Genomic DNA, 114566 nt, shown 5'->3' with positions numbered 1-114566 from the left:
TCGCCCCGCTCCCCGACGGCCTCCACGACGAGACGCTCCGGCCGACGGCCGCGGACCTCGGCCTGGACCCCGACGTGTTCTCTGGCATCGAGGTGGACGTCCACCTCGACGTCGCTGAGCGCCGCGTGCTCGTGGCGTACACGGCGCGGGCGACGGCCCGCCTCGAGTGCGACCGGACGCTCGCGATGTACGACGAGCCCGTCGAGGCCGCGCACGCTGTCCTGTTCACGGCCGACGCTCCCGACGACGAGGACGACGACGTTCAGCCCCTGACCGACGACGCCGTCGAGGTGGACGTGGCCGACCCCGTCCGCGACACGCTCCTGCTGGCCCTCCCGCTCCGCCGCGTGTGCCCCGAGGCCCGCGACGCCGAGATCCCGACGGCGTTCGGCGGACCGGCCGAGGGCGAGCCGGCCGACGACCGCTGGGCGGCCCTCGAAGCGCTCCGCGCCGACGACGCCGACACCGACTAGACCACCGCCCCGCCCGGGGCTCTCCAGACCCCCCGCCCCATGGCCAACCCCAAACGCCGGCACTCCAAGGCCCGCACCGCCAAGCGCCGTTCCCAGTACAAGGTCAAAAACGTGCCGACCCCGCACGAGTGCCCCAACTGCGGCAACGCGAAGCTCATGCACCGCGCCTGCCCCACGTGCGGCCACTACCGCGGCCGGGCCGTCGTCGAGCGCCCGGACTACGTTTAGCGCCGGCGCCCCGAGCCGCCGCCCCGCCCCGCGCCCGCGCGGCCCCTGGTAGGGGCGCTGCGCGGGCGCCCCGCGTTCGGGCCGGGGTATCTTATCGGTCCCCTCTCCCGCCCCGCCCCGTCTGCCCATGCCCGTACGAGTCGCCGTCGACGCCATGGGCGGGGACCACGCGCCGGGCGTCGTCGTTGAGGGCGCGCTCGAGGCCGTCGCCGAGGCCGGCGACCGCCTGGCCGTCCTGCTCGTGGGCCGCGAGGCCGAGATCCGCGCCGAGGTCGAGAACCGGGGCGGGGCGGAGGACGACCGGCTCCGCGTCGTCGACGCGCCCGAGGTCATCGGGATGGGCGAGGCCGCGACCGAGGCCCTCAAGCGGAAGCCGGACTCGTCGATCCACCGCGGGATCGGGGCCGTCAAGGCCGGCCGCGCCGACGCCTTCGCGTCGGCCGGCAACACGGGCGCCGTCATGGCGGCGGCTCTCTTCGGGCTCGGCCGGCTGCCGGGCGTGCTCCGCCCCGCCCTCCCGGGCTACCTCCCCACGCCGACCGGGACGTGCGTGCTCCTCGACGTCGGCGCCAACGTCGAGGTCCGCCCCGAGCACCTGGTCCAGTTTGCGCGCATGGGCGCCGTGTTCGGCGAGTTCTTCCTCGACCGCGAGGACCCGACCGTCGGGCTCGTGAACGTGGGCGAGGAGCCGGGCAAGGGGACCGACACCGTAAAGGAGGTCTACGAGGCGCTCCGCGCGCTCGGCGACCGCGGCGCCATCCACTTCGTGGGCAACGTCGAGGGCCGCGACATCCTGCGCCACGGGGCCGACGTCTGCGTCTGCGACGGGTTCGTGGGCAACGTGGTCCTCAAGCTGGCCGAGTCCGTCTCGACGATCCTCCCCGACCTCGTCCGCGCCGAGATCGGGCGCCAGGGGCTCGGCGCCGACCACGCCCGGACCGTGGGCGGGGTGCTCCGTGGCATGCTGGCCCCGTTCGACTACCAGGCCCACGGGGGTGTCCCCATGCTGGGCATCGACGGGACGGTCGTCATCGGCCACGGCGGCTCGACGGCCCGGGCCATCCGCCAGATGGTGCTCTCCGCCGCCCGGCTCGTCGAGCAGAACCTGACGTCGCGGATCGCCCGCGCCCTCGCCGACGACGACGCCCCGCCCCACCCGTAATCCCACCCCGGGCGGGGCGGCACGCGGGGCGGGGTGGCCCGCCCCGCCCGCCCCGCCCCTCGCCCCCCAACCCCATGGCCGAGACGCCCCGCCGGACCGCCGCCATCACGTCGGTCGGTCACTACCTCCCGCCGGACCGGCTCACGAACGCCGACCTCGAGAAGATCGTCGACACCAGCGACGAGTGGATCCGAACGCGGACCGGAGTCCGCGAGCGGCGCATCCTGCGCGACGAGACCAAGGCCACGTCGTTCATGGCGACGGAGGCGGCCCGCGAGTGCCTCGCCAAGGCCGGCGTCGACGCCGAGGACATCGGCTGCATCCTCGTCGCCACGGTCTCGCCCGACATGGTCTTCCCGGCCACGGCCTGCCTCGTCCAGAACCAGCTGGGGGCGACGAACGCGTGGGGCTACGACATCTCGGCGGCGTGCTCGGGGTTCCTGTTCGCGCTCACGACCGGGGCCAAGCTCGTCGAGTCGGGGATGCACGACCGCGTGCTCGTCATCGGCGCCGACACCATGAGCCGGATCATCGACTACACCGACCGGACGACGTGCGTCATCTTCGGCGACGGCGCCGGCGCCGTGCTCCTCGAACCCGCGACCGACGAGACGGGCCTGCTCGACAGCGTCCAGCACGTCGACGGCTCGAACGCCGAGGCGCTCAACATGCCCGCCGGCGGGTCGCGCCACCCCGCCACGCACGAGACGGTCGACGCCCGGATGCATTTTCTGAAGCAGGACGGGCGGACCGTCTTTAAGCGGGCCGTCGTGGGCATGGCCGAGGCGGCGGCCGAGATCATGGACCGCAACGACCTGGCCGCCGAGGACATCCGCTACCTCGTGCCGCACCAGGCCAACCTCCGCATCATCGAGGCGACGGCCAAGCGGATGGGGATCGGGTCGGACCAGGTGATGGTCAACATCCAGCGGTACGGGAACACGACGGCCGCCACGATCCCGCTCTGCCTCTCTGACTGGGAGCCCCAGCTCCGGCGCGGCGACAACCTCGTCCTCGCCGCCTTCGGCGGCGGCTTCTCCTGGGGCGCGACGTGGATCAAGTGGGCCTACGATGGGGCAAAGGGTGAGGGGTGACGAGTGAGGAGCACGCCGCTCGTCTCGACCACCCCGCCCGCATTTCGCCCTTTGCTCGTCACTCTTTACTCGTAACCCGCTGTGACCGCTTTCCTCTTCCCCGGCCAGGGCGCCCAGGCGCCCGGGATGGGCGCCGATCTGTACGAGGCGCACCCCGAGGCCCGCGCCCTGTTCGACGAGGCCGACGCCGTGCTGGGCTTCGCCCTCACCGACGTCATGTTCGGCGACGACGCCGAGGCGCTCGTGCCAACCGAGGTCACGCAGCCGGCGCTCTACGCGCACAGCCTGGCGGCGAACGCCGTGCTCGCGGCGCGCGGCCTCCGCCCCGCCCTCGCTGCCGGCCACAGCCTGGGCGAGTGGAGCGCGCTCGCCGCCGTCGGCGCGCTCTCGTTCGCCGACGGGCTCCGGGCCGTCCGCCGCCGCGGCGAGCTGATGGCGCAGGCTGGCGACGTGCGCCCCGGCGCCATGTCGGCCGTCCTCGGGCTGGACGACGACGCGCTCGAAGCCGCGTGCCGTGAGGCGAGCGGGGGCGGGGCGGGCGAGGTGGTCCCGGCCAACTACAACAGCCCAGGCCAGATCGTGATCTCGGGCGACGAGGCCGCCGTCGAGCGGGCGGGGCGGCTGGCCGAGGAGGCCGGCGCGCGCCGCGTGGTGCCGCTCACGGTCTCGGGCGCGTTCCACAGCCCGCTCATGGCGTTCGCCCGCGACGGCCTGGCCGAGACGCTGGAGGCGCTGGAGATCTCGGAGCCGTCGTGCCCCGTCGTCCTCAACGTGACGGCCGAGCCCACGACCGATCCCGACGAGATCCGCCGGCGCCTGCTGGAGCAGCTCACGTCGCCGGTCCGCTGGGCGCAGTCGGTCCAGCGGATGGCGGACGAGGGCGCGACGCGGTTCGTGGAGGTCGGCACGGGCCGCGTGCTCTCGGGGCTGGTCAAGAAGACGCTCGGGCGGGGCGCCGAGACGGTCCAGGTCGGGACGGCGGCGGACCTGGAGAGTCTGGCCTGACCACCCCGGGCGGGGCGGGGCCGAGCCGTCGCCCTGGGCGGCCTCGCCCCGAAGCGCCACACCGCGGCGCCTCCGCGACCGACGTGCGCCCGACGTGGGCGGGGCGGTCCAGCGCGCCGCCCCGCCCGCGCGATCTTCCGCCTTCCTCGTTTCGCCTCCCGCCCTCGCAAATGACCCTCGACCTCACCGACAAGAACGTCCTCGTCACCGGCGGCACGCGCGGCATCGGCCGCGCCGTCGTCGAGGCCGCGGCCGGCGCCGGCGCGCGCGTCGCGTTCACCTACCGCTCGTCCTCGGACACGGCCGACCAGCTCGTCCAGGACCTGGGCGGGGCGGACCGCGCGCTCGCCTTCCAGGCCGACGCTGCGAGCGCCGAGGACGCCCAGGCCGCCGTCGCCGCCGTTACGGACGCGTGGGGCACGATCGACGGGCTCGTCGTCAACGCCGGCATCACGCGCGACGGGCTCATGATCCGCATGGACGAGCGCGCGTGGCAGGACGTGATCGACACGAACCTGACCGGCGCGTTCCACGTCTGCAAGGCGGCCTACCGGCCGATGATGAAGCAGCGCGGCGGCTCGATCGTCGCCGTCTCGTCGGTCGTCGGCGTGACGGGGAACGCGGGGCAGGCGAACTACGCGGCCTCGAAGGCCGGGCTCATCGGGTTCACCAAGAGCCTGGCCCGCGAGCTGGGCGGGCGGGGCGTCCGCGCCAACGTCGTCGCGCCGGGCTACGTGGACACCGACATGACGGCGGACCTGGGCGGGGCGGCGATGGAGGCCATGCAGGGCCAGATCCCGCTCGGTCGGACGGGCCGGCCCGAGGAGATCGCCTCGGCCATCCTGTTCCTCCTTTCGGACGCCGCCTCCTACGTGACCGGCCACGTCCTCCACGTCGACGGCGGGATGGCGATGTAGTCCGCCTGCACGAGGGCGGGCGGAGCACGAGGGCGGGGCGGGGCGGAAGTTGCGGCCACCCCGCCCGCTCCTCAGTCCTGCGGGCGGGGCGGGGCGAGACGGCTGTGGACGGCCTTGACCGTCACCGCCCCCTCGCCCACGGCCCCGGCCACGCGCTTCGTCGACCCCGCGCGGACGTCGCCGACAGCGAACACGCCGGGCAGGCTGGTCTCGAACGTCGTCGGCCGCTGGCCGTCGGGCCAGACCGCGGCGTCGAGGTCGGCCACGTCGGACCCGGTGCGGATGAACCCGTGGTCGTCGAGCGTGAGCCCGAGCGCGCCGTTGTCCTGGCCGGGGCGGAGTCAGTCGGTGCACGGCTCGACGCCGATAAACACGAACAGGCCCGGCGTCTCGACGTGCTCCCGCGTGCCGGCCTCGGTGTCCTCCAGGTCGACGCCGCCCAGCGCCTCGCGGCCGTTGGAGGCGCCGTCGCCGCAGAGCCCCACCACCTCGGTGTGGAGGCGGACCTCGATGCGGTCGGAGGCCTCGACGCGGTCGGCGAGGTACTGGCTCATGCTCGCACTCAGGTCGCCGCCGCGCACGGCGAGGAGTACGCGCTCGGTCCGCTCGGACAGGAACATAGCCGCCTGCCCCGCCGAGTTGCCGCCGCCCACGACCACGGCCGTCCGGTCGCGGCAGCTCGGGGCCTCCAGCTCCGTCGCCGCGTAGTACACGCCGGCCCCCTCGAACTGGCGGAGGTTCGGGATCGGCAGCCGCCGGTAGTTGGCGCCCGTCGCCAGCACGACGACGCGGGCGCGGACCGCCCCGCCCTCGGCGAACGACACGGCGTAGCCGTCGCCGTCGCGGCGGAGCGCGTCGGCCCGGTGCGGCGTGACGAACCGGGCGCCGAACTTGTGGGCCTGGAGCGTCGCCCGCGTGGCCAGCTCCGTCCCCGTGATGCCGGACGGGAACCCGAGGTAGTTCTCGATCCGCGACGACCACGACGCCTGCCCGCCCGCCCCGATCTCGTCCATGAGGACCGTCGAGAGCCCCTCGGACGCGCCGTAGACGGCCGCCGCCAAGCCGGCCGGCCCCGCCCCCACGATCACGAGGTCGGAGACGCTGTCCGGGGGCGGCTCGCGGCCGATCCCGACCGCGTCGGCCAGTTCGAGGAGCGTGGGGTTGTCGAGCGTGGTCTCGGACCCCCAGAAGACTAGCGGGCCGCCCTCGTCCAAATCCTCGACCGACCGCCCGTGCTCGGCCAGGACCTCGGCGGCCTCGTCGGGCGCGTCCTCGGGGTCGAGCCAGCGGTACGGGAGGTAGTTCCGCCGCGCGAACTCGGCCAGGCGAACCGCATCAGGGTTCGTCTGCGACCCGACGATCTGGAGTCCCGACCCGCTCGCGGAGACGATCCCGCGCCGAGCTGTGAACGCGTCGAGTACGGTCTCCGCGAGGTCCGTGTCTGACCCGACGAGCTCGCGGAACCGCTCGGCCGGCACCTCGAGCACCACCCCGCCCTCGTCTACGCGGGCCGTCGCGTAGACGGCCTCGCCCAAGAGCAGGCCGATCTCGCCCAGGAAGTGCCCCGGCCCAAGCGGCTCCGGCGACAGCGGTCGCTCGCACGCGGGGTCCTCGAACACCTCGACCGCCCCGCTCAGGACGACGAAAAAGTCGTAGGCGTCGTCGCCCTCGCGGAACAGGAGGTCGCCGGGCTCGACGGCCCGCTCGTGGCCGACGGCGCGCAGCCGGTCGAGCTGGGCGTCGGTGAGCGTGGGGAAGGGGGCAGCGTCCACAGAGGGCGGGGCGGGGTGGAGCCGCCGTACCCCGCGCCCGCGCGACGGGGTCCCCGCCCCGCCCGCGGCGCGCGGGAAATGGGCGGGGCGGCCGAGCCGCGGGCGGGGCGGCTACACGCTCGGCACGTCGCCCTGCGCGGACTCGTCGCGGAACCGGACCGGCGTGCCGTCCGAGACCCGGCCGGCGAGGTGGCTCGCGTCCCAGTTCGTGAGGCGGACGCACCCGGCCGACGAGGCGTACCCGATCGTCTCCGGCGCCTTTGTGCCGTGGATGCCGTAGTGCTCCTTCGAGAGCGCCATCCACACCACGCCGACCGCGTTGTTCGGGCCGGGCGGCAGGCGCGCGTCGGGGAGGTCGTCGGGGACGCCGGCGAGGATCGACGGCTGGTAGTGCCACCACGGGTCGCGCGTGACGCTCGTCACCGTGAACTCGCCCTCGGGCGACGGGTCGTAGCTCGACCCGACCACGACGGGCGCGTGGAACAGGACGTTGCCGTCGGCATCGAGGGCGTGGATGTAGCCGGACTCGCCGAAGATCTCCAGGCTCGCCACGTCGCCGCTGGAGCGGGGCTCGTCCAGGACGTTCGGGACGAGGAGCTCGTCGCCAGCCGACAGCCCGTCGAGGTCGGCGCCGTCGTTGAGCCGCGCGAGGAGCTCGGGCGCGACGTGGAACTCCTCGCCCAGCTTCTCACCCAGCGACTCGTACCCCAGCCTGTCCATCTCGGCCCGCTCGTAGACGTCGCTGGGGATCGTCTTGAACGGCCCCTCCACGTCGTCGGCCGTCAGCTGCCGGGTCGTGGCGAGCTCGGACGGCGAGCCGGCGCGGCGCGCGAGCGCCTCGACCGTAGCCGCGTCGACAATGCCTGTCGTCTTGAGGCCTTCGACCTTCTGGAGCCACGCGACGGCGAGCTCGGTGTTGTCGCCCCAGCGGCCGTCGATCTGGCCCGGCGAGAACCCGGCGCGGTCGAGGAGCACCTGGAGCTTGACCACGCTCGGCCCCTCGACGTCGCCGCCCAGCGGGAGGTAGAGCGGGCCGGACCAGTCGGCCGAGGCCACGTCGTCCAGCGTTTCGGGGTTCGACCGCGCGGCGTCCGCCTGCCCCGTCGTGTCGACGCCGGCCTGCGCACGGCCCCGCCCGACGTACCGCGACGTTTCGAGGTCCGTCGGCACGGTGTCGTCGCCGGTCGTCGTGACGGCGGCGTCCGCCCCGCCCCGCTCGTCGGTCGTGGGCGGGGCGGCCGGGTCGACGTCGGCGCCTCCCGACTGGCAGCCGGCGACGGTCAGGGCGAGCAGGAGGGCGAGGGCGGGGAGGCGCTTCGCGGTCCGGGCGGACGGCGAGGCTAGCAGGGTCTGCGGCATGGGGCGGGGGGAGGTGAGCGGCCGTTGGACGCCCCACCGGCTCCACCGTTCGCCGCCCCGCCCGGAGCCGCGCGTGAGGGGCGGCCCTACGTCAGCGGGCGGGGCGGGGGATCGGCAGAGCAGGCGGCGCCACCCCGCCCTCAGCGGGCGGTGCGGGATCACTTCGCGCGGCGAGGAGGACGGTAAAACCGTCGTGTGGTGGTCCTGTGGAAATACCGCGGCTCCACCGTTAGACCGGCTCTGACAGTTTGCTACGCATCGGTCTCGCGCCGCCCCGCCCTACGAGGTCCCCTCTCCCAGCGGGAGAGGGACACCGCGCAGCGTCGGCGCAGCCAGGGTGAGGGGTCTCGGGCCGGGCGGGGTGGCGAGCGCCTCACCAACTCAGCGATCCCGTATTAGAGGACGGATCGCACCGCCGACTCGAACCGCTTTAGAACGCCCGGTGCGGCGGCGGCTCCAGGCGCGAACCGGGTCCAGTCCAACTGGAAACCGTAGGACGTTCGGAACACGTGGCGGAACTGGCGGAAGGGCTCCAGGTCCGCAAAGAGGTCGTGGTCCAAGACCTGGGGCAACGAGGGAGGGTGATCTGGGCCGAAGAGACTGACGAGGTCTGCGTGGTACCGCTCGCCCTCGGGCAGAGGAACACCGTGGTACTGACAGAGCCGCTTCAGCACGCTCTCGATTCCGTTGTAGAACTGCTGCATGAAGGCTCCGACGACCGTGCTCATGCGGACGCCCGGATCCTCTGACTGCGCCTCGTCCAGCAGGTCCTAGATCTCGCGCACGACGCCGTGCAGGGCGTCGAACTCAAACTCGACCTGTTCGATGAGGCGGTCCCGGTTCACCCGATATGCCCGTCGTATAGGACCCGCCCCGCCCCCTCGATACGACGCGAGAAGGGCGTGGGGGGGTCCAGGGCAACGAGGTCGACGGGAACACCAAGGGTCCGGTCGAGGCGGGCACCGAGTTTGTAGAACGCCCAGCCATGCACGCCCGCAACGGCCAAGTCGAGGTCGCGCGCGTGGGCGGGGTGGTCCACAGCGCTCCCGAACAGGACCACGCGTGTGGCCCCAAAGTCCCGCGCGATGCGGGCGGCGGTGTCGATGTGGTCAGCGGTCACGCTCACCTCATGAGAATACACCTGCGGCGCCACCCCGCCCTCCGCGGGCGGGGCGGGGCGGCTTAGCGGTCCTCCGCCTGCCGCGCGTAGGCGTCCAGGAAGCGCACCGACGCCTCGATCCCCTGGTGGAAGCGGTCGAGCCCGAACCGCTCGTTCGGGCTGTGGATCGCGTCCGAGTCCAGGCCGAACCCCATGAGGACCGTGTCCAGCCCGAGCAGCCGCTTAAAGTCGGCGACGACGGGGATCGACCCGCCCTCGCGCGTAAAGTGCGGCCGCTGCCCGAACACGCCTTCGAGTGCCTCGGCCGCCGCCTGCATCGCCGGCGCCGACGTGTCGACGATCGCGCCGTGGCCGCCGTGGAGGTTGCGGAACGTGAGCCGCATCGTCTCCGGCGCGTGCGTCTCGAAATGGCGCCGCAGCTTCTCCGTGATGTCGTCCGGCGTCTGGTCCGGGACGAGGCGGCACGAGATCTTGGCCGTCGCCTTGGACGGGAGCACGGTCTTGGCGCCCTTGCCCGTGTAGCCGCCCCAGATGCCGTTGACGTCGAGCGTCGGCCGGGCCGTCGTGCCCTCCAAGACGCTGTAGCCGGCCTCCGTCTTCGTCGCCTCGACGCCGGCCTCCTCCTGCCACCGGGCCTCGTCGAACGGGAGCTCGCGGAAGCCGGCCCGCTCCTCGTCCGTCAGCTCGCGGACGTCGTCGTAGAAGCCCTCGACCGTGACGCGGTGGTCGTCGTCGTGGAGGTCGGCGATCATCCGGGCGAGCGCGTTGATCGGGTTTTCCACCCCGCCCCCGTAGACGCCCGAGTGGAGGTCGCGCGCCGGTCCCTCGAGCTCGACCTCGACGTAGGCCAGCCCGCGCAGCCCGTAGGCGATCGACGGGACGCCCGGCGCGAAGAGGGCCGTGTCGCTGACCAGGACCACGTCGGCCGCGAGACGGTCGCGGTTGGCCTCGATAAACGGCGCCAGGTGGACCGACCCGTTTTCCTCCTCGCCCTCGACCATCATCTTGAGGTTGACCGGCAGGCCGTCGCCGGACTGGAGGTACGCCTCGACCGCCTTCACGTGCATGAACGCCTGGCCCTTGTCGTCGGCCGCGCCGCGCGCGACGAGGTCGCCGTCGACCTCGACGGGCTCGAACGGGTCCTGGTCCCACAGCTCGAGCGGGTCCGGCGGCTGGACGTCGTAGTGGCCGTAGACGAGGACGGTCGGCGCGTCGTCGGAGACGTGGTGCTCGGCGTAGACGACGGGGTGGCCCGGGCTCTCGGCCGACCCGGTCTCCAGGACGTCCACGGTCTTGAGCCCGGCGTCGCGGAGCCTCTGGGCGAGCCAGTCGGCGGCCCGCCGCGTCTGGGCGTCGTGCTCGGGGTCGGTCGAGATGGAGGGGATGCGGAGCCAGGCCTTGAGCTCCTCGACAAAGCGGTCGGCGTGGTCGCGGGCGTACTGAAGGGCGGAGTCCATCGGGGGCGGGGTGGGGGAGAGGTCCGTCCCGTACGCCCCGCCCGCGCTGCGGTGCCGCCCCGCCCCGCCCGCGCGGCCTGCGCCGAGGGGCGGGCGGGGCGGTCTGGACGGGCGCCGCCCCGCCTGTGGCCGCCCCGCTCGTCGCCACGGCGTTGCATGCAACGCCGCTACAGGATCTTGCCGCCCGCCGTGGGGCGGGGTGGGCATCTGCCGCTCGCCGCTCGCTACGCGTCGGGGTCCTGGGCGATCTCGATCGTCGCCCGCGTGCCGCGGCCGGGCACCGACTCCAGGTCGAGCCGGCCGCCCAGCAGCTCGAGCCGCCCGCGCACGCTGTAGAGCCCGAACCCGGCCCCATCAAGGAGCGCGGGGTCGAACCCGGCGCCGCCGTCCTCGACCGAGACCGCGATCGTCCCATCGCGGCCGTCGAGCCGGACCCGCGCGCGGTCCGTCCCGGCGTGCTTGACGACGTTGAACAAGAGCTCGCGCACGAGCTCGGTGAGCAGCACGCGGACCTCTCGGCGCCGGACGACGGCCGAGCCCTCGGCGACCACGTCGACGGCCAGCCCGTGCTGGCGCTCGACGTGGTCGCCCAGCCACCGCAGGGCCACGCTGTAGTCCTCGTCGTCGAGGACCGGGGGCGTGAGGTCGAGCGTGAGCGTGCGCGTGGCCTCGATGGACTGCGCGAGCGCGTCGTGCGCCCGGTCGAGGTCGGCCTCGGCCCGGTCGTCCGTCGCCAGGCGCCGGAGGGCCTGGACCGAGAACTGGGCGCCGAACAGGAGCTGCTGGACGTGGTCGTGGAGCAGCGACGAGATCCGCCGGCGCTCGGCCTGCTCGGCCAGCGTGAGCGCGGCGGCCAGCTCGCGGGCCTCGCGGTTGGCCACCTCGAGCGCCGCCGCCTGCTCGGCCAGACGCGCCTGCTGCGCCGCCACCTCGCGCCGGAGCGCGGCCGTCTCGACGGCGGCCCGGGTCGCCTTCCCCAGCGTGCCCGCGTCCATCCGCCCCTTGACGAGGTAGTCGGCCGCCCCGCCCTGCATGGCCTCCACGACAACCTCGGCGTCCTCGACGCCGGTCAGCATCACGACCGGGAGCCCGCGCTCGACGAACCACGGGAGCAGCGTCGGGCCGTCGGCGTCGGGGAGCCGGACATCGAGGAGCACGAGGTCGGGCGGGGTGGCCTCGGCGAGCGCCCGCCCCTCGGCCGCCGTCGACGCCTCGCGCACGGCGTAGGCGCCGTCGAGGAGCCGCCGCACGTGTGCCCGGTCGACCTCGTCGTCGTCGATGAGCAGGACGTCCACCGGGTCCGTCATGGCACGGCCGGGGCGGCGCCGACGTCGGGCGGGAACTCGATGAGCCGCCAGTACACCTTGAGCAGCTTGACGACCTCGAGGAAGTCCGCGCCGGCCCGGCTCTTCAGGATGTACCCGGCTACGTGGTGGTCGTAGGCCGCCACCTTGTCCTCCTCGCGGTCGCTCGTCGTCAGCACGAACACGACCGTCCGCGAGAGCCCAGGATCGGCCCGCAGGGCCTCCAGGAACTCGATCCCGTTCATCCGCGGCATGTTGATGTCGAGGAGCACCACGTGCGGGTGCGGGACCTCGGGCGCGCCGGGATCGCCGCGGAGCGCGGCCAGGGCCTCGACCCCGTCGCGGACGACGACGAACGGGTTGGCGATCCGGTGCTGCCGGAACGCGCGCTGGATGGCCTCGGCGTCGACGTGGTCGTCTTCGACGAGGAGGAGGGTGACGCCGCTGACTTCCACGGTCTAGGGGGCGGGGTGGGGGATGGCCGTGAGCGGCCACGTGAACCGGAACCTAGCACCGCCGCCGTCCGCCGCCTCGACGACGATCCGGCCGCCCCGGCTCTCGACCGTTTTCTTAACGATCGCCAGCCCCATCCCGCTCCCCTCGACCTCGTCGCGCGGGCGGAGCGTCTGGAACAAGCCAAACACGCGGTCCCGGTACTCCGGCGCGATGCCCGGCCCGTCGTCCTCGACCGTGAACTCGGCCCACCCCGCCCCGCCCCCGCCGAGCGTGCGGGCCGAGACCGTGACCCGGCCGTCGGGCCGGTCGTGGTGCTTGATCGCGTTGCCGACGAGGTTGCGGAGCACGAGCGCGAGCGGGGCGCGGGCGGTCCAGACGACGGGGAAGGCGCCTTCGAGACGGACATCGAAGCCCCCGGGCGGGGCCACCAGTTCGACCACGTCGCGCGTGAGCGCGGCCGTGTCGACGGACTCGGGGGCCGCCTCCGACCGCCCCGCCCGGGAGTACCCGAGGAGGCTGTCGAGCAGCCGCTCCATCCGCCCCGCCCGGGCCTGGAGCAGCGCGAGGTGCCGGGCCGACCCCTCCGGGAGCACGTCGCCGGCGTCTTCGGCGATCCACGTCGCCAGGCTGTCGATGGCGCGGATCGGGGCCTTGAGGTCGTGCGAAGCCACGTAGGCAAACTGGTCGAGCTCGGCGTTCGAGCGCGCGAGCTCGGCCGTCCGCTCCTCGACCCGGTCCTCGAGCTCGTCGGCGAGCGCGCGGAGCGCGTCCTCGGCCGCCCGCTTGGCCGTCACGTCCTCGACCACCGAGATCACGTAGTCGATCGCGCCGTCGGGCGCGTAGCTCGGCGCGACGGTCAGGTTGATCCACACCGTGTGGCCGTCGCGGTGGACGTACCGCTTCTCGGTCTGGTAGTGGTCGAGCTCGCCGCGGAGGAGGGCCTCGAACTGCTCCACGTCGGCGCCCAGGTCGTCGGGGTGCGTGATGTCCTGGAACGTGCGGCCGAGGAGCTCCTCCGAGTCGTACCCGACGATCTCCGAGAGCCGGTCGTTGGCCCGGAGCCACGTCCCGTCGAGCCCGACGTGGGCGATCCCGACCGCCGCGTTCTCGAACGTCCCCCGGAACCGGGCCTCGCTCGCGGCCAGCGCCTCGGTCGCCCGGCGGAGCGGGGTGATGTCGGTCGAGATCCCGCCGACCGCGCGGACCGCCCCGCCCGCGTCGCGGAGCGGGAACTTGACCGAGAGGTACGTCCAGGTCTCGCCGTCGACCTCGGTCGCCTCCTCGAACTGGAGCGGCCGGCCGGTCTCGATCACGCGGCGGTCGTTGGCCGCGAACGCCTCGGCGTCGCCGGCCGGCAGCAGGTCCCGGTCCGTCCGCCCGACGACGTCCTCGGACGGGATGCCGAACAGGTCCGACCACGCCTGGTTGACGAGCGTGTACCGGCCCTCCATGTCCTTCATGAAGACGACCGCGTTGGTCGCGTCGAGGAGCGCGCGGAACCGGGCCTCGCTCTCGCGGAGCGCCCGCTGGTCGGCCAGCCGCGCGGTCACGTCGAGCTGGGCCACGGCGCCCCCGACGATGCGGCCGGCCCCGTCGCGGACCGGGGCCGCGCTGTTGAGGACCTGGCGGCGCGGCCCGCCCCCGAACGGGGCGATCTCGACGAGCTCGCCGCGGACCGTCTCGCCGCCGATGAGCGCCCGGGCCATGGCCCACTCGTCGGGGGTGAGGCGGCGGCCGGAGTCGGGCCAGTACCCGACCCACTCGTCGTACGCCTCCCACGTCGGCGTCTCGGGCGGGGCGCCCCAGATCTCGCGGTTGGCGGCGTTGTCGCGGACGATCTGCCCGTCGGCGTCGGCGATGATGACGCCGACGGGGAGCGCGTCGAGGACCGCGCTCAGCTGGGCCTCGCTCGCGCGGAGCGCCCGCTGCGCGCGGGCGCGCTCGACGACGTCCCACGTCTGGTCGGCCACCTCACGGACGAGGGCCACCTCGTCGTCGGTCCACGCCCGCGGCTCGGCGTGGCTCGCGTAGAGCCCGGCCACCCACCGCCCCGCCCGGAGGACGGGCGCCCCGATCCCCGACCGCACGCCGTCCTCCAGGAACACGGAGTCCGCCGTGAGCGGGTCGGCCTCCACGTCGGCGACGCCCAGCGCCTCGCCTTCGCGGACGCGGGCGAGGTAGCCCGCGCCCAGCCCGGCGGCCGGGTACGAGCCGGCGAGGGGCGCGAGCGTCCCGTCGCTCCACGCCGCGCCGGCGACGAGGTCGATCGTGTCGTCGTCGGACACGGCGAAGAACCCGGCGCGGTGGGCGCCGAGGTGCCGGCCGACGGCCTCGGCCGCCGCGGCCAGGATGGCCTCGGGGTCGCCCACGCCGCGCTGCCGCTGGAGGAGGTCGAGGAGCAGCGCCTTCCGCTCCTCGCCCTGCCGGCGTGCGCGGGCCGCCTCGCGCTCCGCCGTCGCGTCCCACGCCACGCCCACGAGCCGCCCCGCCCCGCCCTCGCCGGCCACCTCGCCGACCACGCGGACCCACCGCACGCCGTCGGGGCGCCGCACGCGGTACTCCTCGTCCAGGCGGCCGCCGCTCTCGGCCACGGCCCGGTACGCCGCCCGCATCCGGGCCAGATCATCGGGGGGAACGATCTCCTCCAACTCATCCACGGTCGTCAGGGCGGGGCGGGGCGGGAGCCCGTGCGTCGCGCGGACCTGGGCGTCCTGGCGGACCGGGCCGCCGTCGAGGTCGCGCTCCCACCGGCTCATGTGCGCCGCGTCGAGGGCGATCTGGAGCTCGGCCGCCGTCCGCGCCGCCTCCGCCGCCTCGCGCCGCTGGTCGGTCACGTCGACGACGGCCCCCACGATCCGCCCCGCCCGACCGTCGGCGCCGGCCACGGCGGCCCCTCGGGAGTGGAGGTGCCGGACGTCGCCGTCGGCGTGGACGACGCGGAACTCGGCCTCGTACCCGCCGCCGGACGCGGCGGCCGCCTCGATCGCGCTGCGGACGGTGGCCGCGTCGTCGGGCTGGACGCGGTCGAGGTAGGCGGCCAGCGGGTGCGGCCCCCGCGCCGGGTCGAGCCCGAACAGCAGGTCGGTCCCCCCGTTCGCGCGGACCGTCCGCGCCTGGGTGTCGAGGTCCCACGTCCCCGCCAGCCCGGCCATCATGGCGATCTGGAGCCGCCGGACGAGGGCCGTCTCGGTCACGTCGCGGCCTTCGAGCAGGAGGAGCCCGGCCTCTCCGAGCGCCGGCTTGAGCGTCACGTCGAGCACGCGCTCGCGGCCCTCGGCGTCCCACGCCGTCTCCTCGTAGCGGACCGTCTCGCCGGCGGCCGCTCGGGCGACGGCGTCGCGGTGGCGCCGCTCCGTCCCGGCGGGGAGCGAGAGCACGTCCCACAGCGGCCGGCCGACGACGCTCTGGCGCCGAACTCCGGCAAAGCGGAGGGCCGTCTTGTTCGCCTCGACGACGGTGCCGTCGACGGCGAGCAGCCCGGTCAGCTGCGAGACGCCGTCGAACAGGGACCGGAACAGGACCTCGCTATGGCGCTGCGCCTCCTGGTGGCGCTCCCCACGCTCCTGCACGGTGGCCCGCGCGGCGATCACGTCCGCGGCGGCGCCGGCGAGGTCCTCGACCAAGCCCACGTCGGCAGCCGTCCACGCCCGGGGCTCGGCGCTGTAGACGGCGAGCACCCCCACGACCGCCCCGCCCGCGTCCCGGATCGGAGCGCCGAGGTAGGCGCGGACGCCGCCGTCGCGGACCGGAGGGAGGTCGCGGCAGGCGGGGTCCGTCGTCGTGTCGGAGACGGCGAGGGGCGTCCCCCGTGCGACCGTCTGCTGGCAGATCGTGTCGACGACCGCCTCCACGTCGATGTCCGCCCCGTCGTGGCCCTTGACGATCAGGCGCTGGGCGCCGAGCAGCGAGGCCATCGCGGACGCGCCGCCGAGGGCACCCCGCGCCACGCGCGCGAGCCGGTCGAGGGCGGGGTCGGTCTCCGGCTCGAACAGGCCCGTCGCGGCGAGCGCCGCGAGCCGGTCGGCGTCGGCGAGCGGGTCGGCGGCGACCGGGGCCGCGTAGGGGGCGGGCGGGGCGGGGGGGGACGGCCGGTCGGTCGGCATGGCGAGGGCTCCAGGCGGTCAGGAAGCTAGCGGCCGCCCCGCCCAAGAACGGCGGGCGGGGAGGTGCCCTACGCGGCCTCGACCGCGAACGGGGCTACGGCCTCCTCGGCGGGGCGGGCGTCGGGGAACCACCCGAGCAGCCGGCGGACCACGTCGTCGAGGAGGGCGTCGGGGCACGAGGCGCCGGCGGTCAGGAGCACGTCGAGCGGGCGCCCACCGCCCCGCCCCGCCCCGCCCTCGGCGGCGAGCGGGAGCCAGTCGCGCGTCTCCCGGGTCTGCTTGGTGCGCCAGTCGAAGTGGCGGATAAGCCGCGGGCTCACCAACTCGTCGGCGTCGCGGACGAAGAACGTCGGCAGGCCGGCGTCCTCGCACAGCTCGACGAGGTGCGACGTGTTCGACGAGTTGTACCCACCGACGACGATCGCGAGGTCGGCGCCGTCGGCGATAAGGGCCGTCGTGGCGTCCTGGTTCTCCTTGGTCGCGTAGCACAGCGTGTCCGACGTGTCGGCGAACGCGTCGTCGCTGCCGTCGCGGGCGACGATGGCCTGCCGCAGGCGCTCGGCGATCGCGGCCGTCTCGGTCGCCAGCATCGTCGTCTGGTTGACGACGCCGAGGCGGGCGAGGTCGCGGGCGGGGTTGAACCCGTCCGAGGTCCGCCCGGCAAAGCGCTCGGCGAAAAAGGCCGCGTCGCGGCGGCCCTCGACGACGGCGGCCAGGTCCTCGGCCTCGGCCTCGTCGCGGACGACGACGACCGGGGCCTGGGCGGCGGCGCGGCTGAACGTGGCCTGCGTCTCCTCGTGGTTCCGCTTGCCGTGGACCACGACCGTGTAGTCGCGCTCGCCGATGTGCGCGCTCTTTTTCCACACGCGGACGACGAACGGGCACGTCGTGTCGTAGGCGAGCGGGTCCACGCCCTGCACCGCGAGCGCGTCCATGACGTCGGTCGGGGCGCCGAAGGCCGGGATGATGACGAGGTCGTCCGGCCCGAGCTCGTCGAACGGGATAAGCTGCTCGCCGGTCGTCGTCCGCAGGAACCGGACGCCCCGGGCCTGCAGGTCCTCGTTGACGTGGGGGTTGTGGATCATCTCGGACAGCAGGAACACGCGCCCGGCTGCGGCCTTCTCGGGATGCTCGTCGAGCGCCCGGTACGCGATCTCAATCGCGTTCTCGACCCCGAAGCAGAACCCGAAGTGCCGGGCCAGCTTGACGCGGAGCGGCCCGAAGTCGAGCACGCTGGGTGAGAGGTCGCGCTTGCGCGGGTCGGCCGCCCGCCGCGCCGCCTTCACGCGGCTGACGACGGGGCTGCGGTAAAAGTCGGGGACGTCGAACTGGCGGGCCATCCGGTAGCGGGCGGGGTCGGCAAAGTACCCGGCCCAACGGCCCCACCCCGCCCGAGGGTCTGCGCGCGGGCGGGGCGGGGCGGGCTCCGCAGAGAATTGGCGGCGCGGGCGGGCGTGCAGAACGCGCCACCCCGCCCCTACGCGGTGCGGGCGGGGCGGTCTCGGCGTGTCCCACCCCGCCCGCGCCCAGGGCGGGGCGGGGCGGTCTCAACACGCCCAGCCCGTGCCGTGGGCGGGGTGGGTGCCGCCCTGCCCGGACGCTGCGGCCCGACGGCGTTGCATACAACGCCGCTACGGCGACCGCCCCGCCCGTGGCGTGGGCGGGGCGGTGACCTCCGCTGCCCTACGCCTTCTCCGCCAGCCGCCCCGCCCACTCGCGGCGCCACGCGGGGAACCGGCCCTCCAGGATCGCCGCGCGCATCTCGCGCATGGTCCAGAGGTAGAGCCCGACGTTCTGGGCGCTCGCGATCTCCATGAACAGGGGCTCCTTGGCCAGCGTGAGGTGGCGGAGGTACGCCTTCGAGAACGTCCGGCTGTGGTAGCCGTCGAGGCCGGCGTCGACGGCCTCCGCCGACTCGGCCCACCGGGCGTTCTTGATGTTGACGAGCCCGGCCGTCGTGAAGAGCGAGCCCGTCCGCGCGTTTCGCGTCGGCATCACGCAGTCGAAGAGGTCGACGCCGCGGGCCACGTTCTCGATCAGGTTCTGGGGCGTCCCGACGCCCATGAGGTAGCGCGGGCGGCTCTGGGGGAGCACCTCGTTGGTCACCTCGACCATGTCGTACATGACCGGCGCGGCCTCGCCCACCGAGAGCCCGCCGATGGCGTAGCCCTCGGCGTCGAGGTCGAGCAGCGCCTCGGCGCTCTCGCGGCGGACGTCGGCGTAGACGGCGCCCTGGACGATGGGGAAAAGCGCCTGGTGGTGCCCGTAGTGCGGGGCGGTCGCCCGGGCGTGCGCGAACGCCCGCCCCGCCCAGCGGACCGTCCGGGCGTTCGCGCGCCGGGCCTCGGCGCGGTCGACGGTCGCCGGCGTGAGCTCGTCGAGCACCATCATCACGTCGGACCCGATGTCGCGCTGCGCGTCGACGACGGTCTCGGGCGAGAAGAACAGCTTGTCGCCGGTGAGGTGGCTGCGGAACGTGACGCCGTCCTCGCTCACGTCGCGGCGGCCGGCGAGCGAGAACACCTGGAAGCCGCCCGAGTCGGTCAGGATCGGCCCGTCCCACGCCATAAAGCGGTGGAGCCCGCCGAGGGCGCGGAGCGTCTCGCGGCCGGGCCGCAGCGCGAGGTGGTACGTGTTGCCGAGCAGGATCTGCGTGCCCAGCTCGCGGAGCGTCCGCGGGGCGAGCGCCTTCACGCTGCCCACGGTCCCGACCGGCATGAACCGGGGCGTCTCGACCGTCCCGTGGTCGGTGTGGAGGAGGCCGGCGCGGGCGCCGGTGTCGGGGCACGTGGCCTGGAGCTCGAACGTGAGGGGCACGGAAGCAGGCCCCAAGGCGGGGCGGGGTGGACGCCGAGGGTACGGCCCCGACAGCCCCGCCCCCGGCAAGGCCGCGCGAAACACGCCGCCCCGCCCGCGCACGGCGGGGCGTCTGGGCGGGGCGGTCGTCTGCGTGACCCGCATTCAAACCGGGCGGGGCGGGGTGGGAGGAGTCCCCCTCCTGGTCAGGAGGGGACAGGGGTGGTGGACGGGCAGGCACGGCGCTCCGACGGCCTAACACGGGTTCGTCTGGCATTCGCCGTCCGCCCCGCCCGAACGCCCCTCACCCTGTCCCTCTCCCACGGGGAGAGGGAACCCCAAAGGGCGGGGCGGTGCACGGCGAGTCGCCCGAGCCCGGGCGCCCCAGAGCCGACACCGCCCCCACCCCGCCCCAAGCGGGCGGGGCGGCCTACTCCGAGCGGAGCACGGCCAGCGGCGGCTGCCGCAGCGCCCCCCGGCTGCCCAAGAGCCCGACCGCGACCGTCAGGAGCGGGACCACGACGAGCGCCCACCCGAGCCACGTGAGGTCCGGCCGGAACGGGATCTCGAACACGAACGCGGCCAGCCCCCACGCCCCAGCGAGCGCCAGGACGCCGCCCGTGAGCGCGGCGAGCACGCCAAGCAGCGCGTACTCGGCGACCAGGATGCGGCGGACCTGCGCGCGGCTGGCCCCCAGCGTCCGCAGCATGACCACCTCGCGCGTCCGCTGCCCGAGCGCCACGCGGACGGCGCCGGCGAGGACCACGAGCCCGGTCGCGACCGCGAACAGCGCCATGAACCGGAGCACGAACGCCACGCGCGCGAGGACCCGGTCGATCAGCGACAGCACCAGCTGCACGTCGACGGCCGACACGTTCGGGAACGCCTCGACGGCCGCCGACTGGACGCGCGCGCTCCGCTCCGGTGAGCCCGCCCGCGTGAGCACGATCGCCGTCTGCGGCGCCGCGTCGAGCGGGCCGGCGGCGAAGACGGCGAAAAAGTTGGGCTGTACCTGCGCCCAGTCTACGTCGCGCAGGCTCGTCACCACGCTCTCGACGTCCGCCCCGCCCACGCTCCACGTGATCCGGCTGCCCACGCCGACGTCTAGGTCGGCGGCCAGCTCGGCCTCGATCGAGACCGGGACGACGTCGGCGTCCTCGGGCGCCGTGCCCTCGAAGGCGCCGGCGACGACGGTCTCGGTCGGGACCGTGTGCGTCCGGTACGTCGAGCGGTACTCGCGCGTGAGCGTCCACCGCTCCGGCCCGCCCTCGGTCCCCGCGAACGAGTCGTCGGCCGTCTCCAGGAGCGTGTCGACGGGGACCCCGTCGACCGCCGCGATCCGCATCTGGACGAGCGGGACCTCCTGGATCACCGGGAGCCCCTGCGACTCGACGAGCGCGCGGAGGCTGTCGCGCTGCGACGGCTGCACGTCGAACAGGATGACGTCGGGGCTCCGGTCGTCGCCGGTCGGGACCGCCACCTGCTCCAGGATCGACCGCTGCACGAGCGCCAGCGCGAGCACCAGGAACACGCCCAGCCCCATCGTGAGCAGCAGCACGAGCGTCTGGTTGCCCGGCGTGTACAGGTTCGCGAGCCCCTGGCGCCACGCGTACGGGAGCCCCGGGCGGACGACGCGGCGGAGCACGCCGCGGACGGCCACGGCCGCGAGTGCGAGGAGCGCGAACACGGCGGCCGTCCCGCCCACGAACGCCGCCGCCCCGCCCCATGACTGCGTCTGGAGGTAGGCGAACCCGCCCACGGCCGCCACAAGCAGCGCCACGAGCAGCCACCGGAGCGGGTCTACGCCGCCCGCGCGGGCGTCGGCGCGGAGCGCCCGCAGCGGCGGCACGCGGCGGACCCCGACGAGCGGGAGGAGCGCGAACAGGAGCGCCGTCACGAGCCCCACGCCCAGCCCCTCGACGAGCGCCCGCGGCACGACGTCGTTCTGCACGTCGACGGGCAAGAACCCCTGGAGCACGAGCGGGAGCAGCCGCTGCACGCCGACGCCCAGCGTCGCCCCGAGCACGGCCCCGACCGCACCCAGCGCGAGCGCCTGGAGCGCGTACACGGCGAGCACGCGGCCCGACGACACGCCGAGGCACCGGAGCGTGGCGACGGTCTCGGCCTTTTCGCCCACGTACACGCTCACCGACGACGCCACGCCGATCCCGCCGAGCAGGAGCGCCACGAACCCGACGAGCGACAGGAACCGCGTGAGGTACCCCGACGCCTCGGTGATCTCCTGCTGCTCCTCGCCCGCCGTCTCGTAGCGGACCTCGTAGTCGTCCAGCCGCGAGGCGACGCCCGGCGTGGCCGCCTCGGCGTCGGGGAACCGGAACCCGACCGCGTAGCGCGCGCGGCTCCCGAACCCGAGCAGCGTCGAGTCGACCTCGGCGAGCGGGAGGTACACGCGTGGGCCGACGAGGCTCGCGATCTCAGCCTGCCCCGGCACGCCGTCCACGCGCCCGACGATGGGGTAGGCCCGCCCGCCGACCTGGACCGAGTCGCCGACGGCGGCGTCCATCTGGAGCAGGAGCGTGGCGTCGACGAGCGCGCCACCGCCCCGCCCGATCCGCTCGGCCGCCGCCGCGGGCGTCGTCTGGACCTCGCCGTAGAGCGGGTACGGCCCGTCGAGCGCGCGGACCTGCGCCAGCCGCGCGCGGCCCTCCCCGCCCGCCGACGCCGGGAACCGGGCCATCGACGGGAACGACACCTCACGGACGACGGTGGCGCCGGTCTCGGCTTCGAGCGAGTCGAGCAGCGCTGCCGTCGAGTCCGGGAACGCCGCGCTCCGCCGGACCTCCAGATCGGACCCGAACACCTCCTTTGACTGCTCGGCCACGGCCCGTTCTAGGTTGATCCCGAACGAGCGGATGGCCACGAGCGCCGCCACGCCGAGCGCCATCGCGGAGACGTAGAGCACGAGCCGGCGCCGCATCCCGCGGCTGTCCTGCCAGGCGAATCGGAACGGGGAGAGGGCCACGCAGTCGGTGTGTCAGTGGGTCAGGACGATCGGTCGGTCAGTGCGTGCCCCGCCCCGCCCTCGCAGCTGGGCGGAGCGAGGAGGGGCAGGGCGGGACCACCCCGCCCGACGGGTTCCCCCCCGCCTCACGCGACGCGGGCGGGGCGAACCTCGGGGGCGGGGCGGGCCGTGTCTTCGACGACGTGGCCGCCCCGGAGGCTCACGGTCCGCTCGCAGCGCGCGGCCAGTTCGGGGTCGTGGGTGACGACGACGAGGGCGGTTCCGGCCTCGCGGTTGAGGTCGAACAGGAGGGCCTCGACGCGGGCGCCCGTCTCGGCGTCGAGGTTGCCGGTCGGCTCGTCGGCGAAGAGGAGGGCGGGGCGGCCGGCGAAGGCGCGCGCGAGCGCCACGCGCTGCTGCTCGCCGCCCGACAGCTGCGACGGGTAGTGGCCGGCCCGGTTGGCCAGGCCCACGCGGTCGAGGAGGTCGCGGGCCGTCGCCGCCGCCCCGCCCTCGCCGCGGAGCTCGAGCGGGACGGCCACGTTCTCGGCCGCGGTCAGCGTGGGGAGCAGGCGGAAGCCCTGGAACACGAACCCGACCGACCGCGAGCGGAGCGCGGCGCGGGCGTCCTCGTCGAGCGGCCCGAGGTCGGTGCCCACGAGCCGGACGGTCCCGCGCGTGGGCCGGTCGAGCCCGGCGGCCAGCCCGAGCAGCGTCGTCTTCCCGCTCCCCGACGGCCCGACGATGGCGCACGTGGCGCCGGCGGCCACGTCGAACGAGACGCCGTCGAGGACCGTCAACGGACGGCCGCCGCTCGTGAACGTCTTGGTAAGGTCGCGGACGGAGAGGACGGGGCCTTCCACGGCAAGAGAGGGCGGGGTGGGGGGAGCGCCGGGCGGGGCGGCGAGGAGCCGACGCAACGCGCGCGGCCCGTCCGTACGGTGCCCTGCGCGCCGAGTTCACCGCCCCGCCCGTGGAGAACGGAGGAGAAGAGGTCGGGGAGGAGAAGAAGGGCAGAGCGTTTCCCGGCCGCCCCACCCGGGTCGGGTCCCGCCCCGCCCGGACTCCGCCTCTCCTCCTCTCTTCTTCCTCTCGTCCCCTCCTCTTCTCCTCCCGCCCCGCCCGCCCGCCGCGCACGGCGGAACCGGCCCGGCCCGTTCGGGTGGACTCCGAAACTCCCTCCGCATGGTCCTCCGCCCCGCCCTCGCCGCCCTCGTCGTCCTGGCCGCCGCCGGTTGCCAGGACGACGCGCCTACGCGCGCCATCGACGCGCCCGCCCCGCCCGGCGCGACCGCGACGCCGCCCTCGCGGACCACGCCCGACGTCCCCCTCGCCGGCGTCCGTGCCGACTCCGACACCGTGACCGTCCTGTTCTACGGCGACAGCCTGACCGCCGGCTACGGGCTCGCGCGCCCCGACGAGGACGCCTATCCGGCCCTCGTGGGCGCCCAACTCGCCGAGGCCGGCGTGCCCGTCCGCGTCGTCAACGCGGGCAACAGCGGGGAGACCTCGGCCGGCGGGCTCGGCCGCATCGAGTGGACGCTCCGCCAGACGACGCCGGACGTGTTCGTGCTCGCGCTCGGGGCCAACGACGGGCTCCGCGGGATCGACCCGGAGGCCATGCGCGACAACCTCGAAGGCATCCTCGACCACGTCCGCGAGGCGGCTCCGGGCGCCCGCGTCGTGGTCGCCGGCATGGAGGCGCTCCCGAACATGGGCGCCGACTACGCCGACCGCTTCCGGGCCGTCTTCCCCGACGTCGCCGAGCAGTACGACGCCGCGTTCGTCCCCTTCCTCCTCGACGGCGTGGCCGGCGTCCCGCGCCTCAACCAGGCCGACGGCGTCCACCCGACGCCCGAGGGCCAGCGGATCATCGCGCGGACGGTCGGCGAGACGGTCGTCCCGCTCGCGCAGGCCGAGTACGACGAGGCAGGCTAGCGCCCCTGGCCTCTCCTGCTCCAGAAGAGGGGCGTCTCGGCCGACGACAGCGTCCGCCCCGCCCGGCAGGAGCCGCATGGCAGAGCCGTAGGGGCGGGGTGGCCGCCACGCCGCGGGAAATCGCCCCGCCCTTGACTCGGAGGCGGGGCGGCCGATACCGGGCCTCCACCGCCCCGCCCCGCCCGTGACCACCAGGTTCTTCGTCGTCGACGACGACCGGCACTACGCCCGCCTCCTCTCGTACCGGATCGACAAGGCCAAGGACCACGAGGTCCACGTGTTCCACTCGGGCGAGGACGCGCTCGACGCGCTCGACCGGGTCCGCCCGGACCTCGTGCTCCTCGACATCATGATGCCCGGGCTGGGCGGCATGGAGACGCTCCGCCGGCTCCAGCTGTTCGAGCCCGACCTGCCCGTCGTCATGATCTCGGCGCAGGGGACGGCCGACGTGGCCGTCGAGGCCATGAAGGGCGGGGCGACGGACTACATCACGAAGGGCCAGGACGACCTCGTCAAGCTCGACACAGTCGTCAAGCGGCTGAAGGACCGCGTGCGGCTGGCCCGCGAGGTCGAGCAGCTGCGCGCCGAGGTCGCCAAAAAGTATGGGATGGAGGAGATCGTCGGCGACAGCCCAGCGATGGAGCGCGTCTACCAGCTCGTGCAGAAGACGCTCCGCGGCAACCTGACGGTCGCCGTTCAGGGCGAGTCGGGGACCGGCAAGGAACTCGTCGCCCGGGCCATCCACTTTAACGCCGACCCGCTCCCGGGCAAGCCCGAGCGCGGCCCGTTCGTCGTCGTGAACTCGGCGGCGATCCCGGCCGAGCTCATGGAGAGCGAGTTTTTCGGCCACGAAAAAGGCTCGTTCACGGGCGCCCATGCCCGCCACATCGGCAAGTTCGAGCAGGCCGACGGCGGGACGCTCTTTCTCGACGAGGTGGGCGAGCTCGACCTCGGGCTCCAGGCCAAGCTGCTCCGCGCGCTCCAGAACCGCGAGATCACGCGCGTGGGCGGGGCGGGCACCATCACGTTCGAGTGCCGCGTGATCTCGGCGACCAACAAGGACGTGCTCGAGATGGTCCGCAAGGGGACGTTCCGGGAGGACCTCTACTACCGGCTCTTCCAGTTCCCGATCGCCCTCCCGCCGCTCCGCGCGCGCGGCAACGACGTGCTGCTCCTGGCCCAGGGCTTCCTCGAGGACTACGTCGAGGCGTACCCGCGGTTTAAGGGGAAGCGGCTGAGCGGGGCGGCCGTCCGCGCGATCCTGGACTACGGGTGGCCGGGCAACGTGCGCGAGCTGAAGTCGACCGTCGAGCGGGCCGTGCTCATCGCTGACGGCGACGAGATCGAGGAGGAAGACCTGCTCATCAACGGTCCCAACGCGATCCGCCCGTGGGCCGAGCGCGCCGGGGCCGCGCCGGTCGCCGCCCCGCCCGCGGTTCCGTCTCCCGCCCCGGCGCCCGCCGAGCCTGCGCCGGCCGAGCCCGCCGCCCCGCCCGCGCCGTCCGGCGACGGCCAGGGCGGGCCGGGCGACTTCCCCCCGCTCGCCGGGTTCGCCACCCCGCCCCCGGCCGAGGTGTACGGGCGGGGCGGGGCGGAACGGGGCGCGCCGCAGGCGCACCCGCAGGACGCGGCCCTGCCGCACCCGCAGGACGCGCCGCAGGCGCAACCCGGGGGCGGGGTGGACGGTATAGCGGCCCTGGCGCCGGACGACCTCATCGTCCCGCTCGACGACCTCAAGCGCCAGGCGGTCGAGCGGGCCTTCGCGATCTGCGAGGGGAACGTCGAGCGGGCGGCCGGCGAGCTCGGCATCGGCCGGGCGACGCTCTACCGGCTCCTCAAGAAGTACGACATTTCGACCGAATAGTGCGTGTTGCGCGTCTCGTGCTGCGTAGCGCACCTCGACCCTACGCAACACGAAACAGCACCCATGCGCCTGACCGACTACGACCGCACCGTCCTCCGCGAGATCGACCGCTGGGAGCGGGGCGAGACGTTCCTCCAGCAGGCGCTCGGGTTCGCCATGCGGCCGGTCGACTGGGCGTTCGACCAGTTCGTGCCGGAGGCCGTGGTCGACGCGCTCACGGACGCGCTGACAAAGGCGCTCGCGGCCCTCAACGACGCCAGCGCCTGGACCTACGACGAGGCCGAGGTTCTGGAGAAGGCGCGCGCGGTCGGGATCGAAGCCGAGTCCGTCGAGGACTTGCGCGACGAGCCGCTCGACCGGCTCGACGCGCTGGCCAAATCGTTCACGTCGCAGAACGCGGTCCTCGCCGCGCTCTCCGGGGGCGGGGCGGGCCTGGGCGGCGGCCTGCTGCTGGCGGCCGACGTGCCGGTCCTGTTCACGGTCAACTTCCGCCTGATCCAGCAGGTCGCGGCGGCTTATGGGTTCCCGCTGAAGGGACCGGGCTACCTGCCGCTCGTCGTCGGCATCTTCAACGTGGCGGCGTCCGGGAGCCGCGAGGCGAAGTCCGACGTGCGCCGCGAGCTGGCCGTGGCCGCGGCGTCGGTCGACGGCGGCGGCTACCGCGGGCGCCGCGCCGACGGGACACTCCGCGAGCAGCTCGGGCACGTCCCCCGCGAGATCGCCAAGAACCTGGGCGCGCAGAAGCTGGCGCAGACGATCCCGATCGCGGGCGCGGCGGTCGGGGCGGGCGTGAACTACTGGTTCACCGACCAGACGGCGCAGGCGGCGGCCATGCTCAGCCGGGCGCTGTACCTGGAGCGGAAGGAGCGGCTGTAGACCGGGGGCAGGACCGCCGCCCCGCCCCCGTCGATCCCAACATCGAACGCACCGCTGGTGCCACGGGCGAACCGCGCCCAGACCGCCGCCCCGCCCGTACGGGCGACCGCCGGTCGCCCCTACGACGGCCACCCCGCCCACGCGTCACGGCTCGGCTAGTGTGCCCGATGGCGTTGCATGCAACGCCGCTACGACGGCTGCCCCGGCGTGGGCGGGGTGGTGCATCTTCTGCCCACTATGTTCGGCCACGTTCCCGGCGTCTCCATCGGTGCCCTGTTCCCCGATCGCGTCGCGCTCGCCGTCGCCGGCGTCCACCGCCCGCGGCGGGCCGGCATCTGTGGCCGGGCGAGGGAGGGCGCCGAGTCCGTCATCCTCAACTGCGCGTTCGTCGACGACGAGGACCGCGGCGACATCGTCCTCTACACCGGCTCTGGCGCGCGCCACCCGAGGACCGGCCGCCAGATCGGCGACCAGACGCTGACGCGCTCGAACCTCGCCCTCGCCCAGAGCGCCCGCCGCGGCCTCCCCGTGCGCGTGAGCCGCGGGGCGGGGCGGCGCGGCTGGGACCCGCCCGCCGAGGGCTACCGCTACGACGGCCTCTACCGCGTGGCCGACTACCACCCCGCCACGGGCGAGGACGGCTACCGGATCTGGCGCTTCCGCCTGGAGGCGGTCGCCGGCGAGAGCCGGGCGGCGCCCTGACCGCCCCGCCCACGCACGCAGCACGGCCACCCCGCCCGCGCCGCGCCTGCCGACGGGGCGGGGTGGAGCCGCCCCGCCCAGGGCGACCGGCGGTCGCCCTTACCGATAGCGCGCGAGGGCCGCGGCCTCGTCGGCGGGCGGGGCGGGGTGGAACGCCTCGCGCGCCGCCTGCTCGACCAGCCACGCCGGCACGCCGTCGCGCTTGCGGAGGGCGCGGTCGGACTTGGAGGCGACGTGGCCGTAGACGGGCCGCTCCGACGACCACAGCTTGGCGTCGCCGAAGCCCCAGCGGATGCCGCCGTAGGTCGAGGCGTCGCGGCCGTCGAGGCTGAAGCGGTCGTTGAGCCAGCACGCCGTGGCGAAGGTGTCCTGCGGCGTCTCGCGCCATTTCAGGATCTGCTTGACCCAGTACATCCTGAGGTTGTTGTTCATCCAGCCGTCCAGCAAAAACTGCTTCTGGGCCGCGTTCCACGTTTCGTCGTCCGTCTCGCCGCGCGCGAGCTCGTCGAGCGAGTAGAGGGCGGGGCGGGGGTCCGAGGCGTGGGCCTCCAGCGTCTCGCGGGCGTCGGCGGGCAGGCCGGACCACCCCGCCCAGTCGGGCTCCCAGCGGCAGCGGTGGTGATAGACTTCGCGCCACGTCAGCGTCTCGTCCAAGAACTTCCACCGGGCGGCGGGGTGGACGTCGCCGGCGGCCTCGGCGTCGAGCACGGCGCGGGCCACCTCGCGCGGCGAGAGCACGCCAAAGTGCATCCAGGGCGAGATCGCCGCCGTCGCGTCGTCCAGCGCCGGGTTGTTGCGCGTCCACTTGTAGCGGGGGACCACGTGCTCGACAGCGTGGCGCAGCCGGTCGAGCGCGGCCGAGCGCCGCCCCGCCCAGCCCGGCGCCGGGGGCACGGTCATGTCGACGCCGCACGCGGCGATGATCGCGTCGAGATCGCTGTCCAGCGGCTCGTGCTCCACGTCGAGGTCGCCGTCGAAGGGCGGGGCGGCGGGCTCCTGGCGGAGGTCGGTGTCCAGGTGCTCGTCGCGGAGCGGGGTGTGCGCGGCGCGGAACGCCTTGGTCGTCGTGAGCGGCGCCTCGAACGCGTTCATGGGGACCGCGCAGCAGGCGTCGACGGCGAGGACAGCCCGGTCGAGCCGCTCGGCCAGACGGTCCGCGTACTCGCGTGTCACGAACGTGGGCACGTCGTCCACGACGACGGCCGCGGCCCGCTCGGCAAGGCGCGCGGCGACGTCCACCGACGCCGCCCCGGCGGTTTGCGCCCCGGCGGTTTGCGCCCCGGCGGTCTGCGCCCCGGCCGCGCGGCGGACGTAGCGGACGAACCGGAGCCCGCGCGCCTCCACCCCGCCCTCCAGCTCCTGGCTCGCCTCCAGGATGAATCGGTGGAGCCGGTGCGAGGCGTACGGGTAGGTGTTGTCGAGCGTGTGGAGCACGACGACCGGGAGCCCGCGGTCGTTGCCCAGCGCGACGGCCGCGTCGATCGCCGGGTTCTCGTCGGCGCGGAGCGCCTGCATAAGCCAGCACAGGACGTAGTCGCGTCCGCGCGAGATGATGTAGCGGTCGGTGAGTTTCCGCGTGCGGAGGTCGAGGGCAGACTGTGCGGTCACGGGCAGAGGGAGGTGGCCGCCCCGCCCTGACACTCGGCGGGGTCGGCGAGTGCCGCCGCGAGGGCGGGGGAGGCGCTCAACCGGACGTCGTTCTGGGTCCACCAGGGGGCGCGGCGCATGGGGGCGGGGCGGGTGCCCGGCGCGTACGCCGCCCCGCCCGAGGCAGGTTCGGGGCCGCCCCGCCCCAGGAGGCCCCTGACAACGACGAGCGCCGCCCCCGGTGGAGGGCGGCGCTCGGAGCGGCCGGGTAGGGTGGGGCGGGGCGGTTACTCCCCGAACGCCTCCGCGTACTCGCCGTAGCCCTCGGCGCGGAGCCGGCTCGCCAGGACGAACCTCAGGGCCGCCGAGTTCATGCAGTACCGCAAGCCGGTCGGCCGGGGGCCGTCGCGGAAGACGTGGCCCAGGTGCGAGTCGGCGCGGGCCGAGCGGACTTCGGTCCGCGTCATGCCCGCCGAGCGGTCCGCGACCTTCTTGACGGCGCCGTTCGTGATCGGGCGCACGAAGCTGGGCCAGCCGGTCCCGCTCTTGAACTTGTCCTGGGACGAGAACAGCGGCTCGCCCGAGACCACGTCGACGTAGATCCCCGGCCGCTCGTTGTCCCAGTAGGCGTTGCGGAAGGCGGGCTCCGTCCCGTCCTGCTGCGTCACGCGGTACTGCACGGGCGTCAGCCGCTCGCGGAGCTCGGCGTCGGACTGGGCGTGCGCGAGCGGGGCTGCGAGTGCGGCGAGGAGGAGGAGGGCGGGGAGGCGGGCCATCGAGTGACGGGCTATGGGTGACGAGTGACGAGCGGGGCCGGGCGGGGTGGCGAGTTCAGCACCCACACCTCGTCACCCGTCGCTCGCGAACAGGTCGGCGTACTCGCCGTAGCCCTCGGCGTCGAGCTGGTCGGCGGGGACGAAGCGGAGGGCGGCCGAGTTGAGGCAGTACCGGAGGCCAGTGGGCTCGGGGCCGTCGGTGAACACGTGGCCGAGGTGCGAGTCCGACGACGGCGAGCGGACCTCGGTCCGCGTCATGAGCAGCGAGTGGTCGGGCCGCGTCGTGACGGCGCCCTCGCTCAGCGGCTCCCAGAAGCTGGGCCAGCCGGTCCCGCTCTCGTACTTCGTCGTCGAGGCGAACAGCGGCGTCCCGTCGATGACGTCGACGTAGAGGCCGGGCGCCTTGTTGTCCCAGTAGGCGTTCGCGAACGGGGGCTCGGTGCCGTCCTGCTGCGTCACGTAGTACTGCATCCGCGTGAGCCGGTCCTGGAGCGCGGCGTCCTCGGAGCCGGCCGCGGCGGGGGCGGGGCGGAGCACGGCGAAGCCGACCGCGGCGAGGACGGCGAGCCCGGCGAGGGCGAGGAGGATCTTCTTCATGGGAGCAGTAGGCTGTCGAGGACGCGGGACCACCCCGCCCACAGCGGGGCGGGGCGGCGGGCTAGAGCGCGGGGCCGAGGCCGCCGGCGCTCTCGCCCCAGAGCTCGTCGAGGCGCGCGTCGCGGCGGCACCCGACGCGGTAGCTCTGGTAGCGGACCGGGTTCGTGCGGTAGAAGTCCTGGTGGTAGTCCTCGGCGGCGTAGAACGGGGCCGCGTCGAGGACCGGGACCTCGACCGTGCGGCCGAACCGCTCCTCCAGCGCCGCCTTCGTGGCCTCGGCCGCCTCGCGCTCGGCCGGCGTGCCCGCGAAGATGGCGGGGCGGTAGGGCGAGCCGCGGTCGCAGAACTGGCCGCCGCCGTCGAGCGGGTCCACGTTGTGCCAGTAGACCTGGAGGAGCGTGTCGTAGCTCACGACCGTCGGGTCGTAGATCACCTCGACCGACTCGTAGTGGCCGGTCGTCTTGGACGAGACCTCGTCGTAGGTCGGGTTGGGGACCGTCCCGCCCGCGAACCCAGAGATCACGCCGGCGACGCCGTCGAGCTCCTCGAACGGCTTCTCCATGCACCAGAAGCACCCGCCGGCAAAGACGGCCGTGTCGGCGACGGCCGGGTCGATGTCGAGCGCGACGGGCGGGGCGGCGGATTCAGACCCCGCGCACGCGGCACCGAGCGCGACGAGAGCCGCGAGGGGGAGGAACAGCGTGAGGAGCGGGCGGCGCACGGGCGGGGCGGGGTGGTTCACGTTCTAAGACGTGTAGAGGGCGCTCGTTCTTTCGCCGCCCGCCGCCCCGCCCGTGGTCTCACCGAGGATTCGTGGTGCTAAACGTGGTCCATACGAGGACCACGCCGCAGGCGGCTCCAGCGCGGCCAATGGTCTGGTACTGGATCGGGACCTGCGCGCCCCGGTACACCTCAATGGCTACGACGTCCTGAGCGGGAACGGTATCCAGATCTTCCGTGAGGGAGGGGGAGAAGAACCCGTCGAGGTAGACGCCCATCCGGCACCGCCCGCGCGTCGACACGACGCCCGTCCCAAAGGCGCCCGGCTGGACGAGGACGCCGGGCACGCTGCCGCGGAGCGCGTCGGAGAGGACGATGGGGTTCCGGCGCGCGAGGTCCTCGGCGTCGAGGACGGTCCCGAACCCAGATTGCTGCCGCCGGAAGAACCCGTCGCGCGCCATCCGCGAGCGCTCGAGCTGTTTGCCCTCGACCACGACGCCGCCGAGGAGGCCCGTCGCGTCCTCCAGGTTCACGGCGAGCGCCCACGGGCCGGGCGCCGTCAGCTCGATCTCCAGCTCGACCGGCAGGCTGCCCACGAACGACACGCGAACGGTGTGCTCGCCCGGAGCGACGTCCTCGAACGCGGTCAGCCCCTCGGCGTCGGTTGAGGCCCCGCGCTCGCCGAGCTGGACGGTGGCGCCCACGACCGGCTCGCCGTCCGGCCGCTGGACGCCGACGTAGAGCGTGTCCGCCTGGGCGAACGCCGCGAGCGGGGCGAGGAGCAGGAGGGCGAGGAGCGGGGCGGTGCGCATGGGTGGGCGGGGCGGGTCAGCTGTAGGACGGGCGGGGCGGCCCTCTTCGTCTCTGGTCGCCCCGCCCACACGTACGGTCCGCCCCGCCCCGCCCGCAGTGGACCCCCGGGCGGGGCGGGGCCGTTCGCCCGGTTCTGCCCACCCCGCCCCCGCCCTAGCTCTATGGCTCTCGTCGCGATCGTCGGCCGTCCCAACGTCGGCAAGTCCACGCTGTTCAACCGGCTCACCGAGGAGCGCCGGGCCATCGTCGACGACCAGCCCGGGGTCACGCGCGACCGGCTGTTCGGCGAGGTCGAGTGGACGGGGCGGACGTTCGACCTCGTCGACACGGGCGGGCTCGTGCCGCGCTCGGCCGAGCGGTTCGACGCGGCCATCCGCGAGCAGGTGGTCCTCACGCTCGGCGAGGCCGACGTCATCCTGTTCGTCGTCGACACGCTGACGGGGACGACGGAGCCGGACCAGGAGGTGGCCAAGATGCTCCGCCGCGCCGAGCAGCCCGTCATCGTCGTCGCCAACAAGGCCGACACCGAGGGGCGCAAGAACGACGCGGCCGAGTTCTGGGGCCTCGGGTTCGATCAGATGTTCCCGCTCAGCTCGGTCAACGGGACCGGCACGGGCGACTTCCTCGACGCCGTCGTCGCCGCGCTCCCCGACGAGCCGGAGCGGGACGAGAGCGACGACGCGCCCCGCATCGCCTTTATCGGCCGCCCCAACGTGGGCAAGTCGTCGCTGGCGAACCGGCTCCTGGGGCAGACGCGGTCCATCGTCACCGAGATCGCTGGGACCACGCGGGACTCGGTCGACGCCCGCGTCGCGTGGCCGTCCGGGGGCGAGGACGAGGAGCCGCGCGAGGTGGTCCTCGTCGACACGGCCGGGCTCCGCAAAAAGGCGAAGGTGAAGGAGAACGTCGAGTTCTACTCGACGCTCCGCACGCAGCGGGCGCTCCAGGCGTGCGACGTGGCCGTCCTGCTCGTCGACGCCGAGCAGGGCCTGGAAGGCCAGGACGCCCGCGTGCTCCGCGAGGCGGCGGCGCTCCGCAAGGGGCTCGTCATCGTCGTCAACAAGTGGGACCTGATCGAGGACAAGGAGACGAACACGGCCCGCGACATGGAGCGCGGGATCCGGGAAAAGATGGGGCTGCTCGACTACGTCCCGGTCGTGTTCGCGAGCGCCGAGACGGGCCAGCGGGCGGGGAGGGTGCTCGACATCGCGCTCCGCGTGTTCGACGAGCGCCGCAAGCGCGTGCCGACGGCGCGGCTCAACGAGGTGGTCGAGAAGGCGGTCCAGCGGCAGAGCCCGCCGAGCTACCGCAACAACTACGTCCGCATCAAATACGCGAGCCAGATCCGCACCGAGCCGCCGGTCTTCGCCTTTTTCGCCAACCACCCGCAGGGCGTCAAGGAGAGCTACCGGCGGTACCTCGAGAACCAGCTCCGCGCCGCGTTCGGCTTCGAGGGCGTCCCGCTGACGCTGAGCTTTAAGCAGAAGTGAGGGAAGTGGAAAGTGGAAAGTGGGAAGTGGGAAGTGGAAAGTGGAAAGTGGAAAGTGGAAAGTGGAAAGTGGAAAGTGGAAAGTGGAAAGTGGAAAGTGGCCGCTTGGCCTCGACGCACCGGATTTGTTCCACCCCGCCCACGGGAGGCGTCCGTAGGGACACGGCTTGCCGTGTCCGATCTGGGCGGGGCGGTCCTCGCCGCCGCCCCGCCCGGTGCGTTGCGGGCGGGGCGGTCGGATGCGCGGCCCCGGGCTGGTCCGTCTGCACCAGGGCGGGGCGGGGCGGACGGCCTAGCTTGGCGGCGCCACCCCGCCCCGCCCGTGGTCCGTCGCTGCGTCCTGCTCCTCGCCGTCCTCCCCGCGCTGGCCGCGGCGCAGGGCGGGGCGCTCCCGGGCGGGGCGGACGCCCGCGCGTCGGGCTTTGTCGAGGCCGGCGGACGGCTGACGTACTTCGAGGTCGTCCGCGACAGCGTGGTCGTGCTGGGCGAGGGCGCCGAGGGGCGGCCGCGCGTCGTGCTCCCGTACGCGGCGTTCGTCGAGGTGCTCGGGCGGTCGGCGCGGGCCGGGGCGCTCGCGCCCGACACGCTGCGCGGGCCGTCGTCGCTCCCATTCGCGCTCGCCGTCGACGACCGAGCCGTCGTGCGCCTCGCGACGGCCGTCCCGGTGGGGACGCTCGCGCTGGGCGTGCTCGGCTTCGGGCTCATCGCGCTCGTGGGCGGGGCGGTCGTGTGGGAGCGGCGCGCGCGGCGGGCGCGCCGGCTCCGGGCCGAGTTCCGGCGGCGGCTGGCGGCGGCCCGCGAGGCCGAGCGGGCGCACCTCGCCCGCGAGCTCCACGACGGGCCGGTCCAGGACCTGTGCGCCGTCCAGGTGGCGCTCGCGGCCGAGCCGGGCGGGGAGGGCGCGCGGCGGGCCGTGACGGCGGTCGTCGGCGAGATCCGGGCGCTGTGCGACGAGCTCCGCCCGCAGGCGCTCGACGCGTTCGGGCTGGCGGCCGCGCTCGCGGGCCTCGTAGATCGGGCGGCCGAGGGCGAAAACCGCGAGGGCGGGGCGGACCTCGACGTCCGCCTGCGCGTCGAGCCCGCGGCCGGGGCGGCGGCCGACGGGCCGGCCCTCAGCGACGAGCGCCGGCTGGCCCTCTACCGGATCGCCCAGGAGGCGCTGAACAACGCCGTCCAGCACGCGGCGGCCCGGCGCGTCGACGTGGCCCTCGCGCTCGACGGCGCGGCGCTCCGCCTGACGGTCGACGACGACGGCGTGGGGCCGCCCCAGGCCGACGCCCTCGACTACGCGGCCGACGGCCACTACGGCCTGCTCGGGATGCACGAGCGGGCGGTCCTGCTCCGCGCCGACCTCGCCGTCTCGCGCGGCCCGCTCGGCGGCACGCGCGTGGCCCTCGACGTCCCCCTCCCCGCCCACCGGCTCGCCGCGCCCCAGCCGGCCGCCCCGCCCCGCCCCGATGCCCACTGACGCTCCCCGCGACGGCTCCGCCGTCACCGTCGTGCTCGCCGACGACCACCCCGCCTTCCGCGCCGGCATCCGCGGGGCGCTCGAAAAGGGCGGGGCGGTCGAGGTCGTGGGCGAGGCCGCCGACGGCGACGAGGCCCTCAAGCTCGTCGGCCGCCTGCGGCCCGACGTCCTGCTCCTCGACATGAACATGCCGGCCGTGACGGGGCTGGACGTGGCCGAGGCGCTCCAGACCGACCCCGACGCGCCGCGCGTGCTCGCGCTCAGCGCGTACAACGACTCGGCCACGATCCACGGGCTCCTCGACGCCGGCGTGGCCGGCTACATCACGAAGGACCAGCACCCGGCGGCCGTGCGCGAGGCGGTCCTGGCCGTGCACCGCGGCGAGGGGCGCTGGTTCGTGCCCATCCCGAAGCGGCCCGAGACGCTCTCGCCGCTGACGGGCCGCGAGCACGAGGTGCTGGTAGCGATGGCGCGCGGGCTCGACAACGCCGAGATCGGGGACCGCCTGCGGATCGCCGAGAACACGGTCCGCAACCACCTCGCGGCCGTTTATTCGAAGCTGGGCGTGGGCTCGGCGCGCGAGGCCGTGGCGTGGGCGTGGGAGAACGGCCTGGTGCGGGCGTAGGGCGGGGCGGCCTCTGCCCGAGCGGGGCGGGCGAGGCCGAGGCTGGCCGCCCCGCTCGGTGACGCGGGGGCGGTCAGCGGGACCAATCGCCTGCCCGGGTGTCCGGCCGGCGGCGCCGCGGCCGGTCCCTCCCCGCCCAGGCACCGCGCGCGAGCGGGGCGGGGCGGTCCGTTGTGCGGAGAGCCCGCCACCCCGCCCTTTGGGTCCGCCCGCGCGCCGAACTCTGGGGCGGACCCAAGGGGCGGGGCGGGCGTAGCTTCCGGGTCCCCCGAACCGCCCCGCCCTGCGGGTCCGCCATGCCCGGAACGCCCGTCGTCAAGTCCACGCCCAACGAGCGGACGCTCACCTTCTGGGAAAACCTGTACCTCCCCGAGATCTTTAAGGGCCTGGGTTACTCGGCCTCTAAGATGTCGCTCGAGAGCTACGCCTTCGAGTACCCCGAGGAGCAGTGGTACCCGCCGGACTCGTACCGCGGCCGGCCGGTGCTGGTCGAGGAGCAGGGCCGCCCGCGGTGCGTCTCGTGCGGGCTCTGCGCCCGCTCGTGCCCGCCGCTCGCCATCTCGATGCAGGCCCACGAGGTCACCGACGACATCAAGGAGCGCGAGCCCGAGTGGTTCGAGATCAACATGCTCCGGTGCATCTACTGCGGGTTCTGTGAGGAGGTCTGCCCCGAGGAGGCCATCGTGATGTCGAAGGAGTACGACCTCACGTTCCAGCACCGCGACGAGGCCCACTTCGGGCTGGACAAGCTGCTCGTCCCCAAGGAGCGCCTGGTCGACCGCCTGGAGTTCCTGGAGCGCCGCCGGAACGGGCAGCCCGCCGGCGACTGGCAGCACAAGCCCGAGAACAACGTGCACACGCTCCGCAACCGGCTCGACTACCTCGCCCGGCTGGAGGACGCCGAGGCGACGGTCAACGCCATCGACCCGCAGGAGCCGCTCGCCGAAGACGTCGACGCGGTGTAGGGATGGAGGGACGGGGGATGGAGGGATGAGCAGAACCGACCGCTCCGCCTTTCCCTCCTCCTTTTCTCATCCCGCATCTCTCCGCATCTCTCCATGCCCGACCTGGACCGCTACGCCGCCCCGCCCCGCGACGCCGCCACGCTGGCTACGCGTCGCGAGGCGCTGCTCGACCAGCTCGGGTGGCTGGAGGACGAGGCCGCCGCGCTCGCCCCGCTCCTCGCCGACCTGCCCGCGTGGGCCGTCGACGAGGCCCCGCTCGAAACGGACCTCTCGGCCAAGGAAACGTTCGCCGCGCTCACGGCCCTCGACCGCGACGTCTACCCCGTGTGGCTCGCCCGGCTCCAGGACGAGGACGCCCCCGAGGTCGCGACGCCCGACCCGCTCCCGCGCGTCGAGGGCGCCAACGGCCGTGCGCTCGACGCCCTCCTCACCGACCTCCGCGCCGCCCGCGCCGACTTCCGCACGGCGCTCGCCGCCGTCCCGCCCGAGGCGTGGGGGCGGGGCGTGGTCGTGGACGGCACGGCGACCGACCTCTACGGGCTCGCCCTCTCGGTCGTCCAGCGCGACGCCGACCACCTGAAGGCGCTGGCCTACCGGCTCCACGAGGCCGACCTCCGCCCGCGCACGCCCTCGGACGACCTGCCGCGCCCGCCGTCGTCGTGAGGTCCGGGCGGGGCGGCCTGCTCGCGGTCCTGGCCGCCCTGCTCGGCGGCTGCGCCTACGTCGGCGACATCGCGACCGCCCCGCTCTCCGCCCGCGTCGGGCCGCCGCCGCCGGGCTTCGAGGCCGTCGTCGTGCCCATCCCCGTAGGCGGTCCGCTGGCCGCGTGGATCGCCGCCGCCCCGCCCGAGGCGCCGGCCGTGGTCCTCCTGCACGGGCTGGGCGACAACCGGGTGGACCTCCTGCCCCGCGCGCGCCTGCTCGCGGACGCGGGCTACGCCGTGCTCCTGGTCGACCTCCCCGCCCACGGCGAGAGCCCGGGCGAGCGCATCGGCTACGGGTGGCCGGAGCGTCACGCGGCGGCGGCGGCCGTGGGCTTCCTCCGGCGGAGCCGGCCGCACGGGCGCGTCGGCGTCGTGGCGATCTCGCTGGGCGGGGCGGCGGCGGCGCTCGCCGGGCCGGCCCTGAACGCGGACGCGCTCGTGCTGGAGTCCGTCTACCCGACGTTCGAGGCCGCCGTCGGCAACCGCGCGCGGCGCCTGCTCGGGCCGCTCGCTCCGTCCGTGGCCGCGGCGCTCCTCGCGCAGACGCGGGACCGCATCGGCGTGCCGGCCGACTCGCTCCGCCCCGTCGACGCCGTCGGCCGCGTGCGCGCGCCGACGTTCGTGATGGGCGGGGCGGACGACGCGTTCACGCCCGAGGCCGAGACGCGCGCGCTGTTCGACGCGGCGACCGGGCCGAAGGCGCTGTGGATCGTGCCCGGCGCGAAGCACGAGGACTTGTACGAGGCGGCGCCCGACGCTTACCGCCGCCGCGTGCTGGACTTCCTGGGCGAGCACCTCGGCCGCCCCGCCCAGATCGGCCCCGCCCAGGAGCGCTCCGCCCAGGACCACCCCGCCCCGTAGAGGATCGGGCGGGGCGGGCGCCTTTCTGACGTCTGGAAGCGCTCCCGGACGCTCCACGCATTGACGGGCGGGGCGGCGTCCCCTATCCTCCCAACACGATGCGCCCGCTCCCCTCCCTGCGACGTCTCCGACGCCGACCGGCTCGCCAGCCGAGAGGAGGGTTGACCTGCGGGTCCCGCTGAGCCCAGCGGATCGTCCGTTTTGTCGCGCCGACTCTCGTTGAGGGTCGGCGTTTTTCGTTTTCCACCCCGCCCGAGGTCGAGGAGAAGAGGTCAGGAGGTAGACGCCCCCTCTTCTCGTCCCCGCTTCTTCTCGTCCCCCTCCTCCTCATGTCCTCCCCGATTGCCCTCGCCTTTTCCGGCGGCCTCGACACGTCGTTCTGCGTCCCCTACCTGAAGGAGGAGACCGGCCGCGACGTGTGGACCGTGACCGTCGACACGGGCGGGTTCTCGGCCGACGAGTTGGAGGAGGTGGAGGCTCGGTCCAAAACGCTCGGGGCCGCCGGTCATACGACGGTCGACGCCCGGGCGGACCTGTGGGAGCGGGCGCTGAGCTACCTCGTCAAGGGGAACGTGCTGCGGGGCGGCGTCTACCCGCTCTGCGTGGGGCCGGAGCGCGTGGTGCAGGCGCAGGCGCTCGTCGGCGCCGCCCGCGAGATTGGCGCGACGGCCGTCGCCCACGGCTCGACGGGCGCCGGGAACGACCAAGTCCGGTTCGACACGGCGCTCCGCCTGCTCGCCGGGCAGACCGCAAGCGGGCGGGGCGGGGCGGCCAGCGACGGCACGGGCGGGGCGGAGATCGAGGTCATGGCGCCCATCCGCACGCTGGGCCTCACGCGCGAGGCGTCGGCGGCCTACCTCGCCGAGCGCGGCGTCCACGTGGACCCGGCGACGACGGACTACTCGGTCAACCGCGGCCTGTGGGGCACGACGATCGGGGGTAAGGAGACGCACCGGACTGACGGCGTGCTGCCGGAGTCGGCGTGGCCGGACACGGCGAGCCCGGACGCCGCCCCGCCCGCAGGGCGCGAGGTGGCGGTTCAGTTCGAGCGGGGCGTGCCGGTCGCGCTCGACGGCGAGGCGATGGCGCCCGTCGCGCTCGTCGAGGCGCTGGGCCGGATCGGCGCCGAGCACGGCGTCGGGCGGGGCGTCCACGTGGGCGACACGATCCTGGGGATCAAGGGCCGCGTGGCGTTCGAGGCGCCGGCCGCGCTCGTCCTCATCGACGCCCACCGCGAGCTGGAAAAGGTGGTCTTGACCAAGCTCCAGCTGGTGCAGAAGGCGGCGCTGGGCGACCTCTACGGCGCGCTCATGCACGAGGGCCTCTACTTCGACCCCGTCATGCGCGACCTCGAAGCGTTCCTCGACTCGTCGCAGCGCCGCGTGAGCGGGGTGGCGACCGTCGCGCTCCGCCAGGGCGCCCACCGCGTGCGCGGCGTCTCGTCGCCGCACTCGCTCTTCGACACCGGCGTGGCGACGTACGGCGAGGAGACGGCGCTGTGGGACGGCCGCGACGCCGAGGGCTTTACGCGGATCTACGGCTTGCAGAGCCTCCTCGCGGCGGCTGCGACGAGTGACGAGTGATGGGCCGCCCCGCCCGCGCTGTGCTCACGGTCCCACCCCGCCCGTCACCCTTTACTCGTCACCCGTCACCCGCCATGCCTACGCAAACGATCACGACGCTCACCGCCGACCACGTCGCCTCCAGCACCGGCCCCTGCGCGCTGGGGCACGAGGTCCGCGTCTCGCCCTACGTCGTCGCCGAGGAGGGGTACTGCCTCGCCGCGAGGGCGCTCGACACGAAGGAGGTGTACAACCAGATCGAGGGCGCCGACGGCGTGTTCCGCACGGTCGTGGCCGGCGAGGTGATCGTGGGCGCGCTCGGCGAGCGGCAGGCGCTGAAGGGCTACTCCGGGCGCATCCCGCGCCACGTCGCGCCGGGCGACACGCTCCACGTCCAGAACATGGGCGGCATCCTGGGCCGCGTGGCCCAGCCGCACCCCGACCTCGGGCCGGCGCTCCGCGTCGAGGTGCTCGGCGCGGTCCTCCTGGGCGACCCGCCGCGCCACGCGCGCATCCAGGACACGGCCATCGACCCGGTCGAGACGCTGGCGGCCTCCGCCCCGCTCGTGTTCGTGAGCGGGACGGCCATGAACACGGGCAAGACCTACGCCGCCGCCGCGCTCGTCGCCGGCCTGACGGCGCGCGGCCTCCGCGTGGCCGCCGCCAAGCTGACCGGCGCCGCGCTCCAGCGCGACGTCCGCGCGATGGTCGAGGGCGGGGCGGTGGCGAGCGCGTCATTCGTCGAGGCCGGCGCGGTCGCCACGACGGGCCGCGACATGGTGCCGATCGCCAAGGGCCTCATCGCGCACCTGAACCGCCCCGCTCCGCTCCGCGACGGCACGGAAGGCGAGGGCGGGGTGGAGACCGAGGGCGGGGCGGTGCCGGACGTGCTCGTGCTCGAGCTGGGCGACGGCGTGATCGGGCCGTACGGGGTCGACCAGATCCTGCAGGACATGGAGCTCCAGCGGCTCACGGCCACGCACGTGCTCGCGGCGGCCGACCTCGCCGGCGTGTGGGCGTGCGACCAGCTGTTCCGCTCGCGCTATCGGGCCGGCATCGGCGTCGTGGTCGGGCCGGCGACGGACACCGACGTGGGCCGCCGCTACATCCAGACGTCGCTGGGCATCCCGGCCGTCAACGCGCGGTCCGAGCCCGACGCGCTGGCGGCGCTCGTGGCCGACGACGTCCGCGACGCGAAGGCGTGGGCGGCCTCGCCCAGCCCGCTCCCCTCGTTCAACGGCCCGCGCCGGCCTCTCGTGGGGGTGAGGGATGGGGGATAGGGAAATGGAGGGATGGGCAGACCCGCCGGTCCCGACCGCCCCGCTCCGCCCGGACACGGCGAGCCGTGTCCCTACGAAAGGCAAACCGCCCCGCCCGGCCGCCCCGCCCTCTGCTCATCCCTCTTCCATCCCTTGATCCCTCCCCATCCCTCCCGAGTCGCCGCCCTCCACGGCGCCGGCTACGCCGGCGGCGAGCTCGTCGCGCTCCTCCTGGGCCACCCCGCCGTCGCGCTCGCCGCCGTGACCAGCCGGAGCCAGACGGGCGGGGCGGTCTGGACCACGCACCCGCGCCTCCGTGGGCAGACGGACCTCGCCTACACCGCGCCGGACGACCTCGACCTGGACGGTCTCGACGCCGCGTTCGTGTGCGCCGAACACGGCCAGGGCGCCCAAACCGTCCTGGACCTCCGCGCGCGCGGGTTCGACGGCCTGATCATCGACCTCAGCGCAGACCACCGGCTGCACGACCCCGACACCTACCGCGCGGTCTACGACCTGGACCACCCCGCCCCGGACGCGATGCGCGAGGCGGTCTACGGGCTCGCTGAGGTCAACGGCGACCGCGTGGCGGGCGCGCGGCTCGTGGCCAACCCGGGGTGCTTCGCGACCGGGATCACGCTCGCGCTGTGGCCGCTGCGGGAATTGGGCGGGGCGGGCGGGGTGGAGGCCCACGTCACGGCGCTCACCGGCGCCTCGGGCTCGGGCGCGCGGCCGTCCGACACCACGCACTTCCCGCGCCGCGACGGGAACGTCCGCGCCTACAAGGTGCTCGCGCACCGGCACCTCGCCGAAGTGGACGAGACGCTAGGCGGGGCGGGTCGCAACCCAGCGGACCGCAACCCGGCGGGGCAGGGCGGGGCGGCCGTCCACTTTGTCCCGGCCTCCGGCCCGTGGACGCGCGGCATCTGGGGGACCGCCCACGTCACCTTCGCCGCCCCGCCCGCGCCGGGCGCCGTGGCCGAGGCGTTCGAGGCCGCCTACGGCGGGCGCCCGTTCGTCCGCCTCTGGCCGGACGCGCTGCCCGAACTGCTCCCGACGGTCGGCACGCCGTTCTGCGACCTGGGCTGGGTCGAGCGGGGCGGGCACCTCGTGGTCGGCTTCGCGCTCGACAACCTGCTTAAAGGGGCGGCGAGCCAGGCGGTCCAGAACCTGAACCTCGCGCTCGGCCTGCCCGAGACAGCGGGGCTGCTGCCGGGCGGGGCGGTGGAGGTAACGGCGTAGCGGTGCCGGCGGCGTGCTTCGTGTCGCGCATCCAGCACCACGCAGAACACGCGACACGCGACACGCAACAGAACCCGGAGACCGCCCCGCCCGCTCGCCCCGCATTACCCGTCACTCATCACCCGTAACCCGTCACCCCCATGACCGACTGGCTCGCCCTCGAAGACGCCGTCACGCTGCCGACCTACGCCAAGCCGCCCGTGGCCCTCGTGCGCGGTGAGGGGACGCGCGTGTGGGACGCCGACGGCCGCGAGTACCTCGATGTCTACGGCGGGCACTGCGTGGCGCTGCTCGGGCACTGCCCGCCGCGCGTGGTCGAGGCCGTCCGCCGGCAGGCGGGGCGGCTGCTGTTCTACTCGAACGCCGTCTACAGCCCGGTCCGCGCCGAGGCCGCGGCGGCGCTCGTGGCGCTCGCGCCGGACGCGCTCGGCCGCGTGTTCTGGTGCAACTCGGGGACCGAGGCCAACGAGACGGCGCTCAAGCTGGCCCGCGCGACGACCGGCCGGAGCCGCGTCGTGGCGTTCGCCGGCGGCTTCCACGGACGGACGCTCGGGAGCCTCGCGGCGACCTGGGGCGAGAAATACCACGCGCCCTACGCGTCCGTCCTCCCGGAGACGACGTGGGTGCCGTTCGGGTGGGAGGGCGCCGTCGAGGAAGCGCTCGTCGGCGAGGACGTGGCGGCCGTCATCCTGGAGCCGATCCAGAGCATGTCGGGCATCACTGAGGCGCCGCCGCGCTTCTACCAGGCGCTCCGCGAGATCTGCGACCGGACCGGCACGGTCCTGATCTTCGACGAGGTCCAGACGGGTGTCGGGCGGACGGGCGCGTTCCTCTACGGCGAGCACGTCGGCGTGACGCCGGACCTCGTGACGCTCGCCAAGAGCCTCGGCGCGGGCGTCCCCGTCGGCGCCGTACTCGTGTCGGACGCCATCGCCGAGACGGTCCGGCCGGGCGACCAGGGGACGACGTTCGGCGGCGGGATGCTCGCCATGGCGGCCGTCCGCGCCACGCTCGCGCAGCTCGTGGAGGATGACCTGATGACGCGGGCCGCCGCCCTGTTCGAGCGCCTCGCCGCCGGCTTCCGCGCGACGGGCGGGGTGGTGGAGGTGCGCGGGCGGGGCGGCCTCGTCGGCGTCACGCTGGACCGCCCCGCCCCGCCCGTTCGCGACGCGCTCCGCGAGGCGGGCGTGCTCGTGGGGGGCTCGGGGCGGGCCGACACGCTCCGCCTCATGCCGCCGCTGACGATGACGGACGCGGAGGTCGACGATTTTTTGGAACGGTTCGCCGCCGTCCTCGCGTGACGCGGGCGGGGTGGCGCCGCGCCGCCCGGAATGCGGACACCATGCATGGTGTCCCTACGACTTCGACCTGACCGCCCCGGCCTCACCGACCCCCCCGCCCGGACACGGCAAGCCGTGTCCCTACGACATCGCCCGCCCCGCCCGCGCATCTTGCCCGTCACCCGTCACCCGTCACCCGTCACCCGTCACCCGTCACCCGTCACCCGCTTTGAACCACCTGACTGACTGGACCGACCTGCCCGACGCCGTGTGGGAGGCGTGCCTCGACCGCGCGCGGTGGCACCGGGCGCATCCCGCGTGGACGCGCGCGGCGGCGGGGCGGGCGCTGGGGCTCCTCTTTTTCAACCCGTCGCTGCGCACGCGGACGTCGATGGACGTGGCCGCGGCGGCGCTCGGGGCGCACGCCGTCACGCTCTCGCCGGGGCAGGGCGTGTGGGGGCTCGAATGGCGCGACGACGCGCGGATGGACGGCGAGGCCGCCGAGCACGTCCGCGAGGCGGTCGGCGTGCTCTCGCGCTACGTCGCCGCGCTCGGCGTGCGGACGTTCGCGACGCTCGCCGACCGCGAGGCCGACCACGCCGACGCCGCGTTCCGCGCGGTCGTCGCCGCGTCGAGCGTGCCCGTCGTCAACCTGGAGTCGGCGCGATGGCACCCGTGCCAGGCGCTCGCGGACGCGGCCGCCGTGTGCGACACGCTGGGCGACCCGCGCGGCCAGAAGTTCGTGCTCTCGTGGGCGCCGCACCCGAAGGCGCTGCCGCGCGCCGTCCCCAACTCGGCCGTCGTGATGGCGGCGCGGCTGGGGATGGAGGTCGTCGTCGCGCGGCCGCCCGGCTTTGAACTCGACGGCGACGTACTCGACTTCGCCCGGCAGGCGGCCGCCCGCTCGGGTGGGTCGGTGACGGAGTCCGAGGACCAGCACGCCGCGCTCTCAGGCGCCCGCGTCGTCTACGCCAAGGCGTGGTCGGGCGGGGCGGTCTACGACGACCCGGGCGCCGAGGCCGCGCGCCGCGCGGGGCACGCCGACTGGCGCATCACCGAGGCCGCCCTCGGCCGCACGGCCGGCGCCGCGTTCATGCACTGTCTGCCGGTGCGGCGCGGCGTCGTCGTCGACGGCGACGTGCTGGACGGCCCGAACGCGGTCCACCTGCTCCAGGCGGAGTACCGGCTCTGGGCGCAGAAGGCGGTCCTGGAGTGGATCTGGGAGGTGAGGGGTTCAGGGTTCGGGGTGGGTGAGGTTCAGGGTTCGGGCGCGCCTAGCGTCCGCGCCTGAGCCGCCCCGCCCCGCCCACGCCTCCCGAGGCCGCCCGGGCGCCGCCCCGCCCACCGTCTACGCCCGCGGCCCCGCCCGACGCGCTTCCCAACCCTGAACATCCAACCCTGACCCCCCAAGCCCATGAACCCGACCGTCGTGAAGCTGGGCGGGGCGGTCCTCGCCGACGCCGAGGCCGTCGCCGCCGTGTGGGCGGGCGTCCGCGCGTCGGCGGCGCCGGTCGTGGTCGTACACGGCGGCGGGCCGCAGGCGACGGCGCTCGCGCGGCGGCTGGGCCACGAGCCGCGCGTGGTCGCCGGCCGCCGCGTGACGACGGACCTCGACCTCGACGTGGCGCTGTGGACGCTCCGCGGCGCGCTCAACGCCCGCCTCGCGGCGGCGGGCGGGGCGGCCGGCGCCCGCGCCGTCGGCGTGAGCGGGGCGGACGGCGGGCTCGTGACCGTCTCGCGGCGCCCGCCCCGCCCGGTCGACGGCGAGACGGTCGACTTTGGGCACGTGGGCGACGTCGAGGCGGTCGACCCGACGCTCCTCCTGGTCCTCGCCGCGGCCGGGTACACGCCCGTCGTGGCGTCGGTCTGCGCCGACCGCGCGGGCGCGCTCTACAACGTCAACGCCGACACGGTCGCGGCCGAGGTCGCCGCCGCGCTGGGGGCGGGGCGGCTGGACCTGGTGACGGAGGCGGGCGGCGTGCGCCGCGACGCGGGCGACCCGGGCACGCTCGTCCGCCGCCTGACGGCCGCCGAGGCCGAGGCGGGCGTGGCCGAGGGCTGGATTGCGGGCGGCATGCGGCCCAAGCTCGAAACGGCGCTGGACGCGCTCGCGCGCGGCGTCCGCTCCGCCCGCGTCTGCGCGCCGGCCGACGTGGGCGGGGCGGGCGGGACGGTCGTCGTGCCCTGACCGCTGAGCCGTGTCGCTGTTGCGTGTTGCGCATCGCACACCACCCCGCCCGAACACGAAACGCGCAACAGAAACGCGACCCGCAAAGCGCCGCCCCGCCCGCACGTCTGCCTGTTCCTCCATGCCACGTCCCCCGTCCCCCTTCCCCCCCGTCCTCGACCTCCACGCCGACCTCGTGCGGTTCCCGTCGCTGAGCCATCAGGAAGCCGAGGTGGCGGACTTCGTGGAGGCGACGATGCGCGCCGTGCCCGGCCTCGCCGTCGGGCGCCTGGACGACAACGTGTGGGCGTCGCTGGGCGACGGCGACGACCTGCTCCTCTTGTGCTCGCACCTCGACGTGGTGCCCCCGAGCGCCGACCACCCGTACCCGCCCTTCGAGCCGACGCGCGTGGGCGGGGCGGTCTACGGGCGCGGCGCCGTCGACGCGAAGGCGAGCGGGGCGGCCATGCTCGCGGCCCTCGCGGACCTGGCCGGGGCGGGGTGGAGACCCGAGGGCGGCCGCCTCGTCGTGGCGCTGACGGCGTGCGAGGAGACGGGCGGCGGCTACAACGGGATGGAGGCCATGCGCCGCGACGTGTTCGGGCACGCGCTCCCCCACGTCTCGGCCGCGATTGTCGGCGAGCCGACCGAGCTGCGCCCGTGCCTCGCGCAGAAGGGGCTCCTCATCCTGCAGGCCACGGCTCACGGCCAGACGGCCCACGCCGCACGGGCGCACCTGGGCGACAACGCGATCACTCGCGCCGCCCGCGACCTCGTCGCCCTGGACGGCCTCGCGTTCAGTCGCGCCGACCCGCTCCTCGGTCTCCCCACGGCCACGGCGACCGTCGTCGAGGGCGGGGCGGCCAAGAACGTGGTCCCCGACCGCTGCCGGTTCACGCTCGACGTCCGCTCGACGCCGGCCTACACGCACGCCGAGCTGACGGCGCTCGTGGCGGGGCACCTGGAGAGCGAGGTCGAGGTCTACTCCGACCGCCTCGTCCCCTGCGCCACCCCGCCCGGATCGCGCGTCGCCGGGGCGGTCCAGGCCGCGCTGGGCGGGGCGGGGCGGGACGCCGAGCCGTTCGGGAGCCCGACGGCGTCGGACTGGATCTTCCTCCACGACGTGCCCGCCGTCAAGATCGGGCCGGGCCGGAGCGAGCTGTCGCACACGGCCAATGAGCACGTCGAGGCCGCCGAGGTCTACGCCGCCGCCGAGGTCTACGCCGCCGTCGCCCGCCACTATTTCTAAGGTACCCGGTACAGGGTACTTGGTACACTCGCCTCACTCCGCCTCACCGATGAACTCCGACCGTACCGCGTACCCTGTACCCCGTACCCCGATTTGGCACAAAGGCACCGCCGCCGACGACTGGATCGTGCGGTTCACCGTCGGCGAGGACTGGCGGTGGGACACGGTGCTCCTGCCCTACGACCTGGAGGGGACGCGCGCGCACGCCTGGGCGCTGGCGCAGATCGGCGTGCTGACGGACGAGGAGGAGGCTGAGGTGGGCGCGGCGCTCGACGCGATCCGAGGCGCGTGGGAAGCCGGCGAGGTCGCCGTTCGGCCCGAAGACGAGGACATGCACACGGTCATCGAGCGCGAGCTGACCGAACGGCTGGGCGCGGCCGGCAAAAAGATCCACGCCGGGCGGAGCCGGAACGACCAGGTGCTGACAGCCCTCCGCCTGTGGCTCCGCGACGCGCTCGCCGCCGTCGCGGGCGGGGTGGCTCAGGTGGCCGACGCCCTCCTCGACCACGCCGAGCGGGGCGGCCGCCTCCTCATGCCCGGCTACACACACGGCCAGCGCGCCATGCCGACGACCGTCGCCGTCTGGGCCGCCGGCTACGCCGACCTCCTGGCCGACGACCTGCGGACGCTCGCCGAAGCGCGGCGCGCGGCGAACACGTCGCCGTGGGGGAGCGCGGCCGGCTACGGCGTTCCGGTCCTCGACCTCCCGCGCGCGGCGGTCGCCGAGCGGCTGGGGTTCGACCGCGTCCAAGAGGTCGCCGCCGTGCAGCTGTCGCGCGGCAAGCTGGAGGGCGGGGTGGCCCACGCGCTCGTCCAGGTCGGGCTCACGCTGAACCGGCTGGCGAGCGACCTCGCCCTCTTCGCGACCGCCGAGTTCAGATTCGTCCGCCTGCCGGTCGAGCACACGACGGGCTCGTCGATCATGCCGCAGAAGCGGAACCCCGACGTGCTCGAACTGGCCCGGGCGACCGTCCACCGCCTGACGGCCGAGCTGCACGTGCTCCTGGGGCTCCCGGCGAACCTGCCGGGCGGCTACCACCGGGACCTCCAGCTCACGAAGGAGGCGACGATGCGCGCGGTCGGGGCGGCGCAGGACGTGGCGAGCGCCGTCGCCGCCGTCCTCCCGGGCGTCGAGTGGCAGGCCGACCGGATGCGCGCGGCGCTCTCGCCCGACCTGTTCGCGACCGCCGAGGCGCTCCGCCGCGTCGAGGGCGGGGCGGCGTTCCGCGACGCCTACCGCGAGGTTGGCACACACCTGGACGACCTGACAGTTCCGTCCGACGCCGACGCGCTCGCGGCCTACGCATCGCCCGGGACGCCCGGCCACGTCGACGTGGCCGCCCTCCGAGATCGGCTGGACGCTGCGCGCGCCCCGTTCTGACCGCCCCGCCCCCGGGCCGTACTAGCCGCGTACGGCCCGGCGCGACGACAGCAGTTCGAGGCGGACGTCCGCCGTTCCGCGCTTGACCATGCCGATCTCGCGGGCCGCCGCTTCCGACAAGTCCAGCACGCGGTCCTCAGCGTACGGCCCGCGGTCGTTGACGCGGACGACCACGCTCTCGTTCGTGTGGACGTTCGTCACGCGGAGGCGAGAGCCGAGCGGGAGCGAGCGGTGGGCGGCCGTCAGCGCGTCGGGCTCGAACGGCTCACCGCTGGCCGTGGGGTTGCCGGCGAGCTCGTCGCCGTAGTAGCTGGCCTCCCCGCCCTCGACGTGCGAGACGGCCGGCGCCTCACGCGCGGGCGGGGCGGCGGAAGGGGCCGCGGCGTGCTCGGCCCGGGGCGCCGCCGGCTCGGGGGCCGGCTGGGGACGAAAGGCGATGGCGGTCGCCAGCACGGCGAGGCCCGTCGCCGCACGCGTCCGCCGTCGCGGAGTGCGGAGCCGGCTCCGCAGCCGTCGGAGGCGGCGGGGCGGGGTGGACAGGGCGGGAGTCGGGGAAACAGTCTGCATAACGCGGGCAACCGTCGCAGAGACCGTTCCAATCTCGCGCCGGACGAACCCGCGGTGAAAGACCGACACGTCGTCGGGCTCGTCGTGCGGCCTTGGCAGCGCCCCTGCCATCCTGCGGGGTCTTGCCCCGCCCCGCCCGCGTCGGCAGACGGGCGCTTCACACGCTTATACGGAGGCTGTGACACTCGGCTGTCTCCGCCCCGCCCGACCTTGCGGCAGACCCTCCCCCGATCCCATGAAGGCGTCCGACCTTTCCCGCCTCGCCGCCCCGTTCCCGCCCGCCGACATCGAGTGGAAGCCCGGCGCTACGACCCGCGACAAGTCGAAAGGCTTGGCGATGGCCTACCTCACCAGCCGCGCCGTGCAGCAGCGGTTCGACGACGTGTGCGGCCCGGCCGACTGGCGCAACGAGTTCACGGCCGGCCCCGACGGCGGCGTCCTGTGCGGAATCTCGGTCCGCGTCGAGCGTGAGGACGGGACGGCCGAGTGGGTGACGAAGTGGGACGGCGCCGACAACTCGCAGGTCGAGGCCGTCAAGGGCGGCCTGTCGGGCGCCACCAAGCGCGCGGCCGTGCAGTGGGGCGTCGGCCGCTACCTCTACGACCTGCCCGCGACGTGGGTGCGGCTCGACGACCGCGGCCGGTTTGCCGAGGCGCCGCGCGTCCCGCGCGAGTACCTGCCGTCGAGCGGGGCGGGGGCACCGAGCGGCCGCTCCGCCCCGCCCTCCGCCGAGGCGCCGCGCGAGCGCTCGCCGCAGCGGTCCGCGCCCCGCCCGCAGCGGTCGGCCCCGGCGCAGCGCCCGGCGCCCACCGGGGGCGAGCCGGCGCGTCCGTCTCGGCCTACCCCGCGGAGCGGCCAGCGCCGGATCGTCCGCCCCGCCCCGTCCTCCGGCGACGGCGACTCGCGCGCGCCGGACCCGGGGTTCTAGAGCGCCCAGCCGACGCGCCCAGTAGGACGGCGGCTCCGCCAGTCAAACGTCTCCCGCCCCGCCCGCACCGTCGGGCGGGGCGGTCTGCGTCAGAGGCTGTCGGGCGGGGCGGCCTCGTCGAGCCCGTCCAGCGGGCGGTCTTGGATGTCCTGGCCGACCTCGTTCTCGTCGAACGTGTCGTCCGACGTCTGCCCGTCCTGGCGCGAGAGCGGGTCGACGTCGAGGATCGTGTCGGGGTCGGGGTCGGGGAGCTCCGGCGTGGCGTCGGGGACCGGATCCACAGCGGGGACCTCGTCGTCGGCGCACGCGGCGAGGGGGAGGGCGGCGGCCAGCAGGAGCAGGGCGAGGCGGGGCATGGCGAGAGAGCGTGGGTGAGGGCGCAGAACGGGTCGAGCGGGGCGGGAGATCCGCCCCAAACAGACGCGAGGCGCCCCCGGGTGAGGGGCGCCCCGCGACGAGCGAGCGGCGGGTGCCGCTTACATAGCGGTCAGGTTCTGACCGGCCGACGCGAGGGCTTGGCCCAGCTGCGTGAGCGAGGCATCGCCACCGGCGGCCTGCTCCGTCCAGGTGCCGAGGTTCGTCAGCGTCTCGCCGACGGCGGCGCCGTCGATCGGGCTGGCCTGGAGCTGGTCCTTGAGGGTCATGAGGCCCTGGCGGATCTCCGTGGAGTTGGTGAACGTGGCGCCGTCGAGCTGGGCGATCCAGCTGTCGATGTTGCCGATGGCCGTAGCCGGGGCCATCTCGGTCAGGCCGCCGGCCGGGACGGCGTCGAGCGTGCCCTGAGCGGTCACGTCCGTCGTCATCATGCCGTCGTCGACCAGGGGGTCGTCGACGACCGGGGCCGGCTCGGTAACGACGCCGGGCTCGACGACGGCAACGTCGGTGGGCTCGGTGTCGGTCGCGCAGGCGGCGAGCGGGAGGGTGCTGGCGAGGGCCAGGAGAAGGAGAGAGCGAGTCATGGGGGTGGGGGTGGGTGAAGAGCGAGCCCTAGGGGGCCTAAGTGCATAAACAGGGTGGTACCATCTTCTGATCTAGCGTCACCGTCTTTTCACGATTTGGCCCCTGAAGCGGCAGCTACTCGCCGAGCGAGTCGGCCCGCGCGAGGTCGAGCAGGAGCGCCGACGCGTCCTGCACGCCGTCATCGGCGAGCAAGACCGCGATCCGCCCGCCCCGCCCCCGCTCTGCGACGGCCGCCGCTCCCACGACGCCGTCGACCACGCCCTCGGCCACGCCGAGCCGCAGACCGCCCCGCTCCCCGAGCGAGTCGCGGGCGGGGCGGGGGACGAGGTCCAGGAAGGCAGCCGACACGTCCGCGTCGACCAGGTCCTCGCGGACGGCTCGCGCCAGGAGCCGCGCGTAGGCGCGGGCCGTGCCCTGGGGGAGCGTGGCGCGCGCAGCCGCTCGCCGGTCGGTGGGGCTGAGCCCCAACCCGCCCCGCTCCAACCGAGCCCGCTCGGCGGCCCGGTACGACGGGCTTTTGACGTAGGCCCGCGACCGCGCGAACGCCGAATCGCGCTGGGCGGGGCGGCCGAGCGCGAGGAACGACGCGAGCTGCGCCTCGCGCGGCCCCGGCCGGTCGGCCGGCGCCCAGGCCAGGACGAGGCCGCCGAGCGGGAGCGGGGCGTCTAGCTCGTCCAGACCGAGGCGGTGGGGGAGCGCGCCGGTCGCCTCGCGGCCGAGCGTCGACAGGAGGACGTCGGCGGCCGCGCGGTCGCCGGCGAGCGCCCGGCGGGCGAGGCCGGCCAGCGACGACGCCCGGGCGTCCGGGCGGGGCGGGTCGACGCCGGGGAGCCGCCGCCGCTCGACGGCCGAGGCCGGGAGCACGGCGGCCGTGTCCAGCGACCTCCCCGCCCGCCGCGCGAGCTCGGCGGCCAGGAGCAGGCCGGTCAGCCCGGCGACGGGCCGCCGCACGTCGCCGCGGACGTCGACGACGGCCGAGTCGCCGGCCACGTCCCACACGACGAGCGAGGCGCCGTCGTGTGTGTGCGCCCAATCGACGAGGGCGGCCGGGGTCTCGACAGGGGCGGCCTCACCGACTTGGTCCGCCCCGCCCCGCCCGCACCCGGCGGCGACGAGGAGCAGGCAGGCGAGGGGCGCGTAGCGGACGGGCGGGGCGGGCACGGAGAAGGTGCGCGGGGCTCCCGCGCCGGGCGGGGCGGCGCCCCGGTTGCTGTCGCTAGAGGACGGGCGAGTCGTCCCCCTCGGGCTGGTTGCGGCGGTTCTGGACGAGCGACGCCACCACGTCGGGGTCGGCCAGCGTGGACGTGTCGCCGAGCTGGTCGGGCGCGTTCTCGCCGATCTTGCGCAGGATGCGGCGCATGATCTTGCCCGAGCGCGTCTTGGGCAGGCCGGGCGCGAACTGGACAAAGTCGGGCGTCGCGATCGGCCCAATCGTCGCGCGGACGTGGCGGCGGAGCTCGTCGCGGAGCGCGTCGGTGGCGTCGGCGCCCTCGACGAGCGTGACGTAGACGTAGATCCCCTGCCCCTTGATGTCGTGGGGGACGCCGACGACGGCGGCTTCGGCGACGGCCTCGTGGAGCACGAGCGCGCTCTCGACCTCGGCCGTCCCCATCCGGTGCCCGCTCACGTTCAGCACGTCGTCCACGCGGCCCGTGATCCAATAGTCGCCGTCGGCGTCGCGGCGGCAGCCGTCGCCGGTGAAGTAGCGGCCGGGGAAGGCCGTGAAGTAGGTGTTGACGAAGCGGTCGTGGTTCCGGTAGACCGTCCGCGCCTGGCCCGGCCACGACCGCGCGATCACGAGGAGCCCCTCGGCCTCGCCGTCGAGCCGCTCGCCGTCCGGGCTCAGGACCTCGGGGACGACCCCGAAAAACGGCCGCGTCGCGCTCCCCGGCTTTTCGGGCGTCGCGCCCGGGAGCGGGGTGAGCATGTGGCCGCCCGTCTCGGTCTGCCACCACGTATCGACGACCGAGCACCGCCCCTCGCCCACGACCTCGTGGTACCACCGCCACGCCTCGGGGTTGATCGGCTCGCCGACCGTCCCCAGCACCTTCAGCGACGAGCGGTCGGAGCGCATGACGGGCTCGTCGCCCTTGGCCATGAGCGCGCGGATGGCCGTCGGGGCCGTGTAGAACTGCGTGACGCGGTGCTTTTCGACGACCTCCCAGAAGCGGCCGGCGTCGGGGTAGGTCGGGGTCCCCTCGAAAAAGACCTGCGTCGCCCCGTTGATCATCGGGCCGAACACGATGTAGCTGTGGCCGGTGATCCAGCCCACGTCGGCCGTGCACCAGAAGACGTCGCCGGCCGCCCCGCCCTCGACCGCATGGTAATCGAACGTGAGCTCGTGCGTGAGCGAGGTCCACACGCAGTAGCCGCCCGTCGTGTGGACGACGCCTTTGGGCGTACCCGTCGAGCCCGACGTGTAGAGGACGAAGAGCGGGTCCTCGGCGCCCATCGGCTCGCAGGGGCACGCGGCCGCGGCCGTCTCGCGGGCCTCGTCCAGCCACACGTCGCGGCCCTCGGTCCACGCGACGTCGCCGCCGGTGTGGCGGACGACGAGCACGTGGCGGACGCCCGGGCACCCCCGCAGCGCCGCGTCCACGTTCGCCTTGAGCGCGATCCGCCGCCCCGCCCGGCGCCCCTCGTCGGCCGTGATGACGAAGTCCGAGTCGCAGTCCTCGATCCGGCTCGCGAGCGCGCTCGGGCTGAACCCGGCGAACACGACCGAGAAGATGGCCCCGATGCGCGCGCACGCCAGCATCGCGTAGGCCGCCTCCGGGATCATGGGCAGGTAGATCGTGACGCGGTCGCCCCGCCCGACGCCGCGGTCGCGCAGCACGTTCGCCAGCCGCTGCACCTCGGCGTGGACGTCGGAGTAGGTGATCGTCCGGTCGCCGTCGCCCGGCGTGTCGGGCTCGAACAGGAACGCGGTCCGCCCGCCCCGCCCGGCCTCGACGTGGCGGTCGACGGCGTTGTAGCACGCGTTGAGCACGCCACCCTCGTACCACTTGATGTGGACATCGCCGGGCTCGAAGCTCCAGTCCTGGACGGTCTCGAACGGCGTGACCCAGTCGAGGCGCCCGGCCTGCTCGGCCCAGAACGCGTCGCTGTCCTCGACCGACCGGCGGTAGGTGGCCTCGTAGTCGGCCATCGACGGCACGAACGCCCGCGCCTGCACGGCGGGGGCGGGGGGGTAGACGGCTCGTTCGTCGGGCATGGCGGGCAGGCCCGTGAGGGCGGGGCGGTGGCGGTCCGCTCACGCTACCGCCCCTTCACGGAATGTGCAAGGTGGGCGGGGTGGCTCCGAGCCCGCCCCGCCTACCCGCCGGCCGCCCCGCCCGCCGGAGCGGCGCGGTAAGTGCCCCCGCCCATGTCGAACGTGAGCCCGGCCGGCCGGCCGTCGGCGCCCACGTCGAACGTGAGCCGGCCGGCCGTGTGGGCGAGCCTGAACGTGCTCGGCGAAGTCGGGACCATGCGGAGCACGCCCGGCCGCCACGGCATCGACAGCCCGAGCCCGTCGTCCGTCCGCTCGATGACGAACTGGCCCTCGTTGTTGTCGCGGTCGTACGTCCCGACGAGGCGGTCGTACTGGGCGTCCGTGAGGTCGACGCCGTCGACCTGCGCGTAGCCCGCGGGCGGGGCGGGGCGGTCGGGCGTCTCGCGGACCCACAGGTTCCTGAACTGGACGGGGCTCCCGTGGTCCTGGAGCTGGATCGCGCCCGCGCGCGGGTGCGGCGCGTAGGGGAGCGACTCGAGCCAGATCGTCATGCCCGGCAGCAGCTCGTTGTTCTGCACGAGCACGCCGTTGACGAGGACCGTGAGACGGGCCGGCTCCTCGAGCACGCCGCCCTCGCCGAAGCGGGGGCCGCGGAAAAAGACGTCGTACGCCTGCCATTCGCCCGAGGGCCGGAGCGCGTTCGCGAGCGGCGGGAACTGGCCGTAGATGGCGCCGGCCATGCCGTCGGGGTAGGTCGCGTTGTCGTAGGTGTCGAGGATCTGGACCTCGTAGCGGCCGTCGATCAGGAAGACGCCGCTGTTGCTCCGGTCCTGGCCCGTCTTGGCCGGCTCGTCGGCGGCCCGCCACTCGACGTGGAGCTGGAGGTCGCCAAAGTCTTCCGTCGTCTGGATCGGGCCGGAGCCGGGCTCGACGACGACCGCCCCGCCCTCGACGCGCCACGGGGCGGGGCTCCCGTCGGGGGCCTCCCACGCCGCGAGGGCGGCCGGGCCGGACGGGTCGGCCGGGATCAGGACCGTCGCGTCGGCGGGCGGGGCGGCGTAGGACGCGGCGGGCTCGACGCGCGGCGGGGCCGGCCGATCGACGTCGTGCTGGCGCCACGGCAGGGTGTGGGCGGGCGGGGCGCCCTCGTCGGCGGGCATGGCGGGCGCGGGGGGCGGGGCGGTCGTCGCGCAGGCGCCGAGCCCGAGGGCGGCGGCGAGGGCGAGGGCGGGGCGGAGGAGCACGGGGGCCGGGCAGGGTGAGGCGGAGGATACGCCGTCACCCGCCCCGCCCGTGTTCCAGGGGCAGGCCCCAGGCGGCGGGGCGGGGCGACCGTTCGAGCCGGGCCGCGAGGCGGAGGAGCCGGGCCTGCTCGGGCCACGCGAGCCGCGCGGCGGCGGCCTCGGCCGGCAGCCACGCCCACCCGTCGTGCTCGCCGTCGAGCGTCGGCTCGCCCTCGACGCGCACCGCGAACGCGGGCGCGAGCACGACGCGGTCCTCGGCCCACTCGTAGAACGCGTTGACGGACGGGAGCGCCCACGCCTCGACCAGACCGGCTCCGGGCCGCCACCCGGTCTCCTCGGCAAGCTCGCGGAGGGCGGCCTGCCACGCGGCCTCGCCGGGCTCGACCTTGCCGCCGACCATCCGCCACGCGCCGGCGTCGGGCCGGCCGGCCGCGCGCCGCAGGACGAGCCACTCTGCCCCGCCCGCGGCGCTCGGCGGGTGCCGGTACGGGTACACGTCGACGGCGTGGGCGGAGACGGCGGGCACGGGCGGGGCGGTCGGGCAGGTCCGGCGGGGCGGGAGAACGGAACCGCCGGCGCCGGGTTCACACGCTCCGCCCCGCCCCTCGGGTTCGGCCCCATGGACACCCAGATCTACCTCGTCGTCGCGGTCACGTTCGTCGGCTTCGTCGGCCTCGCGTTCATCCTGCTCTACCCGGTCTACCGCTTCCTCCGCCGCGAGGAGCGGGTCGCCGACGAGTGGACGCAGGACGCCGTCGCGCGCCGCCAGCGCCCGGACGCGGGCAAGGGCGTCTCCGGTGACGGCGCCCCCACCGACCCCGTGCCCACGCTGTCCCCGCCCCGCCGCGACGCGGACCCGCCGGACGGCCGCTGACGCGGAGCGCGCCACCCCGCTCGATGGGGCGGGGCGGCTGAGCGGTCGATCCGCCCCGCCCGGCGAGGGCGCAGCGGCGGGCTCGGCGAGGCGCGAATCGTCGCTGGTCGCTTGCGCAACACCCGGCGGACCCGTAAGGTGGCGCACCGCCGGCCCCCGCTGCCATGCCGTCCGCCCCGCTCCGATGCGTCGCCTTCGCTCTCGCCCTCGTCGGCAGCGCCCTGCCGGTGGCGGCGCAGGGTGGGTTTGAGACGCTGGATCCGGCGTACGGGAATGAGACGGCGCGGCGGGCCTTCTACGGCGGGTTCGCGCTCTCGGGCGAGGCCGCTCTCCGCGCCCTGGGGGGCGGGGAGGTGGGGGCGGCCCCGATTGGCAACCTCTCGCTCGCCGCCCGGCTCGACTACGCCGTCCTCCCGCGAGTTGACCTTGCCCTCGTGGCCGACCTCACGGGCGCGGCCCAGAGCGGGCCGCTGGGGCTGAGCTGGGTCGTCGTCAAGCCGTACTGGAACAGCGAGCGGACCGACTTCGCGCTGCGCCTCGCCGTCGACCCGGCCAGCGAGGGCGGGTTGGGGTTCCGCCAGACCGATGTCGCCTTCTTCTCGACGACGGCGCTCTCGCCGGCCGTCACCAACGACTTCTCCGCCAGCGCCCGCCGCGTGCGGACGGGGTACAGCCTCGCGACCGAGGAGACGACCGAGCCGCTGCTTGGCGCCTCGGCCGACCGCCCCGCCGATCCCCGCCGCGAGCGGCTCGTGGGGCAGGAGCTCCGTCTGGGGTGGGGCTACAACGTCCTGTTCGACCCCGCCGGCAGCCGCCTCTCTCTGGGCCTCGTGGCCGAGGGCGGCAGCTACTCGGTCGTCCCGTCCCGCGTCCGCAACGAGGCCGGCGACGACGGCCCGCCGGCGCCGCGCGCGGAGCAGCGGCGGGTGCGGACCGCGGCCGGCTGGCTCCGGGCGGGCATCGAGTTTAGCCGGCCGAAGTACCAGGCGGCCCCGTTCGTGAGCGTCCCCGTCGTCACCTGGGACGACGCCGAGGACCCGGCGGACCTCCCCGGCCGCCGCCTCCAGCGCATCCAGTTTGGCCTCCGCCTCACGCTGCGATGAGGGATGAGCGAGCAGGGCGGCGCCGGTTTTGGTCCGCCCCGCCCCGTGGGCCGGCGAGCAGCGTGCGGCGAGCAGCGGGCGGACCCAAAGGGCGGGGCGGTCGTGGCAGGCACGTTGCTGTCCCGAGGCGGCATCAGTTCCCCTCCTGGTCAGGAGGGGGGAGGGGTGGTTGTCGGGCGGGCGGGGCGGCTGGAGAAGGCGCCGCCCCGCCCAACCTCGCCCCGCCCGCCGGTAGGCACCCGTAGGGACACGACGCGTCGTGTCCGGGGTAGGCGTCCCGCCCTCGCTGCCTGGGCGGGGTGGACAACTCGGGGGCAACCCGGCCGCCCCGCCCGCGGCACGAGCGGGGCGGGGCGGTGATCTTGCCGCCTTCCGGCTTCCACCTTCCGCATGCGCATCGGCATCGTCTCCGACACCCACGGCTACTACCACCCCGAGCTGGACGACGTGTTCGCAGACGTCGACCTCATCCTGCACGCCGGCGACGTGGGGCCGGTGGAGGTCGTCGACCGGCTGGAGCAGATGGCGCCCGTCGTCGGCGTGTACGGGAACGTCGACGGGCCGCCGGTGCGGGGGCGGTTCAAGGAGCACGTCCGCATCCGGGTGGAGGGCGTGCGGCTGTGGATGACGCACATCGGCGGGCGGCCGGGGCGGTGGGCGAAGGGAATTGGCCCCGCCCTCCGCGCCGACCCGCCCGACCTCTTCGTGTGCGGGCACAGCCACATCCTGCGCATCGAGCGCGTGCCGACCCTGCGGCGGATGCTCTACCTCAACCCCGGCGCGGCGGGGCGGCAGGGGTTCCACCAGGTCAAGACGTGCGTCCGCCTGACGATCGAGGACGGCGCCATGAGCGGGGCGGAGGTGATCCACCTGGAGGAGTAAGACGGCCGCTCCGGGCCGCGCCGCCACCCCGCCCGTTGCGGAACGGGGGCGGGGCGGGCATCTTCGACCCACCGACCCACCGACCCACCGACCCACCGACCCACCGACCCACCGGATGCCCGCCCCGCCCGACGCTGCTCGGCCCGACGCCGCCCCGCCCCGCCCGTCCGAGGCGCGGCCGGACGACGAGCACCTGGACGCCGCGCTCGACCCGGCGGAGCAGGCCGAGGCGCTCCTGCTCACGCTCATGAGCCGGCTGCTCGCCCCGCGCGGCGTGGCCGCCCTGGACGACGGCCGCGGGCTCCGCGTCGTGGCTGCGAAGGGCGGCATGCCCGTCGCCGTGGGCGACCGCCTGGACGCCGCCCCGCCCGAGGCGTCGGCGCTCGTGCTCCCGCTCCGCCACGGGGGCGACGCGCTCGGGTTCGTGGCCCTCGGCGGCCGCCTCTCGGGCGAGCCGTACGCGCCGGCCGAGACGGGCGTGGCGCGGTCGCTCGCCGGCGCGACGGCCGCGTCGGTCCGGGCGGGGCGGGCGGCGGCCGCGCTCGCCGAGGCGGTCCGCCGGCAGGAGGCGCGGGCGCAGGAGCTGCGGACGCTGTTCGAGCTGTCGCAGGCGTTCGGCCGCGCGCTCGACCGCGAGGCGATCCTGAACCGGCTCGGGTTCGCGCTCATGGGCCAGCTCCTCGTGGCCCGGTTCGCCGTCGCCCTGTGCGACTCGGACCGCGAGGGCGACGCCGCGCTCGACGTCACGTTCTCGCGCGGCGCGGGCGGAGCGGCGCTTCCGGTCCCGTGCCGCCTCGCCGACCTTCGCGCTCCGCGCGCGCTCGACCCGTCCGATCCGCTCTGGGGGGCGGGGTGGCGGTGGGCGGTCCCGCTGCGGGCCGGCGACGTGTCGCGCGGCGTGGTCTTGCTCGGCCCGCGCGCGGCGGGCGAGCTGGACGAGGGCGCGGCCGACTTCGCGGCGGCGCTCGCGGCGCTCGCCGTCGGCGCGCTGGAGACGGCGGACCGGCTGGGCGAGCGGATCGAGCGCGAGCGGATCGAGGCGGAGGTCGCGCTTGCCCGCGGCGTCCAGGTCCGCCTCCTGCCGGCCCGGCTCCCCAGCGTGCCGGGCCTCGACGTGGCCGCGCGGTGGCGGCCCAGCCGCGACGTCTCGGGCGACACGTACGAGGTGGCTGACCTGGGCGACGGCCGCCTCCTCGTCGCCGTGGCCGACGTCGTGGGCAAGGGGATCGGCGCGTCGCTGCTCATGGCCACGCTCCAGGCCGGCTTCCGCCTGCTCCGCCCCGACCTGGAAACGCCCCGCCCGGACCTCGCCGCGGCGACGGCCCGGCTGGACCGGCTCGTGGCGCAGAGCACCGAGCCGCACCAGTTCGTGACGCTCGCGTGGGGCATCGTCGAGGCCGCCCCGCCCGGCTCGGGCGGGGCGGGGCGGGGCGGCCGGTTCCGCTACGTCGTCGCCGGGCACCCGCCGCCCCGCCTCCTCCGCGCGGGCGGGGCGGTCGAGCCGCTGGACGTGGGCGGGCCGCTCCTGGGCGTCCTCGACGGCGCCCAGTTCGTGCAGGGGGAGGTCGACCTCGGGCTAGGTGATACGGTCCTCCTCTACACCGACGGCGCGACCGAGGCCGAAGACGGGCGGGGCGAGGAGCTGGAGACGGTCGGCCTCGACCGGCTCCTCACGGGCCATGCTGCGGCCGACGCCGCGGGCCTCCTCGACACGGTCCTCCGCGGCGTCGACGCCTGGGCTGCGGGCGGGGCGGCGGACAACGACGACCTCACGCTGGTGGCGGTGCGGATGGTGGGGTGAGGAAAGTGGAAAGTGGAAAGTGGAAAGTGGAAAGTGGAAAGTGGAAAGTGGAAAGTGGCCGGCTGGGCGGGGTGGAAAAGTTTCTGTCAAACAGTTGGTTGACCTGTTGCGTCACCCCGCCCCGCCCGGCACCTTTCATCCCTCATCCCTCATCCCTCATCCCTCATCCCGCTCTCGGCGGCGATTTGGGCGAGCAGCGTGCGCTCGGCGTTCGAGAGGCGGCGGTCGCGCCGGGCCATGACGGCCTCGGCCACGCGGAACGCCTTCTCGGTCCGGTACGGCGCGAGCCCATCCGCCCCGCCCCACGCGAACGAGGGCACGTGGCGGGGCGGGAAGCCGGACCCGAACAGGTTGCAGAACACGCCGACGACCGTCCCCGTGTTGAACATGGTGTTGATCGAGCACTTGGAGTGGTCGCCCATGAAGAGGCCCGCGAACTGGCGCCCGCTCGCGAGGAAGTCGCCGGCCACGGCGTCCCAGACCGTGACCTCGCCGTAGTCATTCTTGAGGTTCGACGTGTTCGTGTCGGCGCCCAGGTTGCACCACCGGCCGAGGTAGCTGTTGCCGAGGTACCCGTCGTGGCCCTTCGACGAGAGGCTGTGGACGACGCTCCCGTGGACCTCCCCGCCCACCTTCGACCGGAACCCGACGGCGCTCTCGTCCACGCGCGCCGCCGGCTTCACAGCCGCCTTCGGCCCGAAAAAGACCGGCCCCCGCACGACGGCGTTCTCGCCGACCTCGGCGCCCTCGCCAATCCAGACCGGCCCGTCCGCGGCCGAGACCACGGCCCCGGCGCGGACCACGGCGCCCTCGCCGACGTGGACGCGCTCGGGCTCGACCAGGACCGCCCCGCCCTCGACGCGGCCCGCGTGCTGGCCCAGTCCGCCCATCGCCTCCAGGTCGTGCGTGATGCGGTCGCCCAGGTCCGCGATAAGGTCCCACAGGTGCGTCACGAGCGTCTCGCCCTCGACCCGCTCCTGCGGGAGCCCCTCGGTCTGGAACAGCCCGAGCGCGTCGGTCGCCACGAGGTCGGCGGGCGGGGCGGGGTGGAACAGGGCGAGGAGCGTGTCGCCCTGCGTGAACGCCCGCGCCTCCCCGCCCGCGGCGGCCTGGCGGACGGCCCGCACGACGTCGCCGCCGCGCGCGAGCCACCGGCCGTTGACGAACAGCGTGGCCCCGGAGGGCGCCGTGCGGACCGGCACGCCTGGGTGCTCCTCGGCCGTCACGCCGGCCACGGCCGCCCGCGTGTGGAGCGCGAGCCGGTCGTGCGGGAAGGCGGCGGCCAGCGTCTCCAGGAGCGTCCGCGCGCCGACGCGGAGGTCGAACGCGGCGCGCGTGAGGGCGAGCGGGGCGAGGTGCCCGACGCGGGCGTCCTCGAACGGGCAGAGGGTCATAGGAGATGGGGGTGGGGGGAGAGGGCGGGCGCCGCGAAAAGTACTGGCCGCCCCGCCCGTGGGTCGTAGGGCGGGGCGGGCGCCCATGGGCGGGGTGGTACCTGATCCGCCCCGCCCCATCCGTGTACAGACCGGAGGCGGGCATTCGTAGGAACACCGCTTGTCGTGTCCGCGGGGGCGGGGCGGTCCGGGGCGGCATCGAAACCCGCACGAGGCGGCGGCAGTCCCCCTTCTGGTCACCGTGCCGCGTCGGCGTAGCCAAGAGGGGATGGGGGGACGACGCGAGCCGCGCCGCCCCGCCCGCGGCGCGTCGCTAGGCGAATGCGGACACCACGCGTGGTGTCCCTACGAGTCTGCTCCGTCCGTTTTGCCCGCCCCGCCCACGAGCGACCGCCGGTCGCCCCTACGGCGTCTACCTCGGGCGCGGGCGGGGTGGCGCATCTTTTGCTCGCCGCTCGCCGCTCGCCGCTCGCCGCTCGCCGCTCGCCGCTCGCCGCTCGCCGCCCCACCCGACACATGGAGCCCCGCCCCAACCTGATCTCGAGAAAGAAGCCGGCCTACGCCGTCTCCGACTACCTCGCCGACTACCTCGGCCAGTACGGGCGGCGCGCCGAGGGCGGCGTGAGCTACGACGACCTCAGCCGCTACGCTGGGCAGGCCCCGCTCTACGACGAGCTCGGCGACGACACGCTCTGGAGCACCGTCTACTACGCCAACGCCGAGCACGCCGAGATCCACGACGCCCTCCGCGAGACGTACGCGCTGCTCAAGTCCGCCGGCGACCTCTCGACCGTCGAGCACCTCTACGTCGACCGCGTCGACCTCTGCCTCTACGGCAACACGCTCCCGTTCCGCGTGCGGATCGTGAACCGGCTGAACGAGAACTTCGACTACTTCTACGTCAAGCGTGCCGACGCGAGCCGCGTGTACGGGCTGGAGCTGGAGCACGTGCTCTCGCCCAACTCGATCAACTTCCTGGCCCGCGTCGACGGCCCCGAGCTCCGCGACCAGACCATCGTCGAGGAGCACATCGTCGGGCTCCCCGGCGACGCCTTCATCCGCGAGCAGCTCCCCGACAACCGCTTCGACCAGGTCCGGCTCGCCAAGGAGTTCGTCAAGTTCAACGAGCGGTGCTTCGTGCGGCTCCTGGGCGACATGCACGCCGGCAACTGGGTCGTCGACATCACGCCCGACTTCGAGAAGCTCCACTACCGGATGCGGCCGGTCGACTTCGACCAGCAGAGCCACCACCCCGCCCGCAAGGTGTACCTCCCGCAGTTCTTTTCGCAGAACAACCCGGTCATCGCCCTCGGCCTGACGCACCTCACGGAGCGGACCGTCGACCAGTACCAGCGTGAGGAGCGGGCGCTCATGGCGGGGCGGCTCCGCGTCGGGGCGGGGCGGTACGAGGCGCTCATGGACGTGATGCGCGAGGACCTGATCGCTCCGCCCGACTACGTCGACGGGCTCGGCGCCGCGCTCGCCCGGCACTACGGGGACCCCGGCTTCCACCGGGTCGACACGATGGGCGAGCTCGTCCACCACTCGCTCGAGCTCCTCCAGCAGCGGGCCGAGCCGGCCAGCCTCAAGCTCCTCTCCGGCGCGACCGCCGCCGACGTCGCCGGCGACGTGGCCTGAGCGGGCGGGGAGCCGCCGGGGCGGGGCGGCGTATCCTGGGCCACCCCGCCCGACACGACCGGCATGGACTGGCACGACTACATTGACTCGGACCCGAACGTCATCGGGGGCAAGCCCCGCGTCAAGGGAACGCGTATGGGCGTCGCGTTCCTCCTGGAGCTTTTCGCGGTAGGGTGGACGCAAGAGCAGGTTTTGGAGAACTACCCACACCTGACCGTTGAGGACCTGCGGGCCGTCTTCGCCTTCGCGCACGACGCCGCAGCCGACACGCGGCTCGTGCCAGAGAACGGGGCGGACATTTAACGCTTGGACCTAAACCACCTGTCCGGCTAGACGCAGGGCGGGGTGGAGCGGTAGCGTTGAGCGCCCTGCTACTGACCCGATGCGGCTCCTGGCCGATGAGAACGTCTCCCTTCTGAGCATCCTCCTCCTACGAGACCGAGGACTCGACGTGGTCTCCGTGCTGGAGACGCACCCCGGCCTCGACGACCCCGACGTGATCCGGCTCGCGCGTCGCCTCGGCCGCGCGCTCATTACGTTCGACAGCGACATCGGAGAGCGGATCTTCAAAGACGGCGATCCGCCACCGCCCAGCGTGATCTACCTCCGGTTCATCCAGAGCGACGCAGAGGAGACAGCCCGCGTCGTCTTGCAGCTCCTCGCGCTCGACGGCGTCCGCGTGGGCGAGAGCTACGTGACGTATCGAAATGGCCGCGTTCGTCACCAGCCGCTTCCGCCGTCCACTGCGCCCGAGTAGGGTGGGCGGGGCGGCCACCCCGCCCTACAGAAAACCCGTCTCGCTGCGTGCGCCGAGGGCGGGGTGGAAGAAGGCCGGGCAGAGGCGCCGCCCCGCCCCCGCAGCGACCTTGGCCGCGTCCTCTTCCCTGTCCTCATGGCCTCTTTCGACGACTTCGACCTCGCCCCGCCCGTCCGCCAGGGCGTCCGCGACGCGGGCTACACCGACCCCACGCCCGTCCAGGCGGCCACGCTGCCGCACGCGCTGAAGGGCGTCGACGTGGTCGGCGTGGCGCAGACGGGGACGGGCAAGACGGCCGCGTTCGTGCTCCCCATCCTCGACTACCTCGTGCGCGAGCCGGTGGGCGGCAAGAAGCGGCCGGTGCGCGCGCTCGTCGTCACGCCCACACGCGAGCTGGCGATCCAGGTCGAGGAGGCGGTGCAGACCTACGGGAAGGCGACGAAGCTGAAGAGCGCGACGATCTACGGCGGCGTCGGCAAGGGCGGGCAGCGGACGGCCCTCCGCAACGGGGTCGACGTCGTCGTCGCCACGCCGGGTCGGCTCCTCGACTTTGTGGGGACGAAGGAGATCGACCTCTCGTTCGTCGACATCCTGGTTCTGGACGAGGCTGACCGGATGTTCGACATGGGCTTTGTCCGCGACATCCGCAAGATCGTGGCGGCCGTTCCGGAGCAGCGCCAGACCATGCTGTTCTCGGCGACCATGCCGCCCGCGATCCAGGACCTCGCCCGGTCCATCCTCTACAAGCCCGAGACCATCGAGGTCGGCGAGCGGCGCGACCCGGCGGCGACGGTCGCCCAGCGGGCGGTCCACGTGGCCGAGGCCGAAAAGCAGGCGCTCCTCCACCACCTTCTCGACACGGAGCCGGTCGAGCGCGTCATCGTCTTTTCGCGGACCAAGTACCGGGCCGACCGGATCAAGAAGAAGCTGGATCGGGCCGGCTACAAGGCCGTCGCCATCCACTCGAACCGGAGCCAGGGGCAGCGGCAGCGGGCGCTGAAGGGGTTCGAGGGCGGCCAGTTCCGCGTCCTCGTCGCCACCGACATCGCCGCGCGCGGGATCGACATCGACGGCGTCTCGCACGTCGTCAACTTCGACGCGCCGGGCCAGCCCGAGGACTACATCCACCGCATCGGGCGGACGGGCCGCGCCGAGGCTACGGGCGACGCGATCACGTTCGTCTCGGCCAAGGAGCGCGACCAGCTCCGGGCCATCGAGAAGCACACGGGCAAGCCCATCGAGCCGGCCACGTTCGACGGCTTCGAGGCGCCGAAGCTCGCCGAAGCGATGGAGACGGCCAAGCGCCGTTCCAACCCGAAGGGCCACAAGTCGCGCCAGAAGCAGCAGCACGGACGGGGCGGCCCGAAGCCGAAGGGGAGCACCAAGGCCCAGCGCGGCCGCCGAGGCCCCTCCGGCGGCCGCTGACCGCCCCGCCCCCACGGCCATCGTAGGGACACACGGCTTGCCGTGTCCGCGGGCGGGGCGGCTAGAGGTCGCGGAGGAACGGGTTCGCCCGCCGCTCGGCGCCGACCGTCGTGGCCGGGCCGTGGCCCGAGTAGACGACCGTCTCGTCGGGGAGCGTGAGCACGCGGTCGCGGATCGAGGCTAGGAGGGTGTCCATGCTGCCCTGCCACAGGTCGGTCCGCCCGATCGAGCCCTGAAACAGCACGTCGCCGCCGACGAGCTGGCCGCCGGCCTCGTCGTAGAACGCGACCGACCCCGGCGAGTGGCCCGGCACGTGCAGCACGCGGAGCGTCGTGTCGCCGACCGTGAGCGTGTCGCCGTCGGCGAGGTCGTGGGCCGCCGGCGGCGGGGCGTCCACGCGGACCCCGAACCTCTCGCCCTGGACCGGCGCGTTTTGGAGCAGCGGCCCGTCGGCTGGGTGCATCTGCCAGCCCCCGTGCTCGGCCGCCCCGCCCAGCGTGCGCGCAAAGTGGGCGGCCCCGAACACGTGGTCGATGTGGCCGTGCGTGAGGAGCAGGTGGCGGACCGCGAGCCCCTCGGCCTCCAGGTAGTCCTCGACCTGCCGGCGCTCCTCGCGCGTCGCCGTCCCCGGGTCGACGAGCGCGGCCTCGCCGCCGCTGGAGAGCACGTACGTGTTCTCGGCGAACGGGCTGACGACGAACGAGCGGACGGTGAGAGGCATGGTGAATGTGGAAGGGTGAACGCGGAACGCGGAAGGGACGCCGCCCCGCCCGCCCAACGCGAAGGGCGGGGCGGGGCCGTAGCCGTAGGGACACCATGCATGGTGTCCGCATTGGGGCGGGGCGGCAGGACCGGCGGCGAGCCCAAGATGCGGCCGCCCCGCTCCCGGTTCTCTACGGGCGGGGCGGTGCTGAGGCCACCCCGCCCGGTACACGTCGGCCCGGGCGGGGCGGTCAAAGGACGCCGCCCCGCCCTCAGCCCGTTCCCAGCCACCGCTACAGCTCCAGCTCCTGCCCCTGCTCGGGGATGATGACCTCGATGTCCGGGTACTCCTCCTCGATCGCGTCGCGCATCCACTCCTTCGCCGCCGTCTCGCCGTGGACGAGCACGATCGTCCGCGGCTGGACGCGGTCGACGAGCGTGAGCAGGTCGCGGCGGTGGGCGTGGCCCGAGAACCGGAACCGCTCGACCTGGGCGCGGACCGGGAGCGGGCCGTCGTCGAACGTCATGGTCCCGCCCGTCGCGGCGGCCTCCTGGAGCCGCTCGCCCGGTGAACCCTCCTTGGAGTAGCCGACGAAGAAGATCCCGTGGCGCTCGTCGGCCACGAGCTGCTGCGCGAGGTCGTACGACGGGGTTCGCTCGAAGAGCATGCCCGACGTGAGCACGAAGATGCCCGGCTTCGCGAGCGCCGCGTTCTTCTTCTTCTGCGAGCGCGGGTACCGCTCCTGGTCGACGCCGTAGACCTCGAAGTCGGGGTCCAGCCGCGGCGTCGACTCGCGCGTCTTGTCGTAGACCTCGGCCACGCCGCGCATCGAGCCCGCCGTGTAGATCGGGACGTCGGCGTCGACGATGCCGCGCCGCTTAAAGCGGTCGATCATGGCGAGCACGTCCTGGCTCCGTCCGAGCGCGAAGACCGGGATGAGGACCACGCCGCCCCGCCCGAGCACCTTCTGGATCTCCCGCCCGAGCCGCTTCTCCTCGCTCTTCCGCGTCGTTCGCTCGGCCTCGGGGTCGGCGCCCAGCGTCGACTCGAGGAGCATGACGTCGACCGGGCCGTCGGGGACGTCGGACTCGGGGAGGATCGTCTGGGGCTGGACGCTCGTGTCGGACGTGTAGTAGAGCCGGCGGCGCTCGCCGTTCTCGTAGCCCTCGACGAGCAGGCCGACGGCGCCGAGCACGTGGCCCGCGTGGTAGAACGTGCCCGCGAGCGGCCCCTCGGCCTTCAGGCCCGCCAGGTCGAACGGCGTGTCGAGGCTGTGGGTCTCGTAGACGTAGCTGAGCGCTTCGGCCGTCTCGACGTCGAACACCGGCGCCGCGTCGGACGACCCCTCGCGGATGCGCCGCTTCTGGAGGCGCGCCGACGACGGCAAGAGCATCTCGGCCAGGAGCGCCGTCGGCCGCGACATGTGGACGTGGGCGTGGGGCACCTCGCGGGTCAGCACCGGGAGCGAGCCCAGGTGGTCGTGGTGCGCGTGCGTGACGACGACGTGGTCGACCGGCCGGTCCCGGAGGAGTTCGAACGGGGGGACGGCCGCGTAGCCGTCGAGGTCGGGGTCCATGCCGGCGTCGAGGACCAGGCCCGTCCCGCCGAAGGTGACGTGGTGGCAGCTCGCGGCGATCTCGTCGGTGTCGCCGAGGGAGAGGTAACGCATTCGTAGAGGCTCGTAGAAGGCAGAGACTACCGCTCCCGCCCCGCCCGGTGTTCGCACTTTCGGTTCGTTCAGGGCCGCTCCGCCCCGCCCGGAGGCGCCAACGCAAACCGCCCCGCCCTCGTCGTGAGGGCGGGGCGGCGAGGGCGGGGCGGCGAATGCGGGCCGACGCGACGCCGGACCCCGCGGGCGGGGCGGCTACGCCTCGCGGTGGACCTGGCCGTTGGCCGGCTCCTCGGCGCCCTGGAGCGCCTTCCAGTCGTCGAGGAATTTCTTCAGGCCCGCGTCCGTCAGCGGGTGCTGGAGGAGCTGCTTGATCACCTTGAGCGGCATCGTCGCCACGTCGGCGCCGAGTTCGGCGGCCTCGACGACGTGCATCGGGTGGCGGATGGAGGCGGCCAGCACCTCGGTCTCGTAGTCGTAGGTGTCGTAGATCTCGATGATCTGCTTGACCAGGTGCATCCCGTTCGACGAGATGTCGTCGAGCCGGCCGATAAACGGGCTGATGTACGTGGCCCCGGCCTTGGCGGCGACGAGCGCCTGCGTCGGGCTAAAGCAGAGCGTGCAGTTGGTCGGGATGCCCTCCTCGGTCAGCGTCTTGATGGCCTTGATGCCGTCGAGCGTGAGCGGGACCTTGACCACGACGTTGTCGGCGATCTGGGCGACCTCGCGGGCCTCGGTCATCATCTCGTCGTAGGTCACGGCCGTGATCTCGGCCGAGACGTCGCCGGGCGTGATCTCGCAGATCTTGGCGATGTGGCCGTGGAAATCCTTGACCCCGACCTTCTTCATCAGGGACGGGTTCGTGGTCACGCCGTCGAGGACGCCCATGTCCTGGGCCTCCTGGATCTCGTCGAGGACGGCGGTGTCGATAAAGAATTTCATGGCGGGGCGGGGAAGGGTGGATCGGTCTGGGTCCTACGCCCGAGCGCTCCGGCATGTCCCGCCCCGCCCGGAATCTTTATTCCGCCGCCCCGCCCGGCCGCTCGCTCGGCCGCTCGGCGGGCGGGGCGTCCATCGGCCTTGTTGCCGGGGCGGGGCGGCCGAGGGCGCGGTCCCAGAGCCGCCCGAGCCACTCGGCCGAGACGTCGGCTTCGAACGGCACCTGCTCCATCGCCACCCCGCCCGCGCCCGGTGCGGGCGCGAGGCGCCAAGTGAACAGGTACGGCGCCCGGCTCGGGCCGAGGTCGCCGTCGGCCCGCCCGAACCGGACGTCGGCCACCACCACCCCGCCCGCGCTGTCCGCACCGGGCGGGGCGGGGCGGACGCGGAGCCAGCCGCGCGAGAACCAGCGGAGCGTCTCGGCCGGGCGGCTCCCGGCGTAGGGCGCGAGCAGGTTGCGGCGCGCGGCCGTCGCCCGGAACGTCATGTCTGGCCCGTCGTCGAGGAGCGAGCGGAGGCCGGTCAGGTAGACGGTCCCGCTGTCGGTCTCGACCTCGGCCACGCTCCGCCACAGGAGCGTCGTGAGCGGGGCGGCGGCCGTCAGCACGCGGGCGGGGCGGACGCCCTCGGCGTCGAGCGCGCGGAGCGCCGCGCGGTGCGCCGCCTGCTGCGCCACGAGCCCCCACGCGAGGTAGGCCGTCGAGACGGCGAGCCCCCACCCCGCCCACACGCGCCGCCGCCCCGGCCGCCGCGTGACGAGCGCGGCGAGCAGGAAGCCCGCGAGCGGGACCGTGTAGAGCGGGTCGACGATGAACACGCTGCCGACGGCGAACGGCCGGTCCGAGAACGGGGCTAGAAGCTGCGTGCCGTAGACGGTGAACACGTCGAGGAGCGGGTGCGTGAGGAGCGCCGCGAACCAGACGGCCGTCCACAGCCGCCACGTCCCCGCCGACCGGGCGGGGCGCAAACCGCCGGGGCGGTCCGGGCTTCGCCCTGCTCGCCACCGCTCGAACCGCCACACGGCCCACCCCAGCACGGGGCCGGCGACGAACGAGAACGCGAGCCCGTGCGTGAGCCCGCGGTGGACGTGGAGCTCGGCGGCCGTGTCCAGCCACGGGTACGCGAGCACGTCGAGGTCGGGGAGCGTCCCGGCGACGGCGCCCCAGAGCGCGGCGCGGCGCCCGACGCGCGGCCCGGCGACGGCCTCGCCGACGGCGGCGCCGAGAACGGCCTGGGTCAGAGAGTCCAAACGGCGGGGCGGGGTGGGGAGCGGCGGACGGTGGCCGCCCCGCCCGCGTACGGGGGAGCGGGGCGGAGAACGCTCCGCGCGAACCGGCGGTCCTACACGGCCACGCCGCCCGCGACGAGCCGCGCGTAGTGGGCCTCGTAGCGGGGGACGATCCGATCGATCTCGAACTCGGTCACGGCCCGCTCGCGGGCCGCCGCCGCCATCCGCGCGTGGAGGGCGGGGTGGGAGAGGATCTCGCGGGCCGCCGCCGTCATGCCGTCGATGTCGCCCAGCGGGCGGAGGAAGCCGGTGACGCCCTCGACGTTGAGCTCGGGGAGGCCGCCGATGTCCGACGACACCACGGGCACGCCGCACGCCATGGCCTCGAGCGCGGCGAGCCCGAACGTCTCGCTCCCGGACGGCATCAGGAACAGGTCGGCGATGGAGAGGATCTCCTCGACCGGCTCCTGCTTCCCGATAAACCGGACCTCGCCCCACACGCCGGCCTCGCGCGCGCGCGCCTCGGCCGCCGCCCGCTCCGGCCCGTCGCCGACCATGAGGAGCTTGACGCCGCCGGCCTCGCCGTGCCGCGGGTCGCCCTCGGGCCACGCGCCCTCGGCGTGGAGCCGGGCGAACACGTCGACCACGTCGCCGGTCCGCTTGACGCGGCGGAAGTTGGAGACGTGGACGAGCAGGCGCTCGCCGTCGGGCGCGATCGCCTGCTTAAAGTGGTCCTTCGGCTGGCGCTGGAAGCGCTCGGTGTCGACGAAGTTGGGGATCACCTCGATCTCGCGGCTCACGTCGAACGAGGCGTACGTCTCGCGCCGGAGCCAGTCGCTCACGGCCGTGACCCCGTCGGAGGCGTCGATCGCGTGCTCGACGACCGGCTTGAAGCTGGGGTCCTTGCCCACGAGCGTGATGTCGGTCCCGTGGAGCGTGGTCACGACCGGGATCTCGACGCCCTTCGAGCGGAGGATCTGCTGGGCCAGGACCGCGCTCGTCGCGTGCGGGATCGCGTAGTGGACGTGGAGCAGGTCGAGCCCGTCGTGCGTCGCCACGTCGATCATCTTCGAGGCCAGCGCGAGCGCGTACGGCGGGTACTCGAAGAGCGGGTACGTGTTGACGCGGACCTCGTGGAAGGTGAGGTTCTGGGCCACGTGCTCGAGCCGGAGCGGGAGCGCGTAGGCGATAAAGTGGACCGTGTGGCCGCGCGCCGCGAGCGCCTTGCCCAGCTCGGTCGCGACCACGCCGGAGCCGCCGAAGGTGGGGTAGCAGGTGATGCCGATCGTCATGCGGCCCCAACGCCACCGCCCCGCCCCGGGTCCGGCGCGCGTGCTGCAGAACGGTGAATGTCGGGCGGGGGAGTGGCGCTCGTCGCCGCCCCGCCCACGCGTCCGGTCCGCCCCGCTCGCCGTGGGCGGGGCGGGGCGGTAGGTTTGGCGACCGTTCCCCGCCCCCTCCCCATTCGCCTCGCCTCCCGCCTCCTCCCCGCCCTCGCCCTCGCGGCGTGCCTCGCCGCCCCGCGCGCCGAGGCCCAGATCATCCCGTCCATCGACGTCGGCGTCGCCGGCGGCGTCAACTTCGCGTCGCTTGGCGACGCGGCCGGGCTCGACTTCGACGGCTCGACGGGCTACCACATCGGCGCCTTTGCCGACGTCTCCGTCCTCCTGTTCCAGGCGCGGACGGGCGTGTACTACCTCCGCGCCGGCGACGTCCAGGGCGAGGGCGAGGACGGGTCGATCAGCTTCGTCACCGTCCCCGTCGACTTCAAGCTCCAGACGCCGACGCCGATCCTAAAGGGGTACGTGCTCGTCGGCCCCGAATTCCGGTTCCCGCTCGACGGCCTCGACACGTTCGACACGCGGTCGGTCAACACGGTGCTCAACGTGGGCATCGGGGCCGGAGCCGGCATCCCGATCGTGGGGCCGAACGGGTTCCTCGAGCTCCGCTACGCGTTCGACCTCACCGGCATCGCGGCCGACGACGCGGGGACCGACCAGGACGTCAAGGTCAGCCTGTTCATGATCCGCGCCGGCATCGGGATCTAGAAAGGCGACGAGTGATGAGCGACGGGTAACGGGTGGAGTGGTCGGACCGACCACCCCGCCTGACAGGAGGGCGGGGTGGCCCGGTCTCGAAGCCACCCCGCCCGTCGCTCAGTGCCCGTCTCTCCGTACTCGTTCAGAAGCGGAGGAGCGCGGCGGCCGGGCCGTGCTCGCGGAGCGCCTCGCGCGCCGCCTTGCTGCGGACGAGTTCGAGCGTGGCCCCCTGCTCCATGGCCTTGTCGAGCATGAGCTCGACGAGGTCGTTCACGGCGCGCACCGCCCCGCCCGTCGCCTCGTACGTGCCCTCGGTCTGCGTCGTGAGCATCCCCGAGGTCGGGTCGATGCCGCCCGGAATCGTCTCGGCGTCGTCGACCACGAGCGTCATCACGCGCTGCTGGTTGAGCATGTCGAGCGTGTCGTCGAGGCCGGCCACGGCCCGCGACGACAGGAGCTCCTGGACCTTCCCGAGCGTCTCGAGCTCCTCGCGGGCCTCGACCTCGCGCTGCACGTCGCCGGCGGCGTCCGAGACCTCGGCCGAGGTCGCGTTGATGTCGCACGAGAACGAGGCGGCCACGCGCTGGCGCGTCGCCTGGTCGAGCCCGTCGAGGAAGTCGGCCTCCATGTCGGTCGTGGCCGAGTGGATCACGTGCCGGGCCTCCAGGGACTGCGCGATCAGGTTGCAGGCGTGGGCGCTCCGCCGGGCCTGCGCCCGCTTCATGTCCGCCTTCATGTCCTGGCGCTGGTCCTTCGAGGCAAAGTCGGTGACGAAGAGCTCCTGGCCCTCCAGCTCATAAACCTCCTCGACGAGCCCGATCTGGGCAAAGAAGAACCGGCTCTTGTGGGCCGAGACGAGCGCGATCACGAAGCGGTCGTTCTCGTCGCGGACGCGCGCGAGCGGGCGGACGTACGGGTTGTCGGTGACGTGGACCTCGTTGGGGAGCGCGATCGCCGTCCCGAGCTGCTCGAAGAGCCCGAGCGCCTCGCACGCGAAAAAGGCCACGCCCCGCCCCGTCCGCGGCAGGCCGTTCGCGAGCGCCTCCCCGATCCGGTCGCACTCGGCCTGGACCGCCTTTTTCTGCTCGCCGGCGTCCGAAACCGCCCGCTCGCACAGGTCCTTGAACGTGGTCTCCCACGTCGTCCCCAGGCGGGCCTCCGGCGTCAGCTCCATGTACAGGCTGACGATGGGGGCGCTCGTCGACTGCGCCTCGTTGAGGCGCTGGAGGTGGTCGGCCGAGAGAAAGTGGAAGCCGGGCTTCGTCGTTCGGCGGCGGAGCTCGGCGAGGAGGGCGTCGCGGTCGTCGGGGGCGAGGGTCGTGGACATCAGAGGGGAGGGGATGGGGAGCGGGCGGGGCGCAGAGGGGCGGGCGGGGCGCTCGGCGGACCTCATACCAGGTACCGAGCGCTCGGGGGCGTGCTACGCGTCGGGGAGCGGGTCGCCGGTGTACGAGTCGACGGCGGGGTCGTCGTCGTGGTCGTCGCGGACCGAGCCGTAGCGGTCGAGGAGCCCTTCGCGGGCCAGGTTCAGCATGGCCGCCGTGTCCTTGAGCGAGGCGTTGATGATCTGGGCCGCTTCGGGGAGCGAGACCTCGAACTCGTCGTGGAGGACGGTCACCTGGCGGGCCGCGCCGCGGAACGTGGCGTCGGCGAGGAGGTCGCGGTCCTGCGGGCTGAGGTCGGCCTCGGCGTAGCCCTCGACGCTGACGTCCTCGGGGGTCGTGGAGGGCACGATCTCCTCGTAGGTGTCGACGTCGAACGGCTGGCGGAACTCGTAGAACGACTCCTCGACGGCGTCGTGCTCCTCGCCGGTCGGGAGCTCCTCATCGAGCGAGATCATCTTGCGCTCGGCGTAGCGGTCCTCCTGGCGGGCGTACCGGGCGAGCGCCCGGGTCTGAAGCCCGAGGAGCCACGCGCGGAAGCTCATCCGGTCGGCGTCGTAGCGGCCGCGGCGCTCCCAGGCGCGCACGAGCGTCTCGCCGACGAGCTCCTCGGTCGTGAGGTCGACGAGCGTACCCGTGTCGTCGGCCGGCGTGTCGTCGACGGCGGCGCGCTCGATGTCGAGCTGGCGGGCGGCCGCGGCCATGAGGTCGTCCTGGTACGGGGCGATCGCGTCGTTGAAGGCGTCGCGGTCGCCGTCGAGCGCGCGGCGCCAGGCGTCGGCGGGCGGGTGGGCAGAGGGCATGGAGGGGGCGTGTTCGCGAGAAGGGCAGGGCGGCTCCGCAGGGGCGGGGCCGGTCTGGGGTCAACCGGGCGGGGGCACCGCAAGATCCGGGCGGGGCGGGGTGGAACCGCGCCCGCGTCCGCCTCGCCTGTGAGCTGGCGCCGTCGGCCACCGCCCCGCCCGCGGCGCGCCTGCCCCCGATCTCAAAAGCCGTCTGGGATCTCCCCCTCCCTCGCCGGGCGAGGGTCGAACCCAAAGGGCGGGGTGGGGGGCGGGCATCGACCCGGGGCGGGGCGGTCCCAGACAGCCGCGCAGACTTCAGAGGCTCTTCCTCTCCATCGCCATCCCTACGCGGGACCACGGAGTGAGGGGGAGCCCGCCCGGGAGGACCGACCGCCCCGCCCGCCGGACCCCGCCCCGCCCGGGACCGCTCCCAAAACGGCGACCCGTCTCACAGGGAGGGGCGGCCTCACAGAACCGCCCCACAGAGTCTCCGCCCCGCCCCCAACAAAAACAGGGCGCGCCCGGTGGAGGCGCGCCCTGGACGGGTCCGCCGGACGGGCCGGCGTGGTGGGAGGACCCGGGTTCGAAACCTACAGCGCCAACCGGAGGGGGGCGGCGCTCAGCGCCGAAGCCACGCCCGAGTAGAACCGGAACCGGCGCGGGTCCACGCGGAAGCCGGTCGGGCGAATGGGCTGGTGGCCGGCCGACCAGTTCGGGGCCGCCCCGCCCACCATCGAGCGCTCGCTGTAGAAGTGGCGCGTCGACGTCGGGAACGGCCGGTCCGCCGAACGGGCGTAGTAGACGTCGTGGGCGATGGCCAGCGTGCGCTGGAACGCCTCGGTCGCAGTCTCCGGCGTGAGCGTCGTGTACAGGCGCCGCTTTGGGCTGCCCGGGTTGAAGGCGCTAAACTGGTACGGGTCGGTCACGACGCCCTCGTACGTCGACGCCCCGCGGTACTCGGTCTCGACGCGGTTGCGGATGACCCAGCCGACGAGCTCCTGCTCGTGGGGCTTCTTGGTCTCCGAGTACATGCACCGGGCCAGCCACAGCACGTCGTCGCTCACGTCCGCCAGCACGAAGGGCGGGGGGGCGTCGGAGACGACGGCGGTGGGGAGCTCGCTCTGAGCGAGGTCGTCCGGGCTGTAGGCGGTGAAGAACAGGGCGAGCAGCGGGAGCATCGCGGCCAACACCAGGGCCAGACCGGCGGCGGCTTTCTTGGCAAAGGTCTTTGTCGACGCGTCGTTCGAGTCTGTGTCCATGCAGGGGGGCTCGGGATCGGCGGTGGGGAGAAGGACGCTCTGGGAAAGAGAACTCTGAGGTCTCGAAGCCCGCGAGAAGGGGGCGTGCGGGCCGAGAGAACTCGGAGCCGGGCCAGAAGCAGGCGGGGCACAGGTCCCAACGACCGTGCCCACGCGGTCGTGCGGGGGCGGGGCGGCCCGAACCGGCGCCTCGGCCCGGCGTCCGACCGCCCCGCCCCCGACGCGTCCACCGTCGGCTCCTCGGCTGACCCGTGAGGTGGACACCCGCCCCGCCCGCCGTCTCGCCCAATGGACACCCCGCTCCGCATCCTCGCCGACGCCAACATCCCCGCCGCGACCGACGCGTCCGGCGCGCTGGGACGCGTCCGGCTCCTCCCCGGCCGCGAGATCACGCGCGCCGAGGCCGAGGGCGCCGATGTCCTGCTCGTCCGCAGCGTGACGCCGGTCGACGCGGCGCTCCTGGAGGGCACGCCCGTCCGGTTCGTGGGCTCGGCGACGGCCGGGACCGACCACGTCGACCGCCCCGCCCTCGGCCACCTGGGCGTCGGGTTCGCGTGGGCGCCGGGGTCGAACGCGACGTCGGTCGTCGAGCACGTCCTGGCCGCGCTCCTGGCCGTCGCCGCGGACCGGGGCGAGGCGCTCGCGGGGAAAACGCTGGGCGTGGTCGGCACCGGCGCCGTCGGCGGGCGCCTCGCGCCGCGTGCCGAGGCACTCGGGATGAGCATCGTCGCGTCCGACCCACCCCGCGCGGCGGCCGCCGAGGCGCGGGGCGAGGCGCACCCGTACGTCCCGCTCGACGCCGTGCTCGCCCAGACCGATGTCGTAACGCTCCACACCCCGCTCACGACGGCGGCCGAGAGCCCGTGGCCCACGCGCGGCCTCTTCGGCGCCGACGCGTTCGCCGCCATGCGCCCCGGCGCCTGGTTCGTCAACGCCGCCCGGGGCGGGGTGGTCGACGCCACCGCGCTCCGCCGCGAGGCGGCCCGCCGCCCGTGCGTGCTCGACGTGTGGCCGGGCGAGCCCACGCCCGACCCCGAGACGGTCGGCCTCGCCGCACTGGGCTCGCCCCACGTCGCTGGCTACGCGGCCGACGGCAAGGTCCGCGGCACGGCGATGCTGGCCGCCGCGCTCCGCCGGTGGCTCGCGGCGGGCGGGGCGGAAGCCGCGCCGTGGGACGAGTCCGCGGCGCTCGGCCCCGATCCGCCCCCGGTCGCCGCCCCGCCCGCGCCGGGCGACGTGGAGGACCCGGTCGCGCAGGCGGCGTGGCTGGACGCGCTCGCGCGCCAGGCGTTCAGCGTCCGCGCCGAAGACGCCCGGTTCCGGGCCGCGCTCGACGCCGCGGGCGGGGCGGCCGAGCGCGCGGCGGCCTTTGCCGATCTGCGGCGGACGTACCCCGCGCGCCGCGAGTGGGCGCACTACGCGGTCGAGGGCGAGGTCCCCGCCCCGCTCCGCCGCGCGGTCGCGGACGGGCTCGGGATGCGGATCGCGGGCTAGCGGACCGTCGCTGGGCGGGGCGGGGCCAGGACGAACCGCTCGGGCTGGCCGTTGGCGACAGAGGCTCCGACGCCGCCGCCGCCGATGCCGTACACCACGCCCGATATCACCGCCATGGCGGTCGGGCTGAGGTCGATGAACCCCTGCGGCTCGTACGTCGCGTGGGTCAGGACCGCCCCCCCCACGGCGGCCGCCGCGAAGCCGAGGGCGAACCCTTCGAGCCGGCTCAGCCGCCCCCGCGGGTCGACGCCCGCGAACGCGACACGGTCGACGTCGGCCGTCGGCACGACGTGGACGGCGCCGTCGGCGCCGATCCAGCTCGTCGAGTCGGCGTCGATGCGGAGGCCGCGGGCCTCGACCGCCGGCCTGTCGCGGACGGTGACGACCGCCCGCTGCCGCCCCGCCCGCTCGCTGATCGCCTGGCGGCTCGCCGCGTCGGCCACGTCGAGCGTCCGCGTCGTGGCGACGCAGCCGGAGAGCAGGAGGAGCAACGCGAGGAGGGCGGGGCGGCGCATGGGAGTGAGCGGACCTGGGGCGGGGCGGTGCCGTAGCCTACCGCGCCCGCCCCGCCCCGCCGTAGTGCAAACGGACCACCCCGCCCCGGGGCGGCGCACTTTCCCCTTGCCCCTCTCCCCCTCACCCCAGCAGCACGCCGGCGATCGTCGCCGTCATGAGGTTGGCGAGCGTGCCGGCGAGCACGGCGCGGAGCCCGAGCGCCGCGATTTCGCCCGTCCGCTCCGGCGCGAGCGGGCCGATCCCGCCGATCTGGATGCCGATCGACGACAGGTTGGCGAACCCGCACAGCGCGAACGTCGCCATGATGACCGTCTTGGGCTGGAGCGAGCCGGCCGCGAGCGCGTCGGCGAGCTGGGTGTAGGCGACGAACTCGTTGGCGATCACCTTCGTCCCCAGGAGCGCCCCGAACGCGGTCACGTCGCCCGCGGGCACGCCGACGGCCCAGGCGACGGGCGCCAGGATCACGCCGAGGATGGCCTCCAGGCTGATCTCGAACCCGAACAGGCCGGCGCCCCACCCGAGGATGCCGTTGAGGATGGCGATGAGGGCGAGGAACGCGATGAGCATGGCCCCGATGTTCAGCGCCAGCTGGAGCCCGTCGGCCGCGCCGGTCGCCGCGGCGTCGATGACGTTTTTGGGTCCGGCGTCGGTCAGGTCCTCGACGGCGGCGGCGGTCGCCTCGGTGCTGTCGGTCGCCGGCTGCGTGGCCTCGCCCGCGTCCGTCACGGCGGGCGGGACGGCCGCCGCCCCGCCCCCGAGCGCGTCGGGCGGGGTGGTGGGCCGCGTCTCGGGGATGAGGACTTTGGCGAGCACGAGGGCCGCCGGCGCCGCCATCACGCTCGCGCCCAAGAGCTGCTCGGCGAACAGCTGCTGCCCGACCGCCACCGGGACGCCCTCGATGGCCGCGTAGCGCTCGCCCAGGAACGCGACGTACGACGCCAGCACGCCGCCCGCGATCGTCGCCATGCCGCCCGTCATGACGGCCATGAGCTCGCTCCGCGAGAGGGTCTTGATGTAGGGCTTGATGACGAGCGGGGCCTCGGTCTGCCCCACGAAGATGTTGGCGCTGACCGAGAGCGACTCCGGCCCGCTCGTCCCCAGCGCCCGCTGGACCACCCACGCCACGCCCTGCACGATCCGTTGCATGACCCCGAGGTAGTACAGGATCGACATCAGCGACGCGAACACGATGACGGTCGGGAGCACCTGGGCGAAAAAGAAGAACCCGAGCGAGCCCTCGGACGCCGGCCCCAGCCCGAGCGGCCCGAAGATGAACGTGGAGCCGACCTCGACGGCCGCCAGGAACTGCACGAACAGGCCCGAGACGAACGCGAACGCCGCCGCCGGCCACCCGAGCGGGGCGAACGTCGCGGCGAGACTGTCGCCGCGGAGGATGAGCACGGCGAACACGAGCTGGAGCCCCAGCCCCAGCCCGACCGTCCGCCAGTTGACGCGGCGGCGGTCGGACGAGAGCGCGAACGCGATCGCGAGGATGACGACGAGGCCGAGCAAGCCGCGGCCGATCGAGACAAGGTCCATGCATGCGCGGGGCGGACCCGCAGGGTGAGGCGGCGCGAAGATACCGGGCGGGGCGGGGGGCGGCGAGTCGGGAGGCCGCCCCGGCCCGGTGCCCGTGGCGACGCGGCGTGCCGGGCGCAGGGTGACCACCCCGCCCTCAGCGCGGGCGAGGAGGCCACCTTCTGCTCGCTGCTCGTCGCGGGCGGGGTGGTGCGTTTGCACTACGCGCGGGCGGGGCGGTGGGGCTACGCTCTGCGACCACCCCGCCCCCACGCCTCGCCATGGAACTGACCTCCCTGTTCGGCGCGCACCCCGAGTGGTTCGGTCCGTTCACCGTGCTCGCCTTCGGCGCGGCCTACCTCACGGCCGTCGTCGTGGGCTACCGGCGCGGCTGGCCGCCGGCGGCGTGGCTCCTGGTCCTGGCCGCCGCCGGGATCGGCGGCGTCGTGGGGACGCGGCTGCTCCCGCTCGGCCTCGACGGGCTCCGCGCGCTCTGGCTCGACGGTGCCCTCCCCAACGCGGGCGTCCGCCGGCTGCCGGGCACCATCGTCGGGGCGCTCGTCGCCGCCGAGGCCGCGCGGCGCCTGCTGGGCGTCCGGCGGTCGATGCTCGACCCGCTCGCGTCGGCCGGGCTCGTGGGTATCGCCGTGGCCCGCGTCGGGTGCCTGCTGGCCGGCTGCTGCTTCGGGACGCCGACCGACGGACCGTGGGGCGTGACGTACGCGGCCGGCTCGTTCGTCCACGGGTTCCACCTCGCGCACGGCGTGGTCGAGGGCGGGGCGGCCGGGCCGGCGCCGGTCCACCCGATCCCGCTGTACGACATCGCATTCGCGCTCGTCGTGCTGGCGCTCCTGCCGCGGCTCGCGCGCCGGCTCCGCGCGCCGGGCAGCCTGTGCGGCGCCGTCGTCGGCCTGTACGCCGTGCACCGGTTCGCGCAGGACTTCGTGCGGGCAAACGAGGTGACGGCGTGGGGTGGGCTCACGGCGGTCCAGGTGGGGATGGCGGCCGCGGCCGCGCTTGCCCTCGGGGCCGTCTTGTGGGCCGAGCGGCGCGAGCGGGGCGGGGCGGCCGAGAGCTGGGGTGGGGCGGACCGCGCGGAGCCCGCCCCGCTCCGGCTCGTGGCGGTCCTGGGCGTGGTCGTCGCTTTGCGCCTCGCCCTCGACGGGTGGCTGACGTCGGCCGAGGCGGCGGTCCTGCTGATCCGGATCGTGCCGGCGGCGGGCGCCGTCGCCGTCGCCCTGGTGCGGAGCCCGGCCGCCGCCCCGCTCCGGTGGGCGGCGGCGGGGGTGGCCGGCGCGCTCCCGCTCGTCGTCGGGTTCCAGACCGAGCCGGCGGCCGAGCCGTTCAGTCTGTGGGCCGTCGAGGCGCACGGCGACCTGGGGCGGTACGAGGAGTTCGACATCTGCGACACCGACCTCTACCAGTACGCGACGGCCGGCGCCGGCGTGGCGCGCATCTGGGTCGACCCCAAAGCGGGGCGGACGCGCGAGATCGGCGTGCGGGTCTACGGCGGCCGGCAGGAGGTCGTGGTCGGAGACGACGGACCACCCCGCCCGGGCGACGAGGGCGGGGCGTTCGGGGCCGTCCACCCGTACGTCCGGGTCGAGGGCCGCAACGCCGGCGCCTCGCTCGGGCTCCAGGTCGGCCGCGTCCCGGCCCTGGGGCCGGAGGCGACGACGGTCCTCCCCTCTGCGGGCCTCCGGCTCGGCCCGCGCCGCGCGCACTTCCTGGCGGGCTTCATGGACGTCCCGCACTTTGGGCCGCCGGCCCCAGCGGTCCACATCGGCGCGGGGACCGGGCGGCTCACCGCCGACGGCCAGGAGCTTCGCCTGACCGGAGGCGTCTCCGGCTCCGGCTTCTACGTCGCCGGCACGATCCCGGCGGGGCGGCTCTTCCTCGAACCGATGGGCGCGGTGGCGTCGTCCAACGGCGACTGGATCTACCAGGGTGGCGTCCGGCTCCGCCTCCACCTGCCGGCCGAGTAGCCACCCCGCCCTCACGCCGGCGGGGCGGCGGACGCGCGGGCGGTCCGCGCAGCACGCCCGCCCCGCCCAGGCGTCGCTGCGGGCGGCCCGCCACCCCGCCCGACGGCCACCGGAACACGTCGTTGCATGCAACGACGCGACCTCGTCGCGCAGAACCGCCCCGGGCGGGGTGGGCAACGTGGGGGCAACCGCCCCGCCCCGCCCTTGACAGCGCGGGCGGGGCGGTCATCTTCCCGTACCCCGTACCCCGTACCCCGTACCCTGCTACACCAGCCGCCCCGCCCGGAGCGACCGCTCCAGCCACGTCCGCTTTTTGTCCAACTCGACGAGACTGGCCGCCGCTTGCGGCTGCCCTTGAATCCGTCGCTTCCACGCCGCGTGGACCTGGCGGACCGAGACGTCGGCGGCGAACGAGAGCTCCTTGGCGAGCTCGGCGCACGCCTGGCGCAGCTCGCGCTCGCGCGCGGCCACGTCGATGGCCTGGGGGGGCGGGGCGGGGCGGGGCACGTCCTGGTGGAAGTCGGACGACGAGCGGTAGCCCGGCATCTGCTCCAGGCTGTGCGTCTGGCTCGCGCCCTGGCGGACCGACTTGAGCTCCCACACGCTGACGTCCGTTTTCTCGACCGTCGCGCCTTCGCCGCCCCCGGTCGCCTTGGACTGCTTGACGCCCGTTTGCTCCTCGGCCGCGATCCACCGCAGCGTGTCGACCACGCCCGAGTCGTCGGCGGCGTAGAGGTCGCAGCGGTTGGCCTCCTCGGGCCATTGCGGCACGTAGCGCATCCCGCGGAACACCTGCTGCATCGTCTTCCCGACGGCGCGGACGAGGTCCGCCTTCACCAGCACCGAGATGGGCTTGATGTCCGTCCCCTCGCCGATCATGTCGACCTGGACCATGACGTCGAGCCCGCCCTCGCGGTAGGCGTGGAGCAACTGCTGCCGCTCGCCGGCGGCCACGTCCTGGCCGATCCGGGCGGAGCGGACGTCGGGGTAGCGGCGGCGGACGAAGTCGAGGATGGCGGCCGCGTGCGCGTTCGACATCGCGATGACGAGCATCTGGTGGTCGCGGTAGCCGGCGTAGCTCCCGGACCGCGCCATCTGCCGCGCGAGCTGCCCGCGCTTTTCGGCGAACCGCGCGAACGCCGGCCCGAGCAGCGTCTCGAGGTAGACCTCGTGGAACCGGAGCTTCCGCCGCGCGAGGTACGCGTCGACGTCCTTGGTCGCCTCGGCGTCCTCGCGGAGCTGCGAGAGCGAGATCTCGACCTCCTCGCCCGTGTCCGTCCGCACCATCCGCACCGCGTAGTCGACGACGTGGGCGTCGACGCGCTTGAGGATGCCGCCCTCGGCGTGGGCCTCGCGCATCCCGACCTCGTGGAGCGCGTCGTAGTACTCGAAACCCTCGGAGTCGACGGTCGTGGGCACGCCGAACAGCGTCTTGCTGTCGCCGCGCATGGGCGTGCCCGAGAGCGCCACGCTCGCCGCGTGCGGGAACCGCTCAATGGCCCGCGCCCACGTCCCGTCCGTCGCCAGGTGGTGGACCTCGTCGAACACGAAGAGCGTCTTGGCGCGCTTGCAGTACTCGACGAGCGCGTCGTTCCCGCGCTCGCCCGACGCGTACTGGTAAGTCGTCACCACGACCTCGGTGTCGAGGTTCTTGAGGAACACCCGGTCCGAGTCCGCCGCGCAGTACGTGACCGCCCCGGCCCCGAGCCAGTGGAAGACCTGGGCGAGCTCGTCGGCGTCGGCGTACTGGTCGCGGAGGTTGCCGCGGGGGACGAAGACCACGAGCCGGTCGCAGACGCCGAGCGCGCGCGCGACGACGTAGGCCGAGAGCGCCGTAATCGTCTTGCCGTAGCCCGGGACAAACACGCCGAGCGCGTTCCGCTCGCCCCGTTCGAGCGCCGCCGCCCACTTTTCCAGGAACGCCCGCTGCCCCTCGCGGAACGCGAACCCGTCGCGGAGCCGGACGCCGGGGAGGGCGTCCGCCGACGGCGGCAGCGGGCGGGCGGGGAGCGACACGGGAGCGATCTGCGGGGGCCGTCCAACCTACGCCCGCCCCGCCCCCGGCCGGGCGGGGCGGGGCGGAGCGGCGGGGAAATCTCGGCGGACCCGCGGCCTGGGCGGCGGCCCGCGTGCCGGAATCCCCCACCCCGCCCCCGGGGCGACCCGGGGAAATGGGCGGCCGGTTGAGGAACGGGGCGGGGCGGCGATACCCCCGGGAGATCACCGCAGCGTTCGCATGTCTTCCGCCCCCCTCGTCCAGGTCGTCTACGGCTCCGCCACGCCCCACCTGCTGAGCCGCGACGAACTCCTCGACATCCTCCGCGTGAGCCGCCGCAACAACGCGGCCGCCGGCGTCACCGGCGCCCTCCTCTACACCGAGGGCAACGTGATGCAGGTGCTCGAAGGCCCCGGCCCGGCCGTCGAGGCGACCTATGCCCGGATCGCCCGCGACCCCCGCCACCACCGCGTGCTCCCGCTCATCCGCGGGCCGGTCGAGGCCCGGTCGTTCCCGGACTGGTCGATGGGGCTCTGCGACGTCCACGGGCTGGACGACGAGGACCGGGCTGCGACGCGGTCGCTCCTCGACCTCACGGCGCCGGGGCCGGACCGGGCACGGCGCCTGCTGGCCTCGTTCCGCGCGCTCCTCCCCGGCGTGCGCACGCACGTCCCCGGCTGACGGCCCCAGCACGCGACCGCCCCGCCCCGACGTGCGGGCGGGGCGGCTAGGGGGTGCGGCCACCCCGCCCCCGACGTGGGCAGCGGGCGGGGCGGCTAGAAAGTGCGCTAGAGCAACGGCAGGTAGGTACAGGGTGCTCGGCACGAGGTACGCGCGCGTCGAGGTCAGATCGGACCGTACCTCGTACCCGGTACCCCGTACCCACCCGGAGGGTGCGCTAGAGGGTGCGGACGTTGTCGGTCGGGTCGTCGTCGGGGAGGTCGCCCGTGGGGTCGATCCGGGCCGAGACCACGGTCCGGCCGTCCAGCTCGACGCGGGCGGCCGTCGTGTCGGTCCCGAAGTAGGCCTCGGCCGGGACCGTGACAACTTCGGTGGTCCCGTCCGCGAACCGGAACTCGACCGTCGTGGGCAGCACCTGCGCGCCCCGGTTCTCGACCGTCGCCACCGCCCGGCCGTCGACGACGTCGAGGGCGACGAGCGCCTGGTCGAACAGGCCAGTCTCGTAGAACCACCCGCGCCAGAACCAGCTCAGGTCCTCGCCGGTCACGTCCTCGATCGTGCGGAAAAAGTCGGCCGGCTGCGGGTGCTTGTACGCCCACCGCTGGATGTACTCCTCGAAGGCCTCGTCGAAGCGCTCCGGCCCGACGACCGTGTTGCGGAGGAGCAGGAGCCCCTTCGCCGGCTTCCGGTAGGCCAGCCACCCGAGGGCGGGGCGGCGGATCCGGTCGGGGTACGTCATGATCGGCTGGTCGACCGCGTACGGCTGGCGCGCGAAGTCCGCCGCCGCCGGCCCCTCGGTGAGCCGGATCACGCGGGCCGAGTCGGCTTGGCCGTAGCCGGCGATCGTCGGGTCCGGGTTGGCGTCGTAGAACTCGCGGTTGGCGAACGTGTTGAGGTAGCTGTTGAAGCCCTCGTCCATCCAGGCGTAGCGGCGCTCGTCGGAGCCCACGATCATCGGGAACCAGTTGTGGCCGAGCTCGTGGTCGATGACCCCGAACAGGCTCATAAACCGGGCGTCGACGCCCGAAAAGTGGAGCATCGGGTACTCCATGCCGCCCACGACGCCGGCCACCGAGATGGCGACGGGGTAGGGGTACGGGTACCACCGGCTGTTGGCGAGGATGGAGGCGCGGCCGAACCGCGTGGCCTCCTCCCAGCCGGGGTTGTCGGGTGTGCCCACGCCCTCGGCCGGGTAGGCGCTCAGGATCAGGACGTCGTTCGTCGTGCCGTCCTCCAGCTCGACGGCGGCGTTCGCGCCGTCGAGGATGAAGGCGTCCGAGGCCGCCCACGCCACGTCGCGGACGTTCTCGGCGCGGTAGCGCCACGTGGTCATCCCCCCGGCGGGGCGGGCACGGCCGACCTCGTCGGGCTCGACGATGTAGACGCGGTCGGGGCTCTGGCGCACGCGCGCCAGCCGCTCGCGCTGGACATCGGTGTAGACCTCGCCCTCGTTCAAGAGCTCGCCGGTGCCGACGACCGTCATCGACGAGGGCACCGTCACGGCGTACTCGAAGTCGCCGTAGCCCAGGTAGAACTCGCCCTGGCCGAGGTACGGGAGCGGGTTCCAGCCGTGGACGTCGTCGTAGACGGCCACGCGCGGGTACCACTGGGCGAACTCGTAGACGGTCCCGGCGGCGGTCTCGAGCCGGCCCATCCGATCGGCCCCGTACTCGGGCACGACGAACGAGTACGGCACGACGACCTCGACGGTCCCGCCGTTGTCGCGGAGCGGGGCGGGGAGGTCGATCCGCATCCGCGTGTCGGTCACGACCGGCGTCACGGGCTGGCCGCCCGCGGTGACGGTCCCGATCTGGTAGCCGCCCTCGGGGAACGACCCGCGCCACCGGCTGTCGGGCGGCGTGCGGAGCGCGCCCCGCGAGGCGGGCGCGAACAGGTTCTGCTCGAGGTGCATCCACAGGTAGTCGAGCGCCTGCGGGCTGTTGTTCGTGTAGGTCAGCCGGACGGTCCCGGTGACGGTGTGGGTCGTCGTGTCGAGGGCGGCCTCGATGCGGTAGTCGTTCTCGTTCTGCCAGTAGGCGGGGCCGGGGCGGCCGTCGGCGGCGCGATACTGGTTGGGCGTCGGGAGCACGAGCGGCGCGAACAGAGCGTCGTTCGTCTCTTCGAACGCGACGTTCTGGGCGAGGGCCGGGGCGGCGGCGAGGACGAGCGCGGTGAGGAGCGCGGTCGGGGCCAGCGCGGACAGGCGGGGAGTCATAAAGGGGCGGAGTGGGGGTGGGGTGGCGCTGCGGGAACGTAGCCACCGGCGGGGGCGCCGGAGTAACGCCCGCCCCGCCCGTCCGCGTACGGGGTCGTCCCACCTGCAGGTCGGGTAGCGGACCGGGGGAGGGGTGGAGGTCAGTGCGGGCGGGGCGGCTGAAGGTGGCCGAACGACGTTGCGAAGCGGCGGCAGTCCCCCTCCTGGCCACCGCGCAGCGTCGGCGCAGCCAAGAGGGGGCTAGGGGTGGTCGTGACGAGGGCGGGGCGGTCTGGACGGGCGCCGCCCCGCCCGCCGCCGCCCCGCCCGTGCCGTGGGCGGGGTGGTTCACGGGCTGCACGCTGCCGCACTTTCACGCCCGGCTGAAAACTCCGCGCGCCGTGCGTCGTGCTACGCCGCCGCCCCGACGCCATGCCCGCCCGCCCCGCCCCGCCCGACGCCGACGCCCCCGCCGCGAGCGGGGCGGACGCCGTGCTCGACCTCCGCGACGTCCGCAAGGGGTACCGCGAGGGGGACGCCACGCGCGACGTGCTCCGCGGCGCCTCCATGCGCCTCGGGCGCGGCACCGTCGGCGCGCTCGTCGGGCGGAGCGGCGCGGGCAAGTCGACCGTCCTCAACCTGATCTCGGGCATCGACCAACCCGACGACGGGGCCGTCGTCGTGGACGGCCAGCACCTCGAACGGCTCTCGGAGCGCGAGCGGACCCTGTTCCGCCGCCGCCACATCGGGTTCGTGTTCCAGTTCTACAACCTCGTCCCCACGCTGACCGTCGCCGAGAACGTCCGCTTCCTCCTCGACCTCAACCGGGCGCCCGACGCCGAGGCCCGCGCGGCGTCGCTGCTCGCGGATGTCGGGCTGGCGGACCGCGCCGACGCCTTTCCCGACCGGCTCTCCGGCGGCGAGCAGCAGCGCGTGGCGATCGCCCGGGCGCTCGCCCATGACCCCGCCCTCGTCCTCGCCGACGAGCCCACGGGCGATCTCGACGCCCGGACCGGCCGCCAGATCCTCGACCTCCTCGAAGCCATGACGCGCGAGCGCGGGCGGACGCTGCTCATGGTCACGCACGACGAGAACACGCTCGACCGCGTCGACACCGTGTTCCGCCTCGCCGACGGGCGGCTGGAGAGGGAAGAGGGAGGGGGGAAGCGGCAGGAGGGCGTGCCTCGTCCCGTGGCGGCGCGCGACTGACCGCCCCGCCCCGCCCCCTCACAGAGCAGACGTCGGGGGAGGCCGCCCCGCCCCGACGGTCTTTCTCCCTTGCCTCACCCCCCATGACCCTTGCCCTGTCGAGCCGCCGCTACCTGCTCCGCCACCCGTGGCTGACGGCGCTCTCGATCCTCGGCGTGGCGCTGGGCGTGGCCGTCAGCGTGGCGGTCGATCTCGCGAACGGGAGCGCGCTCCGGGCCTTCGAGCTGTCGGGCGAGGCCGTGACCGGCCGCGCCACGCACCAGGTCATCGGCGGGCCGGGCGGGGTGCCGGGGGCGCTCGTGGCTCGCGTCCGCGTCGAGGGCGGGGTGGCGAACGTGGCGCCGGTCGTGGAGGGCGACGCGCGCGTGGCGCGCGAGCCCAGCCGCGTGGTCGGCGTGCTGGGCGTGGACCCGTTCGAGGAGGCCGCCTTCCGCCCGTTCGTCGGCGGCCCGGGCAGCGGGCTCGACGCCGGCCTGTTCCTGACCGTCCCCGGCGCCGCGCTGGTCTCCGAGCAGACGGCGGCGGAGCTGGGCCTCGCCGTCGGCGACACGCTCGGACTCCAGATCGACGGGCGCCCCGAGGTCGCGCAGATTATCGGCCTCCTCCAGCCCGGCGACGACCGCAGCGCGAGCGCGCTCCAGAACCTGCTGGTGGTGGACGTGGCGACGGGGCAGGAGTGGTTCGGGATGGCGGGGACTGGGGACTCGGGAGCGGGGACTGGCAGAGGCAGCGTCCCAGAGGGCGGGGCGGAGCCGAACGGGGCGGACTCCGCCGAGGTCACGTCTGCTAATCCCTCTTCATCCCCCATCCCCTATCCCTCGCCGGCACCCGCCGGCCGCCTTTCCCGCATCGACCTCCTGCTCCCGGACTCGGCGGCGGTGGCGCGCGTGGCGGCGCTGCTGCCGGCGGGCGCCGAGGTGCGGCCGGCGTCGACGCAGGCGGAGACGCTGGCGACGATGACCGAGGCGTTCCGGCTCAACCTGTCGGCGCTGAGCCTCTTGGCGCTCGTCGTTGGGCTGTTCCTCATCTACAACACCGTGACGTTCGCCGTCGTCCAGCGGCGGCGCGTGCTGGGGACGTACCGGGCGCTCGGCGTCACGCGCGGCGAAGTGTTCCGGCTGGTCTTGGTCGAGGCGCTCGTAGTCGGCGCCGTGGGGACCGCGCTCGGGCTCGCGCTGGGCGTGGCGCTGGGGAGCGGGCTGGTCCGGCTCGTGACGCAGACGATCGGCGACCTGTACTTCGTCGTCCGCGTGCGCGAGCTGGCGCTCTCGCCGTGGGCGCTCGCGAAGGGCGCCGTGCTGGGGCTCGGGGCCACGCTCGTCGGCGCGCTCCGGCCCGGGTGGGAGGCGGCGTCGGTGGCGCCGGCCTCGGCGCTCCGCCGCTCGACGCAGGAGGACCGCATCGGGCGCGGGGCGGGGCGGCTGGCCCTGGGCGGGGCGGCGGCGCTCGCGTCGGGCGGCTTGGTGCTGCTCCTCCCCGCCGGCGTGGTCGGCGCCTACGCCGGGATGCTCGGCATCCTGGTCGGCGTGGCGCTCCTCACGCCCTGGCTCACGCGAGTGTACGCGGCGGCGGCGCAGCCGCTCATGGCCCGGCTCATGGGGCCGGTCGGGCGGATGGCCGCGCGCGGGATCGCGACCTCGCTCAGCCGGACGGCCGTGGCGGTCGCCGCGCTCACGGTCGCCGTGGCCGCCACGATCGGCGTGGCCACGATGGTGTCGTCGTTCCGCACGACGGTCGAGGACTGGCTGGGGTCCGTGCTCCAGTCCGACGTCTACGTGCAGCCGCCGGCGACCGTCTTCCGGCGGGGCGGGGCGGTCCTCGACCCGGCCCTCGCGCGCGACCTGGCCGCGCTCCCGGGCGTCGAGCGGACCGACGCCATCCGAATCCGCACGCTGGACGGCCTGGTCCGCTCGGGCGGGAACTCGGGCGGGGCGGGCGACGGCTCGTCGGCCGGCCGGTTCGACCTCGTCGTCTCGCGCATCGACGCGACGCGGGCGGGCGTCAACCGCTACAAGGAGGGCTCGGCCGAGGCGTTCGCGGCGGCGGCACCGGGCGGGGCGGTGGCCGTGAGCGAGCCGTTCGCGTTCCGGTTCGGGGTCGGCGTGGGCGACACGCTGCGGCTCCCGACCGACCGCGGCCCACGCGCCTATCCGGTCGCGGCCGTCTACATCGACTACGGGAACGACCTGGGCGTGGTGCTCATGGACGAGCGCCCGTTCCTCGCGGCCTACGACGACCCCGGGTACGCGGGCACGGCACTCACGGCGGCGCCGGGCGTCGACCCCGACGACCTGGTGGCGAGCGCCCAGGCGCTCGCCGAGGGCCGGCAGGACGTGACCGTCCGCTCGACGCGGGCGCTCCGGCAGGCCAGCCTCGACATCTTCGACCAGACGTTCGTGGTGACGAGCGTGCTCCGGCTGCTCGCGGTCGGCGTCGCGTTTGTGGGCGTGCTCTCAGCGCTGCTGGCGCTCCAGCTCGAGCGCCGCCGCGAGCTGGCCATGCTCCGCGCGCAGGGCATGACGCCGGGCGAGCTGCGGAAGATGGTGCTCGCGCAGACGGGCCTCATGGGGCTGTGGGCGGGCCTGCTCTCGGTCCCGCTCGGCCTCGCGCTGGCGGCCGTCCTCGTGTTCGTGGTCAACGTCCGCTCGTTCGGGTGGACGCTGGCGTTCGTGGTCTCGCCGTCCGTGCTGCTCCAGGCGGTCGGGCTGGCGGTCGCGGCGGCGCTCCTGGCCGGGGCCTACCCGGCGTGGCGGATGAGCACGACGAGCCCGGCGATCGCGCTGCGGGAGGAGTAGGGCGGGGCGGGCGCTGGACGAGTCGGGCGGGGCGCGTGGCGTATCATCAGGGACCACCCCGCCCGCGCCATGACCGTCCCCATCACGAAGCCACAGATCGTCCGTGCCGTGGGCGACCTGCCCGACGACGCGACGGTCGAGGACGCGATGGAGCGCCTGCTCCTGCTGAGCAAGGTCGGCGAGGGGCTCGAACAGGCGCGCCGCGGAGAGACCGTCCCCCACGCGGAAGTCGCTCGCCGCATGGAGGAGCGGCTAAGCGGTTGGCGCAACCGGCCGTAGACAGTGGCGGACGTCGTCTGGACGAAGAGGGCGCAGGCCGACCTCGCCGAGATCGCGGACTACCACGCCGCGCAGTCGCCCGCCTACGCCGAGGTTCTCGTGCGTCGGCTTCTCGCAGCGGCCGAGCGGCTGAGCGCCTTTCCCGAGTCCGGCCGCGTCGTGCCGGAGATCGGGGACGAGCTCATGCGAGAGGTGGTGTACCGGAACTACCGCGTCATCTACCTCCACAGCGCCGGGGAGGGCCGGAAGCGAATCGGTCTCATATGCTTAGCCTGGGGGATTCCGTATCGTAGCATACAGCGAAGCCATCCCGGGTTGACAGGGTAGCTTCGGCCATGCCCGCCCCGCTCTCCGTCGACCTCCGTCGCCGCGTCCTCGACGCCGCCCGCTCGGCCACTGCCCCCGTCGTCGCCGCCCGCTTCGGCGTCTCCGTCTCGACCGTCCACCGGCTCCGCCACCTCGACCGCATTCAGGGGTCCGTCGAGCCTCGGCCCCACGGCGGTGGCCATACCCCGCTCGTGACCGACGACGACCGCCCGCTCTTCGACGGGTACCTCGCCGAGAACCCTTCGATGCCGCACGCGACCATCGCCCGCCGGTTCGAGGCCGACACCGGACGCGCCATCAGCCGCCAGACCGTCCAGCGGATGCTGGGTCTGTGGCGGGTCACCCGAAAAAAAAGTCCATGATCGCCTCCCAGCGCTTCCGCCCGGATGTGGTCGCCAAGCGCGAGGCGTTCTTGGCGGAGGTCGCGGCGATCCCAGCCGAGCGGTTGGTTTTCGTCGACGAGTCGGGGATTCAGATCGGCGCGCGGTCGGCGTACGGGTTCGCGCCCATCGGCACGCGGTGCGTCGAGGTCGCCCCTTTCCGGGTCGGCAAGCGGGTCAACCTCATCGGGTGGATGGCCGCGACGTGCGGGTCGGTGCGGGCACACGAGGGGTCCGTCAAGGCCCCCCACTTCGAGGCGTTCGTGGCCGAGAGCCTGGTGCCGTGCTTGGAGGAGGGCGACGTAGTGATCTGGGACAACGCCCGGATCCACAGCCCGGCTGCAATCGCACTCGTTGAGGCCGTCGGTGCCCGCGTGCTCCCGCAGCCGCCGTACAGCCCGGATCTCAACGCGATCGAGCCGATGTGGTCGAAGGTGAAGGCGATCGTCAAGCAGAAGCTGGCCGACGCCCGGGACGCGCTGCTCGACGCGCTCGACGAAGCCGTTTCCGCGGTCACACCATCGGACGCCTCCGGGTGGATCGCGCACTGCGGCTACGCCTTCCTACCCGACTGAGCTACGCTGTATGAGCGAAGAGGGGACGAATCCGCCGGTGAGACGATATTTCCTATCCAACGTGGGGCTTGCGGCCCCCACTCGTCTAATGTCTTCCCCCTCTCCTGTCTCGACGTTAAGCGGCGTGTGGCTGCCGATGGCGCTATTCGTCCTCCTAGGAGGGTGTGATGGGATGGACGTGTACAGCGGCGGCGGACGGATCTACGCAGGAGGGCAGAGCTTCGGGGCGGCCATTGCTCTCGATGGGAACGTGTCCATGATCACGGCCTCTAGCTCTGACGAAGCCTTCGTGCTTCGTCGCGACGGTGATCGGTGGGCGTCCGAGGCCCAACTCCTTCCCCCTAGTGGAGTGCCAGATGATGAGCGTTCCGGCGAGGGTATCGTCTTTGGCTGGGCTGGTGATGTGGAGGGGTCAGTCGCCATCGTCGGTGCACCAGTTCTTGGTGCCGCCGCCCGATCTATCCCCGGCCGGGCGTACGTGTTTGAGCACAGGGGCGGTGACTGGGTACGCACAGCTGACCTTCGGGCCTCTGACCCATCTCTCGGTCGCCTGTTCGGGAGGGCCGTCGCAGTCTCGAAGGGTCGTGTGGCAGTCGCTGCGGGAGCAGCTACGACACTCGTCTCGGAGGATCTCGTCGAGCCAGCAGCCGTCATCCTCTACGAGCGGTTGGGAGAGAGTTGGGCTGAGGTGTCTCGGGTTGAGGAAACGGAGTACGAACGGCCCACAGGACTTGGAGGAGGCTCGTTCTTTGGGTCGGGCCTCGCGCTAAATGGCGACCGACTCGCAGTCGGGTCGCCCGGTCAGGACGTCGGGGGCGTCCGGGGCGTTGGAGCCATTCGGGTCTACCAGTGGACGGGGGAGGCGTGGGCGCTCTCAGACGTTCTCTCCCCTCCCGCACTTCGCGAGAACGACGAAATGGGCAATGTCGTCGCGCTCGACGGCCCGGTTCTCGCGGCCGGAGTATCTGGCCGCGATGTTGGAGGCGGCATTGGAGGCGGCTCCGCGTTCGTGTTTCGCAACAGTGGGGGAGGGTGGACAGTCGAGGCCGAGCTTCTCCCAGTTGGCCTTACCTCTCGCAGCATCTACGGGTATTCCATCGCTGCGAGTGGAGATCGGGTTGCCGTCGGGGACGTGGCCCGAGCAGAGGATCGAGGTTCGGTGTTCGTGTGGGTCCGCCGTCCGTCGGGAGAGTGGGAGATGGAAGCCGAACTATGGCCGTCGGGACTTGGAGGTGGCTCTGCGTTCGGAGAGAGCGTAGCGCTTGAAGGAGATCGGCTTATGGTGGGAGCAGTCGGAGCCGGAGGCGCCGAAGGGGGCGCCTACGAGTTTCAGCGGGGTCCGGACGGTTGGGTGCAGGTCGGGGGTTAGGAATAAGTCTGGTGCATTCCCTTGGAGGCTGTTTCGATATACAGCAAAACAGCTCATTGCATTTTGGGATGTGTTTTCCTTTACAGGAAAACGGGAGGCCTCCTCCAGCGCCTCCCCCGACGCCTTCGCAGTCGGCCTCCGTCCACCAGAAGAGCATGACGAGGCCCGTCCGCCACTGGTCCAGGTAGAAGCGGTGCGCGCCGACGCCGCCCAGCAGGAGGGCTAGGAGCGTCGCCGTCGGCTTGCTGGAGTCCGCCCGTCGGTCCTGCGCCGGCCGCGCCGCCGCGGCACGCGCGGCTGCCGGGCGCCGCACGCGGGGCAGTCGCGGGCGTCCGCGTCGGCGGCCTCCCCGCACGCGTAGCAGAACCTCTTGACGGCGACGGCCGCGGGCGGGGTGGCGGCCCGGTCGCGCCGGGCGGGGGGCGCCGACCGGCGCGACCGGCGGAGGTCCCAGCGGCGGCCGCCCGCCCGGCTCGGGTCGGGGCCGAACGCCTGCGCCTCGAGCTCTTCGGAGGAGAGGCCGTCGAGGTCGTCGTTTTCGAAGTCGGTCGTGGGCACGGCGGGGCGGGGTGGGATGGCAGGGTACGCGCGGCCGCGCGCACCTGCCCTTCGGATTCTGGCCGCGCGGGGTGCACCGGCCGCGGCCGCCCCGCCCAGACTCCGCGAAGCGGGCGGGGTGGGAGACCCGGGCCGCCCCGCCCGCGTTGGGGCCGCATGACCGTGCCCCGCCCCGCCCCGCTCCTGGCCGCCGGCCTGCTCCTCTTCGCGCTCGGCTGCGACGACGCCGCCGACGGCGTCCGCGCGTCGGTGTCGGTCGCCGAGGCCATGTCCGGCGACACGACCGGCTACGCCCGCGCCGACCGCGTCCGCGCGTTCTCGTTCCCCGCCGACCACGGGCCGCACCCGGCGTTCAAGGCCGAGTGGTGGTACGTGACCGGCACGCTCGACGCGGCGGACGGGACCGACCGGCAGTTCGGAGTCCAGTTTACCGTTTTCCGCTCGGCGCTCCGCCCCGACACGGCCGCCGCCGCCGAGCGGTCGTCGGCGTGGGCGACGGACCAGCTCTACATGGCCCACGTCGGGATCGGGGACGTGGCCGGCGGGCAGTTCTACTCGTTCGACCAGGTCGCGCGCGGGGCCGCCGGGCTCTCCGGCGCCACGGCCGACCCGGTCGCCGCGTTCGTCGGGGCGGTCCGCCTGGACCAGGCCGGGCCGCTCGGGGCGGGCGGGGCGGTCCCGCTCCGCGTGCGCGGAGCGGCCGAGGGCGCCTCGTTCGACTTGACCGCCCGGCCGGTCAAGCCCATCGTGTTCCAGGGCGACCGCGGGCTGAGCCAGAAGGGGGCGGGGCCGGAAAACGCGAGCTACTACTACGCCCAGACGCGGATGGCGACGACCGGGACGGTGACGCTCCCCGACGGCGAGGCCGTCCCCGTCGAGGGCCTCACGTGGCTCGACCGCGAGTGGTCCACGTCGGCGCTCAGCGAGGGGCAGGTCGGATGGGACTGGTTCGCCCTCCACCTGGACGACGGCCGCGACCTCATGCTCTACCAAATCCGCTGGGACGACCCCTCGCGCGCCCCGCTCGGCGACGGCTCGCTCGTGGGCGCCGACGGGACGAAGCGCCGCCTGAGCGCGGCCGACTTCTCGCTCGAGCCGCTCGAGACCTGGGAGAGCCCGCGCGGCGGCGCCTACCCGGTCCGCTGGCGCGCCCGCGTGCCGAGCGCCGGCCTCGACCTCACGGTCGCCGCCCCGCTCGACGACCAGGAGCTCGACGCGACCGTCCGCTACTGGGAGGGCACGATGGACGTGTCGGGGACGGTCTCGGGGACCGGCTTCCTGGAGATGACCGGCTACGCCGACGGCCTCGACGGGAGCGCCCGGCCGACGCCCTCGGGCCGCTAGACTCCGGGTCGGTACGGGGTACTCGGTACTCGGTGCGGGGTACGGCTCCCGGAGGCCCTTCTAGGCCCGTTCCCTGGACCGCTCGCGGGGGCGGGGCGGGAGACTCCGCCGCCCCGCCCGCTCGTCTCCGCCGTCCTCTTCGGCGGGCGGGGCGGGCTCAGCCACGCGGATGTCGGTGAGCGAGCCGCGGATGTCGGTGAGCGAGCCGTGGACGTCGAGGACGACCTCGAACCGGGCGCTCGCCTGGAGCACGCGGCGCGCGAGGCCGTCCGGGTCCCGCGCCCGCCCCGACAGCACGTCGAGGACGAGGGCGATGACGGAGAGCGGGGCGAACAGGACGCCGGCGAGCCCAGCCGCCCACAGCTTGAGGTTGTAGGCGAGGACGTCGGAGACGGCGGAGCGGTCGGCCACGGTGGGGCGGGGTGGAGGCTCGTCCCCTACGTGCCCGCCGCGCCCCCGAGTTACAGAACTCAGCGGGCGGGGCGGCTACAGGCGGACGCGCTCGACGTCGGCGGCCGTGACGCGGACCGTGCCGCCGTCGACGAACCGGGCCTCGGCGTCGGCCGGCACGCGGACGAGGTCGAGGGGCGCCCGCCGCGGCCGGCCGTCTAGCGCCTTGCGGATCGTCGCCTCGTGCGGGGCCAGCCGCTCGTCCCACCGCGCGAGCGCGAAGTGCGTGTCGGGGAACCGCTTGAGGAGCGACCGCCACTTGGCCGCCGACACCTTGCCGGCCTCGCCCCAGAAGACCGGCTCGGGGTCGCCGTAGGCCAGTCCGCCCGGGGGCGGGGCGAGCTGCACGAGGTCGGGCTTGTACGTGTCGCCGATGGGCACCTCGACCCGCATCTCGGGGTACTCGGGCAGGTAGAGCGCCCACAGAACGGCCTTCATCAGCACGTGCTCGATCGACTCCCCGCGCTTCTTGACGAGGACCAGCTTGCGGAGGCCGGCGCCGTCGGAGGCGCGGAGCGTGAGCGTCCGGCGGAGGGCGAGGTCGGAGGGCACGGAAGAGGGGTTCGGGGTTCGGGAGGCCGGATTTGTTCCGCCCCGCCCGGTGGCGGACGAGAGGGAGCGGCAAAGGACGCCGCCCCGCCCGGCACCGGTGCTCACCCCGCGTCCTGCGAGCGGGGCGGTTCCGAACGGCGCAGACAGCGCCCGCCCCGCCCCGACCTCGCGCGTTGCGGGCGGGGTGAGAGACCATCGCTGCCCGCTACGCCAGGTCCAGCCCGTCCGCGAGGCCCCGGAAGCGTTCGGCGAGGTCCATCCGCTGGTTCTGGAGCCGCGCCACCACGTCGCGCCGGCGCGCGCGGACCCGGCGCACGCGGACGGCCCGCCGCGTCTCCTGGACCAGCTCGCCCCACCGGAGCGCGAGCGCCCCGCCGACGGCGCTCAGCACGAACACAGCGAGGCCGGCCAGGAGCGGGGCGTCCGGGAGGGCCGGGAACAGCGCGTGCAGCCGCGCCGCGCCGACGCCGGCCAGGACGCCCGCGACGACCCACGCGAGCGGGTACAGCACCACCCCGCCCAGGAGCTTGATCGTCGCCGTGTCCTTCTGCGCCGCCGCCAGCCGCCGCGCGAGCGCGTTCAGGAGCAGGAACGGCGGCCCGTTGACGACGAACCCGAGGAGTAGGATCGGCGGGAGGAAGAGGACCACGAGCACGGCCTGGACCACGAACAGGACGGCCAGGAGCGGCGACGCCACACGCGGCGCCCGGTCGAGGTCAGCGTCGTCGAGGCCGGCCGCGCGGAGGAGCCGATCGTAGGTGGCCGTGTCGCGGCGCAGGGCCTCGACCTCGGCCGGGTGCGACGCGCGGCGGGCGTGGTAGCCCTCCCACACCATGCCGAAGCCGCGCGACCGCTCGCGGAACGAGGCCCGCCGCGCCCGGACCCCGTCGCGGAGGTCGTCCTCGGCCCGGAGCAGCGCGTACGCCCGGTGCATGAGCCGGTGCGTCGCCCAGTCCTCGGTGGGGCGGACGGCGTCGACGAGCGCGCCCTCGATCCGGTCCGTCAGCGCGCGCACCGGGTCGTCGAATGAGTTCAGGCCGCGCACGTCGAGCGGCCGGTGGAAGGCGACGGCGGCGTCTGACCGCCACGCGTCCTTCCGGTCGTAGTGGAGCCCCACGGGGACGATCACGGGCGGAGCAGCGGCCCCGTCGCGGGCGACCTGCGCCTGGGCCTCGAAAAAGAGCCGCGCCGCGCCCGTCTTGACCTCGGCCAGGTGCGGGTCGTCGTGGCTCACGCCCTCGGGGAACAGAGCGGCGAACGAGCCGGCGGCCACGCGGTCGGCGAGGGCGGCCAGGCTCTTCGCGTTCGCCGCGCGCCGGGCCTCGGGGTCGCCGCCGTCCTGGGCGCGGTAGATCGGGACCGTCCCCAGCCCGCGCATGAGCGCCCCGAGGACCGGCCACCGCAGGAGCCCGTGGCGCGCGCCGAACACGACCTGCCCGGGGAACGTGGCCACCATGAGCGCCGGGTCGACGATCCCGTTCGGGTGCCACGCGACGAGGAGCCCGCCCCGCCCCGGCGGCACGTCGGCCAGCCCCTCGACCCAGACGCGCCGGAAAAACACAGCGACGAGCGCGCGGACGACGGCGCGGAGCGCGCGGTACAGCGGGGGCGGTCCCACAGGGCGGGGCGGTGGTGCGGGGGGAGGATACTGAGGGAGGTAGAGCAGGTAGAGCAGCGGGCGGGGCGCCGAAAAGTTCTGTGCGGCTCCCGCCCCGCCCGGTGGCGCGAGCGGGGCGGGCACCTTGCTCTCTCCGCTCCTACCCTCCCTCCGGCCACAGCCACGCCGCGCCGCGGACGCCGCTCGAGTCGCCGTGTGCGTTGCGGACCACGCGCGTGCGGACCGTGTCCGAGAACACCCACGGCGCGAGCCGCTCCGGCACGCGCGCGGCGAGGTCCGGCAGGTTCGACATCCCGCCGCCGAGGACGATCACGTCCGGGTCGAGCACGTTCACCACCACGGCGAGCCCGCGGCCCAGGCGCTCGGCGTAGCGGTCGAGCGTGGCCTGCGCGTCGGCGTCGCCGCCCTCGGCCGCCGCCACGACCTCGGGCGGGGTGGCGGCCCGGCCCGTCGCGCGCTCGTGGTCGGCCGCCAGGCCCGGCCCCGAGAGCCACTTCTCGACGCACCCGCGCAGGCCGCAGTAGCATGCCGGCCCCGGCCGCTCGGCGTCGCGCGGCCACGGGAGCGGCGTGTGGCCCCACTCGCCCGCGATCCGGTTCGGCCCGACGAGCGGGCGGCCGCTGACCACCACCCCGCCCCCGACCCCGGTCCCCAGGATGACGCCGAAGACGACCTCGGCGCCAGCCGCCGCGCCGTCCGTCGCCTCGGACAGCGCGAAGCAGTTGGCGTCGTTCATCACGCGGACCTCGCGGCCGAGCCGCGCGCCCAGGTCGCGGTCGAACGGGCGCCCGTTGAGCCACACCGAGTTCGCGTTCTTGACGAGCCCGTCGCGGTCGACCACGCCTGGGATGCCGACGCCGACCGTGCCCGCCCCGCCCGCCTCGTGCTCGACGGCCTCGACGAGCGCGCCGACGGCCTCGACGGTCCCGTCGTAGTCGCGCGGCGTGGGCACGCGGCGGCGCACGCGCTCCGCCCCGCCCGCGCCCAGCGCGAGCGCCTCGATCTTGGTCCCGCCCAGGTCGACGCCGATTCTCATGAGCGGGGCGGGGCGGGTTCGTGAGGGCGGACGGGCCGTTCGGGCGGGGCGGAAGCTACGGGCGCCCACCCCGCTTGGGCGGAACGGGCGCCGCGCGCCGGCGAGGGCGGGGCGGTTGGGGAGCCGCTGCCCGCCGACTACTGACTCACTGGCCCGCCGCCCTACTCGCTCTCGAGCGCCGCCTCCTCGGGGTGCCCGTTGTGGACGAGCAGCGTGGTCCCGGCCGCCGCGACGAGCGCGTTCAGGCCCTCGCCGTAGCCGTCGTCGTCCGGCCGCGGCATCCCGAGCACGGTGAGGTCGGCGCTCCGGCTGTGCTCGGCGAGCACGTCGGTAAACGGACGGTCGGGGTCCGTGCGCACGACGACCTCGACCTCGGCCTCGACGCGGACCGCTTCGAGGAGCGCCTCGGTGTCGGCGCGGACGCCGTCGGCGGCCTCGGGCCGCCCGACCATGCGGAGCACGCGGAGCGCGGCCCCGTCCCAGTCGCGGTGGCGGACGGCGAGGTGGGCCAGGAGCAGCATGAGGTCGCCGTTCCCACCCCGCCCGCCCCACCACACGTGGACCTCGCGGCGCTGCCCGAACCCCCGCTCGGCGTCGACGTGGAGGAACAGGGTCGACTTGGCGAGGTCGGCAAAGTCGCGGAGCAGCCGCATCTGGAGCGCCCGCCCGTCGGCCGTCCGGCTCCACCCCAGGACGACCGTGTTCGACTCGAGCCGGCCGATCCCGTGGGCCTGCGCGACCGCCACGGCGCCGGCCCGAAAGTCGGAGACGATCTGGGCCTCGGCGAACGCGGCCATCCGGTGCTCGCGGATGTAGTCGCGGATCCGGTCCTGGGCCTTCTCGCGGAGGGCGGGGCGGCCGCGGTCCTCCACCCCGCCCGTGATGAGCTGGCTGAACGTGACCACGCCGCGGCCCAGGCTCAGCCAGTCGGCCAGCGCGACGAGGTGCTCGCGGTTGTGGGGCTGCCCGGTGAACACCATGAGGTTGGGGCGCCAGTTGCGGGCGCCGCCGGCGTCGCGGCGCTCCAGCTTGAGCAGCGCGAACCGGGCCAAGGACGTCCACACCCCGCTCCGCACGTCGCCCCAGGTGTCCACCGTCTCCCGGCGGCGGAGCGCGAAGTAGATCCCGTACGTGACCACGATCGCCGCGACGGTCGCCGGGGCGTTGATGAGGAACATGGCCCCGTAGCACCCGAGCGCGCCTAGCGCCGGCACGAAGGCGCGGACCGCGAACGTGGGCCGGAAGCTCGGGTTGCCGACCGCCTTCTCGATGGCGGCCACGAGGTTGACCATCCCGTACGTGTTCAGGAAGAACATCGTGATGACCGGGGCGACCACGTCGAGGTCGCCCGCCCAGATCACGCCGACCGCCACGAGGCCAGTGATGAGGACGGCCGCGCGGGGCTCGGTCGGGCTCCCCATCTGCGAGGCCATCCACCGCGGGACCACGCGGTCGCCGGCGACGGCCTGGAGCGTCCGCGGCGCCGCGAGCACGCTGCCCAGCGCGCTCGACAGCGTCGACGCTGCCACGCCGGCCAGGATGAGGATGGGGACCGCCGAGATGTCGGCCATCGCGCCCGTGTTCTCGACCAGCTCGGTCGCCGTAAAGTGCGTCGCGAACCAGATGGCCGCCAGCACATAGACCACGAACGTGACGCCGATGGACAGGATGGTCCCGCGCGGGATGCTCTTCGACGGCTCCTTGAGGTCGCCCGAGAGCGAGATGCCGACCTCGATGCCCGTGACCGCCGGGAAGAACACGGCGAACACGACCCAGAACGTCACGCCGTCCGTGTAGGCGCCGGCCGTCGCCGGCGCCGAGATGTCGCCCCAGCCGCCGGCGAAGAACGAGACGATGGCGGCGACGAGGATGGCCAGGATCCCGAACTGGATCTTCAGCGCGAAGTCGGCCCCGACGTAGGCCACGACGACGAACAGCAGGGCCACGCCCGTCGCCAGCAGCTGCGGGTCCAGCCCGCCCATGAACGGGACGGCCGCCATCGCCTCGACGAACCCGATGATGTAGAACGCGACCGAGATCGCCTGCGACAGGTAGAGCGGGATCCCGATGGCCCCGCCGATCTCGAGCCCGAGCGAGCGCGAGATGAGGAAGTAGTTGCCCCCGGCCTTGACGTTCATGCTCGTCGCGATCGACGAGAGCGAGAGGCCGGTGAGGAACGAGATCGCGTTCGCCAGCACGATGATGGCGAGCGCGCCGATGAGCCCGGCCTGCCCGACGACCCACCCCGTCCGCAGGAAGAGGATGATGCCGAGGATCGTGAGGACGTTGGGCGTAAAGACGCCTGCGAACGTGCCGAAGCGGCCTGCGGCCGGAGGAGCCGAGCGATCTGCCATCAGTTGGGGGAGAGCCGGCGCGCATGGTACCGCCGCCCCGCCCCGCCCGCGACCCTTGGGCGGGGTGGGCGACGCGCCCCGCCCCGGGAGCTCCCCCCGTCCGTGCGCCCATCGCGCCGGCTCCGCCGTCTCTCAACGGGCGCGCGGACTGTCCCCCTCACGTGTACGGCCAAAGGCCGCCGCCCCGCCCGTACAAAGCGAGGGCGGGGCGGCCCGCCGTGGAGCCGCCCCGCCCGGAGCGAACCCCGCCCGCGTGCGCGGGCGGGGTGGTCTGGAGCTACGCCTGCGCCTTCAGGTTCTCGTACGCCCCGATCACCTCGCGGACGTGCTCGCCCGAGGCCTTCATGTCGGCGGTCTCCTTGTCGTTCAGGTCGAGCTCGACGATCTCCTCGACGCCGCCCCGCCCGAGCTTGACCGGCACGCCGATGAACATGTCTTCGAGCCCGTACTGGCCCGTCACCCAGGCCGCGCACGGGAGGACGCGCTTCGAGTCCTTGACGATGGCCTCGACCATCTCGGCCGCGCCGGCGCCCGGCGCGTACCACGCGCTCGTGCCCATGAGCCCGACGATCTCGCCGCCGCCCTTCTTGGTGCGCGTGATGATCTCGTCCAGCCGCGCCTCGTCGATGAGGTCGGTCACGGGCTGCGAGCCCACGGTCGTGAACCGCGGGAGCGGCGTCATCGAGTCGCCGTGGCCGCCGAGGAGCATGGCGTTGATGTCGCGGACCGACACGCCGAGCTCCATCTTCAGGAACGCCCGGTAGCGCGCCGTGTCGAGGATGCCGGCCATGCCCATCACGCGCTGCGACGGGAAGCCGGACTCCATGTACGCCACGTACGTCATGACGTCGAGCGGGTTGGAGACGACGATGATCGTCGTGTCCGGGCTCTGGTCGACGACGCTCCGCGTGACGGACGAGACGATCTCGGCGTTCTTGGCGAGCAGGTCGTCGCGGCTCATGCCCGGCTTGCGCGGGAGGCCGGCCGTGATGACGGTGACGTCGGAGCCCTTCGTGATCGCGTAGTCCGCCCCGCCCTCGATGACGGTGTCGAACCCGTGGATGGGGGCGGCCTCCATGAGGTCGAGGGCCTTGCCCTGCGCCACGCCCTCGTTGATGTCGACGAGGGCGATGTTCTGGACGATGTCCATTCGGGCGACGCACTCGGCGACGGTCGCGCCGACGTTTCCGGCGCCTACAACAGTGAGCTTCATGGGGAGGGGGATCTGTGAGGGGAAAGGCGTGGGACGCGGGCGGGGCGCCCGGCGTTCGCCCGCGCCGTCAATATGGGGGCGGGGAGGGCGGGGCGGCGCCCCCGCGGGCCTCGGATTCCGGGCGAAGACGGCCGCCGCCGCCGACGCGCGAGACGGGGGCGGGGCGGCGTTCGTACGCTGCCCCCGGACCCCGCCCCCGCCCTATGCCGACCGCTCCCCGCCCCGCCCGCTCCCTGCTGCCCCTCGCCGCAGCGCTCGCCCTCCTCGCCGCCCCGCCCGCCACGGCGCAGGACCTCCCGGACGCGCCTTCGGCCCGGCCGGTCGCGCTCGACGCGAGCCGCCCCACCCCGGCCGGGCAGCCCCGAAACGTGGTGCTCATGATCGCCGACGGGTTCGGCCCGGCCTCGGCCACGCTGGGGCGCGCGGCGAAGGGCGCCCCGCTCGCGCTCGACAGCGTCCTCGTGGGGACCGCCGAGACGTCGGCGACGGACAGCCGCGTGACCGACTCGGCGGCCGGCGCGACGGCCTACTCGTGCGGGATCAAGACGTACAACGGCGCGATCGCCGTCGACGCCGACGGCGCCCCGTGCCGGACGCTCCTCGAAGCCGCCGAGGACCGCGGCATGGCCACGGGCCTCGTCGCGACCAGCCGGATCACGCACGCCACGCCGGCCTCGTTCGCCGCCCACGTCGCGCGCCGGAGCGAGGAGCCCGAGATCGCCCGCCAGATGGCGGCGTCGGGCGTCGACCTCCTGTTCGGCGGCGGCCGCCGGTTCTTTACCGCCCCGCCCGAGGGCGCCGCGGCGCCGGCCGGCGCCTGGGGCGGGGCGGGGGGCACGCTCGCGACCGACCGCTCGGGCTACGACGCCATCGATCGGCTCCCGGCCGCGGCCCTCCTCGCCGACTCGCACCTGGCCTACGAGATCGACCGCGACGAGACCGACCAGCCGGCGCTGGCGGACATGGCCGTGAAGGCGCTCGACCTGCTCGCGGCGTCGCCCGACGGCGAGGAGCGCGGGTTCTTCCTCCTCGTCGAGGGCAGCCGGATCGACCACGCTGCCCACGGCAACGACCCGGCCGCGCACCTGGGCGACATCCTCGCCTACGACGACGCCGTCGCCGCCGTGCTCGCGTGGGCCGCCCGCGACGGGAACACGCTCGTGGTCTCGACGGCCGACCACGAGACGGGCGGGCTCACGCTGGGCCGCGACGGCGTCTACGTCTGGGACCCCGCCCCGCTCCTGGCCGCGACCGCCAGCTTCGAGCGGATGCGCGAGCGCGTGGCCGACGGCGAAGACGCCGCCGCCGTTTTGGAAGAGGGCACCGGCGCCCCGCTCCCCGAGGGCGCCGCCGACGCCGCGCGCGGGGCCGTCCGTGCCGAGGACACCGCGGCGCTCGCCGCGCTCGTCACCACGATCGAGTCCGAGCCGGCCGGCGTCGCGTGGACGACCAGCGGCCACACGGCCGTCGACGTGAACGTCTACGCCTGGGGGCCGGGGGCGGGGCGGTTCCGCGGGGCCATGGGCAACGACGCCGCTGGCCGGGCGCTGTTCGAGGCGCTCGGACTAGACCGCGAGTAGGCGCCCGGGCGGGGCGGGCGCGTGAAGATTGGCGCGCCCGGGCGCGGCCTGACACCGCCGGGCGGGGTGGGCGTTGAGGGCGGCCGCCCCGCCCTCCGGTCTTCTCCCGCCCCGCCCGTGCTGCCCGACGTCCTCGCCCTCGTAGGTGGCCTCGCGCTGCTCGTCGCCGCCGCGAGCGCCCTCGTCCGCGGCGCCGCCGCGCTCGCGCTCCGGCTCGGGCTCACGCCGCTCGTCGTCGGGCTGACCGTCGTCGCGTTCGGGACGAGCGCGCCCGAGCTGGTCGTGAGCGTGCAGGCGGCGCTCGCCGGGGCCGGCGGGATCGCCGTCGGGAACGTGGTCGGGTCGAACGTGGCGAACATCGGGCTCATCCTGGCCGTCGCCGTCCTGGTCCGCCCCATCGCGTCGGACCCGGCGCTGCTCCGGCGCGACCTCCCCGCCCTCGTGGCGGCCACGGCGCTCGCGGTCGCGCTGCTGTGGGACCGCGCGCTGGGGCGGGGCGAGGGGACCATGCTCCTCGTCGGGCTCGTGGCCTACCTCGTGTGGAGCGTCCGCACGGCGCGGCGAGAGCAGGCGGCTGTCGAGCTTCCGGTCGCGGCGCCGGCCGGGCCGGCGTGGCGCGACGCGCTGTTCGTCGTGGCCGGCTTGGGCGGGTTGGTCTGGGGCGCCGACCTGTTCGTGGGCGGGGCGGTCCGGCTCGCCGAGGCGGCCGGCGTCTCGAACGCGGTCATCGGGCTGACGGTCGTGGCCGTGGGGACGAGCCTGCCGGAGCTGGCGACGACGGTCGTGGCCGCGGCGCGCGGCGAGGGCGAGATCGCGGCGGGGAGTGTGGTCGGGTCGAACCTGTTCAACCTGCTCGGCATCCTCGGCGTGGGCGCGCTCGTGGAGCCGCTCGTCGCCCCGGGCCTCCGCCCGGTCGACCTCGCGGTAATGGCCGCGTTCACGGTCGCACTCGTCCCGATGATGCTCAGCGGGCGCCGGCTCGTCCGCGCCGAGTCGGGCGTGCTGCTGGCGGGGTACGTCGGCTACATGGCGTTCCTCCTGCTCCAGCCGGTCTGACCGCCCCGTCCACGGTCGGGTCGGGGCGGTCTGCAACGGGCGGGGCAGCGGCGTTGCTACAGGGGGCGCCACGGTTGGGGCGGGGTGGCGTAGTCCGTCTGCACCACGCGGGCGGGGCGGGCCGGCGGTACGCTGCGCGCGTTCTATCACCCCGCCCATGACCCGGACCCTCTCGCTTGCCGCCGCGCTGGCACTTCTCGCGGGATGCGCCTCGACGCGGCCCGCCCCGCTCACGTCGTCCGAGGGGCGGGCCGAGGTCAACGCCCGCGCTGCGGGACGCGTCGCCACCGTCCGCCTCGGTGGCGAGAGGCCGCGCGAGGTCCGCGCCCTCCGCGTCGGCCCCGACACGACGATCTGGGTCGACCGCCTGACAGGGGAGGCGGGCGCCGCGCCGACGGCCGCCCTGTCGTCCGTGTCGGTCGAACGGAGCGGGGCGGGGGGGCGGCTCCTGAAAGGGGCGGCCATCGGCGCCGGAGTCGGCGGTCTCCTCGGCGCCGTCTACGGGGCCACAGACGGCGGGGGATGGGTCTCGTTCACGCCCGTCCAGGCCGGAGCCGCCTTCGCTGTGAGCGGCGCCGTCTACGGCACGCTCGTCGGTCTCGTCGCCGGCCGCCGCGACGTCTACCGCCCCGCCCCGCCCGAGGCCGTCGTAGCCGCCTCGTGCGGCGGCCTCCCGCTCGCCTGCGCCGCCCCGCCCCGGCGGCCGGTGCCCGGGGCGGGGTGGACCCAGCGCTCCGATCCACCGACCCGCTGATCCACCGACCCACCGGCTCAGCGCCGCCGCTTCGCGCGGGCCGTCGGCGTGGCTTCCAGCGGGTTCTCGGGCCAGTGGTGCTTCGGGTAGCGCCCGCGGAGGTCCTTGCGCACGTCGAAGTAAGCGTCGCGCCAGAACGACGCCAAGTCCGTCGTGACCTGGGCGGGGCGGCCGGCCGGGCTCAGCAGGTGCATCAGCACAGGCAGGCGGCCGCCGAGCACGCGCGGCGTCGCCTCCAGCCCGAACACCTCCTGGAGCCGGACGGCCAAGACAGGCGCCTCGGGATCCGAATAGTCGAGGGGGCGGACCGACCCGCTGGGGACCGTCACATGGCTGGGCGCGAGCCGGTCGAGCGCGGCGCGCTCGGCGTACGGCACCTGCGCGAGCAAGGTCTGCCCGAGGTCGAGCCGGCCCAGGTCCGAGAGCCGCTTCATGCCCGCGAGGTACGGCCCGAGCCACGCGTCGAGGCCGTCCAGGAGCGCGTCGTCGGACACGTCGGGCCAGACGTCGCCCAGGTGGTGGTGCAGAAACGCCAGCCGCTCGCGGAGCCGGCGCGTCTCCTTCGACCACGGCAGCGCCTCCACCCCGCCCTGGCGCACGCCGTCGACGAGCGCGGCCGTCACGAGGTGCGGGGGCGGGGCGGCGAGCGGCGCGCTTCGCAGGACGACCGCGCCCAGCCGCGTCACGCGCCGCGCGCGCACGAGGCCGGCGTCAGCGTCCCACTCGACGCGGTCCTCGGTCACGATTTGATCGGCGAACAGCTCCTCGACGTCGTCGGCCGAGAGCGGGGCGGCCAGGAACACGCGGGCGCCGCCGTGGCGGTCGTCGAGGTCGCCGACGGCCAGGAACGGCTGGTCGGCGAGGGGCTGGTCCGGGTCGAGCCGCGCTGCGCGGCCCTCGCGGAGCCGGTAGCGCGCGCCCTCCGCCGAGTCGGCCACGCGCTGCGCCACGCGGTCGGGGTAGGCGAGGGCGAGGAGGCGGCCCACGGCGTCGAGGTCGCCGGCCGCCCCGCCCCGGCCGGCGCTCCACGCCTGCCGCCACCGGCCGGCCTCCTTCCGTGCCCGCGCGAGCGCGCCGCGATCGAGCCGCGCGCCCCGGAACGAGAGCGTCTCGCTCCCGCGCAGCGCCTCGACGCGGAGGCGGGCGTCGACGTCGGGCACGCGCGTCTCGTAGCGGAACGGGTCGCGCTCGCCCAGGAGCCCCACGAGGTCGGCGGCGAGCGCGGCCCGCCCCGCCCCGCGGGCGCGGACGGCGAGGTGGGCGAGGCGCGGGTGCATGGGGAGCTCCGCCAGCGTCCGGCCGTGGTCGGTGAGGGCACCGGCGGCATCGAGGGCGTCGAGCTCGCGGAGCAGCTCACGGGCCGCCTCGTAGGTGGCCTCGGGCGGGGCGTCGAGCCAGGCCAACTCGTCCGGCGTTGCGCCCCACGCCGCCAGGTCGAGCGCGAGCGGGGCGAGGTCGGCCTGGAGGATCTCGGGCGGGGCGAAGTCGCGGAGCGCGGCCTGCTCGGTCTCGCTCCACAGCCGGTAGCACACGCCGGGCTCGGTCCGCCCCGCCCGCCCGCGCCGCTGGTCGGCCTCGGCGCGGCTCACGCGGACCGTTTCGAGCCGGCTCATCCCGCTGCCCGCGTCGAACCGCGGCCGCCGCGCGAGCCCGCCGTCGACGACCACGCGGACGCCCTCGATCGTCAGGCTGGTCTCGGCGATCGACGTGGCCAGCACCACCTTGCGCGTCCCGGGCGGGGCGGGCGCCACGGCCGCGTCCTGGTCGCGCGCCGAGAGGTCGCCGTAGAGCGGCGCCAGGCGGACGCCCGGCGGCAGCGTCCCCTCCAGCGCCCGCGCCGCGCGGCGGATCTCGCCCGCGCCCGGGAGGAACGCGAGCACGCTCCCGGGCTCCTCGGCCAGCGCCCGGCGCACGGCGTCGGCCACGGCGTCCTCGACGCGCCCGCCCCGCCCGCGCCCGGCCGCCGCGTTCGGGCTCCCCAGGTAGTGCGTGGTGACGGGGAACGTGCGCCCCTCGCTGGCGACGACCGCCGCGTCCGGCCCGAGCAGCCGCGCCACGCGCGCGCCGTCGAGCGTCGCGCTCATAACCACGACGCGGAGGTCGGGGCGGAGCAGCGCCTGCGCCTGGAGGCACAGCGCGAGGCCGAGGTCGGCCTGGAGCGAGCGCTCGTGGTACTCGTCGAACACGACCACGCCGACGGGGCGGGCGCCGTCCACGAGGGCGGGGTCCGCGAGCAGCCGCCGCGTCAGGATGCCCTCGGTGACGACCTCGACCCGCGTCCCGCGCCCGACCTTCGACTCGCCGCGCACGCGGAACCCGAACCGGCCGCCGGGCCGCTCTCCCACCTGCTGCGCGAGCCGCCGCGCCGCCGCCCGCGCCGCGATCCGCCGCGGTTCCAGCATCACGACGTCGCGGCCGTCCAGCCAGTCGGCGTCGAGGAGCGCGAGCGGGACGCGCGTGGTCTTGCCCGCGCCGGGCGGCGCCTGGAGCACGGCCGCCCGCCCCGCCCCCAGCGCGGCCACAAGCTCCGGCAGCACGGCGTCGACGGGGAGGGCGGGGTGGGGGAGCGAGCGGGGCACGGGGGGGAAGAGGGGAAGAGGGGAAGAGGGGAAGAGGGGAAGAGGGGAAGAGGGGAAGAGGGGAAGAGGGGAAGAGGGGAAGAGGGGAAGAGGGGAAGAGGGGAAGAGGGGAAGAGGGGAAGAGGGGGCGCCGCGCGTCGCGAAAAGTTCCGGCCGCCCCGCCCCGCCCTCCGCGCGGGCGGGGTGGCGCATCTTCTGCCCGCTGCCCGCTGCCCGCTGCCCGCTGCCCGCTGCCCGCTGCCCGCTGCCCGCTGCCCGCTGCCCGCTGCCCGCTGCCCGGGGGACAAACGGGAGCGCCCCGAGTACGAGCCGCCCCGCCCCCGCCCGCCACCCCGCCCGCCGCATGTCCCCTAGCCGCCGCCTCCGCGTCTACTGGGAGCGCTACGCCGCCCCCACCCGGACCGAGCGCGACGCCGGGTTCCGGGCCGTCCTCGACGCGGCGACCGGCCGCGGGCTCCGCGTGGCCGGCCTGTTCGGGGTCGCCGCGCTCGTGGGCGCGGCCGTCGCCGTCGGCGTCACGACGCTCATCGCCGGGGGCGACATGGTCGAGGCGACCGTCGAGGCCACGCTCCAGATCGGGCGCGTGCTGACCGACAAGCTGTTCGTGTTCGCCGCCGCGGCCGTGTTCCTCGCCGTCGCCCGGTTCCGCCCGCGGCTCACCGTCGGGCGGTGGCTCGTGGCGGCCTACGTGCTCGTGGCCGCCGGCTTCCTCACGGCCGACGACGTGGCTCGGGCCGACATCGAGTTTCTGGCCGCCTGGCTCTCGCTGCTCCTCCTGCTGACGGTCGGGACCGTCCCCTTTCAGCCCGTCCAGACGCTGGCCCTGGGCCTCCTCATCACCATCGTCCACACGGGGGCGACGGCCGTGCCGGGGATGGAGGTGTCACTCGACGTGAGCGAGAACGTCCGGCGCATCGCCTACCTCGTCCTCGTGACCTTCCTGTGCACGGTCATGAACGGGGCGCTCTACGCCGGCCGCTACGGACAGTACCGCGTGACCGAGCGGCTGGCCCGGCTCCGCGACCGGCTCGAGCGGCGGAGCCAGCTGCTCGAAACGCGCGGGGCCGAGCTCGAGGCGCAGCAGGCCGAGCTCGAGTCGTCGCTCGGCCGGCTCTCGCGCGCCCAGACGCAGCTCGTGCAGCAGGAGAAGATGGCCTCGCTCGGCCAGCTCACGGCGGGCGTGGCCCACGAGCTGAAAAACCCGCTCAACTTCGTCAACAACTTTGCCCAGCTCTCGGCCGAGCTCCTGGACGACTTCGAGGACGAGCTCCGCGAGGACGACGGGCGCTCCGTCGCCGAGGCGCTCGGCGCCTCGGGCGACCTGCTGGACGACCTCCGCGCGAACGCGGCCAAGATCCGCGAGCACGGGCGCCGAGCCGACGGCATCATCCGGTCCATGCTCGCCCACAGCCGGGCCACGCCCGGCCCCCACCGCCCCGCCCCGCTCAACGGCCTGCTCGAAGAGTACGTGGGGCTCGCCTACCACGGGATGCGGGCCGAGCACACCGGGTTCAACGTCGAGATCGAGAAGAGCCTGGACCCGGCCGTCGGCGACGTCGAGATGGTCCCTGAGGAGATGGGGCGGGTGTTCCTCAACCTGCTCGACAACGCGCTCCAGGCCACGCGCGAGCGGGCCGCCGACGGCGAGCCCGACTACGCCCCCCGGCTCTCCGTCGCCACGCGCCCGCTGCCCCGGGGCGGGGCGGAGGTCCGCGTCTCGGACAACGGGCGGGGCATCCCGGACGACGTGCTCGACCGGATCTTCGAGCCCTTTTTTACGACGAAGCCGACCGGCGAGGGCACCGGCCTGGGCCTCTCGCTGACGTACGAGATCGTCGTCCACGGCCACGGGGGAACGCTCGACGTGGAGACGGCCGAGGGCGAGGGGACCACGTTCGTCGTGTCGCTCCCGGGAGAGGATCCCGCAGCCACGGGCGGGGCGGCAGCGAGCGGGGCGGCAGCGAGCGGGATGGCGTCGGGCGGGATGGCGTCGGGCGGGGCGGCGGGGCGGGGCGGGGAAGCGCAGGACTGAGCCAGAGGCGGGCCGGCGGAGATTGTTCGGCGCGTGTGGAGAGAACGTCACGTTTTTGTGACGGAGCGGACCTAGGTTTGGGGAGCGCGGAGCCCGCTCCGCGTTCCGCTCCGGCATCCACCACTCTCCCTTTATGCGCTTCCCTTACAACGGAGTTCGGCACGGCCTCGTCGTCGCCGCCGCCCTCCTTGCCCTTCCGGCCTCCGCTCAGATCTCGGACGTCCAAGCTGAACCCTCGGCGGACGCCCACCGAGAGGCGGCGGCGCCTGCGCCGGCCTCCCCGTCCCAGACGGACCGCACCGCGCGGCTCGCGGGAGACGGTCCGCTCTCGCGGCTCGACGCGACGCTCCGCAACCTTGTCCGGGGCGGGGCGGCGGCCCGCGGCGGCGACGCCTACGTCCAGGTCGACGTGCTCGCCAAAGGCACGGGCGGAGCCAGCGAGCTGGCGGCCAAGCTGGACGAGCTCGGGCTCGAGCAGACGAGCCGAACGGACTTTGTCGTCTCGGGGCTGCTCCCGGTCCGGTCGATCGAGGCCATGGCTGAGATCCCGTCGCTCCGCTCGGCGATGGCTCCCCACTACCTCGTGCACGGGCCGGACGGCGAGGACACGTACGTGTCGCCGGTCGTGGCGGGCCGCTCGTTCGTCGGCGCCGTGACGGGTCAGGCGAACGAGGCCCTCCGGGCAGACATCGCGCGGGACCAGTTCGGTGTGGCGGGCCGCGGCGTCTGCATCGGCGTGATGTCCGACTCGTACAACTTCCGGAATGGTGCGGCCGCGGGCGTCGCCTCCGGCGACCTCCCCGACGGCATCCGCGTCCTCGACGAGCTCGACACCGGCCGGGAAGGCTCTGACGAGGGCCGGGCTATGATGGAGCTGGCCTACGACGTGGCCCCGGGCGTGGACTTCGCGTTCCACACCGCGTTCAAGGGCTTCGCCAACTTCGCCGGCGGCGTCGTCGACCTGTTCCAGGCGGGGTGCCAGGTGGTGGTCGACGACATCGGGATCTCGACGGACCCCATGTTCCAGGACGGCGCGATCTCGCAGGCCATCGACTACATCGTTTCGCAGGGCGGGGCGTACTTCTCGTCGGCTGGGAACTCCTCGAACGCCTCGTACGAGAGCGACTACCGCGGCACCGGCATCACCGGCCCCGGCGGCGGCTCGTTCCACGACTTCGACCCGAGCTCGGGCGTCGACGCCTTCCAGAACGTCGTGCTCCTGCCGGGCCAGCGCATCCGGTTCGCGTTCCAGTACGACGAGCCGTCGGTGCTCGCCGGCGTTGAGGTCAGCGAGTACCCGTCGCTCTACGGCGGAGCGGAGGGCCAGGCGCCGACGAGCAACTACGACGTCTACATCCTCGACGGGCCGTCGGCCGACGCGGGGATCCTCGCCGTCTCGGACAACGACAACCCGACGTTCGGGGCGCCCTACGAGTTCGTCGACTACACGAACGCGACGGGGGCCGAGCAGACGGTCTACGTCGCGATCGAGCTGGTCGACGGCGCCGAGCGTCGCCTGAAGTACGTCAACTTCGGCGGCACCCGCTCCGTTATCCAGAACGCCGAGTACGCCGGCGCCTCGACCGCGTTCGGGCACTCGAACGCCGAGGGCACCTTCGCGACCGGCGCCGCTCCGTGGTTCAACACGCCGGCGTTCAGCGAGGTCATCCGCGAGAACCCGGAGCTCGTGGGCGGGGCGGCCGTCGAGGCGTTCACGTCGTTCGGCGGCCTCGACATCCGGCTCGACGAGGACGGCAACCGTCTCAGCTCACCCATCGACCGGATGAAGCCGGACGCGGTCGCCTCGGACGGCGACAACAACACGTTCTTCGGCGGCGACATCGTGAGCGACGACGACACGTTCCCGAACTTTTTCGGGACGAGCGCTGCGGCCCCGAACGCCTCGGCCGTCGCCGCGCTCATGCTCGAGGCCACGGGCGGGGCGGCTCCCGCGACGGCCATCTACAGCGCACTCGAGGAGACGGCCGTGGACATCCTCCGCGGCCCCGGCACGTTCAACTTCGGGTCCGCCCCGGGCTTCGACGACCAGAGCGGGTTCGGCTTTATCCGCGCTGACGAGGCGCTCGCCGCGCTCGCCGGTGAGCCCGTGGCGTGCTCGCCGGAGGCGCCCGTGTTCTTCGCCGACTTCGACGCGGACGGCGACGACGCGACGTTCGGCGAGTTCGCGGCGGTCGGCAACGACTCCGACGGCGCGTTCGTGAACCTCACGGGGTGCTCGTTCGCTGCCTTCAATCCGTTCACCGAGCGCGTGACCTACGCGACCTCGGCGGCGGGCGGTGTGGCCGCTGGGGGCGAGTTCGTGCTCGCGACGCAGGAGGGCGACCAGGAGCTGCCGGCGTCGGTGATCCCAGACGGACCGGGCGCGATCGTCCTCGTCGAGGGCACCACGGAGGTCGGCGCGTCGGTCCAGGACGTTCTGGACCGTGTCGTGGCGTCGGTCGTCTACTTCAACGAGGACCAGGTCTTCGGGTCGGCCCGCGGCGGCAACGGCGCGGCGCGGACGTCGACGGACCGGGGCCAGTCGCTGCTCGACGCGCTCGCGGCCGTCCGCAACGAGGCCCCGCTCGCGGCGGGTCCGGTGGACGTGACGCTGGTGGCGTCTCCGAACCCGGTGCGCGGCCGTCTCTCGGTCGGGTTCGGTGCGGCCGAGGCCGGCCCGGTCCGGGCGTCGGTGTACGACGCGCTGGGCCGCGAGGTGGCCGTGTTGGCCGACGGGGCCTTCGAGGCCGGCCGTCACGAGGTGACGCTGGAGGCGGGGTCGTTCCCGTCGGGCGTGTACATCGTGCGGGTGTCGGTGGGCGGCGACGTGCAGACGCAGCAGGTCACGGTGGTGCGGTAGCGTCCGTCTCCACCCAGCCCCCGGGTTCGCTCGGGGCGTGCGCGGCCGGCTCCTTCGGGGGCCGGCCGCGCCGCGTTGGGGCCGCCCCGCCCGTGGCCGCCCCCGTCCAAGCGGCGTCCCGCCCCGCCCTCCACACGGGGGCGGGGCGGGGTGGGTTGGCTCTCCCATGGCTTCGTGCAGGGGCGGGGTGGCGTGCGGAGGGCTCGCGGCCCTTTTCTAACACATGCGACAATTAGTGTTCAGTCAGAGTGTAGGATGTGTTAGGTTTACGTGACGGCGCGGTATAGGTGGAGGTCGGTCCCCTGCTCCGTGCTGCCCACTGTCCACCACCCTCTCTCCTCCGCCCCCATGCGATTCCCTTACCCCCGGTTGCGCTACGGTCTCGTAGCCGCAGCCGCCCTCTTCACCCTCCCTGCCGCGGCTCAAACGTCGCCTCGCACCCCAACCGACGGACTTGAGCCGTCGTCGAGCGGCTATCAAGGCCCCGCCATCGGGAACCAAGCGTTCGGGGCCGCGGGCGCCCGCCAAGCCGGCGTCGTTCGGACGCCCGAGAAGGGCGGCGCGCTTTCCCGGCTCGACGTGACCCTCACCAACCTCGCCGCCGACTACGAGGCCCGCGCTCAAAGCGGCGCGCGCGTCACCAACGACCGCGTCCGCATCAGCGCGCTGGCTCCGGACCCGAGTGCGGCCCGCCAGCTGAAGGCGTCCCTCAACCAGCTCGGCCTCGAGAAGACGGCGGAGACTGACTACGTCGTCTCCGGCCTCCTCCCCGTCAGCGCGCTCGACGAGCTCGCTGCGCTCCCGTCGCTCCGCTCGGCGTTCGCTGACCTCTACGTCCTCCGTGGGCGGGGCGGCGAGGACACGTTCGTGTCCCCGGTCGTCTCGGAGGCCGCGCGCGTCGGGGCCGTCGACGGCGAGGCCAGCCTCGCTCTCCGCGCGGACATCGCGCGCGACCGCTTCGACGTGACGGGCCAGGGCGTCTGCATCGGGATGCTCTCCGACTCGTACAACAGCCTCGGCGGTGCCGCGGGTGGCGTCGCCTCGGGCGACCTCCCCGACGGCATCGACGTGCTCGAGGACCTCGGCGAGGGCGAAGGCTCTGACGAGGGCCGGGCTATGATGGAGCTGGCCTACGACGTAGCCCCGGGCGTGGACTTCGCGTTCCACACCGCGTTCGAGGGGTTCGTCGGGTTCTCTGGCGGGATCGTCCAGCTGTTCCAGAACGGCTGCAACGTGATCGTCGACGACATCGGCTACGCCGGTGACCCGTACTTCCAGGACGGCGTCATCGCCCAGGCCGTCGACTACGTCGCTGAAGAGGGGGCCTCGTACTTCTCGTCGGCTGGCAACTCGGCCGACGCCTCGTACGAGGCGGACTTTGAGGACTCCGGCGTTCCAGGGTTCTTCACGTTCGGGGGCAACCTCCACGACTTCGACCCCGGCCCGGACGTCGACGCCTTCCAGGACGTCCTGATCTTCCCCGGTGAGACCCTCCGGTTCGCGTTCCAGTACGACGAGCCGTCGGTGCTCGCCGGCGTCGAGTTCAGCGAGTTCCCGGACCTCTACGGCGGCGAGGCGGGCCAGGCGCCGACGAGCGACTACGACGTGTTCGTCTTCGACGAGCCCTCGACCGATGGGACCATCCTCGCCATTTCGGCCGACGCCAACTCGACCGCTGGCGCTCCGTTCGAGTTTATCGAATACACCAACACGACGACCAGCATCCAGTTCGTCTACGTCGCCATCCAGAAGTTCGAGGGTGAGGACCGCCGGATGAAGTACGTCAACTTCGGCGGCGACCGGATTCTGATCGAGACGGCCGAGTACGTCGAGCCGGGCACGTCGACCGTGTACGGCCACTCGAACGCAGCCGGGGCCTTTGCGACCGGCGCCGCCGCGTGGTTCAACACGGCCTCCTACAGCGACTTCCTCGACGCGATTGAGTCGTTTACGGGGTCGGCGAGTGTCAACGGCTTCTCGTCATACGGCGGCCTCGCCATCCGGCTCGACGAGGACGGCAACCGGCTAGCCTCGCCCGAGGAGCGGATGAAGCCGGACGCCGTGGCGTCGGACGGCGACAACAACACGTTCTTCGGCGGCGACAGCGGCGTCGACGACGACGACCTCCCGAACTTCTTCGGGACGAGCGCCTCGGCTCCGAACGCCTCGGCCGTCGCCGCGCTCGCCATCGAGGCCGC

General features: G+C 74.4%; 98 protein-coding genes and 1 pseudogene (2 of these 99 cut by a window edge). 51 read left to right on the top strand and 48 right to left on the bottom strand.

Features of this window, described 5'->3' with window-relative positions; all coding sequences use genetic code 11:
- The 6 genes from RQM47_RS02025 to fabG form a co-directional block, all read left to right on the top strand.
- A protein-coding gene (locus tag RQM47_RS02025) for a DUF177 domain-containing protein (RefSeq protein ID WP_311662416.1) crosses the window boundary here: on the top strand, positions 1-473 show its 3' portion. It extends 16 nt beyond the left edge of the window; the window shows 473 of its 489 coding nt (coding positions 17-489); the start codon falls outside the window, past its left edge; its stop codon occupies positions 471-473.
- Positions 474-512: 39 nt separating this feature from the next.
- Positions 513-701 (top strand): 50S ribosomal protein L32, encoded by a 189-nt coding sequence (rpmF, locus tag RQM47_RS02020; protein ID WP_311662417.1) that lies wholly within the window; start codon positions 513-515, stop codon positions 699-701.
- A gap of 127 nt (positions 702-828) precedes the next feature.
- Entirely contained in the window at positions 829-1863 is a 1035-nt protein-coding gene (plsX, locus tag RQM47_RS02015; protein WP_311662418.1) for a phosphate acyltransferase PlsX, read from the top strand.
- Positions 1864-1937: 74 nt separating this feature from the next.
- Complete coding sequence (locus RQM47_RS02010) at positions 1938-2957, top strand: beta-ketoacyl-ACP synthase III (RefSeq protein WP_311662419.1); 1020 nt, start codon at positions 1938-1940, stop codon at positions 2955-2957.
- Between the two features lie 81 nt (positions 2958-3038).
- The gene (gene fabD, locus RQM47_RS02005) at positions 3039-3962 is read left to right on the top strand and encodes an ACP S-malonyltransferase (RefSeq protein ID WP_311662420.1); all 924 of its coding nucleotides are present in this window, start codon (positions 3039-3041) and stop codon (positions 3960-3962) included.
- A gap of 170 nt (positions 3963-4132) precedes the next feature.
- Positions 4133-4879, top strand: coding sequence for a 3-oxoacyl-[acyl-carrier-protein] reductase (fabG, locus tag RQM47_RS02000; protein ID WP_311662421.1), 747 nt, complete (start codon positions 4133-4135; stop codon positions 4877-4879).
- A 71-nt stretch (positions 4880-4950) separates the two neighbouring features.
- Here the strand turns inward: fabG and RQM47_RS01995 are convergent, their stop codons facing one another.
- From RQM47_RS01995 to RQM47_RS01935, 13 genes are all read right to left on the bottom strand, one after another.
- Positions 4951-5145 carry a hypothetical protein gene (locus RQM47_RS01995; RefSeq protein WP_314007192.1) on the bottom strand — a complete coding sequence of 65 codons (195 nt, stop codon included), beginning with the start codon at positions 5143-5145 and terminating at the stop codon, positions 4951-4953.
- Between the two features lie 75 nt (positions 5146-5220).
- Positions 5221-6651 (bottom strand): FAD-dependent oxidoreductase, encoded by a 1431-nt coding sequence (locus tag RQM47_RS01990; RefSeq protein ID WP_314007189.1) that lies wholly within the window; start codon positions 6649-6651, stop codon positions 5221-5223.
- A gap of 111 nt (positions 6652-6762) precedes the next feature.
- Positions 6763-8010 carry a L,D-transpeptidase family protein gene (locus RQM47_RS01985; RefSeq protein WP_311662423.1) on the bottom strand — a complete coding sequence of 416 codons (1248 nt, stop codon included), beginning with the start codon at positions 8008-8010 and terminating at the stop codon, positions 6763-6765.
- Positions 8011-8405: 395 nt separating this feature from the next.
- Positions 8406-8738: a hypothetical protein gene (locus RQM47_RS01980; RefSeq protein WP_311662424.1), complete on the bottom strand. Its 333-nt coding sequence runs from the start codon at positions 8736-8738 to the stop codon at positions 8406-8408.
- A 113-nt stretch (positions 8739-8851) separates the two neighbouring features.
- A complete protein-coding gene (locus RQM47_RS01975) occupies positions 8852-9130 on the bottom strand; it encodes a nucleotidyltransferase domain-containing protein (protein ID WP_311662425.1) in 279 nt (92 codons plus the stop codon).
- Positions 9131-9192: 62 nt separating this feature from the next.
- Complete coding sequence (locus RQM47_RS01970) at positions 9193-10587, bottom strand: dipeptidase (protein ID WP_311662426.1); 1395 nt, start codon at positions 10585-10587, stop codon at positions 9193-9195.
- A 224-nt stretch (positions 10588-10811) separates the two neighbouring features.
- Positions 10812-11894, bottom strand: coding sequence for a response regulator (locus RQM47_RS01965; protein WP_314007186.1), 1083 nt, complete (start codon positions 11892-11894; stop codon positions 10812-10814).
- Positions 11891-12346 carry a response regulator gene (locus RQM47_RS01960; protein ID WP_311662428.1) on the bottom strand — a complete coding sequence of 152 codons (456 nt, stop codon included), beginning with the start codon at positions 12344-12346 and terminating at the stop codon, positions 11891-11893. The genes RQM47_RS01965 and RQM47_RS01960 overlap by 4 nt, the downstream gene beginning before the upstream one ends.
- Positions 12347-12349: 3 nt before the next feature.
- On the bottom strand, positions 12350-16450 hold the full coding sequence (locus tag RQM47_RS01955; protein ID WP_314007183.1) for a PAS domain S-box protein: 4101 nt from the start codon (positions 16448-16450) through the stop codon (positions 12350-12352).
- Positions 16451-16518: 68 nt separating this feature from the next.
- Positions 16519-17790, bottom strand: a complete 1272-nt coding sequence (locus RQM47_RS01950) for a 4-hydroxy-3-methylbut-2-enyl diphosphate reductase (protein ID WP_311662430.1) — start codon at positions 17788-17790, stop codon at positions 16519-16521.
- Between the two features lie 343 nt (positions 17791-18133).
- A complete protein-coding gene (tgt, locus tag RQM47_RS01945; protein ID WP_311662431.1) occupies positions 18134-19267 on the bottom strand; it encodes a tRNA guanosine(34) transglycosylase Tgt in 1134 nt (377 codons plus the stop codon).
- Positions 19268-19676: 409 nt separating this feature from the next.
- Positions 19677-22229, bottom strand: a complete 2553-nt coding sequence (locus RQM47_RS01940) for an ABC transporter permease (protein WP_314007180.1) — start codon at positions 22227-22229, stop codon at positions 19677-19679.
- Between the two features lie 125 nt (positions 22230-22354).
- Positions 22355-23071 (bottom strand): ABC transporter ATP-binding protein, encoded by a 717-nt coding sequence (locus RQM47_RS01935; protein WP_314007177.1) that lies wholly within the window; start codon positions 23069-23071, stop codon positions 22355-22357.
- Positions 23072-23393: 322 nt separating this feature from the next.
- On the opposite strand from RQM47_RS01935, the gene RQM47_RS01930 reads away from it, so the two are divergent.
- The 4 genes from RQM47_RS01930 (at position 23394) to RQM47_RS01915 (ending at position 27588) form a co-directional block, all read left to right on the top strand.
- Positions 23394-24146 carry an arylesterase gene (locus RQM47_RS01930; protein ID WP_311662434.1) on the top strand — a complete coding sequence of 251 codons (753 nt, stop codon included), beginning with the start codon at positions 23394-23396 and terminating at the stop codon, positions 24144-24146.
- 184 nt (positions 24147-24330) lie between these two features.
- Positions 24331-26010, top strand: coding sequence for a sigma-54 dependent transcriptional regulator (locus RQM47_RS01925; protein ID WP_314007174.1), 1680 nt, complete (start codon positions 24331-24333; stop codon positions 26008-26010).
- 63 nt (positions 26011-26073) lie between these two features.
- Positions 26074-26886 (top strand): EcsC family protein, encoded by an 813-nt coding sequence (locus RQM47_RS01920; RefSeq protein ID WP_314007171.1) that lies wholly within the window; start codon positions 26074-26076, stop codon positions 26884-26886.
- Between the two features lie 177 nt (positions 26887-27063).
- On the top strand, positions 27064-27588 hold the full coding sequence (locus RQM47_RS01915) for a YDG/SRA domain-containing protein (RefSeq protein WP_314007169.1): 525 nt from the start codon (positions 27064-27066) through the stop codon (positions 27586-27588).
- Between the two features lie 99 nt (positions 27589-27687).
- Here RQM47_RS01915 and RQM47_RS01910 read toward each other — a convergent pair whose 3' ends face one another.
- The 6 genes and pseudogenes from RQM47_RS01910 to RQM47_RS01885 form a co-directional block, all read right to left on the bottom strand.
- Positions 27688-29196: a deoxyribodipyrimidine photo-lyase gene (locus RQM47_RS01910; protein ID WP_314007166.1), complete on the bottom strand. Its 1509-nt coding sequence runs from the start codon at positions 29194-29196 to the stop codon at positions 27688-27690.
- Positions 29193-29315 (bottom strand): hypothetical protein, encoded by a 123-nt coding sequence (locus RQM47_RS01905; protein ID WP_311662439.1) that lies wholly within the window; start codon positions 29313-29315, stop codon positions 29193-29195. The genes RQM47_RS01910 and RQM47_RS01905 overlap by 4 nt, the downstream gene beginning before the upstream one ends.
- Positions 29316-29462: 147 nt before the next feature.
- Positions 29463-29888 (bottom strand): annotated as a pseudogene (gene msrB, locus RQM47_RS01900) (peptide-methionine (R)-S-oxide reductase MsrB); the annotation flags it as partial.
- A 135-nt stretch (positions 29889-30023) separates the two neighbouring features.
- Positions 30024-30548, bottom strand: a complete 525-nt coding sequence (gene msrB / locus RQM47_RS01895) for a peptide-methionine (R)-S-oxide reductase MsrB (protein ID WP_314007161.1) — start codon at positions 30546-30548, stop codon at positions 30024-30026.
- A 61-nt stretch (positions 30549-30609) separates the two neighbouring features.
- The gene (gene msrA / locus RQM47_RS01890; RefSeq protein WP_314007159.1) at positions 30610-31269 is read right to left on the bottom strand and encodes a peptide-methionine (S)-S-oxide reductase MsrA; all 660 of its coding nucleotides are present in this window, start codon (positions 31267-31269) and stop codon (positions 30610-30612) included.
- Between the two features lie 79 nt (positions 31270-31348).
- Positions 31349-32080 carry a TonB-dependent receptor plug domain-containing protein gene (locus RQM47_RS01885; protein WP_314007155.1) on the bottom strand — a complete coding sequence of 244 codons (732 nt, stop codon included), beginning with the start codon at positions 32078-32080 and terminating at the stop codon, positions 31349-31351.
- 162 nt (positions 32081-32242) lie between these two features.
- On the opposite strand from RQM47_RS01885, the gene der reads away from it, so the two are divergent.
- From der to argH, 14 genes are all read left to right on the top strand, one after another.
- Positions 32243-33571, top strand: coding sequence for a ribosome biogenesis GTPase Der (der, locus tag RQM47_RS01880; protein ID WP_311662444.1), 1329 nt, complete (start codon positions 32243-32245; stop codon positions 33569-33571).
- A gap of 321 nt (positions 33572-33892) precedes the next feature.
- A complete protein-coding gene (locus tag RQM47_RS01875) occupies positions 33893-35038 on the top strand; it encodes a sensor histidine kinase (protein WP_311662445.1) in 1146 nt (381 codons plus the stop codon).
- Positions 35028-35663, top strand: coding sequence for a response regulator transcription factor (locus RQM47_RS01870; protein ID WP_311662446.1), 636 nt, complete (start codon positions 35028-35030; stop codon positions 35661-35663). Before RQM47_RS01875 ends, RQM47_RS01870 begins: the two co-directional genes overlap by 11 nt.
- A 296-nt stretch (positions 35664-35959) precedes the next feature.
- The gene (locus tag RQM47_RS01865; RefSeq protein WP_311662447.1) at positions 35960-36628 is read left to right on the top strand and encodes an NADH-quinone oxidoreductase subunit I; all 669 of its coding nucleotides are present in this window, start codon (positions 35960-35962) and stop codon (positions 36626-36628) included.
- Between the two features lie 93 nt (positions 36629-36721).
- Complete coding sequence (locus tag RQM47_RS01860) at positions 36722-37291, top strand: hypothetical protein (protein WP_311662448.1); 570 nt, start codon at positions 36722-36724, stop codon at positions 37289-37291.
- Positions 37288-38193: an alpha/beta hydrolase gene (locus tag RQM47_RS01855; protein ID WP_311662450.1), complete on the top strand. Its 906-nt coding sequence runs from the start codon at positions 37288-37290 to the stop codon at positions 38191-38193. Before RQM47_RS01860 ends, RQM47_RS01855 begins: the two co-directional genes overlap by 4 nt.
- Positions 38194-38522: 329 nt before the next feature.
- Positions 38523-39776 (top strand): argininosuccinate synthase, encoded by a 1254-nt coding sequence (gene argG / locus RQM47_RS01850; protein ID WP_311662451.1) that lies wholly within the window; start codon positions 38523-38525, stop codon positions 39774-39776.
- 74 nt (positions 39777-39850) lie between these two features.
- On the top strand, positions 39851-41035 hold the full coding sequence (locus RQM47_RS01845; RefSeq protein WP_311662452.1) for a hypothetical protein: 1185 nt from the start codon (positions 39851-39853) through the stop codon (positions 41033-41035).
- 132 nt (positions 41036-41167) lie between these two features.
- A complete protein-coding gene (argC, locus tag RQM47_RS01840) occupies positions 41168-42256 on the top strand; it encodes an N-acetyl-gamma-glutamyl-phosphate reductase (RefSeq protein ID WP_311662453.1) in 1089 nt (362 codons plus the stop codon).
- A 140-nt stretch (positions 42257-42396) separates the two neighbouring features.
- Complete coding sequence (locus RQM47_RS01835) at positions 42397-43557, top strand: aspartate aminotransferase family protein (protein ID WP_311662454.1); 1161 nt, start codon at positions 42397-42399, stop codon at positions 43555-43557.
- Between the two features lie 208 nt (positions 43558-43765).
- On the top strand, positions 43766-44827 hold the full coding sequence (locus RQM47_RS01830) for an N-acetylornithine carbamoyltransferase (protein ID WP_311662455.1): 1062 nt from the start codon (positions 43766-43768) through the stop codon (positions 44825-44827).
- A 123-nt stretch (positions 44828-44950) separates the two neighbouring features.
- On the top strand, positions 44951-45724 hold the full coding sequence (argB, locus tag RQM47_RS01825; protein WP_311662456.1) for an acetylglutamate kinase: 774 nt from the start codon (positions 44951-44953) through the stop codon (positions 45722-45724).
- 121 nt (positions 45725-45845) lie between these two features.
- Entirely contained in the window at positions 45846-46952 is a 1107-nt protein-coding gene (locus RQM47_RS01820; protein ID WP_311662457.1) for a M20/M25/M40 family metallo-hydrolase, read from the top strand.
- Positions 46953-47001: 49 nt separating this feature from the next.
- Positions 47002-48333, top strand: a complete 1332-nt coding sequence (argH, locus tag RQM47_RS01815; RefSeq protein ID WP_311662458.1) for an argininosuccinate lyase — start codon at positions 47002-47004, stop codon at positions 48331-48333.
- 21 nt (positions 48334-48354) lie between these two features.
- Here argH and RQM47_RS01810 read toward each other — a convergent pair whose 3' ends face one another.
- Positions 48355-48900: a septal ring lytic transglycosylase RlpA family protein gene (locus RQM47_RS01810; RefSeq protein WP_311662459.1), complete on the bottom strand. Its 546-nt coding sequence runs from the start codon at positions 48898-48900 to the stop codon at positions 48355-48357.
- A 235-nt stretch (positions 48901-49135) separates the two neighbouring features.
- Between RQM47_RS01810 and RQM47_RS01805 the strand changes: the two genes are divergently transcribed.
- On the top strand, positions 49136-49828 hold the full coding sequence (locus RQM47_RS01805) for a Rad52/Rad22 family DNA repair protein (protein ID WP_314007151.1): 693 nt from the start codon (positions 49136-49138) through the stop codon (positions 49826-49828).
- Between the two features lie 89 nt (positions 49829-49917).
- On the opposite strand, the gene RQM47_RS01800 is transcribed toward RQM47_RS01805, so the two are convergent.
- The 6 genes from RQM47_RS01800 to RQM47_RS01775 all read right to left on the bottom strand — a co-directional run bounded on the left by RQM47_RS01800 (position 49918) and on the right by RQM47_RS01775 (position 55772).
- Complete coding sequence (locus RQM47_RS01800; protein ID WP_311662461.1) at positions 49918-50184, bottom strand: hypothetical protein; 267 nt, start codon at positions 50182-50184, stop codon at positions 49918-49920.
- A gap of 120 nt (positions 50185-50304) precedes the next feature.
- Positions 50305-50787, bottom strand: coding sequence for a hypothetical protein (locus RQM47_RS01795; RefSeq protein WP_311662462.1), 483 nt, complete (start codon positions 50785-50787; stop codon positions 50305-50307).
- Between the two features lie 115 nt (positions 50788-50902).
- Entirely contained in the window at positions 50903-51949 is a 1047-nt protein-coding gene (locus tag RQM47_RS01790; protein ID WP_311662463.1) for a serine hydrolase, read from the bottom strand.
- A 55-nt stretch (positions 51950-52004) separates the two neighbouring features.
- Entirely contained in the window at positions 52005-54002 is a 1998-nt protein-coding gene (gene acs / locus RQM47_RS01785) for an acetate--CoA ligase (RefSeq protein ID WP_311662464.1), read from the bottom strand.
- Positions 54003-54103: 101 nt separating this feature from the next.
- Positions 54104-55246 carry a DUF1080 domain-containing protein gene (locus RQM47_RS01780; RefSeq protein ID WP_311662465.1) on the bottom strand — a complete coding sequence of 381 codons (1143 nt, stop codon included), beginning with the start codon at positions 55244-55246 and terminating at the stop codon, positions 54104-54106.
- A 34-nt stretch (positions 55247-55280) separates the two neighbouring features.
- Positions 55281-55772, bottom strand: a complete 492-nt coding sequence (locus RQM47_RS01775; RefSeq protein WP_311662466.1) for an NUDIX domain-containing protein — start codon at positions 55770-55772, stop codon at positions 55281-55283.
- A 93-nt stretch (positions 55773-55865) separates the two neighbouring features.
- On the opposite strand from RQM47_RS01775, the gene RQM47_RS01770 reads away from it, so the two are divergent.
- The 4 genes from RQM47_RS01770 (at position 55866) to RQM47_RS01755 (ending at position 59906) form a co-directional block, all read left to right on the top strand.
- Entirely contained in the window at positions 55866-56120 is a 255-nt protein-coding gene (locus RQM47_RS01770; protein WP_311662467.1) for a hypothetical protein, read from the top strand.
- A 164-nt stretch (positions 56121-56284) separates the two neighbouring features.
- On the top strand, positions 56285-57223 hold the full coding sequence (locus RQM47_RS01765) for a hypothetical protein (protein WP_311662468.1): 939 nt from the start codon (positions 56285-56287) through the stop codon (positions 57221-57223).
- Between the two features lie 390 nt (positions 57224-57613).
- The gene (locus tag RQM47_RS01760) at positions 57614-58105 is read left to right on the top strand and encodes a metallophosphoesterase family protein (protein WP_311662469.1); all 492 of its coding nucleotides are present in this window, start codon (positions 57614-57616) and stop codon (positions 58103-58105) included.
- Between the two features lie 115 nt (positions 58106-58220).
- Complete coding sequence (locus RQM47_RS01755; protein ID WP_311662470.1) at positions 58221-59906, top strand: PP2C family protein-serine/threonine phosphatase; 1686 nt, start codon at positions 58221-58223, stop codon at positions 59904-59906.
- 149 nt (positions 59907-60055) lie between these two features.
- Here RQM47_RS01755 and RQM47_RS01750 read toward each other — a convergent pair whose 3' ends face one another.
- The gene (locus RQM47_RS01750) at positions 60056-61300 is read right to left on the bottom strand and encodes a putative sugar nucleotidyl transferase (protein WP_311662471.1); all 1245 of its coding nucleotides are present in this window, start codon (positions 61298-61300) and stop codon (positions 60056-60058) included.
- 516 nt (positions 61301-61816) lie between these two features.
- Between RQM47_RS01750 and RQM47_RS01745 the strand changes: the two genes are divergently transcribed.
- The 4 genes from RQM47_RS01745 (at position 61817) to RQM47_RS01730 (ending at position 65120) form a co-directional block, all read left to right on the top strand.
- Complete coding sequence (locus tag RQM47_RS01745; protein ID WP_311662472.1) at positions 61817-62938, top strand: hypothetical protein; 1122 nt, start codon at positions 61817-61819, stop codon at positions 62936-62938.
- A gap of 63 nt (positions 62939-63001) precedes the next feature.
- Positions 63002-63241 (top strand): DUF433 domain-containing protein, encoded by a 240-nt coding sequence (locus tag RQM47_RS01740; protein ID WP_311662473.1) that lies wholly within the window; start codon positions 63002-63004, stop codon positions 63239-63241.
- A gap of 79 nt (positions 63242-63320) precedes the next feature.
- On the top strand, positions 63321-63695 hold the full coding sequence (locus tag RQM47_RS01735) for a DUF5615 family PIN-like protein (RefSeq protein WP_311662474.1): 375 nt from the start codon (positions 63321-63323) through the stop codon (positions 63693-63695).
- A 135-nt stretch (positions 63696-63830) separates the two neighbouring features.
- Positions 63831-65120: a DEAD/DEAH box helicase gene (locus RQM47_RS01730; RefSeq protein ID WP_311662475.1), complete on the top strand. Its 1290-nt coding sequence runs from the start codon at positions 63831-63833 to the stop codon at positions 65118-65120.
- 61 nt (positions 65121-65181) lie between these two features.
- Here RQM47_RS01730 and RQM47_RS01725 read toward each other — a convergent pair whose 3' ends face one another.
- The 5 genes from RQM47_RS01725 to bshA all read right to left on the bottom strand — a co-directional run bounded on the left by RQM47_RS01725 (position 65182) and on the right by bshA (position 70891).
- Complete coding sequence (locus RQM47_RS01725; RefSeq protein ID WP_311662476.1) at positions 65182-65841, bottom strand: MBL fold metallo-hydrolase; 660 nt, start codon at positions 65839-65841, stop codon at positions 65182-65184.
- Positions 65842-66115: 274 nt separating this feature from the next.
- A complete protein-coding gene (locus RQM47_RS01720) occupies positions 66116-67492 on the bottom strand; it encodes an MBL fold metallo-hydrolase (protein WP_311662477.1) in 1377 nt (458 codons plus the stop codon).
- A 195-nt stretch (positions 67493-67687) separates the two neighbouring features.
- Positions 67688-68374 (bottom strand): fructose-6-phosphate aldolase, encoded by a 687-nt coding sequence (gene fsa / locus RQM47_RS01715; RefSeq protein WP_311662478.1) that lies wholly within the window; start codon positions 68372-68374, stop codon positions 67688-67690.
- 76 nt (positions 68375-68450) lie between these two features.
- Complete coding sequence (locus RQM47_RS01710) at positions 68451-69620, bottom strand: metal-dependent hydrolase (protein ID WP_311662479.1); 1170 nt, start codon at positions 69618-69620, stop codon at positions 68451-68453.
- Positions 69621-69712: 92 nt separating this feature from the next.
- The gene (gene bshA / locus RQM47_RS01705) at positions 69713-70891 is read right to left on the bottom strand and encodes an N-acetyl-alpha-D-glucosaminyl L-malate synthase BshA (RefSeq protein WP_311662480.1); all 1179 of its coding nucleotides are present in this window, start codon (positions 70889-70891) and stop codon (positions 69713-69715) included.
- A gap of 72 nt (positions 70892-70963) precedes the next feature.
- On the opposite strand from bshA, the gene RQM47_RS01700 reads away from it, so the two are divergent.
- Positions 70964-71647 carry a porin family protein gene (locus RQM47_RS01700; RefSeq protein ID WP_314007148.1) on the top strand — a complete coding sequence of 228 codons (684 nt, stop codon included), beginning with the start codon at positions 70964-70966 and terminating at the stop codon, positions 71645-71647.
- Between the two features lie 133 nt (positions 71648-71780).
- Here the strand turns inward: RQM47_RS01700 and RQM47_RS01695 are convergent, their stop codons facing one another.
- The 3 genes from RQM47_RS01695 to RQM47_RS01685 form a co-directional block, all read right to left on the bottom strand.
- Positions 71781-72965: a peptide chain release factor 1 gene (locus RQM47_RS01695; RefSeq protein WP_311662482.1), complete on the bottom strand. Its 1185-nt coding sequence runs from the start codon at positions 72963-72965 to the stop codon at positions 71781-71783.
- Between the two features lie 93 nt (positions 72966-73058).
- A complete protein-coding gene (locus RQM47_RS01690; RefSeq protein ID WP_311662483.1) occupies positions 73059-73823 on the bottom strand; it encodes an RNA polymerase sigma factor in 765 nt (254 codons plus the stop codon).
- Positions 73824-74395: 572 nt separating this feature from the next.
- A complete protein-coding gene (locus RQM47_RS01685) occupies positions 74396-75064 on the bottom strand; it encodes a cell wall hydrolase (RefSeq protein WP_311662484.1) in 669 nt (222 codons plus the stop codon).
- 288 nt (positions 75065-75352) lie between these two features.
- On the opposite strand from RQM47_RS01685, the gene RQM47_RS01680 reads away from it, so the two are divergent.
- Positions 75353-76558 (top strand): 4-phosphoerythronate dehydrogenase, encoded by a 1206-nt coding sequence (locus RQM47_RS01680; protein WP_311662485.1) that lies wholly within the window; start codon positions 75353-75355, stop codon positions 76556-76558.
- On the opposite strand, the gene RQM47_RS01675 is transcribed toward RQM47_RS01680, so the two are convergent.
- Both RQM47_RS01675 and RQM47_RS01670 read right to left on the bottom strand, forming a co-directional pair.
- Complete coding sequence (locus tag RQM47_RS01675; RefSeq protein ID WP_311662486.1) at positions 76555-77073, bottom strand: hypothetical protein; 519 nt, start codon at positions 77071-77073, stop codon at positions 76555-76557. The genes RQM47_RS01680 and RQM47_RS01675 overlap by 4 nt on opposite strands.
- A 121-nt stretch (positions 77074-77194) precedes the next feature.
- Positions 77195-78613, bottom strand: coding sequence for a NupC/NupG family nucleoside CNT transporter (locus RQM47_RS01670; protein ID WP_314007145.1), 1419 nt, complete (start codon positions 78611-78613; stop codon positions 77195-77197).
- 260 nt (positions 78614-78873) lie between these two features.
- Here RQM47_RS01670 and RQM47_RS01665 point away from each other — a divergent pair, with 260 nt between their 5' ends.
- On the top strand, positions 78874-80577 hold the full coding sequence (locus tag RQM47_RS01665; protein ID WP_314007142.1) for a prolipoprotein diacylglyceryl transferase family protein: 1704 nt from the start codon (positions 78874-78876) through the stop codon (positions 80575-80577).
- 264 nt (positions 80578-80841) lie between these two features.
- Here the strand turns inward: RQM47_RS01665 and RQM47_RS01660 are convergent, their stop codons facing one another.
- Positions 80842-82593 (bottom strand): DEAD/DEAH box helicase, encoded by a 1752-nt coding sequence (locus tag RQM47_RS01660; protein WP_314007139.1) that lies wholly within the window; start codon positions 82591-82593, stop codon positions 80842-80844.
- A gap of 220 nt (positions 82594-82813) precedes the next feature.
- On the opposite strand from RQM47_RS01660, the gene RQM47_RS01655 reads away from it, so the two are divergent.
- Entirely contained in the window at positions 82814-83254 is a 441-nt protein-coding gene (locus tag RQM47_RS01655) for a BLUF domain-containing protein (RefSeq protein ID WP_311662490.1), read from the top strand.
- A gap of 217 nt (positions 83255-83471) precedes the next feature.
- Here the strand turns inward: RQM47_RS01655 and RQM47_RS01650 are convergent, their stop codons facing one another.
- Positions 83472-85469, bottom strand: coding sequence for a M1 family metallopeptidase (locus RQM47_RS01650; RefSeq protein ID WP_314007134.1), 1998 nt, complete (start codon positions 85467-85469; stop codon positions 83472-83474).
- A gap of 411 nt (positions 85470-85880) precedes the next feature.
- Here RQM47_RS01650 and RQM47_RS01645 point away from each other — a divergent pair, with 411 nt between their 5' ends.
- The 7 genes from RQM47_RS01645 (at position 85881) to RQM47_RS01615 (ending at position 92382) form a co-directional block, all read left to right on the top strand.
- The gene (locus tag RQM47_RS01645) at positions 85881-86657 is read left to right on the top strand and encodes an ABC transporter ATP-binding protein (RefSeq protein ID WP_314007132.1); all 777 of its coding nucleotides are present in this window, start codon (positions 85881-85883) and stop codon (positions 86655-86657) included.
- Between the two features lie 83 nt (positions 86658-86740).
- Positions 86741-89452, top strand: coding sequence for an FtsX-like permease family protein (locus RQM47_RS01640; RefSeq protein ID WP_314007130.1), 2712 nt, complete (start codon positions 86741-86743; stop codon positions 89450-89452).
- Positions 89453-89521: 69 nt separating this feature from the next.
- Entirely contained in the window at positions 89522-89731 is a 210-nt protein-coding gene (locus tag RQM47_RS01635) for a hypothetical protein (protein ID WP_311662494.1), read from the top strand.
- A 3-nt stretch (positions 89732-89734) separates the two neighbouring features.
- Positions 89735-90058 (top strand): type II toxin-antitoxin system RelE/ParE family toxin, encoded by a 324-nt coding sequence (locus RQM47_RS01630; protein WP_314007127.1) that lies wholly within the window; start codon positions 89735-89737, stop codon positions 90056-90058.
- Positions 90059-90066: 8 nt separating this feature from the next.
- A complete protein-coding gene (locus RQM47_RS01625) occupies positions 90067-90420 on the top strand; it encodes a helix-turn-helix domain-containing protein (protein ID WP_311666090.1) in 354 nt (117 codons plus the stop codon).
- Positions 90417-91013, top strand: a complete 597-nt coding sequence (locus RQM47_RS01620; protein WP_311666088.1) for a transposase — start codon at positions 90417-90419, stop codon at positions 91011-91013. The genes RQM47_RS01625 and RQM47_RS01620 overlap by 4 nt, the downstream gene beginning before the upstream one ends.
- Positions 91014-91050: 37 nt before the next feature.
- On the top strand, positions 91051-92382 hold the full coding sequence (locus RQM47_RS01615) for a hypothetical protein (protein WP_314007123.1): 1332 nt from the start codon (positions 91051-91053) through the stop codon (positions 92380-92382).
- On the opposite strand, the gene RQM47_RS17390 is transcribed toward RQM47_RS01615, so the two are convergent.
- Together RQM47_RS17390 and RQM47_RS01610 are read right to left on the bottom strand one after the other, a co-directional pair.
- Positions 92291-92695, bottom strand: a complete 405-nt coding sequence (locus tag RQM47_RS17390; protein WP_349256335.1) for a TM2 domain-containing protein — start codon at positions 92693-92695, stop codon at positions 92291-92293. The two genes, RQM47_RS01615 and RQM47_RS17390, sit on opposite strands and share 92 nt — an antisense overlap.
- Positions 92605-92940 carry a hypothetical protein gene (locus RQM47_RS01610; RefSeq protein WP_311665697.1) on the bottom strand — a complete coding sequence of 112 codons (336 nt, stop codon included), beginning with the start codon at positions 92938-92940 and terminating at the stop codon, positions 92605-92607. The genes RQM47_RS17390 and RQM47_RS01610 overlap by 91 nt, the downstream gene beginning before the upstream one ends.
- Before the next feature lie 156 nt (positions 92941-93096).
- On the opposite strand from RQM47_RS01610, the gene RQM47_RS01605 reads away from it, so the two are divergent.
- A complete protein-coding gene (locus RQM47_RS01605; RefSeq protein WP_311665700.1) occupies positions 93097-94284 on the top strand; it encodes a lipocalin-like domain-containing protein in 1188 nt (395 codons plus the stop codon).
- A 60-nt stretch (positions 94285-94344) separates the two neighbouring features.
- Here RQM47_RS01605 and RQM47_RS01600 read toward each other — a convergent pair whose 3' ends face one another.
- The 6 genes from RQM47_RS01600 to mdh all read right to left on the bottom strand — a co-directional run bounded on the left by RQM47_RS01600 (position 94345) and on the right by mdh (position 101507).
- Positions 94345-94695, bottom strand: coding sequence for a hypothetical protein (locus RQM47_RS01600; RefSeq protein ID WP_311665702.1), 351 nt, complete (start codon positions 94693-94695; stop codon positions 94345-94347).
- Between the two features lie 75 nt (positions 94696-94770).
- Entirely contained in the window at positions 94771-95286 is a 516-nt protein-coding gene (locus RQM47_RS01595; RefSeq protein WP_311665704.1) for a hypothetical protein, read from the bottom strand.
- Positions 95287-95491: 205 nt separating this feature from the next.
- On the bottom strand, positions 95492-96904 hold the full coding sequence (locus tag RQM47_RS01590) for a 1-acyl-sn-glycerol-3-phosphate acyltransferase (protein WP_311665706.1): 1413 nt from the start codon (positions 96902-96904) through the stop codon (positions 95492-95494).
- A 139-nt stretch (positions 96905-97043) separates the two neighbouring features.
- Entirely contained in the window at positions 97044-97940 is an 897-nt protein-coding gene (locus tag RQM47_RS01585) for an ROK family protein (RefSeq protein WP_311665708.1), read from the bottom strand.
- A gap of 161 nt (positions 97941-98101) precedes the next feature.
- Positions 98102-100294, bottom strand: a complete 2193-nt coding sequence (locus RQM47_RS01580) for a hypothetical protein (RefSeq protein ID WP_311665710.1) — start codon at positions 100292-100294, stop codon at positions 98102-98104.
- Between the two features lie 277 nt (positions 100295-100571).
- Positions 100572-101507 carry a malate dehydrogenase gene (mdh, locus tag RQM47_RS01575; RefSeq protein WP_311665712.1) on the bottom strand — a complete coding sequence of 312 codons (936 nt, stop codon included), beginning with the start codon at positions 101505-101507 and terminating at the stop codon, positions 100572-100574.
- Positions 101508-101710: 203 nt separating this feature from the next.
- Between mdh and RQM47_RS01570 the strand changes: the two genes are divergently transcribed.
- From RQM47_RS01570 to RQM47_RS01560, 3 genes are all read left to right on the top strand, one after another.
- Positions 101711-103087 (top strand): alkaline phosphatase, encoded by a 1377-nt coding sequence (locus tag RQM47_RS01570; protein ID WP_311665714.1) that lies wholly within the window; start codon positions 101711-101713, stop codon positions 103085-103087.
- Between the two features lie 117 nt (positions 103088-103204).
- Positions 103205-104143: a calcium/sodium antiporter gene (locus RQM47_RS01565; RefSeq protein WP_311665716.1), complete on the top strand. Its 939-nt coding sequence runs from the start codon at positions 103205-103207 to the stop codon at positions 104141-104143.
- 157 nt (positions 104144-104300) lie between these two features.
- Complete coding sequence (locus RQM47_RS01560; protein ID WP_311665718.1) at positions 104301-104897, top strand: hypothetical protein; 597 nt, start codon at positions 104301-104303, stop codon at positions 104895-104897.
- A gap of 17 nt (positions 104898-104914) precedes the next feature.
- On the opposite strand, the gene hrpB is transcribed toward RQM47_RS01560, so the two are convergent.
- A complete protein-coding gene (gene hrpB / locus RQM47_RS01555) occupies positions 104915-107476 on the bottom strand; it encodes an ATP-dependent helicase HrpB (RefSeq protein ID WP_311665720.1) in 2562 nt (853 codons plus the stop codon).
- Between the two features lie 343 nt (positions 107477-107819).
- Here hrpB and RQM47_RS01550 point away from each other — a divergent pair, with 343 nt between their 5' ends.
- From RQM47_RS01550 to RQM47_RS01540, 3 genes are all read left to right on the top strand, one after another.
- Entirely contained in the window at positions 107820-109508 is a 1689-nt protein-coding gene (locus RQM47_RS01550) for a sensor histidine kinase (RefSeq protein ID WP_311663491.1), read from the top strand.
- Between the two features lie 133 nt (positions 109509-109641).
- The gene (locus RQM47_RS01545) at positions 109642-112368 is read left to right on the top strand and encodes a T9SS type A sorting domain-containing protein (protein WP_314007120.1); all 2727 of its coding nucleotides are present in this window, start codon (positions 109642-109644) and stop codon (positions 112366-112368) included.
- 579 nt (positions 112369-112947) lie between these two features.
- Positions 112948-114566, top strand: the 5' portion of a protein-coding gene (locus tag RQM47_RS01540; protein WP_314007117.1) for a T9SS type A sorting domain-containing protein. Its footprint extends 976 nt past the window's final position; only the first 1619 of its 2595 coding nucleotides appear in the window; it begins with the start codon at positions 112948-112950; its stop codon lies beyond the right edge, outside the window.

The sequence above is a fragment of the Rubrivirga sp. S365 genome, assembly GCF_032248475.1.
Taxonomy (GTDB): domain Bacteria; phylum Bacteroidota; class Rhodothermia; order Rhodothermales; family Rubricoccaceae; genus Rubrivirga; species Rubrivirga litoralis.
The sequence above is the reverse complement of the archived record's forward strand: the minus strand, read 5'-3'. Positions and strand labels throughout refer to the sequence as shown.

What these genes read in the sequence shown, in the direction of transcription:
- rpmF (WP_311662417.1), top strand. Translation starts at nt 513, where the DNA reads ATGGCCAACCCCAAACGCCGGCACTCCAAGGCCCGCACCGCCAAGCGC.
- plsX (WP_311662418.1), top strand. Translation starts at nt 829, where the DNA reads ATGCCCGTACGAGTCGCCGTCGACGCCATGGGCGGGGACCACGCGCCG.
- RQM47_RS02010 (WP_311662419.1), top strand. Translation starts at nt 1,938, where the DNA reads ATGGCCGAGACGCCCCGCCGGACCGCCGCCATCACGTCGGTCGGTCAC.
- fabG (WP_311662421.1), top strand. Translation starts at nt 4,133, where the DNA reads ATGACCCTCGACCTCACCGACAAGAACGTCCTCGTCACCGGCGGCACG.
- RQM47_RS01985 (WP_311662423.1), bottom strand. Translation starts at nt 8,010, where the DNA reads ATGCCGCAGACCCTGCTAGCCTCGCCGTCCGCCCGGACCGCGAAGCGC.
- RQM47_RS01980 (WP_311662424.1), bottom strand. Translation starts at nt 8,738, where the DNA reads ATGAGCACGGTCGTCGGAGCCTTCATGCAGCAGTTCTACAACGGAATC.
- RQM47_RS01970 (WP_311662426.1), bottom strand. Translation starts at nt 10,587, where the DNA reads ATGGACTCCGCCCTTCAGTACGCCCGCGACCACGCCGACCGCTTTGTC.
- RQM47_RS01965 (WP_314007186.1), bottom strand. Translation starts at nt 11,894, where the DNA reads ATGACGGACCCGGTGGACGTCCTGCTCATCGACGACGACGAGGTCGAC.
- RQM47_RS01955 (WP_314007183.1), bottom strand. Translation starts at nt 16,450, where the DNA reads ATGCCGACCGACCGGCCGTCCCCCCCCGCCCCGCCCGCCCCCTACGCG.
- RQM47_RS01950 (WP_311662430.1), bottom strand. Translation starts at nt 17,790, where the DNA reads ATGGCCCGCCAGTTCGACGTCCCCGACTTTTACCGCAGCCCCGTCGTC.
- RQM47_RS01930 (WP_311662434.1), top strand. Translation starts at nt 23,394, where the DNA reads ATGGTCCTCCGCCCCGCCCTCGCCGCCCTCGTCGTCCTGGCCGCCGCC.
- RQM47_RS01920 (WP_314007171.1), top strand. Translation starts at nt 26,074, where the DNA reads ATGCGCCTGACCGACTACGACCGCACCGTCCTCCGCGAGATCGACCGC.
- RQM47_RS01915 (WP_314007169.1), top strand. Translation starts at nt 27,064, where the DNA reads ATGCAACGCCGCTACGACGGCTGCCCCGGCGTGGGCGGGGTGGTGCAT.
- RQM47_RS01905 (WP_311662439.1), bottom strand. Translation starts at nt 29,315, where the DNA reads ATGCGCCGCGCCCCCTGGTGGACCCAGAACGACGTCCGGTTGAGCGCC.
- msrB (WP_314007161.1), bottom strand. Translation starts at nt 30,548, where the DNA reads ATGAAGAAGATCCTCCTCGCCCTCGCCGGGCTCGCCGTCCTCGCCGCG.
- RQM47_RS01885 (WP_314007155.1), bottom strand. Translation starts at nt 32,080, where the DNA reads ATGCGCACCGCCCCGCTCCTCGCCCTCCTGCTCCTCGCCCCGCTCGCG.
- der (WP_311662444.1), top strand. Translation starts at nt 32,243, where the DNA reads ATGGCTCTCGTCGCGATCGTCGGCCGTCCCAACGTCGGCAAGTCCACG.
- RQM47_RS01870 (WP_311662446.1), top strand. Translation starts at nt 35,028, where the DNA reads ATGCCCACTGACGCTCCCCGCGACGGCTCCGCCGTCACCGTCGTGCTC.
- RQM47_RS01865 (WP_311662447.1), top strand. Translation starts at nt 35,960, where the DNA reads ATGCCCGGAACGCCCGTCGTCAAGTCCACGCCCAACGAGCGGACGCTC.
- RQM47_RS01860 (WP_311662448.1), top strand. Translation starts at nt 36,722, where the DNA reads ATGCCCGACCTGGACCGCTACGCCGCCCCGCCCCGCGACGCCGCCACG.
- argG (WP_311662451.1), top strand. Translation starts at nt 38,523, where the DNA reads ATGTCCTCCCCGATTGCCCTCGCCTTTTCCGGCGGCCTCGACACGTCG.
- RQM47_RS01845 (WP_311662452.1), top strand. Translation starts at nt 39,851, where the DNA reads ATGCCTACGCAAACGATCACGACGCTCACCGCCGACCACGTCGCCTCC.
- RQM47_RS01835 (WP_311662454.1), top strand. Translation starts at nt 42,397, where the DNA reads ATGACCGACTGGCTCGCCCTCGAAGACGCCGTCACGCTGCCGACCTAC.
- argB (WP_311662456.1), top strand. Translation starts at nt 44,951, where the DNA reads ATGAACCCGACCGTCGTGAAGCTGGGCGGGGCGGTCCTCGCCGACGCC.
- RQM47_RS01820 (WP_311662457.1), top strand. Translation starts at nt 45,846, where the DNA reads ATGCCACGTCCCCCGTCCCCCTTCCCCCCCGTCCTCGACCTCCACGCC.
- argH (WP_311662458.1), top strand. Translation starts at nt 47,002, where the DNA reads ATGAACTCCGACCGTACCGCGTACCCTGTACCCCGTACCCCGATTTGG.
- RQM47_RS01810 (WP_311662459.1), bottom strand. Translation starts at nt 48,900, where the DNA reads ATGCAGACTGTTTCCCCGACTCCCGCCCTGTCCACCCCGCCCCGCCGC.
- RQM47_RS01805 (WP_314007151.1), top strand. Translation starts at nt 49,136, where the DNA reads ATGAAGGCGTCCGACCTTTCCCGCCTCGCCGCCCCGTTCCCGCCCGCC.
- RQM47_RS01800 (WP_311662461.1), bottom strand. Translation starts at nt 50,184, where the DNA reads ATGCCCCGCCTCGCCCTGCTCCTGCTGGCCGCCGCCCTCCCCCTCGCC.
- RQM47_RS01795 (WP_311662462.1), bottom strand. Translation starts at nt 50,787, where the DNA reads ATGACTCGCTCTCTCCTTCTCCTGGCCCTCGCCAGCACCCTCCCGCTC.
- acs (WP_311662464.1), bottom strand. Translation starts at nt 54,002, where the DNA reads ATGCCCGACGAACGAGCCGTCTACCCCCCCGCCCCCGCCGTGCAGGCG.
- RQM47_RS01770 (WP_311662467.1), top strand. Translation starts at nt 55,866, where the DNA reads ATGGACACCCAGATCTACCTCGTCGTCGCGGTCACGTTCGTCGGCTTC.
- RQM47_RS01765 (WP_311662468.1), top strand. Translation starts at nt 56,285, where the DNA reads ATGCCGTCCGCCCCGCTCCGATGCGTCGCCTTCGCTCTCGCCCTCGTC.
- RQM47_RS01760 (WP_311662469.1), top strand. Translation starts at nt 57,614, where the DNA reads ATGCGCATCGGCATCGTCTCCGACACCCACGGCTACTACCACCCCGAG.
- RQM47_RS01755 (WP_311662470.1), top strand. Translation starts at nt 58,221, where the DNA reads ATGCCCGCCCCGCCCGACGCTGCTCGGCCCGACGCCGCCCCGCCCCGC.
- RQM47_RS01750 (WP_311662471.1), bottom strand. Translation starts at nt 61,300, where the DNA reads ATGACCCTCTGCCCGTTCGAGGACGCCCGCGTCGGGCACCTCGCCCCG.
- RQM47_RS01745 (WP_311662472.1), top strand. Translation starts at nt 61,817, where the DNA reads ATGGAGCCCCGCCCCAACCTGATCTCGAGAAAGAAGCCGGCCTACGCC.
- RQM47_RS01740 (WP_311662473.1), top strand. Translation starts at nt 63,002, where the DNA reads ATGGACTGGCACGACTACATTGACTCGGACCCGAACGTCATCGGGGGC.
- RQM47_RS01735 (WP_311662474.1), top strand. Translation starts at nt 63,321, where the DNA reads ATGCGGCTCCTGGCCGATGAGAACGTCTCCCTTCTGAGCATCCTCCTC.
- RQM47_RS01730 (WP_311662475.1), top strand. Translation starts at nt 63,831, where the DNA reads ATGGCCTCTTTCGACGACTTCGACCTCGCCCCGCCCGTCCGCCAGGGC.
- RQM47_RS01725 (WP_311662476.1), bottom strand. Translation starts at nt 65,841, where the DNA reads ATGCCTCTCACCGTCCGCTCGTTCGTCGTCAGCCCGTTCGCCGAGAAC.
- RQM47_RS01720 (WP_311662477.1), bottom strand. Translation starts at nt 67,492, where the DNA reads ATGCGTTACCTCTCCCTCGGCGACACCGACGAGATCGCCGCGAGCTGC.
- fsa (WP_311662478.1), bottom strand. Translation starts at nt 68,374, where the DNA reads ATGAAATTCTTTATCGACACCGCCGTCCTCGACGAGATCCAGGAGGCC.
- bshA (WP_311662480.1), bottom strand. Translation starts at nt 70,891, where the DNA reads ATGACGATCGGCATCACCTGCTACCCCACCTTCGGCGGCTCCGGCGTG.
- RQM47_RS01695 (WP_311662482.1), bottom strand. Translation starts at nt 72,965, where the DNA reads ATGTCCACGACCCTCGCCCCCGACGACCGCGACGCCCTCCTCGCCGAG.
- RQM47_RS01690 (WP_311662483.1), bottom strand. Translation starts at nt 73,823, where the DNA reads ATGCCCTCTGCCCACCCGCCCGCCGACGCCTGGCGCCGCGCGCTCGAC.
- RQM47_RS01685 (WP_311662484.1), bottom strand. Translation starts at nt 75,064, where the DNA reads ATGGACACAGACTCGAACGACGCGTCGACAAAGACCTTTGCCAAGAAA.
- RQM47_RS01680 (WP_311662485.1), top strand. Translation starts at nt 75,353, where the DNA reads ATGGACACCCCGCTCCGCATCCTCGCCGACGCCAACATCCCCGCCGCG.
- RQM47_RS01675 (WP_311662486.1), bottom strand. Translation starts at nt 77,073, where the DNA reads ATGCGCCGCCCCGCCCTCCTCGCGTTGCTCCTCCTGCTCTCCGGCTGC.
- RQM47_RS01670 (WP_314007145.1), bottom strand. Translation starts at nt 78,613, where the DNA reads ATGGACCTTGTCTCGATCGGCCGCGGCTTGCTCGGCCTCGTCGTCATC.
- RQM47_RS01665 (WP_314007142.1), top strand. Translation starts at nt 78,874, where the DNA reads ATGGAACTGACCTCCCTGTTCGGCGCGCACCCCGAGTGGTTCGGTCCG.
- RQM47_RS01655 (WP_311662490.1), top strand. Translation starts at nt 82,814, where the DNA reads ATGTCTTCCGCCCCCCTCGTCCAGGTCGTCTACGGCTCCGCCACGCCC.
- RQM47_RS01650 (WP_314007134.1), bottom strand. Translation starts at nt 85,469, where the DNA reads ATGACTCCCCGCCTGTCCGCGCTGGCCCCGACCGCGCTCCTCACCGCG.
- RQM47_RS01645 (WP_314007132.1), top strand. Translation starts at nt 85,881, where the DNA reads ATGCCCGCCCGCCCCGCCCCGCCCGACGCCGACGCCCCCGCCGCGAGC.
- RQM47_RS01640 (WP_314007130.1), top strand. Translation starts at nt 86,741, where the DNA reads ATGACCCTTGCCCTGTCGAGCCGCCGCTACCTGCTCCGCCACCCGTGG.
- RQM47_RS01635 (WP_311662494.1), top strand. Translation starts at nt 89,522, where the DNA reads ATGACCGTCCCCATCACGAAGCCACAGATCGTCCGTGCCGTGGGCGAC.
- RQM47_RS01625 (WP_311666090.1), top strand. Translation starts at nt 90,067, where the DNA reads ATGCCCGCCCCGCTCTCCGTCGACCTCCGTCGCCGCGTCCTCGACGCC.
- RQM47_RS01620 (WP_311666088.1), top strand. Translation starts at nt 90,417, where the DNA reads ATGATCGCCTCCCAGCGCTTCCGCCCGGATGTGGTCGCCAAGCGCGAG.
- RQM47_RS01605 (WP_311665700.1), top strand. Translation starts at nt 93,097, where the DNA reads ATGACCGTGCCCCGCCCCGCCCCGCTCCTGGCCGCCGGCCTGCTCCTC.
- RQM47_RS01585 (WP_311665708.1), bottom strand. Translation starts at nt 97,940, where the DNA reads ATGAGAATCGGCGTCGACCTGGGCGGGACCAAGATCGAGGCGCTCGCG.
- RQM47_RS01580 (WP_311665710.1), bottom strand. Translation starts at nt 100,294, where the DNA reads ATGGCAGATCGCTCGGCTCCTCCGGCCGCAGGCCGCTTCGGCACGTTC.
- mdh (WP_311665712.1), bottom strand. Translation starts at nt 101,507, where the DNA reads ATGAAGCTCACTGTTGTAGGCGCCGGAAACGTCGGCGCGACCGTCGCC.
- RQM47_RS01570 (WP_311665714.1), top strand. Translation starts at nt 101,711, where the DNA reads ATGCCGACCGCTCCCCGCCCCGCCCGCTCCCTGCTGCCCCTCGCCGCA.
- RQM47_RS01560 (WP_311665718.1), top strand. Translation starts at nt 104,301, where the DNA reads ATGACCCGGACCCTCTCGCTTGCCGCCGCGCTGGCACTTCTCGCGGGA.
- RQM47_RS01550 (WP_311663491.1), top strand. Translation starts at nt 107,820, where the DNA reads ATGTCCCCTAGCCGCCGCCTCCGCGTCTACTGGGAGCGCTACGCCGCC.
- RQM47_RS01545 (WP_314007120.1), top strand. Translation starts at nt 109,642, where the DNA reads ATGCGCTTCCCTTACAACGGAGTTCGGCACGGCCTCGTCGTCGCCGCC.